Below are 115343 nucleotides of genomic sequence, written 5' to 3'. Positions count from 1 at the left end.
GGTCCTAAGCATCTTAATTTGAAGTTGACACGGGCTAAGCTGGAGTCCTTGGTAGAAGATTTAGTCAAACGCACTATAGAACCGTGCAAGCAAGCACTGTCTGATGCCAAACTCAAAGCAACCGATATAAGTGAAGTTATTTTAGTGGGTGGGCAAACGCGTATGCCGATGGTGCAAAAATATGTCTCTGAGTTTTTCGGCAAAGAACTGCGTAAGGATGTTAACCCTGATGAGGCCATTGCGATAGGTGCAGCGATACAAGCTGGTGTGTTAAGCGGTGGTGTTAAAGATGTGTTGTTGCTGGATGTGACACCGTTATCACTGGGCATAGAAACGCTGGGCGGTGTGATGACTAAGCTGATTGAAAAAAATACTACCATTCCGACTAGTGCCTCGCAGGTTTTCTCAACCGCCGAGGATCAACAATCTGCGGTAACCGTGCATGTACTACAGGGAGAGCGCGAGCGCGCAGCAGCCAATAAATCGCTGGGTCGTTTTGATCTTACCGATATACCGCCGGCGCCTAGGGGTATTCCGCAAATAGAGGTTAGTTTTGATATAGATGCCAACGGCATTCTCAATGTATCAGCCAAAGACAAGGCAACCGGCAAAGAGCAATCAATCATTGTTAAAGCGTCAAGTGGTTTGTCCGACGACGAGATCAACAAAATGATCAACGATGCCGAGCAACACGCCGAAGACGATAAGAAATTCCAGGAACTTGTTGCTACGCGCAATCAAGCTGAGGCTTTGATACACGCAACTGAGAAATCTCTTAAAGATCTGGGAGATAAAGTAGATGCCGATGAGAAACAAAGCATTGAAACTGCGATCAGTGAACTGCAGGAGGTTATCAAAGAAGATGATAAAACTGCAATCGATAATGGTGTAGAGAAACTTGCTCAGGCATCAGGTAAGTTAGCCGAACGAGTTTATGCGGCACAGCAATCTGAACAAGCCGAAGCTACCACAGCCGATAACCCGCCTAGTGGTGAGGATGAAAAATCCGATAATACTGATACCGTAGACGCTGATTTCGAGGAAGTCGACGATTCTAAGAAATAAAAAAATTCGGTGCATCTTGGTAACTCCACCGAATTGATGCTACATAACCGATTAATCAGGCGGTAAGCGGCATAGGGAGTAGACTGATGGCAAAGGAATATTACGAAACGCTGGGAGTTTCACGAACCGCAAGCGGTGATGAAATACGCAAAGCGTATCGCCGTATGGCGATGAAATATCACCCCGACCGCAACAAAGGCGATAAAAAAGCGGAACAGAAATTCAAGCAAGTCAAAGAGGCTTACGACATCCTGTCGGATGATCAAAAGCGTGCAGCTTATGACCAGTTCGGTCATGCTGGTGTGAGTAATAGCAGCGCTGGTGGTAATTACCAGGACATATTTGGCGATATATTCAATAACTTCTTCGATAGCGGCGGGACGGCAGGAGGATTTGGTCAACGGCGTGCCCGCACTGCGTATCGCGGCAACGACCTTGAATATAGCCTGAATATAACACTTGAAGAGAGTGCTTTCGGCACTGAGAAAAAAATCAAAATACGCAGTATGCAAAGCTGCGACAGGTGTAATGGTAGAGGTGCAGAGCCTGGTAGTGGTTTGAAAGATTGTGCGACCTGCCATGGTCGCGGTCAGGTCGGTATGCAGCAAGGTTTTATATCGTTTCAGCAGACTTGTCCAGCCTGTCGAGGACAAGGTCAAGTAATAGAGGAACCGTGTAGTAAATGTCACGGACAGGCGAGAATAGAAGTGCCTAGGACACTATCAGTGAAGGTGCCTGCAGGCATAGATGATGGAGATAATATACGTCTGTCGGGTGAAGGTGAAGCAGGCCTTGGTGGCGGACCGGCGGGAGATTTATTTATAAGAATAATGGTACGCAAGCACGAAGTGTTCAAGCGCCGCGGTGGCGATTTGCTCATCGAGATACCTATTTCTTTTCCAATGGCAGCCTTGGGCGGAGAGGTAGAAATACCGTCTTTGACAGGACGGCTTAAGATCAAAATACCTAAAGGCACGCAAAGTGGTAAAAATTTTAGAATGCGAGGGAAAGGCGTTAAGCATCTGCGAGGAGGTGGCAGTGGCGACTTAATCTGCTCTGTGAATGTAGAAACACCTATCAATCTAACATCTCGCCAAACCGAATTATTAGAAGAACTAAAAGGTTCTTTATCGGGCGCAGAGCACTCTCCGCGTTCTGAGAATTGGTTGGATAGCATTAAAAAGTTTTTGAATAAATTTGACCTTAATATATAATCGCTGGTTTTGCTACTTTGAAAAAAAATGGAACAACAACCAATTAGAATCGCAATCAATGGCGTGGCCGGCCTTATGGGTAGAACAATTGCTAGAGAGATGGCAAACCATGCTGGCATGACTGTTACACACGCCTACGATAACCCCACCTCGCCGGCGATAAAGAAACCTCTATGCGAAATTTCAAAAACAGATATACAAACAATCATCGAACCCTCAGACACGATGGCTGCAGGTGATTTTGATGTACTGATTGATTTTTCGGTAACTTCGTCAGTAATTGATGCAGCACAAAGTTGCGTCGACACCAAACGACCTATCGTCATTGGTGTGACTGGTTTTGACTTTGAGCAAAAAGAAAAACTGCAAACCTTCGCTAAAAACATTCCAATGCTTATGTCGCCGAACATGAGCATGGGTGCCAATCTTTGTTATAAGCTATTAGAATATGTAGCCCGCACAGCTTGGGCTAAAGCTGCACAAGTCGATATCATTGAAACGCATCACAAAGAGAAGAAAGATAAGCCATCTGGGACTGCTCTGAGAATGAGGGATATTATTGCCAAACATAGTGGTGCGCACTCAGATGACATTCCCATAGAGTCGTACCGCGAAGGTCTAATAACAGGTGAGCACAGAGTCTTTTTTTCGCTGAATAGAGAGCGGGTAGAAATTAGACACGAAGCTATGGATCGTTCTGTGTTTGCTAATGGTGCTATACAAGCCGCTCGTTGGCTTGTTGAAACACGGCAAAAAGCAGGTAGAGTTTATACAATGCAAGATGTTATAAAATTTCCTGTATAATTGCCCGTTTCGGCAAGATCGGATTGTGCTAAATACTATTTAGATAAACGAGGTTTGGACAATCCGCCTACAACATATAGAATAAGCAGCCTGATGGTTGAAAGGCTTCCCTTGGTGGTTTGGTATAAAGCACTGGCAAAAAACAAAGCATTTATCAGTGGTCGTTTGACGGTTAAAAAGTTACCTAAGTTATCGCAGTTGTGTCCATCTTGTCACTCATCTATAGAAGCACTACTAGGTTTTGAGTGGAGCTTTGCTTACGATTGTGTCTTGCTGACGATGGAAGTAGATGCAACTTTAGATTTGGAATGTCAACGATGCCTCAATCAAATGCAATGGGGTATACAGCTGCAAAATCAGCTGTGTATTGTTGATAGCAATGCGAAAGCCGGGCAACTGCCGCATAACACCGATTACTATGTTTGTGCATCGGATAAAATGGCTATAGCGGATTTAATAGAAGATGAACTGCTGTTGGTAATACCGCAAAACCCGATGCATAATAGCCGAGACGAATGCAATGCCGATTTTATTAGCTACTTAAATCGTTATCGTCATCGGAGCCAAAAGGATGAGAGCCCGTTTAAGGTGCTAGAGGGAAACATAGAAACAGCAGAGTAATTATTTTTAGGAGATAAAATGGCTGTACAACAAAATAGGAAAACTCGTTCTAAACGAGATATGCGACGCTCGCACGATAAGGTAAAGCCGCCAACATTGTCAGTTGACTCTACAACTGGTACTAAACATCGCCGTCACCATATCAGTAGTGATGGTTTTTATCGCGGTGCGGAAATTATCGCTGACAAAGCAGTATATAACGAAGAGGAAGAAGAAAAAGAAGAATAGGCAAAAGTTATTGCCTTGTTTATATATAACACAATGTTATGAAAGATCGTATCAGCGTAGCGATAGATGCAATGAGCGGCGATCATGGTTTGGATGTGACCTTGCCTGCTGCGGTTGCTGCGATTTCTGAATACGATGACTTGCATTTATTATTGGTGGGTGATCGCTCGCTGATAGAGACGAAAATAGCGACACTAGATATTGATACTAGACAGCGATTAGATTGCGTACACAGCACGCAAATTGTAGAAATGCACGAGCCGCCAACACTTGCTCTTCGTACTAAAAAGGATTCTTCAATGCGGGTTGCGATCAATTTAATTAGGGAAAACCGCGCACAGGCCTGCGTGAGTGCCGGCAATACAGGTGCGTTAACCGCAATATCTCGTTATATATTACGCACTTTAGCGGGCATTGATAGGCCGGCGATCATAACCGCATTACCGACCATGAAAGGACATACTTATATGTTGGATTTAGGTGCTAATGTAGACTGCAAGGCCGAGCACTTATTCCAGTTTGCGGTAATGGGGGCAGTATTGGCATCGGCGTTTGATGGACTGGAGCAGCCTCGCATTGGTCTGCTCAATATAGGTGAAGAAACTATCAAAGGTAATGACCAGATTAAAGAGGCTGACCGTCAGTTGCGCGTTAGTAAACTAAACTATATAGGCTATGTTGAAGCTAATCGTATATACGAAGATGTCGCCGATGTGGTGATAGCCGATGGTTTTGTCGGAAATATTGCGTTAAAGACCGCTGAGGGTACCGCAGCTTTTATAGCGCACTCGCTAAAACAGGCATTTAATCGCAACTTGATGACTAAATTTAGTGCTATGCTTGCTCAGCCCACACTTAAGTTTATCAGTGAGACTATTGATGCGCGTAGTTATAATGGGGCAAGTTTACTAGGCTTGCAGGGTGTGGTTATCAAGAGCCATGGCGGAGCAGATCAGTTGGCGTTTAAGAAAGCGATAGAAGTTGCTCGTCTGGAAGCTATCAAGCAAGTCCCACAAATGATAGATAAACAGCTTGAAGAGATGCTTGTTGAATAATGACTGTATACGCAAAAATAACCGGTAGCGGTTCGTACTTACCTAAGAAAATTCTGAGTAATAAAGACTTGGAGAAAATGGTAGATACTTCGGACCAGTGGATACGCGAACGTACGGGTGTGCAGCAAAGGCATATTGCTGCGGACGCAGAGAGTAGCAGTGCACTGGGTTATTATGCTGCGCTGAAGGCGATGCAGATGGCAGGTGTGGCTAACAAAGATATAGATTTGCTAATTTGTGCGACCACTACCCCTGATAAAGTTTTTCCGAGCAATGCTTGCATAATGCAGCGCAGGTTAGGCATCCACCAATGCCCAGCTTTTGATGTGCAGGCAGTCTGCACTGGTTTTGTTTATGCTTTGGATATAGCGAATCGTTTCATTAAAACCGGCGGTGCCAAATGTGCATTGGTTGTCGGCACTGAGATATTATCCCATATCATTGACTGGAGCGATCGATCAACCTGTGTACTTTTTGGCGACGGTGCGGGTGCTGTTGTGTTGCAAGCCGACACCAAACCCGGCATTTATTCCACCCATATACACGCCGACGGTCAATACGAAGAGTTATTGTATGTCGACGGGATGCCGGCATCAGGAAATTGCTATATCAGAATGAAAGGTAGCGAAGTCTTTAAGACCGCAGTTAAAACATTAGGACAGATTGTTGACGAAACATTGGCAGCGAATAATTTAGAACGCGGTGCTATAGACTGGCTAGTACCCCATCAAGCTAATTTGCGCATCCTTTCTGCAATTGCCAAGAAATTAGCGTTGCCGATGGAGCGCGTCGTTGTTACGGTGGATAAACATGCAAATACATCGGCTGCTTCTATTCCTCTGGCATTAGACGAGGCAATTAGGGATCAGCGTATACAATCTGAGGATACCATAATGCTTGCAGCGTTTGGTGGCGGCTTTACTTGGGGATCTGCATTGCTTAAGTTTTGAACATATCGCATACCCGGCGCCATGTCTCGCTATTTTAATTCTAATTGCCGATGTTGTAGCCGTCTTGCCGATTATCTGAAGCAGACAAAAAAAATATATCCCGATTACCACTGTGCGCCAGTGCCGCCTTTGGGAGCTGAGCGTGCCGATTTGGTGATTGTCGGTTTAGCTCCTGGTAAACACGGAGCTAATCGTAGCGGTAGAGTTTTTACCGGTGACTACGCTGGTCTACTGCTTTATAAAACGCTTCATAAATATGGATTTAGTAATCAACCAGTGTCGACTTCTCGCAAAGATGGATTAAAACTAAAAAATTGCAGAATCACCAATGCAGTGAAATGTCTGCCACCAGATAACAAACCCAATCTTGAAGAAATTAAGGCCTGCAATCGTTTTTTGAGAGCAGAGATACGCGCGTTGCAATTTGGTGCCATCCTCCTCGCATTAGGACATATCGCACATTCAGCTATCGTGCGCGCCTACGGCTTGAAGCAATCAGCATACACTTTTAAGCACGGTGCAATACATACGCTTCCCGCCCGTGTAAGGTTGGTAGATTGCTATCATTGTAGCCGCTATAACATACAAACTGGGCGGCTGAACAAGCGCCAATTTGAAGCAATTTTTGCAAAGATTGCTAAACTAATGTCAGCCAATTAAATAACGACAGAGATCATCAAGGTATATATGGATAGCAAGTTTGATGCCAAGGAATTTATAGCTGCCCTTCCCCATGTATCGGGTACCTATCAAATGCTGAACGCCGACGGTGAGCGATTATATGTAGGCAAAGCCAAAGATCTCAAAAAACGTATCGCATCGTATTTTAGAAAACATGGCTTATCGTATAAAACCAAAAGTATGGTTAATCAAATTGCCAACATTCACATCACTGTGACTCGCACCGAAGCTGAAGCATTGCTATTAGAAAACAACCTAATCAAAAAGTATAAGCCGCGTTACAATGTGTTATTGCGCGACGATAAAAGTTACCCATATATCTATATATCAGATGCCGAGGAATTTCCGCGCATTGCTTTTTATCGCGGCGCTCGTAACAGTAACGAGCAATACTACGGTCCCTATCCTAGTGTTTCTGCTGTTAGATTGACGCTCAATCTATTGCAAAAGTTGTTTAAGCTACGCACTTGTAGGCCTTCATATTTCAAAAATAGGACGCGTCCCTGCTTACAATATCAAATCAAAAGATGCAGTGCACCTTGTGTGGGCTATATCAGCCAACAAAATTATCGAAAAGAATTATCGTACGCAGTGCAATTTTTAAAGGGTAATAGTCGTAGCCTAATTGAATCTTTGATTAATCGTATGGATAAAGCCGCTCAATCCTTGAATTATGAAGAAGCAGCGCACTACAGGGATCAAGTCGCAACTTTGCGCCAAGTCTCTGATCAGCAACTCATTACTGGTGACGGCGGGGATACCGATATTATCGCTGCCAACATTAAAGAAACACACGCTTGCGTGCAAGTATTCAATATCCGCGGTGGAATGAACATAGGTAATAAGGCTTTTTATCCGACCCTACCGAACAACGATATAGATATCGTGCGATTGCTCACTACATTTGCCGGGCAGTATTATCTCCGGCACCCTATTCCGAACGAGATTATTTTCAGTCATCAACCAGATGATCAAGAAACGCTAGCGGCAATGTTAAGTGACAAATCCAATCGCAAAGTGAAACTGCTTAGTCGAGCGATACATGGCAAGAAGAAAAAATATCTGGAACTGGCTATTAAGAACGCCGATATTGCATTACAAGCCAAATTATTATCGCGCACTGGTATGCACAAGCGTTTGCAGAGTATGCAAGAGGCACTCAATTTATCAAAACTACCTACTCGTATGGAGTGCTTTGATGTTAGCCACACAATGGGCGAAAAAACCATTGCGGCTTGTGTTGTATTTGATCAAAACGGCGCACTTAAGCAAGATTACAGGCGGTTCAACATCAATGATATTACCGGAGGAGATGATTACGCAGCTATGCGACAGGTGCTGAAAAGACGCTACACGCGCGTTAAGTCCGAAGGCGGTAAAATACCTGATGTCCTTTTTGTTGACGGCGGTAAAGGGCAAACCAGTGAAGCACAAAGAGTTTTAGCGGAACTGGGGTTAGCCGATGTTACCATCATTGGTATTGCTAAAGGCGCGGAGCGTAAACCAGGACTAGAAACATTGATAAATGGCGAGTTAAACATCGAGATGAAATTGCAGCCAGACTCACCAGCACTGCACTTAATACAACAGATACGAGACGAAGCACATCGTTTTGCTATTGGTGGCCACCGTAGAAAACGCGACAAAGCAAGACGGCGATCTATGCTTGAGGATATAGCAGGGTTAGGGGCCAAACGCCGCCAGTCTTTGTTACGCTATTTTGGTGGACTACAAGGTGTCAACAAAGCTAGCGTAGAGGAACTCAAGAAAGTGCCGGGTATTAGTCTGAAAATAGCGGAGTCGGTATACCGGACATTGCACGAAGAATATGTGAAGTAGCAGCAACATGAACGCAAAAATACCTAATATCCTGACCTTCTCGCGTATTCTGTCAATACCTTTATTGATAGTGTTTTTTTACTTGCCGTATCGTTGGAGTTTATACCTTTGCACATTGATATTCGTAGTTGCAATGTTGACCGACTGGCTGGACGGTTATTTGGCAAGACGTTTCAAGCAACAAAGTGCTTTAGGCACATTCCTTGACCCGGTAGCCGACAAGTTGGTAATCAGTACTGCTTTAGTGTTGATTGTCGGCCGCGAGCAGGACATTATTATTACTTTGCCAGCACTGGTTATTATCGGACGAGAAATCACAGTGAGTGCATTGCGCGAGTGGATGGCAGAAATAGGTAAAAGATCTTTGGTGGCAGTATCCGCTATCGCTAAGTTGAAAACCATTGCGCAAGCTATTGCCATTGGTGTGTTGTTGTGGCACTATCCGGTACTGGGTATAAATATAAATCAAGTCGGTGTAATACTGCTATATTTCGCTGCAATACTCACCTTAATATCTATGCTCGACTACCTAAGGACGGCGTGGAAATCTATGCGTAAAGAATGAACATGACTAGAGATAATAATTGCTAAGTAGTGTTTTGTGTTTATCTACTTAGGATCGCCTCTAGCTTGGCTCTATATGACGGCCAGTATTAAGGAGATTTATAGTTTTGTGCAGCATTGTACCCAAACCCTTTAACATCTTTGTCTGATCTATTGAGAGGCGTAATAATGTCGTCGGCACCGCAGTATTTGGCAAGCGCTATCTCAAATGAGGTACCTGCAACTTTCGCTAATTTTATAAATATTACTTTTTGCTTGTGCGAGATAATCATATCTTTCTAGTAGACTGTTTTTTAGTAATAGCAAGTAGGGTCGGCAATGCCAGCTTCTTTGAAGCCTTGCTGTCTAAAGCGGCAAGCATCGCATACCCCGCAGGCTTTACCTTCGTCGTTAGCTTGATAGCACGAGACAGTTAGCGAATAGTCTATCCCCAGTTTAGTTCCACATTCAATAATTTCTGATTTACGCATGGATATTAGAGGTGTTTTTATACTGATTTTTTTTTGCTGTATGCCGCTTCGGGTTGCTAATTTAGCAATTTCCCTGAAAGCATTTATAAATCCTAAGCGACAATCAGGATAACCTGAATAATCTATCACATTTACACCAATAAATATGGTATCAATATTTAGGCTCTCTGCCCACGCCAATGCAATAGATAAAAATATTAGGTTTCTCGCTGGCACATAAGTAGCAGGGATGGAATCCTCCGGATTGTTCTCATCTTGCAGTGTAGTAGGAACTACGAGTGCCGGGTCGGTTAAAGCGGAACCACCTATTGCATCTAACGGTAGAGAGAAAATAAGGTGTTTTTTTACACCCATAAACTTCACAATCCGTTTTGCCGCTGCAAGTTCTACTGCGTGTCGCTGTCCGTAGTCAAAACTAAGTGCATAACAAAGATAGCCTTGTTGCTTTGCGATTGCCAACACTGTTGCTGAGTCCAGTCCGCCCGACAGTAATACTACAGCACTAGACCGAAAATGAGTATTCACCGTCCGCGTATGTCTCCCCAGAGGATTTTGTGTAACTGCAGTTGCATTCGTACTGGAAGTCCATCAGTGAGTATCCACTCGGCAAGTTTGCCAGCGTTTTGTTTTTCCCATGCCGGTGAAAAAAGCACATTACATTTTTGGTGCAGTGCGTGTTCTTGGAGCAGTGATTTAGCCCAGTCGTAGTCTTTGCGGTCACAAATGACGAACTTAACTTGATCTTTTGCATCTAGTTGAGAGATGTTGGCGTAGCGGTTGCGCTTGGCTTCGCCAGAACCAGGTGTTTTGATATCCATCACGATAGTTACGCGTTTATCTACTGCCGATATATCGTGCGCACCGCTGGTTTCTAAAGACACCAGATAGCCTGTATCGCATAATCTATGTAGTAAATTGAGGCAGCGTTTTTGAGCCAACGGCTCACCGCCGGTTACCGTAACATAGTCAGCTTTGCTCTCTTCAGTGTGTTTGATAATATCGTTTATAGTTACCCACTTACCTTCGCTAAAAGCATATTCGGTATCACAATAACGACAGCGTAAAGGACAACCAGTCAGTCTAATGAACAGAGTCGGTATACCGCTGGTTAAAGACTCACCTTGCAGAGAGTAGAAAATCTCATTGATTTTCAGCGCCTCGGATGGAATCATCAATCAGCGTCCTTTGCTTTCTAACTGCTTCAGTTGATCAGATGCTAGTTTACTTATTTGTTCGTCTTCGGCTTCGTTTTGCAAAAGCTCTAAGACATTGCGAGCAGCCTCCCATTGTTTTTTATTAAGGCGTATATAGGCAATTTTTAGTAGTGCGGATTCTCGTTTCTCGCTATCTTGGTAATTTTCGAGCAGTTGCGTGAAATACGACTGGGCCAGGTCTAAATCACCTTCAGCATAATATGACTCGGCAACCCAATAGCTAGCATCGTCAGCATAACTTCCGTTTGGATAATCCTGTAGGAATCGATTCAGGTTGTCGCGCAGTCGCGTGTAATCGGCACGGTCTAATGCACTGATTGCGCGGCTGTAAGCGGCGTATTCATTGCGGTCTGACAATTCTTTAGGTTTTATAGGAATTGCTTTTTCTTTAATGGCTGGTGCAGTATCGGAAGGAGGCGTGATGTTAGCTTGCTCAGTTTCGGTAGCAGGAGGGGCAGATGGTTGCGGTGCTTTTTCTTCCAATGTCCTTATTGCGCGTGCGAGTTTATCTAAGCGTCCGTTCATTCGGTTAACTTCTCGCTCTAGTTTCTGCATGTTATTGGTCAACTTTTTTATCTGGGTATTCGCTGCGCTATCTACTTTGGTGGACCTCAGCGGCACGGTAGATGTTGTTGGCATAATGTCCATTAGTTGTTCATCCAGATTCTCTTGGAAGGTTTGTAGCTTATATTGTGTTATCTCATTTTGATTGCGCAGTTCGTTTACTTCATTCCGTAATTGATCGATCGTATCAAGTACTTCGGTGAGTAAAGGATTATTTTGTTCTTGTGCAGATACATTTACATAGATGTTTATGCATAATACTATTACCAAAAGCAAGCATTTGCGCGTTATATTTTTACTGCGAGGCTGTATAGTCATTGCTGTATTAGCGGGGACCAAGCAATGCCTCTGATGTTATTGGCTTCAACGGGAATGAGTTCTCCTAAAGCACCGTCAATGGTTAATAGTCCGATTGCCGATTTGCCATTTTGCGTTGTAATGTAGCTTAGTAGATGTCCATTGGGTGCGAAGCGAGGTCTTTCGTCAAGACCACCGAAGCTCAACACGAGTTCATTATCATCCGTTAAATCGCGTATTACTACGGAAAATCCGTTGCTTCGCTGACTGATGTAAGCAAGTTTGGTTTTGTCGGTGGATACATCCGCATCGGCGTTATAGTTACCTTCAAAACTCAAACGTGTGATTTCACCATCGCTTAGAGATACGCTATATAACTGTGGAGATCCGCTACGGTCTGAAGTAAACACCAAGGCATCATTTCCTATCCACGCGGGTTCAGTGTCTATTGCAAGGCTTCGGGTTACTTGAGTGATTTCTTGGTTATCAAAACGATAAGTATAAATATCAGAGTTGCCGTTGCGTGACGCGACAAAGCTCAATCTATTGTTGTCAGAAGACCAAGCAGGTGCATAAGCGGAACCTATTATTTCGGATAGATTGTTGCGCTGTCCAGTACTTAATACTTGTAAAAATATCTGCGCTTCGTTATTCTCATAGGATACATATGCAATACGTTTATAATCGTGGGACCAAGTCGGCGACATCAGTGTAGCGTCCGAAGTATAGATGGCAGACGCATGCCAGCCATCAGCGTCGGCGATGTTCAAATAGAATTTGCGTTCTTTAGGTCCTAGTCTATCCGAACTGATGAATGCCAAGCGCGTACTGAAAATCCCGGCAATGCCGGTAAGTTCTTCGTAGATTAAATCGCTCGCATAATGTGAAACGGTTTTAATGAGATTATCTTTAAGGCTAAACTTCCATTCTTTAGTTGTGCTTTCTTTGACAGCATCGTCTAAGCGGACGATTAATGTGGAGTCATCAACGATACCTGATATTATCTTTTCGGCGCCGTTGGCCAACCAATCGGCGTAGTTGATCTTATCATTGGGCGTTGAAAGTTCAGAAAAGTTTTGATTATCTAAGATATAAAATAAACCGCTGTATGCTAAATCAGATGCAATAATCTCACTATAATTACGTGGCACATTCGTGGGTTCTCCTACAAAAGGTAATACTACAATCGGCACACCACCGACTACACCTTCGGTTATTTCTATTTTCAATTGGGCTTGTACATTGGTAGAAAAACAAAATAATATAAGCAATATTGTTATCTTACATCGTGCGCACATAATCAGTAATCTCTCTTAAAGGTAAATTCTATCTCTGATGCGAATACATCCGCCGAAGGAGGGGTAGGAAAAGGGTTAGCTTTCCATACTGCTTCTTCTACTGAACGGACGAATAATTTATCACCTTCGCAGCGTATAAAGTTGACACTCAATATAGCACCTTGCTGGTCTTGGCGTATTTTCAATATGCATTCACCGCCCTTGATGCTAGTCGGGGGTTTTTTCCAGTGTTGTTCGACACTATTGCGAATCATTTGTTCGTATTGTCGTTGCCAAATTGCGATTTGTTTTTTGCGCATCTTCAATCGTTCGGCTTCTTCTTTTTTTCTATGTTCAGCCAGGCGGCGCTGTTCTTCTTCTAACTGCTTTCTCTTTTCTTCCTCCAGTCGTCTTTTTTCTTCAGCGGCGCGCTTTTGCTCTTCCTCCAGCCGTCTTTTTTCTTCGGCGATGCGCTTTTGCTCTTCCTCTAGTCGTTTTTGTTCTTCGGCTAGTCGTTCTTTTTCTATACGCTCTTGTTCTTTACGCCTTAATTCAGCTTGCCTTTGCTGTTCTTGTTGCTCTGCACGCAATTGTTCTAGACGAGCTTCTTCCTGCTTTTTCTGTTGTTCTTGTAATTTCTTTTGCTTCAACAGTTCAGCTTGTTTTTGTTCTTCGGCCAGCCGTCGGGCGCGTTCCTGCCTTTCTCTTTCAAGCTGCAGGGCATGTTCTTTTACCAATGCTTCTTGCTGTTTGCGCTCGTAATATGTATTAATCTCTTGCTGTGTAATCACTTCGGCATCAATGCTCTCAGGGACGGTTGGCGGTGGTTGTGCTGTTATCGAAGCGGGAGCGGTACAGGTCTTAAGGGAAATTGCAACGGTCGAAAAAAACAACAGATGCAGTAATACTGAGATTACTGTAGAACTTATATAGATATTGCGCCGTTTGCGCATCGGTTACTCGGCAATCGGTTGGGTGACCAAGCCTATTTTTGCGGTTCCAGCTTTTTGTAATGCAACCATCGCTTTCATCACATGTTTGTACGGTGCATTACGGTCACCTCTCACATAGACCGTATCATCAGGATTTTGTTCCAGCAAGATAGTAGCCTCTCTGATTAGAGTCTCCTCTGGCAAGGGTTGATTGGCACGCGAACCTTGATTAATAAAAAAATTACCGACCGTATCAACGGTGATAATCAAAGGTTCTTGTTCGCTATCTTGCGGAAGTAACTCGCTATTGCTTTCCGGTAACTCTATTTCCACACCTTGTTGTATCAGCGGCACTGTAACCATGAAGATAATCAGTAACACTAGCATGACATCTATATACGGGACTACATTAATTTCGGCAATGGCTTTATTGCGTTGTAGTGTTCTCATTATTACGAATTGTTTTTATGCAGGATTTGCCGATGCAGTATTGCGGTGAATTCTTCTATAAAGTTATCGTAGCGGGAAATCAATAGGTTGCTATGCTCGCTAAAACGATTGTATGCAATGACTGCGGGAATCGCAGCAAATAATCCTAGTGCCGTTGCCACCAACGCTTCGGCAATTCCGGGAGCAACCAGAGAAAGCGTTGCTTGTTGAACATCTTGTAATGCCAGAAAGGCATGCATAATGCCCCAAACAGTACCGAACAAACCAACATACGGAGAGGTCGAAGCAACCACTGATAGGAAATTCAAATGCTTGTTCCAGTTGTCAACTTCTCTGGCTAATACAACTTTCATAGAGCGCACTGCAGTATCCGCGATCGCCAACGGCGACAACGAGTCTTGTTTATGTAAGCGTATGTATTCGTTAAATCCACTATAGAATATTTTTGCCATACCTTCTTGCTCTTGCTCATTAATTTCTTTATACAGTTCGCTTAATTCCATGCCTGACCAAAAACGCTCCTCAAATCGGGCGGCTTGCATTTTTATACGACGGAATTCCCGCCATTTCACAATGATTGCACTCCAACTCAAAACTGAAGCTACTATCAGTACTAGGAGGACCAGCTGTACTATGAAAGTAGCCTCGCTAATCAAAGAAAAGAAACCGATTTCAGATTGCATATACTTAATTCTCCTTCAGGTTTGATTAATTAACATATATCTATGGGAGTTCTTTTTTCATTGCCTATGATACCCTATTCTAAGGCTTGTTTCACCCCATATACGAAACTGTGCTGTGGCTGGATAAGATTTATATAGACTGGATTTGTTGTCGTTATTGAATTGGTGTTCGCGGATTTGTATTAGAATAGGCTTTGCTTAGGGTCGGCGGCTTGCGGGGCTGAAGGAGAGATTTCATAGCCTAAATGGCGGTATGCGGATTGGGTAGCTAGTCGCCCACGTGCGGTGCGGATGAGAAATCCGCTCTGTATTAAAAAGGGTTCTATCACATCTTCAATAGTGCCGCGCTCCTCACTAATTGCAGTAGCTAAATTGTCTATACCGACCGGCCCGCCAGAGAATTTTTCTATGATAGTCTCTAACAGCTTGCGGTCCATTGCATCAAAGCCATGTCTATCTACATTGAGCATACTGAGAGCTTTGTTTGCAACTACCTGATTGATGGCATCATTCGCTTTGACTTGTGCATAATCTCGTACTCTGCGTAGCAGACGATTAGTGATGCGCGGTGTGCCGCGCGAGCGGCGGGCAATCTCAAGTGCGCCGGCTTCATCTATATCTGTATTGATGATACGCGCACTGCGCTTTACGATTTGCGCAAGTTCTTCGGTGCGATAAAAATCCAAGTGCTGGGTTATACCAAAACGATCTCGCAAAGGAGAGGTTAACAATCCAGTGCGCGTGGTAGCACCAACTAGAGTAAATGGTGGTAAATCAAGTTTTATAGATCGTGCCGCAGGTCCCTCACCTATAACGATGTCTATTTGAAAGTCTTCCATTGCCGGATAGAGTATTTCCTCTATTGCTGGACTTAGGCGATGAATCTCGTCAATGAATAATACCTCTTTAGGTTCTAGGTTGGTTAATATGGCAGCGAGATCGCCGGCTTTTTCCAAGATAGGTCCGGCGGTTTGCCGAAGGTTGACGCTCATTTCGTTAGCGATAATGTGGGCGAGTGTCGTCTTGCCCAGACCTGGTGGCCCGAAGATCAACACATGGTCTAATGCGTCACCACGACTGGTGGCTGCGGTAATAAATATGTCCATTTGCTCTTTTACCGTGGATTGCCCTATATAATCCTTTAATCGGCGAGGGCGTACATCATCGTCGCTTTGTATCTCATCGATATTTTGTTGACCGCTCAGCAACGCATTGTTTGTTTCATTATCCATTTTTTAGGTTGGTATGCGTATTTAAATTTTTAATCGTAGTGCCTCGCGGATAATTGCTTCTACCGTCTTACCTTCGGTGCGTACCTTTTTAATCAAGTTTCTTGCTTCACTCGGCTTATAGCCCAGTGCTACTAGAGCATTGGATGCGGGCTGTGATTGGTCGCTAGAAGTGTTTGCAGCAGCGGTCTCAGGCGTTTGCCAGAACTCATCCTTGAAGCGATCTTTCATTTCAACGATGAGCCTTTGTGCGGTCTTCGTGCCTATTCCCGGCAACCTGGATAATGTTGCCACATCTTCATTTTCTATTGATTGCCTAAACACATTTTCTTCCATGCTAGAGAGTATCGCCAATGCCATTTTAGCACCGACACCGCGTACTTTAAGTAGTTCTTTGAACAAGGCTTTGTCATATTCGTTGATAAAAGCGTATAGCGTGTGCGCATCTTCTCGTACAACCTGATGGGTTAGTACAATAACTTGCTCACCGATTTCTGGGAGTTTATAGAAGGTCGACATCGGCGCTTGCAATTCATAAGCTATGCCGCCGACTTCAATCAGCAGATAGGGTGGTGATTTTAGAATCAATTCACCGATTAGACGAGCAATCATTGTTGTGCCTTGAGTATTTTATCCATTGACATTGCAAAAGCATGGCATAAGGCGATGGCGAGCGCATCGCTTTCATCGTTTTGATGCCGTTCCATAATGCCGAGCAGACGGCAGGCCATATATTTGACCTGATTTTTATCAGCCGCACCGTTACCGGTTATGGTCTTTTTAACAAAGCGTGCGCTGTATTCGTGTACCGTGAGACCGGCTTTGACGCCAGCACAGATCGCAACACCTCGTGCTTGACCAAGTTTGAGTGCCGAATCCGCATTTTTAGACATAAACACATTTTCTACGGCCATCATTGCAGGTTGATAAGAAGTTATGATATCGCAGACACCATCATAAATCCCCGCTAGACGTTCTATAGAACCTAAAGAAGAGAGCTTAATTTGACCACTGGTGATGTAGCGATTTGCGCTACCGTTGCTTTCTATAACTGAATAGCCGGTAGAGAGCGAACCGGGATCTATGCCCAATATACGCTGCATTATTATCCCGTACCGTCGTTTATAGTTGTATCTGTAAAACCGGCGTTACAATAAACATTTTGGACATCATCGCAATTCTCTAAGGCTTCTAACAAATTTATTAATTTACCGCTGTCGCTGCCGTTCAGTGGCACTAGGTCAGTCGGCCGCATTTCTATCTCTGCGGAGTTTGGTTCGTATCCTGATGCAGTCATCGCTTGTTTGAGTTTGAGTAAATTTTCCGGCTTAGTCAAAATCTCTATATTATGCTCATTTTCTATGTCATCTGCACCGGCTAAAGTTGCTGCTTCTAGAATTGCTTCCTCATCAAGGTCGGGCGGATAACTGAGTACACCGTGCTGTTTGAATAAATAGGAGACTGAACCTGAAGTGCCTAAATTACCACCGAAACGGGCAAAAGCGTGGCGTATTTCCGAGACACTGCGGTTTTTGTTATCGGTCGTGCATTCTACCAATATCGCAACTCCACCAGGCCCGTAACCTTCGTAGTTGATGTTCTCGTACACCGCGCCTTCTATCTCACCACAGCCTCGTTTGATAGCTCGCTCGATGCTGTCTTTGGGCATATTCGCAGCAATAGCTTTATCTATAGCCAGACGCAATCTAGAGTTGCTTTCCGGGTTTATATCACCCAACCGTGCGGCCACAGTAATTTCACGGATTAAACGAGTAAATAGTTTGCCTCGCTTGGCATCTTGGGCCTTTTTACGATGTTGTATATTTGCCCATTTACTGTGCCCAGCCATAGAAAATTCCTTTTGTTATGTTGTATGGTAAATTGAATACTTAGTTTATCAGTTTAATAGCTGCACTACCACTATACACCTAGCATCAGGCAGAGTTGATAATATTACTAATTGCATCTCTATTGGTATGAGAATTAATACGCAATATAGCTTCGGGTATCGAAAGCCAGCGATATTCGCTATGCTCTCGTTCATCCAGTACGATGCGACACCGTGTTTTTATTTTCAAGCTATATAAATATTCTTTATTAGATATAACACCCGGAGCGTAACGATGTCGCCAAACAGGATAAATTAAAAACTCGTTGCAAGTATGGTGATCGACTAATGTACTGATATCGGATAAGCCAGTTTCTTCGCAGAGTTCTCTGCGTGCGGCTTGTATCGGAGTTTCATCCCATTCCAAGCTGCCGGCTACTGATTGCCAAAAATAGTCCGGGTATTTACGCCGCAACGCTAAAATTTCATTTTCTTGCGTATAGACTACAACGAGTACCGATTCCGGACGTTTGTATAAATGCTCCTGTTCCCCCATATGCATGTTTGATGATATTACTTTAGAATTAACTTGTTTTAATGTTGTATTATAAACACCTGCATAATTCTATACTTAGATAAACATAATTAAAGTAACAATCAAAGACTTTTCGCTTATGAAATTTTCTGTGATTATCCCAGTGAGAAATAATCGTTCGGAATTAAAAGAGTTACTGGAGACGATTGAACAGCAAAGTTATACGGAGCCTTTCGAGACGATTATCGTTGATCAATCGGACATTAAAGGAGAACCGCTTAAGGTGACGCGAGGTCCCTGTCAATGGTTTCGTATGGAAGGCACTGGTGTTGCCCGTTCGCGCAACTTAGCATTTAACCATGCGAATGGAGACTATTTAGTATGGGCCGATTCTGATATGCGCTTTAAGACGGATACGCTAAGCAATGTAGATAAGATTACTAATGACTATCCGCAATATGATGCTATCTGCGGTGCTTGTATTAACCTAGAAGACGGCAAACCTTATTTGCGTTATTCGTACAACCAACCGCAGCGTATCAATTTCGATAATTACCATTGCTGCTTAGGTGTGATGGTCGTTAAAAGGAGTATTTTATCCGAGGTTGGATTATTGGATGAATGTTTGGGTACTGGTGGACGATACGGTGGCAGTGAGGAAACTGATTGGGTGTTACGCATGCTCGGACATGGTTGCCAGCTGTTGTATCACCCTGAACATGCGGTATTACACCCGCGTTTGGATGCCGATAAGATGCAGTTAAGAGAATGGGTACGCAGGCATTACACTTATGGTATGGGGCGCGGCGCAATGTTGCGCAAGCACTCACGAATTAAGCCGATCTGGGCGATTAAGCATTCGCTATTGGCGCTGATAAAGCCTGCAGCAGGGATTTTAATAGAAATTCTACGCTTGCGCGGAAAGCAAGCTCTGCGCTATGCTGCATCGATAGTCGGCAGGTTACACGGCTTCTTATCTTATAAACCTTGACGATGTTATCAAAGATGCCGCTCTATTTACTCTGCTTTAGATGGAGTTCCTTTAATTGCGTTGCGGCTACTGAGGCTGGTGCGTCGGTGAGCGGGCACGATGCGCTCTGTGTTTTAGGAAATGCAATGACATCACGGATGGATTTGCTTTTGCTCATCAACATTGCGATCCTATCCAAGCCAAATGCAATACCGCCATGCGGTGGGCAACCGTAGCTTAGTGCCTTTAACAAAAAGCCAAATTTTTCTTCGGCTTCGGCATCATTTATGCCTAAGATATTAAATACCTTACGCTGTGTAGTTGGCTCGTGTATGCGTATAGAACCGCCGCCTAATTCTACGCCGTTTATCACCACATCGTAGGCGCGCGATAAACAAACGTTGAGATTTTCTGGAGACAGTTCGGCGTCTAATGCTGGTGCGGTGAAAGGGTGGTGCATGGAATCCCACCGCTTGGTTTGGTAGTTATATTCAAACATTGGAAAGTCGATAATCCATAACGGTTGCCACTCACAGTCTTTGTTTAGCAAATGCAGGTCATTAGCAATTCGGACGCGCAATGCTCCTAGCGAGTCGTTGACTATATTTTTATGTGCAGCCCCAAAGAATATCAGATCGCCGTCGTGTGCTTCAGTGCGTTCTATAATCTGTGTAATCACATCGTCAGAGAGAAATTTCAAGATCGGGGATTGCAACCCTTTTCTGCCTGATGCGATAGCTTCGCATTTAATATAGGCCAGTCCTTTTGCACCAAAACGAGCGACATAATCGGTGTAATCGTCTATTTCTTTACGGCTTAGCCGCCCTCCTTGTGGGATTTTTAATGCTGCCACCCGTCCAGCCGAGTCTTTGGCAGGTTGCGAGAATACTTTGAATTCTACATCACACATTAAATCGGTTAACTCAGTCAGCTCCAGTGGAACGCGTAAGTCTGGGCGATCGCAGCCGTAGCGCGCCATGGCATCGGCATAGCGCATGCGCTGGAAGTCCGGCAGTTCTACATCAAGCACGCATTTGTACAGATGCTTTAACATCTGCTCTATCAATTCCATAATAGCAGTCTCATCCATAAAGGAAGTTTCTATATCCAGTTGACTAAACTCAGGTTGACGGTCGGCACGTAAGTCCTCGTCGCGAAAGCAACGCGGCATTTGATAGTAGCGATCCAATCCACCAATCATCAATAGCTGCTTAAACAGTTGAGGGGATTGCGGCAATGCATAAAAGCTTTGTGGGTGTACGCGACTAGGCACTAAGTAATCGCGCGCCCCCTCAGGTGTTGCACGGGTTAAAATTGGTGTTTCAATTTCAATAAATCCATGTTTATCCAAAAAGGTATGTAAGGTTTTGAAAATTTCGGCGCGCATCTTGAGGTTAGCGAACATTTGCGGGCGACGCAAATCTATATAACGGTAGCGTAGCCGTATCTCTTCGTTTACATCGTGGTCTTCTGGTTGGAATGGCGGAGTATCAGCTTTGTTGAGTATAATCAAAGATTCACACAGTAATTCAACTTCTCCGCTTTTGAGCTCCGGGTTTTCGGTGCCGGCCGGTCGGCAACGTAAGTGTCCTTTTGCTTGTAGCACAAATTCGTTGCGTATCTTTTCGGCAGTTAGGAAAACTTCAGCATTGGAAGGATCAGCAACTAACTGCAATAAACCTGCGCGGTCGCGCAAGTCTATAAATATAACGCCGCCGTGGTCTCGTCTGCGATTGACCCAGCCGCAAACGCTTATTTCTTGTCCGATTAAATGTCGGTCTATTTCTCCGCAATAATGACTACGCATGTCAACGACTAACTAGTTTAAGGTTTTGGTGCTTTATTGCTTTGTTGCTTAGGCTTATCACTTTTAGTGGCGGTCGACTTTTTGCTATTAACATCGCCGGAACTAACGGTGTTTGCCTTTTTAGCATCTTTGCCTTTAGCCGTATCAGGCTTTGGTTCTTGCGTAGTTACCAGATTACGCTGATTTTTTGTTTTGAAATCAGTTTCGTACCAGCCCTGCCCAGCCAATCTAAAACCTGCTGCTGAGACTAGTTTTTTAAGGGTTGCTTTATGACACACAGGGCACTCTCGTAGAGGCGGCTCTGATATTTGTTGCAATATTTCGACGCGCTCTTCGCAAGCATCGCAAAGGTATTCGTAAATAGGCATTAAAATTATCCTCTTGTTCTAATTATGTCCTATTATAGCGAAGTTTAGACTAATCGGATTAAGGGATCCCTCTTAATCATTGACCAACGCAAAGGTGCATAGGAATGGAGCGGGAGACGGGGTTCGAACCCGCGACCTCAACCTTGGCAAGGTTGCGCTCTACCAGCTGAGCTACTCCCGCGTCAGTTCGCTATTGTCTAATAATGAAATACCATAGTCAATGCTTTGTGCTTACAGCATCGTACAGCACTTTGAAAACTAAAGAAAATTTTTATATAATGAACAGTAAAAAAATTGCTCCAGGTGCAAGCTTTACAAAAGAAACTATCAACATACCTAATAGCAGATACAGCCAAATCTAAAAAAGTCAAAAGTCAATTATGTCTACTGGCACAAAAAGCGAATACAGCCTATCCTTAATAGAGGAAATAGAAGAGGAGTATTTTAGCAAGTTACATACAATAGTATTGACCATAGGTTTTCATAGGAGCGGATCTTCTCTAGTCGGTTATTTATTAACTGCACATCCCAATATTGTTATGGGGCATGAACCCAATATAAGAAAGTACCACTCAGACCTCAAGCTATTACTATTTCGTGTTTTATATGTTGATAGAGATAGGTTCACTAGAGCAGAAGCAAAGCAAAAAATAGGCATCAATAAAATAGTATTGCCTGCATACGAAGTTCAGCCGCATACAGCTAATCATGCTGAACGTTATGTTCTTGTTCCGAATCAATGGCAAAATCGCTGCGAATCCCTGGAAGTGTTGGGTATTAAACAATCTTATAGCACAGTACAGCTTTTCAATGATAAAAAAACATTCAAAGAATTCACTAAGGCTGTTGAAAAGAGGGGAATATCACTGAAGTTTATTTTCACGGTGCGTAATCCCTATGATATGATAGTGCCTAAAAAAAGAACACTGAATGATCAAATTACAACTTATGAGAAGCATGCCCCAATTTGCAAAGATCTTCTCAGCCGGATACAAACAGAAAGTGTATTTATGAATAAACATGAAGATATGGTGGCTAACCCCAAAGATCAATTAACTAAGTTATGCCATTTCTTAAAAGTTGAAGCCGATCAAAATTATTTGAATGATTGCGTATCGGCAGTTTGCCCAACCCCAAGAGAGAACCGCTATAAATCTGATTGGTCTGCAGAACAAAAGGAAAGGGTTGCAAAGCTAATAGAACATTACGATTTCTTCTCAGGATACAGCTGGGCGTCTTGAACTGAACCTGTCAGCTATTTTGTGTATATTGATTTTCAATATCAAATCTATATTCGTACTCGATAGCTGATCGGTTCATCGCCGGTATCCAATGCTGTATCGGCATCGTCCAATAATCATTTAGATTCGGCTGATTTACTGTAAGCTAAACGCTTGGGCATATGCAATGCCTGGGAAGCCAGAGGTGACACACCAATGCCAGATATGAACTAAAAGTTAGCCCATATGATTGGTACACCTCTGGCGCTTTAACTATAGAACTCTAAAGGCAACTTGGGACTTATTAGATCTCGTATTTACCTGTTTAAGTATCGTGATCAGGGCTTTTCTAGACCATGTTTATGGTGACCATACCATCTACTTAATGTCAACTACGTGTACGATGCCAAGACAGGTGTCGAGTACTATACACTCCAACTTTAGTTTGACCTGCGTTATTGCTGTGTTATGTCAGTATAGTCGCGGTTGAACTGACCGAACATAATAATTCGTAGGGGATAGTAGAAGCACATTCGGCAATTTCGCCGACCGAAATATGCTCTCCCCATAGTTCGACATTATCGCCTATAGATGGGTCTACACCTGTTGCATCCACCGTAATCATATCCATAGACACACGCCCTGCTATATGACACCGCTTATCCGATAGCCAAATCGGTGTTCCTGAAATTGCATGCCATGGATAACCATCTCCGTAACCAGTGCCTATAATAGCGGCGCGGGTCTTTTTCTTACATATATATTCACCGTTGTAGCCTAAGCGATCACCCTTTTCAAAATTACGAACGGCGATAACCGGAGCGGTTAAGTGCATTACTGGGGTCAGTTTATTTTTATGTGTAATAGGAGTATTTTTAGCTGTTACTCCGTAAACTGCGAGCCCTGCTCTAACCCAATCCTTATGGGATTCGGGTAAACTTAATGCCGCCGCAGAATTGGCGATTGATGCTTGCAAACCTTCTTTTTCATAATAAGCGCAAAGTTCGTCGAATTTTTGCAACTGTGCTCTAGTGAGTTGTTCATTGCTGTCGGAGCAGGAAAAATGCGACATTAATACGGGTGGATTGCGTAGACCGCGTAAACCAAGCACTTTAGGTACCACATTTTTATGTTGTGATAAACGAAAGCCCAAACGGTGCATACCAGTATCAAATTTAATCCAGCATTCAACTCCTAAATTGTGGTTTTGTTTTAAGATGTCAATCTGTCGTCGGCAATGCACAACCAATGTCAGGTTATAATCGCTAGCCAGTTGTATATCTTGCAGTTCGTGTGCGCCTTGCAGGATGATGATTTTATTTGTAATACCAGCACGACGCAGTGCGATGCCTTCGCTGACGAATGCTACCGCCAAGCTATCTGCGTATCCCAGTGCTTTGGCAACTCTCAGCAGGCCGTGTCCGTACGCTTCCGACTTGATTACTGCGATTACTTTAGCGGACGCACAAATATCTCTCAGGTAATCGTAGTTATTTTTAAGTGCCTGTATATTTAAGCGTTTGGTGAGAGAGCGAATCATGGTTAGGATGAGGCGATGGTGAAGAGAAGTTGACTCATAATAACGGTACCAAGGTAATCAATAAGAACTGTCTACATGTCTCTGTAATGTGCGATTGGTTTTGGTTCAGACATCGGCTGCGGATTACTCATAGTCTCTATGGAGTCTTCTGAAACATAATTCTCAAAACGGGTATGCATACCTATGAATGTTAGTTTAGTATTGAATGTCGGACCATTGCGTTGCTTTACTACATCTATGTTAACGATACTGCCGCTTCTTTCAGGTGTCTCTTCTTGATAGGTGTCTTCGTATTCGGGGTATATGACCATAATGAGGTCAGCGTCTTGTTCTATAGCACCCGACTCGCGTAAGTCAGACATTTGTGGCTTACTTTTTGGCCTACTTTCAATATTTCGATTAAGCTGAGACAAGGCTACGATTGGCACATTTGTTTCTCTAGCGAGTGATTTCAATGCTCGGGAAATACCCGATATTTCAGTGGCACGATTCTCAACATTTCTACCAGTGTGCATCAACTGCAGATAATCAACTATGACTAAAGCAAGGTCGTCGTGTTCGTGTTTTAGCCGCCTAACCCGTGAACAGATTTCTAATGGTGTCAATGCATTGCTGTCGTCTATATACAGAGAGGCTTTCTTAAAAAGACCACACCATTTCGTCAGGCTTGCCCATTCGGCATTGTTCAATTGGCCGCTTTTCATATTCATTTGGTTGATTTTTGCAACTGAAGAGAACAATCGGCTGACAATTTGTTCAGAGGACATTTCCATACTGAATATTACCACCGTTCCTTGGGTTTTCTCAATTGCTATGTGCTCAGCGATATTCAACGCCAAGCTCGTTTTACCCATAGAAGGCCGTCCGGCAATAATGATTAAATCGCCCTTTTGTAGCCCGTTGGTTTTCTCGTCGATGATGTTGAAGCCAGTTGGCATACCAGTTATAGCATCATTCGACTCTGAGCGCTCGCATATTCGGTCGTATACTATTTTGCTTAATTCGACAAGCGATAAGATTTCGTTGCTCTTTTGATTTTCCTCCGACACACTCAGTATTAGGTTCTCGGCATAGCTTAGCAGATCCTGATTGTCTTCGCTGCTCTTATCATAGGCTCGTTCTATAACTTCGGTGGCAGCACGGATAAGCCTGCGCTTGGTGGCGTGTTTACGGACAATTTCAGCATATGCCCTTATGCGTGCGGCACTTGGTGTTTCTTTAACCAGTGATGCTAAATAAGACAGAGTATGTTCATCCAGATTCTTTGAATTTTTTAGAAAGTTGGATACAGTAATAAAATCACAAGGTTCGCCGCGATGGTTCAAACGACAAATTGCATCGTATAAAGTACGGTTGCGTTTTTCGTAGAAGTCTCCTAGACTGAGAAAGTCGGCAATTTTATCAAACGCCTCACTGTCTAAAAGTAACCCTCCGATAACCGCTTGTTCGGCTTCTGTTGAGTGTGGAGGAATACGAGCATCTGAAGTACTTTTATCTAGATGAAAATCTTCCATCAGCTCATACTCAGTGCTTTAATCGCTACCGGTTTCCGGTTGCTCAGCGGATTGTTGGGATGAATCATTTTTAGGTTGCTGTTGCTTGGTATTATTTTTGTCACCTGAACTCTGGGCTGCTATTACTTGCAGTTGAGTTTGTATTTGCACATCACTATGCAGACTGAATATTACTGGGTGTGAACCAATAGTACGTATTTGACCCTGAGGAAAATTAATGTCTTGTTTCTTTATTTCCACCCCACATTTTTGCACAATCATATCAGCGATTTCAGCGGCCGATACCGAACCGTATAACTGTCCATCCTCCATAGCTTGAACGACAAGGCTGAGTTCTAAATCTTCTAGCTTATCACCAAGTTGCTTAGCTGCTGCGCGTTCTTCTGATACCTGCTTCTCGTATTCGGCGCGCCGTTGTTCAATCTCTAAACGATTCTCTTCAGTTGCAAATTTGGCTTTCTGGTAAGGGATCAAGTAGTTTCGTGCATACCCACAGCGCACTTCCACAAGGTCGCCTATATCACCTAAATTTTTAATTTTGTCTATTAAAATCACTTCCATTATTCGTTATGCCTGTCCTTGTTTATCGGTATACGGTAGCAATGCTAGATAGCGCGCTAGCTTAATAGCGTTGGACAACTTGCTTTGATACATCGCTCTAGTACCCGTTACTCGCTGCGGAATAATTTTACCAGTATCGGAGATGTATTCTTTCAAGAGTTCTATATTCTTATAGTCTATCTGCTGATAGTTCTCTTTTGTAAAGTAACGGTATTTTTTACTTTTTTGCTGTATCAGCATGTTCGGTTTTTTTGAGTATATCCTTGCCATCGTTTCCCCCTATGTCGGTGGTGTTTCCTTAGGTTTTTGAGTATCGGATGCAGTTGGTTTTATATTTTCCGTTGCAGTGGCAACTTCCGTGTCCACATTATCCTTTACATTCTCTTGTTCGGTAGTCTTTTGTTCAGATTTCGCCGTTGGTGTAGCCGTTGATTGATCATCGGCAGCTAAGTCTTGTTCCTTACTTTGCTTTAATTCAGTAGCCTTTTTATGTGCTTCGGCTTCTTCCATCGCTTGCTGCACTGGAGAAGGATCAAGGATCGGTTGTTCGCGCCTTAAAATCAGGTTTCTTAATACTTCATTGCTAAATTGAAAAGAGTCGGTAATCTCTTTACGAACCTCGGATGTACACTCTATATTCATCAGCACATAATGTGCTTTGCTTACTTTATCTATGGGATAAGCAAGCTGTCGAAGCCCCCAGTTTTCAAGGCGATGTACCTTGCCGTTGGAGGACTTTATGGTAGATTTATACTGCTGAATCATTTTTGGCACTTTGGGACTCTGATCAGGGTGCACCAAAAATACTATTTCGTAATGTTGCATGCTAGCTCCTTATGGTTTTTGCCCACACGGGCAAGGAACAAAAAGCTTATTTTAGTCAAAAAAATCAACCTGTCAAATTGAGGTAGTGGCTCAGTTTGAAATAAAAACTTCAAATCTCACAATTTTTTGCTATTATATCCCTGATGCTACTGACCTTTCCTCTTTTCTAGGTTTTTATGAAAATCAAGTATTTGCATATCCTTACTCACTAAATTTTGTGACTAAAACTTTCTAGTCCCGTCAAAGAATCATCTATCCAAAACTTACTAGAAAAGAGTTATAATGAAGTTTGTTTAAGGGAGTAAATAGAAATGTCGGAAATAGGATTATATGCTGCATTAACGAAGTTAGGTCTTGAACCTGATGAAGCAGAGAAAGCCGTTGCTGATGTTGCGAGTGCGAAAGAAGTAGCAACAAAGGCGGATATAGTCGGAGTAAAGACGGATGTAAACGGAGTAAAGGCGGATGTAAATGCTGTAAAGTGGATGGTTGGTTTATTGCTAGCAATCAATATAGCCTTTATTGCGTCGGCAATCGCATTGACAGCAAACTTTTTTAATTGAAAACGAACCTGTCATCCATTTTGTGTAACTTTGTTTTCAATATAAAGATTTATCTTTGTAATCAATAGCTCATCAGTTCATCTCCGGTATCCAATTCCGTATCGGCATCGTTCAGTGATCAGCGGCTTTTTTAGTCGACATTATTTAGATAAATTTTTGAATCGATACACCGAATGACTAAGTCTCTATTGATGTCTAAATTCTCGGCAATTCTAGTATACGGATGTTGTTGCCTTAGTCGGAAAAGAAATTCTCCGCTATTGTCAATGGTTCTATCGTATGGCGACAATCGTTCATCTTTCGCATAGCCGTAATAAGCACGCCCAATAGCGTATTCTAGGCGAGCAATCATCGCTAGTAATGACCAATCGGCTTCTTTTGCTTTACCGCCTTGAGTTTGGGCGGCGAGCAGTTCATGGAAACTGTCACCGTATATGTTTAAGTCCCACTGTGTAGATGGATAGTGTTTTACATAGACCACAGCCAGTGCTGAGAAGATCTTCGGTTCTAAATATAGTTGTACAGTCAAATAAATATTTTGCAGTGCCCGAATATGGGCAGCGCGATAATTATTGCTGTAGACGGTAACTTGTTCGTTATTTTTTAGAACAGCAGCACAGAAGTTGCGTAGAGATTCAGCATAGTCGGAGGGAGGGGTTACTTTGCTCAATGACTGGATGCTACGGATTGCTTTGTGCTACAGTTGATAATTCGCTCGGCGATTAGCCTTTGTTCCATTAATACTTCAAACGATGGCAGGTTGCTATCCCATTCAATCAGACACGGTACCGTATTGTTGTAAGCACAGAATTTTCTATAACATTGCCAAACTTCGTCGGATACCGACGCGCTGTGCGTGTCTATTAAAAAGTCCTCTTGCGCACTATAACCCGCCAGGTGAATTTCTTTGATTCTCTCGTTAGGTAGTTGGGCTATAAAATCGTCTAGGTCCTCACCAAGGTTGTGTTGATTAACATAAGCGTTATTCAAATCAACTAGCAGATCGCATTTGGCTTCTGCGCATACCGTGGCTAAAAACTCACCTTCACTTAATTCGCTCTCACCATAATTGAAATAACGAGACACATTTTCTATCAGAATCCTTTGCTCCAGTATATCTTGAACTATTATGATGCGGCTTGCCATATTTTCTACCGCCTCCGAAGTATAAGGTATAGGCATCAGGTCGTGAAAATGGTGATTTTGGTGAGTGGTAAAGCAGGCGTGTTCGGATATGAGTGCCGGCTGGTATAAAGCTACTGCGGATTTTAGTTTGTTTATATAATCGTAATCCAGTGGATCACTGCCGCCTAGGTTGAGGTTGACACCGTGAAAGCTAACCGGGTAGTCTTGGCGTATGCGATAGAGCTGTTTATGATTAAGTCCCTTATTTAAGTAATTGCAGATGTGTACTTCAAACCACGGCACTACAGGGTTGTGCTTCAGTACTTCGGCCAAATGCAACGGGCGAAGGCCTAAGCCGACGCCGCTACACTCTTCAGTAGATAGGTTGTTAGCCGATTGTTTACTTAGCGGGTTTGGTTGCTGCAATTTGTCCGCCAGTGATTTTCTCACAGGTGCCGGCCGGCACATAGATCCATTCAATATCCAGATTGTCAGCCTTAGCTTGTCCACCACAGCTATGTGAACCGTCTAATGCGCCGCAATCGTTCATATTGGCTTTAGAAATACCGGCACATTTTTCCCATTCTTTAGGAGCGTCCGGGACCCCATGTGCAGTAGCTGACAGCGCACTCAAGCTGGCTAAAGTCGCAATAAATAAATGCCTTTTGTTCATAACTAATTCTCCATAATGTTGAAAATATCATAGCAAAATACTACTAGCTTATTATACTATCCTATTTAAGTTTACACATAGCATTAATATTTGTTATTAAATATTTTCATACGCAATAAGGAGATACTATGAATACTGATTTTGAACAACGGCTGATGACTATAGAGAGGCATTTACGCAATATGCGCTTAGCGGTGATCGTTATCGTCGCTTTCTTTCTCTACGAATCTTTGATGCCTGCCGAACTGCGCCCTGGCAAGCGCGACATACAAGATATAGTTAAAACTAAAGAACTGGTTTTGGTAGATCAGCGTGGCGAAACACTAGCTCGTTTATACGCCCCCAGAGACGAACAGCTACAAAAGGATAGTGCGCAGTTACTGCTCAGCGATACATTGGGTAACAAGGTTGCTTTGAACTCCGATGCGATTAAATTGTATGTACGAGAAGGTGCAGACACCATAGAGCAACTAAGAATTACGCCGCACGATATTATCATCTATAACGAAGATGGTAGTGAGGCAAAAGTACGCCGCACACTGCAGTAGCAAAAACGGCAGACTGACTATTCTATGGTGACGGCAATAACTTCCTCTAAGGTAGTATCGCCTTGCAGGATATATTCACAGCCGATTTTGCGTAGATCTTTGTTATTTTTGTAGACATGCCGTCTCATTTCTATTTCGCTTGCACCGTCGTGCACCATCTGCTTGAGTTCGTCGTCTATGGTAACTAGGTCATATAACCCAAAGCGCCCAGTGTAGCCGGTGTGGCTACACTTTTCACAGCCTTTAGGCCTATAGATGGTTTGGTCTTTGAATAGTTCGATATTTAATCCTGAGAAGCGCAGTTCTTCTTCGTCTGGGATATAGGCTTCTCGGCAATCCGAGCATAGTCGGCGCACTAGCCGTTGGGCGAGTATGCCCTGCAGCGTGGCGGTCAATAGAAAGGGTTCTACACCCATATCGCCTAAGCGGGTAATCGCACCAATTGCGGTATTGGTGTGCAGTGTTGAAAGCACTAAGTGTCCAGTTAGACTCGCTTGGGTTGCAATGGTTGCGGTCTCACTGTCTCTAATCTCACCGATTAGCACAACATCTGGATCTTGTCTTAAAATTGCCCGCAAGCCGCGCGCAAAAGTCATATCGGCTTTGGTGTTGACTTGGGTTTGGCTAATTCCTTCAAAGTTGTATTCTATGGGGTCTTCTATAGTCATGATGTTGCGTTGATGGCGATCTACTTCGGCAAGCGCAGCGTACAGAGTTGTGGTTTTGCCAGAACCAGTGGGACCAGTAACCAGCACGATACCGTGCGGACGATTGATAAGGCTCTTAAAATAAGCTTTGAGGTCTTCTTTCATGCCGAGTTCGTTCAAGCCGATATGTTCGGTTTGTTTGTCGAGTACTCGCAAGACCACCCGTTCACCATAGCTGGATGGCAGTGTAGATACTCGTAAGTCAACATTGCGTCCGCCTAAGCGCACGGTGATACGCCCGTCTTGGGGTAGTCGTTTTTCGGCGATGTCCAGTCTTGCTAAAACTTTGATGCGCGAGACCAGCAGCGGAGTGAGCTTCGCCGACGAGGTGAGAATGGTACGCAACACGCCGTTTAGGCGGAAACGTATATGTAGCTCTCGCTCGTACGGTTCGATGTGTATATCAGATGCTTTTTCGCGTATCGCTTCGAAGAAGATCGCATTGAGCATTTTAATAACTGGCGCATCGTCCTCGTTGCTCAGCAGGTCTTCGGGTTCGTCAAAAGCTGCGGCGACTTCGTCCATACCCATAACGCTTTCTTGCACATCATCCATTATCGACAGACTGCCAGACTGGTTGGCATAATTCTTTTGCAGTTGTTGATCAAACTCTCCAGTCTCTAAAATGCGTATCGCAAATTCTCGTTTGTACAACCGTCTGGCTTCTTGCAGTGCTGGCAATTGGGTGTCAGCTCGGCAATAAAGTACTATCTCTTGTTCTTCAGTCGGCGCAACGAAGATGCCGTGGCGTTGGGCAAAAGAAAAGGGTAACCGAGCGTCCATTTGCTTAGTTAAATATGCTGTTTTTGCCAAGCAAAAACAGGGTACCTTGGAAATCCATCACCGCACCGTCGGCGTTGATTTGGTGCACTGTAAGATCGTCGCTCAGTCTTTGCCCCTCACGCAGTGCTACACCGTTGATAATGACTTTGCGCGCCTGAGGACGTAAATCTGAGTGTATATGTGCCGATAGTTGGATATTGGGAATACGCTTTCGCAAGCCGTTAGGTAATTCCTCGTAATTGACGATACCGACTGGTAAAGGTTCTAAGTCGGGTGTTTCAACTGGGTTTTGATATAACTGCGGTGCTACAGTCGCATTGTTTATGGCTGGTTGCTGAGCAGGCGGATAGTATGTTTGTGCTGCCGGTGTAAGATTGTTGCGCACAACAGAAGGTGGTACGGCAGCCGCTGCCGATGGTGGTGTTGCCGCAACAGGCGGTCGATTAATTTGCGGCGAACTATCCGTCTGTAATATCGTATCAGCAGCTGAAGGTGTGGCTATGCGTGTAGGGATATTTGGTTCGGTGGCTATAGGTTCTGGCAAGGTTTTATAAAGCCACAATCCGGTGAAAATAACTACTGCGGTGACTCCGATAGTGGCTAACACGACACTGATACGGTAGCGATGATTGTCAGCATAGTCGTAGCTTTGTACTTGTATCGCTGAAATATCAGGAGCCGCACCTAAGTTACGCTTGTTTTCTACTTTTTTTAGTGCCGATAAAATAAAAGACATCTAACCGACCCCCAAACAACCTTCACCGCTTTGCAGTTGTGGTGGTTTTCCAGTGAGCGTGTTTATTTTTATCAAGGTTTCTTTACCAATCAACCCGTCAACAAAAAGCCCGCAGCGTTTTTGTAATAGTCTGATGCGGCTTTCCAAATCATAGTCGTAAAAGGAAGATTCTGCTATCGGCGGCCCGTAGCCCGGCAAACTGGTAAACTGTTCGGTTAACCAGCCTACCGTTTGATCAGTGTCGCCCGGATAAATCGTGTCTCGGTAATTTTGTGGTCGCTTCCATAACAAAGTGTATTCACCAGTCCAGACATCATCTAGTTCGTTCTCATTTATCTCAATGGTTTTATTGGCTGCGGTTAGTTGCAATTGGTTCGCTCCATTGATAGATTTTAAGACTGCTTGAAACAGCTGTCCTTCGGTGGAAATCATTTTGAGCAGGGCTGGGCGGTTGACACGCTTGATGCTGCTGATGTTCCCGCGCCGATGCCAACAATCGAGTTGATGCCGCAATGCGTATTCGCAAGGTGATTGTTCCAACATCTCCGGCAAGTTAATGTTCCACAGATTAAACAGGGTCCGATATGGATCTTGTTGGCGCGCCGCTATTGCTAAACTGTTTTGCCAAGGTGCAGACGCAGTTGCACTCTCTGAAGGTTCAGATAAATCTAGTGCTACTCGATAGGTAGCCGTTTTTATCGTGCCATTCTCGGCGGTGGCAGTATCAGTTGGTTGTACATCGTTGGCGATAACATCGTCATCTTCGCGCATCGTTTCGACCATATTGGCTAGCCCGATTTTGTCTAAACCGCTCTCCATTATGTCCAAAGAGTGTTCAACCATATTGCCGGATAGTCGGTTGTCATTAAACAAAATGGGAAAATAAGGCGGTGCCAACAGTGCGGCAACAGCAATAATCGCCACTGCTCCAACCGCGGCAACGGCCGGACGGACAAAGTTATTGTTGTAAATAGTCGGCTTGCCGGACTGTTTGTGTAGTGGGTGTATGGGTTGCCCTAATACCTCTTTCGCAGCCCGATCTATCATCGTTGCATCAACATAGCCACGCTCTTCAGAATAACATCCGAGTAATGCTCTATCACAGATCAGGTTAATGACTCGTGGAATGCCACGGCTATGCTTAACCAACCTGCGCACCGCCGCATCAGAGTATAAGCGTGGCGATGCGCCGGCGATAGATAGGCGATGGTTTATATATGCTCGTACATCTTTGGCAGCAAAGGGCTTTAGATGAAAACGGGCAATGATCCGTTGGCGCAGTTGGCGTAATTCAGGTGCAGCTATTTTGTCTGATAGTTCAGGTTGCCCTATTAAAATAATTTGCAACAGCTTGCTTTCGTTAGTTTCCAGATTGGTCAGCAAACGTAGTTGTTCTAATACCTCAGTACTGAGATTTTGCGCCTCTTCAACAATGACTATAGTGCGGCGATGGTTTGCATAAGTTTCCAATAAATGTCGGTTGAGTTTATCGCTGAGGTTTTTGATGCCGCTGCCTTGCTCGTAGGTGATGCCAAGTTCATCGCAGATCGTCTCCAGTAGCTCTATCTCGTTGAGGCGCGGGTTGAGAACGATGGCAAGATCTATATCAGCCGGTAGGTTTTCAACCAAGCACCGCCACGCAGTGGTCTTGCCAGTACCGACCTCGCCGGTCAGCAGTATAAATCCGCCGTTTTCGTTCAAACCGTATTGCAGATGGGCTAAAGCCTCACGATGCTGCTCGCTTAAATAAAAATAACGTGGGTTGGGCGCAAGCGTAAACGGGTTTTCGCTTAGATTAAAATAGTGCTCGTACATCTATGTAAGTGTTGCGATTCTTAAGTGCGTTCGTCAGACGAGCGAGATGACGGCGGTCTAGCTCTAGAAGTAGGTGTGGGGCGGCGGGAGGTTGACGATTTGCGCTCCGACTTAAGCGGTGGCAGTAGCATGGATTTCGTTTCTTCGTCAAGCAGAGTATCGGTTTTTTTAAGATGTTCCAATTGCTCCAGGCGCAGTTGTACATAGCGATCGGCAGCGACTTTAGTCGCATCTTCAGTATTGCGGAAAATAGTCGGGCGTATAAATACCATTATGTTGCTTTTGTCGTTGCTACTCTCACGCCCTTTGAATAGGTTACCTACTAGCGGAATACTGCTCAATAATGGATATCGTCTTTTAATGTCGGTGCGATTTTCGCTTACCAATCCACCTAAAATGACAATTTTGCCGTCATCCACCACCACACGGGTTTCAATCTCCCGGTCGTCGGTTACGGGTTGGGTTGCGGTTTCATTCTGCACTCTTCTGACTTTTTGTTTAATATCAAGGTTAACTGCATCACCTTTGGTAATCTGCGGTGTCACGGTAAGTTCGGTATCCGCCTGAAGACGCTCAAAGGTTTGTCTTCGCCTCTGATCATTATCTCCTACAAAATCATTTGCAGTTTCGATGCTTCTTTCCGTGCCAACTTTTATTATCGCTTTCTCGTTATTGAGTGTCATCACTGATGGTGTTGCCAGAATGTTGGTATTATTATCTGAGAGAAGTCCCTCTATAAACAAACCTAAGTTTAGGTCATTAATTTTTACACCGGCGTAACCACGAATATCTCTCCTGTTACCGGTGAAATCGAAGGCGGAAAATAATCCGCGCAAGTCAGTTATTATGTCACCTCCTCCTGGTATACCGATAGTATTACGTCCTTCTCCCTTTGCTGCAGCTAAGCGTGTCTTTAATTCTGCCGATCGTCTCAGGGACAACTCGGCAATAATCGCTTCTATCAACACCTGCGGGCGCGGCACATCTAACCGCTCAACCACAGTAACGATTGCTTGTACCAAATTGGCGGCACCGCTGACTATCAATACATTGGTGTCAGGATCAGATTGCACAGTATAGCCGCTGCCGCTTAGCGTTTCGCTCTTCTTTTTATCATCTTTTTTGTCATCATCTTTTTTGGCATCATCCTTTTTGTCGTCATCTTTTTTGTCGTCATCTTTCTTAATGTCATCCTCCATAAAACCTTCGCTTGCTAATTCTAAAAATTGTTTGGTCAATAAACCTTTGAGTACACTCTTCATGTCGTCAGCGTTGGCATAGTTCAAAGGTATCACACGCACCACACCGCGTTGATCCGAAGTCGTTGAGCGGGTGTCCAGTTCGGCTATGAGTGCGCGCAATGTCAGGCGATCTTCCGGTTGACCGGTCAAGATAACGCGGTCGTTTTTGGAGTCGGCGATAATTTTAACCAACTGTTTGGTAGCAGGGTTGCGCGCTTTCTCTATAATTCTTACTATATCATCAGCTTTCAAATGTCTGAGATTTATAATTTCGTAATCTTCCAAAGTTTTCTTGTCTATTGAGCGAATAATCTCTTTGACACGCTCGATGTTGGTTTTGAGCTCAGTGATTATCAGCGAGTTAAGCCGTTTGAATGGGACGACTTGTGCCTCACCAGTCATCAATGGTCGGATGATGGGAACGATAGATCCTACCTCTAAATGTCGGATGGGGATAATCTCAGTTTGCAATGTGCTCTCAACATCCAATGGTGAATAGCGTGGAGCTAGATTAGCTGGTACGATAGTCGTCAATCCGTTGGCGCCTTCTACCGCTCTGAAGCCTTGCATTGCCAAAACCGAAAGCATAATGTCGTAAAGTGCATCATCTGGCACTTCGGTGCTGGCAATAATCGTCGCTTTGCCGCGTACCCGGTTATCCATTAAGAAATTCTTGCCGGTCAACTCCGACATACTCTCAATGAATTGTTTGATCTCAACATCCCTAAAGTTAATCGTAGCCGCAGTCGCCACTGACGGGGTGAGTAGCATGAAGCCAAGTAAGATGGTGAGCAATTTTTCAAAATTAAAAATTTTTAACCTGGTCTTTTTTAACATGATCTTTTTTAACCCAATCTTTTGTAGCATGGTCTAATTTCTGCTATCAGCATAGTCTAATATATAGTAAGTTTTCTTGTACACCAGTTATTCCATTTTAACCAAAGTACTTTCCAATTTTCCTTCTCTTAAAAATTGAATCTTAAATTCGTCTCCGCTCAAAATCTTTTGGTATGATACGGGGTCTTCGATAATATCGGTGACTCGGTTCCTATCAAACCCTAGTACTATATCACCGGCATTTAAATTGAGCTTGGTCAATAAATCGTATTCGGCAGTTGTAACAGGTTCCACCTTAACGCCAGAGCCGTAACGCCCAGCATCCACCGTTTCGAATTTTACCATTTCTCCTATTTTAAGCGGATCTTCCTTAATCTTGGATACCAGATAACCCACAGAACCCGGCGTATAGTATTTAACTGGAGGTTCTTCTTGATACGATGTTTGCTCACTAACCGTTTCCTCTCGACTAACGAATAGGTTATCGGCTTTCTTTATCGCTAATTTTTCCTCAGTCTCGCCCCTTAGTAAAATCACATAGTCGCTGCCTAGTCGAGATAAAAATACACCTTCCTTTATTTCGTCGCCGACTTTATAAATTTTGGCTGCCGCACCGTCTAAGGCAATCATCGCCGTGCCACTATCACCAACACCGACGATACCGAACAAAGTTCCCTTGATACGAGCAATTTTGATGGGCTTAGGCTTGGGTGGCTCACGCAACCTAAACCAATCCCATGTTGCCGACTTATTATTGGTTTGCTCGCGCACCGCCAGTTGCTTGGTAATATCGCTACTTTGTGTGCCGGATATCGTGTCCGGATAATATATTTTCCAGAAAATATCCGATAATAAAAAAGTGCATACTGGTACTAAAATCCACGCCAGAGTCCGACCCAAAATCCGATTGATACTTGCTAAAGTTGTATCCGTCACTAGCGATGGTATCGCAAAACCACTCATAATTGCTCCCCCTGCGAAATTTAGCCATAAGCAGGATACATAATTTTAGCATATCATCAAGCAAAATGTGGTCATTTGCACGATGCCATAACATACACGGCATATGGATAGAGCAAATTAAGATAAAGAAGCACGATGCTGACAGGGTTTATTTTAGCGACATAGATCATAAGCTATTTCTTAAACTATCTCTAGTGCCCTCTTATTTTTAGACGAATGTTGCGACTGAAGCTTTAAATTTTTATTAAATTCTAATTGTAATTATTATAATTTAGTGTTATGATTTATCGCTACTAGTAAATTAACTGGAGATTCAAATGAAATATATCATTACTATCATACAGCCGTTTAAGCTGGATGAAGTCCGAGATGCCCTTTCTAGCATTGATGTTAAGGGGATGACCGTCTCGGAAGTCAAAGGCTTTGGACGGCAAAAAGGACATACTGAGTTTTACCGGGGTGCGGAATATGTAATTGATTTCTTACCTAAGTTAAAACTGGAGATTGCGACAACTGATGCGCAGGCAGAAAAGGTGGTTAATACTATCAGGGAAACTGCGCACACCGGTAAGATAGGCGACGGCAAGATATTTGTCTTCAACTTGGAGCAATCAATTAGGATACGGACAGGAGAAACTGGCGATGACACAATTTAGTATTTTCAAACATCTGAGCAGAGTACTGCTAATTTTGTCGTGCATGGCAATACCAGCTTATGCCCAAGACGGATTGGATAGCGGGGATACTGCTTGGATCCTTACATCAACCGCTTTGGTTTTGTTTATGACCATACCCGGCTTATCACTCTTTTATGCCGGACTGGTTAGATCTAAAAATGTGTTGTCGGTTTTAATGCAATGTTTTTCCATTACCTGTTTAGTTTCTATAATATGGGTGCTATACGGTTATAGCCTTGCGTTCAGTGACGGTGGTGCTTTGCATAGCCTCATCGGTGGACTGAGCATGGTGGGATTGGCAGGCATAGCACGTGACACCATGTCAGGTTCTATCCCTGAGACATTGTTCTTGATGTTCCAACTCACCTTTGCGATTATCACCCCAGCATTGATCGTCGGTGGTTTTGCTGAACGGATGAAGTTTTCGGCAGTGCTACTCTTTACCTTGTTCTGGGTGACTTTCGTCTATTTTCCTATATGTCACTGGGTTTGGGGTGGCGGCTGGCTGGGAGAAGCTGGCTTGCTGGACTTCGCCGGTGGTACTGTAGTACACATTACAGCTGGGGTCGGTGCTTTGGTAGCGGCTATGGTGATGAAGCAGCGTATAGGATTCCCTACTACGCCTATGCCACCGCATAGCATGGTTTTGACGGTCGCAGGCGCTGGTATGTTATGGGTCGGTTGGTTCGGATTCAATGCCGGTAGCGCAGTAGCCGCTGGTACGGATGCAGGTATGGCAATGCTGGTCACGCACATCAGTGCAGCAGCAGCTTCCTTAACCTGGGCCGGCATTGAATGGCTGAAGCATGGCAAACCGACTGTATTAGGTATCGTAACTGGTATGGTTGCAGGCTTAGGGACAATCACGCCTGCTTCTGGTTTTGTCGGTCCTATGGCGGCCTTGGTGCTGGGTATTTTAGCCGGTGCTATATGCTACACCGCAACCCAATTCATCAAGCGCATGCTTAAGATAGACGACTCCTTAGATGTGTTTCCGGTACACGGTGTCGGAGGTCTCCTAGGCACTGTACTGGCAGGCGTTTTCGTCGCTTCGCAATACGGCGGTGCCGGTTTGGCAGCAGGCGTTACTATTAGCGACCAAGTCATGGTGCAAATAATGGGCGTAGTTGCGGTTATCGTGTGGACTGCGATAGTGAGCTTCATAGTGCTTAAAGTTGTTAATGCTATGGTTGGTTTACGCGTCGACGAAGACGAAGAAGTTGAAGGACTGGATGTCAGGCAATACGATCAGAAAGGCTATCACAGTTAAATTGTGTAGCTAGTACTGTCGCTTTTTTGATTTCTTTGTCAGCGATGGATAGAGGAATCACACGGATGTGATTCCTCTATAGCTGTTATTCTTATCTATTCGGTTAAGGATATGCAGATGATTGCGGGTGTATATGATGCTGGCAAACTTCAGGTTGTAGGTTCACCATCGTGCCTTATCCCACATATCTGGGTTTGCCCAAAACCTATCGTTTAGCCAATCAGGCACTTCCTTATAGTCATAGATATCGTAGTAATAAAGGCATACTTGCATTTTATCCGATGGCTGTAGCTGGTATATGCGTAACAGCTTGAAACCTAAGCCGCGTAGACAAGTATCGTAATGTTTATCGATAATTTCACCGGCAATTTCAGTGTTCACACGACACGCCAGATATACTCTGGCACTATCAGTATCGCGTAATTTTGAGATTAGATGCATATAACGGTCGTCTTTTATATTTTCGGCAGTCAATATAGCGATCGCCAAATCAAATTTACGATTAACGGGTGCGTTATTCAGATAATGACTGAGGTCGTCTATAGACTTTATAGTCGTGGTGTCTGAGGTCTGAAATATTGGCTCTATATTTATCGAAGGTATCGCAATTATTAATAGCGAGGCAGGTTTTAATTCTGCTATATCCCTTTTTATATCTAACAACAATTCATCCGGGATGGCTTCGGCGATATTACATTTAGCCATCGCCGGCCGCCAGTAATTTTTTAATCGGTTGATTTATCATCCGATAACGCCAGCCGGAAGATAATGCCATACTCGCTCTATTTTTTTCATCCCTGACATACCTTAAAATTTGCTTGTGGCTTGCGATTAAAGATTTTTCTACCCCGTGATCTCGGGCGGCTTGTGATATTAGCTGCTTTAGTTTTTCTATTAATTGCTTATCTTTAGCCGATATATACTTGCTATTTTGGGTTTCGTATTTAATTAATTTTAGTTGTTCACTAAGTTTGTCTGTATATTCATTTTCTAAATTATCTTTGTGTATATTTATCAGTTCGTCGAGTGACATACGGTTTTGAGCAACCGCAATAAGATACTTATCTTTAACTAACCACCGCCTCGGCATATTAGCAGTTTTTGCTTTTTCTTCGCGCCACTCTACTAACTTTCGTAGTCGGTGTTTTTCATAAATGGTAGTCAGCTGACCTTCACCTGAAACTTTAGGGGTGGGACGGCGGACACGCTCGGAGTAGTAGTCATTTAATATTCGCTTGCTATCCTCCTCACACCAGCTGGCTTTGCCAGAGGCTTGTAAATGTTTGTTGAGAAAATGATATAGTTTGGGCAAATGGATAACATCTTCAATCGCATATTTAATTTGTTCTTTGGCCAAGGGTCTGGTTAACCAATTAGATCTCGCATAGCCTTTTTTGAGCTTAACACCTAAACAAGTTTCAACTAGAGTCTGATAGCCGACCATATAACCAAAACCTAGAAATGCTGCTGCCAGTTGCGTATCAAACAAAGAATGTTTGATAGGACAACCTATATATTTTAAGACCATCAGGTCTTGCTCGTAAGAATGAATAATTTTGGTTATTTTAGGTGTCGCTAGCAACCTCTTTAAGGGCTGTAAATCCTGTAACGCTATGATATCTAAAATGGCATGATTTTTGCCATCGCTGATTTGTACCAAAGAGGGTTGCGGATAATAGGTAGCTTCGCGCATATATTCGGTATCTAAAGCAATATATTGCGACTTAGCAAACACCTCACAGATATCGTAAAGCATTACATCATCGGTGATAATACCTTGAAAATTGGTTATATTTATATTATTCATACTCCTTTTTCAAAATCTATTTATGCAATTGCAAGACTAAATGATAACATGATTTGATGTGGCATTTTCACCACAAACTGTTCACTGCGGTTTTTCATGTATAACAACATATTAGAGTATCTGACTCATAGAGGATGGAATAAAGCTACTTTGTCATGGTCATTGTACGATTGGGCTAATTCTGCTTTTGCCACCATCGTGCTGGCCGGATTTTTCCCCATTTTATTCAAAAATTATTGGGCAAAAGGATTAGCCGCTTCCGAAATCAGTTTACTTTTGGGGATTGGTGCTTCAATGTCCGGCATATTGCTCATACTAGCTGCCCCAGTCATAGGATATCTTGCCGATGTTAAGGCTGCCAAAAAGGCTTATTTGACTGTATGTATGGTCATTTCTGTGGCGGCGACAATTGCTTTCACCTTCCTCGGCGAGGGGTTTTGGCAGGCGGCACTTATCTGCTATGTGCTATCGGTTTTTATGTTTATGGCAGGTAATGTTTTTTACGACGCGATGCTGATCGACATCACCTCGCCAACTTATTACAATCGTATCTCGTCAACCGGTTATGCATTGGGCTATTTAGGAGGCGGCATCGCACTTATTCTCGGCGTGTTGCCAGTGTGGTTTGGTGATGCCGAGCAAATGCAACAAATAAAAGGCGTTTTTGCCGGCGTAGGTATATGGTGGTTATTATTCAGTATCCCATTATTGTTGTGGGTACGGGAGAAACATAAACGACAAACATCTACTTTTGGTTTTTGGAAACCACTTAAACTGTTACGTAAACAGCCGGCACTGGCATGGTTTTTATTAGCTTATTGGCTCTATATAGACGCCGTGGATACAATTATCAGAATCGCAGTACATTACGGAGATGTGAAAGGATTCCCGGTAGAAGATCTGCTGATTGCGCTATTACTCGTACAAATTATAGCTTTTCCAGCCACTCTGATTTACGGCCGTCTAGCAGAACATTTCGGCGCACATTCTATGATAACAGTTGGTATCCTTATTTATATCGTTATCTGCTTATGGGGAGCGTTTTTAGATTCGCAATTGAGCTTTTATATTCTAGTTGTTTTAATCGCCTTGGTGCAGGGTGGCTTGCAAGCCCAAAGCCGTGCTTTTTATGCCGATATGGTACCGTCCGAACACGCAGCCCAATTCTTCGGGATTTACAACATGCTGGGCAAATTTGCGGTGGTCTTAGGTCCGCTATTATTTGGTTTCACTACATATCTCAGCGATAACCCACGCTTTGGTTTGATGTCGCTGATAGTCATGCTAGCACTTGGCTTAATAGTTTTTCTAACCCGAGTACCGCGTAAGCTTGCCGACACTGTTACTGATTAAGGTGCAACGGCTGTTCTAAAACCTTATCGTCCAATAGGCATTCTCCACCATCCATTTTGATGCGGTCTGCACAAAACAGAGCGACCGCATACGGATATATTCTATGTTCTTCTAGTAGCACGCGCTGAGCAAGCGTCTGCGGTGTATCATCGGCTTTAACACTAACCCGCGCTTGCGCTATCAATGGTCCGCCATCCAATTCCGATGTTACAAAATGTACACTGCATCCGTGTGCTTTCTCACCGGCAGCCAATACACGACGGTGCGTGTTTAGACCTTTATAAGCAGGTAACAAAGATGGATGGATATTCATAATACTCCCTGCAAAAAATTTGACGAATTGTGCACTCAATATCCTCATGAAGCCAGCTAACAGTATCAAGTCGGGCTGATACTGCTGCACGGCATTCATTAAGGTGGTCTCAAAGTGATTGTGTGAGCGGGTAGTTTTAGCATCAACTACCGATGTGGCAATTTTTTCATACTTTGCTTTTTCAATAGCAACAGCATCGGTTCTATCGCTAATCACCCCTACAATTTTTCCGCTGATAGAGCCTGTCTCCACACCTGCTATTAATGCTTGCAGGTTACTACCGCGCCCGGAGACCAAAACGACGATTCTCTTCACCAGCTACTAACGATGTTCAGAGTATTCAACATAAGGACTTTTAGCTTTACTCTGTTTAACTCTGCCTATCAGCCAAGCGGGTAGCTGTGCAAGCTCTAGTTGATGCATAACAGCTGCTTGATGTTCGGTGGTGGTTATCAGTATCATTCCTATACCGCAGTTGTAGACGCTCAGCATTTCTTCGTCGGCTAATGCACATTCTTTTTGTAGCCAATCAAAGATGATCGGTCGTGGCCAACCTTTTTTATCGATAAGCGCACAATGATGCGCAGGTAGGACTCTGGGCAGGTTCGAGGTTATACCGCCACCAGTAATGTGCGCCAACGCAGTGACTAGTCCTTGCTGTATCAAAGGTAGCAACGCACTTACATAGATAGTTGTTGGTTTTAATAAAAGGGCACCCAGAGTACTGCCGTCTAGTGTTTCATTGAGCTTGATGCGATGTTCAGCTATCAGCTTATTAATCACCGAATAGCCGTTAGAATGTAGTCCGCTCGATGCAATACCAATGATAATATCGTCTGCTTTGATGTTCGTCTTAGGTAGCAAGTTATTGCGTTCAGCCAAACCAATGGCAAAACCGGCAACATCGTATTGATCTTGCGGATAGCAGCCTGGCATTTCGGCGGTCTCGCCGCCTATCAGTGCAGCGTTTGCTTCTTTGCAGCCTTGCACGATGCCTTGGACAATGGTATACATAGTATCTACATGTAGTTTTCCGCAAGCCAAGTAGTCAAGGAAAAAAATTGGCTCTCCGCCTTGTGCGAGTATATCGTTTACGCACATGGCTACCAAATCTATGCCGATTGTGTCGTGCTTGTGCATAGCGTGCGCGATCTTTAACTTGGTGCCGACACCGTCAGTTGCCGCCAACATCACTGGTGCTTGATAGTTTGCTGCTGCCGCTAAATCAAATAAACCGGCGAATCCGCCGATACCGCTTATCACACCCTCACGGTTTGTTTGCTTAGACAGTCGTTTGATTTTAGCAACCAGCATCTCGCCGGCCGCTATATCTACACCAGCCTGACGATAATGCTGGCTTGCATTTTTATATGAATGATTAGGCATTAGAATATTTTTAGCTTTGAGTTAAAATATAATTTTACCTGATTCAAGGTAGACTTGAATAACCATAATGAATCTTAATAATGAGCAATATACCTAATCTATTGACCGCTATTCGGCTTTTGTTAGTGCCAGTGTTGATGTATCTATTATATCTTGGTCACTTTTCCGCTGCGCTTTATTTGATTATTTTTATGGGTTTGAGCGATGCAGTTGACGGTTTTCTAGCTAAAAAACTCAATTGTATCTCTCGCTTTGGTGGTTTTTTCGACCCTGTCTGCGACAAGATGATGCTGGTCGGTGCTACGGTGATGCTAGCTTATATCGATTTGTTGCCGGTATGGCTGGTATTGCTTATCGTCGCTCGAGATCTAATCATCGTGATTGGCGGTGGTGCATATTATTTATATATTGAACAATTTCTCGCCGCGCCATCGATCATTAGCAAAGTGAATACTTTTTTCCAGTTATTGCTAACCGTCATTGTGATATACAGCCAAATCAACTTTGTTCCGCAACAGTGGATCAGTGGACTTATCACCGTAGTTACGGTGACTACTGTGTTGAGCGGTGTTGGTTATATATGGATATGGGGACGTAATGCGATTAAAGCCTCAGCTAGATAACTTATGCATTATAAAGTTATTTGCAAAACTATTGCATATGGGTAAATATCGGTTATCACAACTAAATAGACTACCGGCATGAGTTTATCTAAGCAACTATTGTTACGCTTTGGCCCACAGAAAAACAAAGTCTTTGATAATTTCTTGCCGACAAATAATAAAACTGTAGTAGACCATCTGCATCATTTATGCCAATCTAATCTAGGTGTAAGCTACCAAACTTATCTGTGGGGACCACCAAGCAGTGGTAAAAGCCATTTATTGCAAGCGACTTGTAGCGCAATAACGCATCGGTCAAAGCGTAGCATTTATCTGCCCTTGCAACTTGTCGGTGACAAAGTCAGTTCTATACTCAACGGCTTAGAGTCAGTAGATCTTGTCTGCATAGACGAAGCTGAGTTCATTGCCGAGTCGAAAATAGATATTGAAGGTCCACTTTTTAACTTGATTAATAGGGTGCGCGATGAGAATGGCTGTTTGCTGGTGGCCGGACGCAGTAATCCCAGACAGTTGGCGCTACGGTTGTCTGATTTGAAGTCGCGACTTTTATGGGGCAGTGTTCATAAATTAACCGCTATCACTGATGAACATAAACCTGCAGCACTCGCTTTACACGCCAAGCTAAACGGTACAGAAATACCGGCGGTGGCTATCACTTATCTACTAAACCACTATCCTCGTGATATGGATTCTTTAATCAAAGTCGTCAATCATATTAGTCGAGTAGGCTTCCAATGCAAGCATCGCCTTACCATTCCATTCGTCAAACGGGTGCTCGCAGAAATGCCCCGCGTGTAGCGGCTTATGGGTTCTGCGAACCACTCAAAGTATCTTCCAGTTCGGATTTATATACCGGCCAATACTTTCTAATCAACTCATAGTTATGCCAATTTTCATCGTGTATTTTATCTATCATAGATTTTACCTCGGGGTATCTAGAGTAGACTTCATAGAGAGAGCTACCTTGAGCAGGGCGTCGGAGTCAATATGTCGTCGGCACCGCAGTATCTTGACAGCGCCACTTCAAAAGAGGTGCCGGCAACTTTTCTTAACTTTATATATATGATTTTGAGTTTATGTGAAATAATCATTTTTCTTAAATGCCAGAGTTTAAGTTGACATTGTGCATTTTAACAGTGCCCACGAGAGTCTTTACATTCGGTAGCTTGTGTCGGGTAAGGTAGTCAGTAATATAACGATTAATCTCTGCGCAGATTAACGGTTCGTAAAACAGAGCGGTTCCTATGCCGACTGCGGTTGCACCGGCCAGCATAAACTCAACTGCATCGCATCCATGACTTATGCCGCCTTGTCCTATAATTGGTATGTTGTGCGGACGGCATACTTGATAGACCTCCAATACCTTAAGCAAGGCTATAGGCTTAATTGCCGGTCCCGATAAACCACCGCAATTATTACCCAATACGGGTGTACGGTTTTCTATGTCTATCGCTATACCAGGAATCGTGTTGATAACCGAAAAAGCATCGCTACCGGCTTCAAGACAATACTTTGCATTTTTGGCAATATCAGCTTGATTGGGAGATAGCTTGGTAATCAGAGGTTTGGAAGTGGCTTTACGACAAATGTTAACGATTTGTGCCGAAATCACTGCATCGTTGCCAAATTCAGTGCCGCCTTTTTTTATATTAGGGCATGAGATATTAATCTCTATTGCGTCAATATTGGTGTCGTCTAATCGGTTTGCCAACTCGCCGTATTGAGCAACGGAGTTCCCTGAGATATTAGCGATATAACGCGTTTTGGCAAAATCTAGCGTCGGTAATATATCATTGATAAATGTATCTATGCCTGGGTTTTGCAAGCCAATAGCATTCAACATTCCATCTTCTGTCTCAGCAATCCGATGTGCAGGGTTGCCGCTACGTGCTTCCAAAGTGATGCCTTTAAGACAAACTGCACCGACCTCTTGCAGCGCAAAGCCATTGACACGAGTATATTCATCACCGAAACCCACACAGCCTGATAACAACACCAAGGGCGAATTAAAATGTAAGCCACAGAACTCTACGCCGAGCATAGCATCCTTATGAGATATTTCTTTATCCATGCCGCATACCGATAAAAGTACTTGACCGCCTATCAGGCTTTAAAGGGTGCTTGTCGTTGTAATAGTTGCTTGACTGCCTGCTCAGCAGTGATCCGGTCGGCTAAAATCAACGCAATTTGTTCGCAAATAGGCATTTCTATGTTGTGTCGTTGTGCTATTCTCAATACTGCATTTGCGGTATCCACACCTTCGACGACTTTGGTGTTTTTATCGCGTGCTTTTTGAGCACTCCCGTATTTTACTATCATTTTGCCGAAATTGTGATTGCGTGAACTGTTGCTTGAACACGATAGCATAATATCACCTATACCAGCTAAACCGACAATGGTTTCTCGATGCCCTCCTATTGCTTGAGTAAATCTTATAACTTCGGCTATGCCGCGTGTGACCAGTGCCGCTTTTGCATTTTCTCCGAGCCTTAGACCTTCTGATATGCCAGCTGCAATAGCGATAACATTTTTCAACGCACCGCCACATTCTACACCTATCACATCAGTCGTTGTATAAACACGCAGTGTATCGCTGTGCAACATTTCGGCAAGCGTACGTCCAAAGGGCTCCTGTTCGCAAGCGATAACCAAAGCTGTTGGTAGCCCAATAGCTACTTCTTGGGCAAAAGAGGGTCCTGATATAGCTGCCAACGGCAAGTGGGGTACCACTTCCGATATTACTTCGTGCGTCCAACGCCCGCTATTCACTTCTATACCTTTGCATGCCCATGCTATTCCTTGATGTCGAGAGTTAATGACAGGGGCAATCCGCTTAATCAGCTGTGGTATAGATCCACTGGGTGTGACCAACAAAATAATGTCACCGGCGGCAATGGCAGTATCTAGGTCTTTATAAAATGTTATTGCGTCGGGTAGCTTAATATTGGGTAGGTAAGTTGCGTTAAAACGAGAGATTGCCATTTGTGAGATTAGGGTTTGATTTCGTCCCCACAAACTGACTTGGCAACCACGGTTACCGAATTGTATAGCAAGCGCAGTACCCCATATACCGGCACCAAGAATGGTTAATTTGTGCATTCTAGTGAGGTTTGCCGGTCATCCGCTCTTTTTTTGCATAATTTTTTTGTAGATAGATACTCTTGAAATTAATAGGTGCTAACAGTAGTTGTGGGAATCCTCCCCTAGAAACTATACTAGATATGGCTTCGCGTGCATAAGGGAAAAGAATATTTGGACAATCTACTTGTAGTGCTTTGTTCAGTTCCTCGCCACTCAGCTCCGATATTTGAAAGACTCCGGCTTGTTCTACTTCGACCATAAAAATAGTTGTTTCTTCGTGTTTGGCAGTCACCGTTATTTGCAGTATTGACTCGTAGAGATTGTCTGCTTCTTCTATCTTTCCGTTTATACTATGCATATCGATATCTACATTAGGATTCCATTGTAAATCGAGTATTTTAGGGGTATGTGGAGATTCAAAAGAAGCATCCTTAATGTATATGCTTTTAACTTCAATCATAGTTTTCGTATATCATTGAGTATTGGCCAATAGGGTTAAGATTCCCTGCCCCCGCATAATAGTTTGTCCAGTTCACCGTCTTGGTCTAGTTCTACCATGTCTTGGTATCCGCCGATGTGCGTATCATCTATAAATATCTGTGGCACTGATGTGCGTTTGGTAAGTTTCTGTAGTCGTATTCTGGCAGCATCGTCTTGATCTACTCTAATTTCCTCGTAATTGGCTTGTTTTTTATCAAGCAGTTTCTTAGACCAAGCGCAGTAGGGGCAATTAGCCGAAGTGTAAACTAAAACTTTAGGCTGGTTCATTTTTTAACCACCGGCATATTTGCGTCTTTCCATGCCACAATGCCTCCTTTTAGACAATAAACTTTAGTAAAACCTTGCTTGCAAAGCAAGCGACAGGCTTTAGAGGACTTGAAACCGTTCATACAAAAAGCAATAACCGGCTTATCTTTAGCTTTAAGCAACTCGGCAAGGCGATTAGTCAATGTACTAAACGACATGTGTTTAGCGTCTCTTATGCCGTCGCCGCTAAGCTCGCTTACTTCGCGTACATCAATCATAACCGCATTTTCCCGATTCAGTAATTGCACTGCTTGAGCAGGCGTTAAATCTTTATATTTCTTTGTTAGTTTCTTAGTCTCAGTAATAATGATTGCGGTTAGCAATATCAAAAATAATGCAACCAAAAATAAATTATCGGCAATAAAACTGGTGTAGTCGCTCGGCATCTCTTATTTATAGGGAACCGTTGCCATTAGTGACATGCGAACAAAACACTTTGTGCATCATATCTATAAGCATTAAGGTACGCTGATCACCTATGCGATACAGCATGCGGTTAGAGTCTTTTCTACAGGCTAGTATTTTTTTTTCTCTTAACACTGATAAATGCTGCGAAACATTGCTTTGAGATGTGCCTACTTTTTCTACCAGCTCGTGCACATTCATCTCGCTACTGTCAATCACACAGAGTATCTTGAGGCGCAGAGGATGTGCCATCGCTTTCAAGGTCTTGGCTGCATCCTCGACAATCTGATCCATGCTGCCAGTTGGCACAACACTATTAATATCCTTATTGCTATTTACTATTTCCATATATCACTACCGTGTCTTTTACCATCACATTATAATACATACTGGAAGTTTAAGTAATTATATACATAAATCTACAAAGCAAAGCTAATTATTGCCTTCTCTGTGGCTTCTGGCAGGTATTTCGTTGTTTTTGTGTTCGCCTACTACTCGTGATGCTATCGGGTGAATGTTTAACCATATACCTAGTAGGTTTGGCTAGCTAAATCCAAGAAGATCATTAGAATCACCGCCCATGCTAGAATGGCACGAACTATATAACCTGACAAACTTGGCAATACCATTAGAGTGAATAATGTTTAGCGACAGTGAATTAATAAAACGGATACATCGCGGTGAAAGCGACCAAGTGGAATTTACCGAATCTGCCAAAGATCTGGATAAAATTCGCAAAGTGATTTGTGCGTTTGCGAATGATTTGCCCGGTCACAACACACCCGGAGTTATTTTTGTCGGACTGAGAGACGACAAAAGCTGTGCCGGTTTGTCCATTGATGATGCTATTTTGAAAAATTTGAGTGGATTACGCGGTGACGGAAAAATTCTTCCTTCCCCAATCATAGAAGTTGCTAAAAAAAATTTGCAAAATTGCGAGATTGCAGTCATACAGGTGGAACCATCAAAGAATACACCCATCAGAGCTGGTAATAGATGTTATATCAGGGTTGGTCCGACATGTAACCAAGCTGCCGCAGAAGAGGAAAAACATCTTACCGAAAAGCGTGATTGGCAAAATTTACCGTATGACATGAACGGGGTGGCAGATACTTCTATAGAGGATCATCTGGATATGGAGAAATTTAGGCGTGATTATTTGCCTAGTGCTGTGACACCCGAAGTACTGCAAGAAAACAAGCGTAGTACGAATGAGCAAATGCGTGCCTTGCGCTTGATTACACCAGAGAGTAAACCGACGGTCACGGCAATTTTAATGTTAGGCAACGATGTTCGCTATTGGTTTCCTGGAGCATACATCCAATTTGTTCGTTACGACGGCACAGAGGTGACTGACCCAGTTATGGATCAAAAAGAAATTGACGGCACCTTAGCCGAGCAGCTAAAAGAATTAGATAGTATCTTAAAAGCCAATATATCTACCGCACTGGATACAAGCGGAGAAACCCATGCGCAGTTGCCGGATTATCCTTATGAGGCATTGCGAGAACTTGTGCGCAACGCAGTTATTCATAGAGATTACCAAGGTTGTTATACACCAATACGAGTTTATTGGTATGCAGACAAAATTACCATTGTTAGCCCAGGCGGTCTTTACGGGGTATCCCGCAAGAATTTCGGGAGAGGATACACGGGTTATCGCAATCCTACTATTGCTGAAGCAATGAAGAACATGGGTTTTATGCAGAGATTTGGCATGGGTCTTGCCACAGTCGAGCGGACCTTAAAAGAGAACGGTAATAAGCAGGCTAGTTTTGATATACAGGAAAATTTTGTTTCTGCAACAGTGGAGAGAAGACCTTGAAAGCAATAGCACTTTTTAATAATAAGGGTGGAGTCGGGAAGACATCATTGGTCTATCATTTGTCATGGATGTTTTCCGAATTGGGATATCGCATCATCGTCGCCGACTTAGATCCGCAAGCCAACCTCAGTAGCATGTTCCTAAGCGAAGAGAGGTTATTAGAAATTTGGCAAGACCAAAATAAACAAACCATCAACCAAGATATCTTACCTCTATTTGACGGAATAGGCGATATTTCTACATCCCCTCATATTGAGGAAATAGACGAACGAATAGGCTTGCTAGCCGGAGACTTAGAATTATCAAAGCGAGAGGATGAATTGTCTACCCAATGGTCTAATTGTCTAGATCAAGACAATCCAAGGGCATTTCGTGTGATAACAGCGTTTGCTCGAACAATAAATTATGCGCATGATACCTTTAAAGCAGATCTAGTATTGATAGATGTTGGTCCTAATTTAGGCGCTATTAATAGAGCAGCTTTAATAGCTAGTAATTTCGTTATCATTCCTCTTGCAGCCGATTTGTTTTCACTACAAGGTCTGCGCAATGTAGGACCTACGCTTATAAAATGGAGAGAAGCATGGGCAAAGCGCACCAAAGGGAAACCGAAAGGTTTAGACCTCAATCTACCATCAGGTGCTATGCAACCACTTGGCTATATTTTGATGAGACATTCAATTCACTTAAGCCGTCCGGTCAAAGCCTATGCCAGATGGATTGAAAAAATGCCTTTAGAGTATAGAGAATCAGTGCTTCAAGAAGCCAAACCTCAAGTCACTAAAGTGGACAATGACGAATATCTTCTGGCACACTTAAAGGATTATCGATCATTGATGCCGATTGCTCAGGAGGCAAACAAACCAATGTTTATGTTGAAACCAGCCGACGGTGTTATCGGTGCACAGCAAAAAGCAGTATCTAGTTGTTATAATGATTTTAAGTCTTTAGCTGAAAAAATTATTGAAAAATTAGAAAAACAGAATTAATCAAGCAAGGCTGTTTTATGACTAGAGTCTACGGATAAATTGACTAAGCAAGCAATACCAGATCGCTCGTTGAGTCTAGGGAAGAAACTCGTTAAGTCAACCGCTTCGTTTAGTCTTTTGACTATGCTGTCGCGTGTTTTAGGCTATGCCAGAGATGCGATTATCTTCATTATATTCGGTGCAGGTGGTGCCACTGATGCTTTTTTGGTCGCGTTTAGGTTGCCCAACTTGATGCGTCGACTGTTCGGAGAAGGGGCACTCTCTCAGGCTTTCGTGCCAGTATTCCAAGAATATAAAAAACATTCCAGTGATGCAGAATTGCATCGGTTTGCCGATTGTGCTGCCGGCACGCTCGGCGTCATATTGCTTGTTATCACTGCCATTGGCATAGTCGCCGCACCGCTATTGATTACCATTTTCGCTCCGGGTTTTATAGATGAAAGTGATAGATTTGATTTATCAGCACAGATGTTGCGTATCACTTTTCCCTATCTGTTATTTATTTCTCTGACTGCGCTTGCAGTTGGCATACTCAATAGTTACGGTCATTTCGGCGCACCGGCTTTTACGCCGGTGTTGATGAATTTATCATTGATTATTGCAACATTGTGGGCTGCGCCTAAAATGGATGAACCAATCACTGCGCTTGCTTGGGGGGTTTTAATCGCTGGTATAGCACAACTTAGCTTCATAGTACTTTGGCTTAGGCGTATTGGTTGGTCTTTCCGATTACGACTGGATTTCTATCATCGCGGGGTGCGACGCGTCGGAAAGCTGATGCTACCGGCAGTGTTCAGTTCTGCTATTGTGCAAGTGAATCTCTTATTTGATACGCTGATAGCATCATTTTTAGTCGCCGGTAGCATTAGCTGGCTTTATATCTCGGATCGCTTTGTCGAACTGCCGATGGGTGTCTTCGGCATCGCTATTAGCACGGTGTTGCTGGCGCGTCTATCGGAGCACCGCACTGCCACTGATATAGATAGTTTTAAGCGCACGATGGATTGGGGTATACGCGCCGCGTTAATGCTTGCTTTGCCGTGTGTAGTCGGACTAGTTGTGTTAGCAAAACCGATACTTGTCTCGTTGATACAATATCGCCAATTCACCGCTGACGATACATTGATGGTGAGCATCAGTCTGATGGCTTATGCCATAGGGCTACCTATGTTTATGCTGATTAAGATATTTTCTTGTGCTTTTTTTGCGCATCAAAACACGAAACTTCCTATGCGTATCGCAGTGGTTGCGATGCTTAGCAACATCGCATTGAATATTGTTTTTGTTTTACTATGGCAGTATATAGGCTGGGTTGCACCGCATGCCGCATTAGCGTTGGCAACCAGTGTATCGGCATTACTGAATAGCTTTTTATTGTATCGTGCGCTCCGCCACCATGGCATATTCCGCATTGAGACAGAAACTAAAACATTTGCCAAAAAGATACTCATTGCGTCATTGATGATGGGGTTACTGCTTGTTTTAGTTATGCGGATGTTGCCCGATTGGAATACTTGGAGTGCACCTTATCGGGTCAGCACACTAGCCGGCCTCGTCGTATCAGGTGCCATTGTTTATTTTATTAGTTTATTGCTACTGAGAATTAAACTGCGCGAAAATCTACACTGGGATACTAAGTAGTTGCCGATGGCGCGCCCGGCAGGATTCGAACCTGCGACTTTTGCCTCCGGAGGGCAACGCTCTATCCACTGAGCTACGGGCGCATGTCTTAGGCCGGGGCGGACTAAACTGGTGCCGGTGAGAGGAGTTGAACCCCCGACCTACTGATTACGAATCAGTTGCTCTACCAACTGAGCTACACCGGCCAGTATAAGAAATATCGCTGAGTATCATTCACCGTAGCATTTTAGCACGGGTATAATGGGTGTATGTACGATGCCACGATAGGTATATTGAGTCGAGCTTATTTACTGTAAGCTAAACATTGCGGCATATGCAGTGCTTGGGAAGTCATACGAAAAAAACAACAAATGAAGCAGCGCGGCGTTGTATCGAGCGACTGAAAACCTAAAACTTAAGTTGCTCTTGCCGCAGAGTGGCTGAACTACATAGATTGGATACCGCTATACCTAACAAACGTATTGGCCTTTTGCCAGCTTGGGTTTTTTGCAACAAGCCGAGTATGATTGCCCACATCTCTTGTAAGCCAGTTAACGGATGATCTAGCGTATGGCTACGAGTGACTTGTTGAAAATCGGCATATTTAACCTTTAAGGTCACCGTTCGCCCGCTTAGGTTGCGCGAGGTGAGTATACGGGCAACTTCCAGTGCTCGCTGTTTTAATGCTTCATAAATAGCATCGTTGTGGTTGAGATCGTGCCTAAAAGTAGTCTCTGTTCCTACCGATTTTCGAGGTCGTTTTGGCACCACTGGCCGGTGGTCTATGCCACGCGCAGCGTGATAATAATAATCACCTACTCTACCAAACTTTTTAATGAGTAGTTCGCGGGTACACTGTCTTAGATCTAAGCCAGTTGTAATTCCTATCTCCTGCATACGCTTTTGCGTAACCTTGCCTATGCCGTGGAATCTTCCGATAGGTAATTGGGCAACAAAATCTAAACTATCTTTGCGGCTAATCAGATAGCAACCGTTCGGTTTGTCCATATCTGAGGCAATTTTAGCTAGAAATTTATTATAGGAAATACCCGCCGATACGGTAAGTTGTGTTTCTTTTAGTATTTGGTTTTTAACTTGATATGCGAGTTGTCGTGCAGCTTCAATACTTGCTACCGAGTCACTCACATCTAAATACGCTTCGTCCAGCGATAACATTTCTACGAGGTCGGTATAGTTTCGGAAAATTCTTTGTATTTGTGCGGACACCTGTCGATAGACTTCAAAGCGGGGTTTTACGAATATTGCCTGCGGGCATAAGCGAGCGGCAGTTGTAGAGGGCATTGCCGAAGCCACACCAAAAGGTCGTGCCTCGTAACTACAAGTAGCAACAACGCCACGCTCACCCGGTTTGCCTCCGACTATAATCGGTTTGCCGGCATATGCCGGGAAGTCTCGTTGTTCTATAGATGCAAAAAAAGCATCCATATCAAAATGAACGATATACCTTTGTTGATCCATCAATTAACTGGCAACTGAGCGCGTAGTTGTTCGCGGTCAAACCACCATTTGTCATCAGTGATTATTTCTATAACTTTTGCCATCTTAGGTAAAAATTCTTTAGGGTCTTTGAGGCCTAAGATATCCATCCAGATATTGATACTTTCTTCGTCTGCTATATTACGATGACGGCGGGCAACATCAGCAATCTTTTGTTTGGTTATGAATAATAGGCTATCTCTTTGCTTATCTGCTACCCGCAGATCGACTAAATAATGTGCAACAACTGCCACCACAGCAGCACCGTCGGAGTTGTCTGGGGTTTCGTCTATTACATAATGTAGCACGCGAATCGATAGTAGCGGCTCTATAGGGTAAGTGATCGCCAGCCAACACGCCATGCCCAACGCTGCTATTGAATCCTCGCAATCGCAGCGATAAGCTATCTCGCACGCCTGTACTGCGTATTGCCATTGCTTGCTTGCAAGAAAATAATCAAAGCCAGTCCGTGCGAGTTGCCATGCTTGCTGCTTATCTCCTAATTCGACTAGAATTTCGGCTTTCTCGAGTATGAGTAATTGTTGTTTTTCGGTTACGGTGGTGGGTAGATGCGCTAAAGTTTGCTCTATCTCGCGCAAACGATTTTCTAGAGCAGCGTGGCTTGGTCGCTCATCGCTGTCGGATATGATCTGATTTATTAATTCATCATTCACAGACAAAATTATAAACCACTATCCACCAATAGACATACTACCATTTAGGTATAAAAAGACCGCCGACACCAAGGTGCCGGCGGCTTTACACAGGGATCTAATAAATTGAATATTAAGCGTAGCCTGCGTGTTGGTTCATTGTGTCAGCAATTTGACGCTCACCTTCAACGGCTTCGTTGTCGTCCCATTTCTTCAGTTCTTTTTCCATGAGCTTGTGGAACAGCATAGGAAATAGAGCAATGGCAAACAACATAAAGTAGCCGCAGTTAGTATTAGGAGCACCGACTTCGTCAAGCTCCCAGAAATGGGTCTCGCCACGATCGTGGTGATCCGCTTGGCGACCAATTTCTATGAAATACCAACTAGTCAAAGCGGTTGAGTTATCCCACGAATGACGATAGTCTATCGGTTGACCTTTCTCACGAATCAAGCCGTAGTGCTCTAGATAGTTCAGTGCTTCCAGTTCAAAGTTGGAAATTATCCAAACCAAAGCAAGACACAAAACGCCAAGCCAACCACCCGCTAACCAGAATAGAAATAGCGAAGGTAAGCTCATCGCATAACCTCTAAGCCAACGGTTTTGCCATGATAGAAAAGGTACGCCTAGACGCTCTAAACGATTTTTTTCCATACCATATAGGAATTTCGATTGTCCTAAGTAGGACAACGGAAGGTGTCCGTATAGGCTGCGGCCACGCGGTGCAGTTGCCGGGTCGTCCGAGCAACCTAACTCTAAATGATGGTTGTAAACATGCGCATAGCAGAAGTGGGAAGAACCACTCAACGCCATCATCCACCGAGCAATTACGAAGCTAAAGCCTTTGGTGTGTGCCAACTCATGTCCATATATGATGCCTATACCGGCAAAAATTCCGGATGAGATGACTGCACCAACTAATTGTAGACCAGTGATACCTTGATAGACGGTAATGCCGAACATCTCAGTGGTTCCCAAAGGAATACCAGCTGCGTATTCGTAAACGCGCCATGCCAAGTTTATTTGCAACAGCACAAATACTGCTAGCATAAAGTACATGACGCCGTTTTGAAAACCTGGAATACCGTTGGTATCGCCGTTCTCGTCAAAACCTGCGCCCATTGTTTTTTTAGGAACGAGAGCATCCAACAAAATGCCTGCACCTAACATATAAACACCTAGCCATACCCAAGGGCCGCCTATAAAGACTCCCCACATAGCAAGCAGTATTGTCACAGGTGCGATCATATAACGAATGTTGATTAAAAACTTATTCATCGTATTATCTCCATTTACTAGTTTAACTTCATAAGCAGTACTAGTCCGCTTACAGATAGTTATAGTATAGGCTTTTTATACAAAAAAAAGATATTTTTGAGCATTTTGTACAATACAAAAAGTACTTTAATGCTATTATTATTGATATATAAAGGATAATTTACATTAATAACATCTGTACAAAATGAACCACTCAAAAAAGAACAATATACACACTATTGGTGTGGTTGCAAGATATTGTGGTTTAACTCCGGAGGTGATACGCGCATGGGAAAACCGCTATAACGCAGTTTCACCTCAGCGTGGTAACCATGGCAAACGGATCTATAGCGACGCTGATGTGCAACGGTTAATTTTATTAGCTAAGGCCTGCCGAGGTGGGCGGCGCATCAGCGATATCGTACAGTTGTCCGACGCCAAGTTGCTGGATATGGTCGAACAAGACGAAGGTGCTAGCGAACCGATTATTGCCGGCTTACAAAGAAAAAGTACTGCGTCGGTAATGGATTATATGGAGGCTTGCGTGGTTGCGGTCAATCAATTTGATTCTCATATATTGTTCAATACGCTAGTACGGGCAGAAAAATCTCTAGGGACAGTATTTATGATAGAAGATCTGTTGACGCCATTGGTATCTTATGTGCGTGACGAATGTCGCAGAGGTAATCTGCTGAACGGGCACCGCAAAGTCTTTAATAATCTAATCAGATCTTATCTGTTAACATTAGCAACGCGGCAAGCAAAAGAACGTTTTACTGCGGTGGTTTGTTCGTTGGAGAACGATTTTGAATTGAGCGGCTTAAAAGCGTTGGCTACAGTTGCTGCCTATAAGTGGCATCCGATTTATTTAGATGCTGAAACTTCCGCAGAAGACATATTCGAAATCATCAATTGGGCAAAAGCCAAAATTGCTATTTTTGTTACTAGCGGTAGTGAGACGAATGACGCAGCGCCCATTTTGCTTCGTAAAACTAGACAACACGAACCCCACCTGAATATTATTTTGTATGCGCCGGCTGGGCATAACTACGGAGATGTCATAAAAGAAATAAGTGTTGTTGAGTGCAAACTTCTAAAACAGTTGCAGTTTGAACTCGACCGACTGATGCTTATCTAACCATTCATTCAGATATTACTGATGATTGATATCTGTTGTAATCTTACCCACACAAAACTTAACGCGCAGTTATCGCAGGTGCTAGAACGGGCACTGCAGGCCGGCGTCCATACGATGATAGTCACCGCATCTGATGTCGCAGATAGCGGTGCCGCCATCGCTTTAGCCAATCAACATACAAACTGTCTTTGGGCAAGTGTCGGCACCCATCCCCACCAGGCTGAGCAATGGAACGATACCAGTTATGAAACCCTCAGAGATTTGGCTGTTCGAGAGAAGGTTGTTGCAATTGGTGAAACTGGCTTGGATTATTATAGAAACCTATCGTCACCTAAGATACAGCAATCTGTTTTTGCACAACAAATAGAGTTAGCGATTGACACCGGCTTACCTTTATTTATGCATCAACGCGACGCCCACGAGGATTTCATAAAAATATTGAAACCCTATCGCGAACATATCAACAATGCCGTCGTACATTGCTTTACTGGTAACCGCGCTATGCTCGAGGATTATTTAGCTTTAGACTTATATATTGGTGTGACCGGATGGATTTGTGACGATCGGCGTGCCGCAGATCTACGCGACGCTATTACTGCGATACCAGATGATCGCTTGCTGCTAGAAACCGATGCCCCTTATCTAATACCGCGCAGTTTAGGCAAATCGTTTTATAACAAACCGAACGAGCCGGCATACCTTCCCTACATAGCACAAGATATTGCCCAAAGACGCAAAGTTGAGATAACTGATTTGATTGAGCAAACGATTAATAATAGCTACAATTTTTACAGCAAAGCTATAATGGCTAACAGATGATTATGGAGAATCTAATGCAAAACAAACAGCAACTAATAGAACATAAATTACAGCAAACTTTCACGCCGGATTATCTCGAAGTTATCAACGAGAGTAGTCAACACAATGTGCCGCCTGGTGCCGAATCTCATTTTAAGGTAATCATAGTGGCAAGCGGGTTTGAACGACTCGGATTGGTCAAACGACATCAGGCGGTGTACTCGGCACTTGCTCAGCTAATGCAAGAAGGTGTGCACGCGCTTGCGTTGCACACTCTAAGCCCAAGAGAATGGCAGGCTAAAAATAAGCAAGTGAAAAAATCGCCGCCTTGCTTGGGAGGTTCTGCAAAAGCCAGTTAAGTTAATAACGGACGATACGAGCTTGATTATCGTCACCTTTGTAGATGTCGCCTTCGTGGTATTGATAATGGCAGCGACCGCGATCGGCAAAATAGAGCTTTAATGCATCTGCTATTACTGGAAAAGCAATTTGTTGCCATGGGATATCAGTTTCGGCGCATAACATGGCATCGTTACTTTCATGTCCGACGCCATAGTTGCCGTCCTTTAAGGAACCGCGGTAAAGTATATATACTTGGTTAACATACCTAATATTATAAAAGCTGTGAATCACTAGATTTTCAGATTTCGCACATGCCTCTTCTTCAGCTTCGCGAGCTGCAGCCTCAATAACCGACTCACCGTTCTCTAAAAATCCGGCTGGTACGGTCCAGAGATTAATACGCGGTTCTATCGCACGCTTACATAATAGAATACGCTTCTGCCATTCTAGTATGCACCCAGTTACGATTTTAGGGTTACTGTAAAAGGTATGACCGCACGAGTTGCATACTGTTCGTTTTCTAGTATCACCTTGCGGTAGTCTATAGACTAATCTATCAGAACCACACTCACTGCAATAGTTCACCGTGATGCCTGTTGCATACTCTCGCGCGGTTTGTTCCACGGTAGTCTAGCCAGCAACAAAGACATTCCACAGAAATCAGTAGCTCCCGCATACATCAATCCTAAACCGATAAAACCGCATAGGTAGATAAAGCCAGGGTGTACAGTTAATGCCAGCAATACGCCAACAAGCACTAGTAGACCTATCGCAAAGCGTGTTTGTCGCTCAAGAGACCAAGGCTGACCTGGTGTGCGCAGTACTGGGAAGTCCTGCTTAAGCCACGCTTGCAGGCCGCCGTCTACACAAAATGTGCGATAACCCAAAGCATCCATTCTTTGACAAAACTCTTCGGCTCTGCGTCCACTACGGCACATTACATAAACATCACGAGATTTATCCAGACTCATTGCTAATTGATCAAAGTGAGTTAGCGGCACTGACATCGCTGCTTCTAGTCGCTCGCTAATATATTCGCTAGGTGTTCTAACATCTACGATTTGTGCAGAGGTCCCTGCATCAATTGCTTTTTTCAGCTCTTGTACCGTTATTTTTTCCATATATCTATCCTCTCTCTGTTGATTTGTCTGAAGACTAGTTTATAGATTTTAGTCTCCTTTTGCTATCGGACGATCTGCAGAGCGTATCCATTCACTCCAAGACCCCACATATAGTTGTTGCAACCCCAACCCAGCCAACTCCATCGCTAATAGATTATGGCAGGCAGTCACTCCTGAACCACAATAATGAATAGTGCGCTCACCACATAAAGGTTGATAATAATTGCGTAATTGTTCAGCTGGTAGGAAGCAGCCGTTATCATCTATATTATCAGTCAGCGGCCGGTTTAGCGCGCCGGGTATATGGCCGCCCACCGCATCTACTTGTTCTTGCTCGCCGCTAAAGCGAACTCTAGATCGGGCATCGATTAAAACTGTTTGGTCATCTTCTCTAATCCTTTCAACTTCGGCAACAGAGACCCATAAGTCATTGTTAGGATGTGGCTGGAAATTGCCTTTAGCTTTGACTTTAGGCAACTCCGTAGTCAACGGATAACCAGCTTCGTTCCACTGAACCAGACCACCATCTAGAACTGCAACCGAAGTATGCCCAAGCCATCGCAACTCCCACCACATTCTTGCAGCAACAGCTCCGACTGATTCGTCGTAAACCACCACTTGACTGTCGTTAGATACACCCCAGGCAGCTAGTTTGGTTGCCAAGTCTTGAGGGTTAGGCAATGGATGGCGACCACTATTGGGAGTAGGCGGAGAAGATAAATCGTTATCTAAATTACAATAAAAAGCACCTGGTATATGACCGCTACGGTATTGCTCCGCTCCCCAATGTGGTCGGGTAACATTAAAGCGACAATCAAAAACAATCCACTTAGGATTGGTTCGCTGCTCAAAAAGCTCTTTTGTTGAAACGATATTAGAATACATCACTCAAATGACATCGTATATACACCAATGTCTATGGTACACGATATGGGTCGGAAAGAATTGCTATAGAAATACACGAAGCCTAGCGTTGGTAGATCGTCGATTAGATGGGGACTTCCAAGCTATCCGATGCACCTTGATTGTCAAACCAGCTGAGTTTAACCATTTTAGATTCTTCCCCACCCTTAAATTTAAAGGATATGAACGGATTTTCTGACACGCCGGTTCCCCAATAGGCAGTAAATACTTTTCTACCGTCGTATTCGCCTATCACCGTTTGTATAAAATGCGCCGGGATAGTCTCGCCAGTATCGGGGTCTACTTTGCGCCCGGTTTCCATCGGATGTTTAATAAGTGCTTTGACGATTACTTCGTCACCTTTTTTGCTAATACGCATTTTTATCGAATTCGCCATAGCTGTATTTTACCCTTAACCGCAACCGCCGGCAGAAACTCTAACTTGTTGGCGGGTACTGTAATATTTGTTGTCAGCTTTGACCAGTACAATGATATTGGAAGTCTCACGCACTTTTATATTGGTAGCAATATACGGCTCACTCCTGCCCATCATTAAGAATTGTGAAGTCAGTGGCACTGGGTTTTTGTCTACCAAAATGCTAATCCATTCTACATGATCCATCATAACCTGCACATCAACCCTAACCTGTGAACCGTTTTCGGCAATTTTAGGTGCCACCAAAGTAATATCTCCTTCCTCCAGAGGTCCCTGTGCAATAGCGACAAGTGCCTGGTCTAGTTCGGTCTCGTTAAATGCATTCTGCGGCCACTCGGCAAACATTAGCGATGGTGCTAACAGAGATGCGGTGCCGACGACGATACTGTTTTCAATGAATTTTCTGCGCTGGTTATCCATCTATCTTTCCCTCTTACTTCAACACAAAAATTATAACATGTTGCATAAAATAGAATTTGCAAATGACCATTTTACCGCTCGCTTATGCTATTAGTACTCAGTGCTGCAGGCAGTCTAGGTCTCTGCATTTCAAGTCTGCAAAAGCGCACCAAAACCAGTCTCTCATAAAGAAAGAGTGCTATCTTAAATATCTATCTAGATAAGGCTTTACTTGTTGGAAGCGACGGTTGGAGAGAAGTTTGTGAAATAATTCCAGCCGTCTTTGCAGTTCTTTTTTATCGCTCGTAGTTCGATGAAATATTAAATCCATTCCGGAAATACTACCACGCCATGCCCTGTTCTTAGCATTTCTCGAAAGTTTTGCATAATAATCGTAACGGTGGATAAGAGTTTTATAGCGGATTTCAGAGCCGCCTAAAATATTTTTGATGCGCAATATTTCTCGCTCTGGTTTTAGGATTAGATCCTCGTAATAGATAACTATTTTAGTCCCAGTGAAATCATCATACGCTTTTATAAGTTCTATATACAGCAAATAGTACTGCTTCTCAGTTTCAAGACTTACAAAATTTGTATAACCGCTCCTATGCGCTATATATTCGTGGAAATCACGAATTAACAGTATCAATAGACCAATGGGATGGTAGCGGTAGCAGAGATAGTCCGGGTTATGCTCTTTATGTAAAACATAGGTTTTTCTTGCTTTTACATGGGATAACGGTTTATCTCCATCAGGAAATTTATGCAAGTGAATAGGTGCATCCTGTTTATTATTAATACAACCACCGGTCGGGTGGCCGGTTACATATTCAGCGATAAAGCGTACCCAGTGATTACCACTCGCTGGTCGGCTCCATAACATATTATGGCTAGTCAATCTTGCGAGAAAAATTCCTAGTGACTCCATTGCCTTTATTTCTCTTATGATATTTCTTAGGATGCTTAACTTCTTTTTTAGGCTTATACTATTCATTGAATCCATCTAAAGTATCATCATGTGTTTCGCATTAAACTTTTACAATAATTTTTCTTTTATCTGATAAGATGTATTAATTGTAAACTATAGAAAATCTGATTTGCGAATTATCATTTTATATTACTTGCTTATGACATTAGTGCTCGGCGCCTGTGGGCAGTCGGGACCTCTGTATTTGCCGCCCGAAGAAACTCAGCAGAAAGAAGTTCAATGAAAGAGCATCACTGTTTACATCTCGTACAACAACAAATGTATTGCGAGGATGTTGCGCTTGCTAAAATAGCCGAGCAATGCGGTACGCCTACATATATTTATTCAAAAGCAGCTATTGAAAAAAATTGGTGTGATTTATCCACTGCCTTTAAGCATCAACGATACCAAATACATTATGCAGTCAAGGCTTGCTCTAATATTGCAATACTCTATATGTTGGCACGACTAGGTAGCGGCTTTGATGTGGTGTCAGGCGGTGAACTCGAACGAGTACGCCGTAGCGGTGGCGACATCAGCAAAACCGTATTTTCGGGAGTAGGCAAACAACAATGGGAAATAGAGGCAGCTTTGCGGGGAGGTATCGGTTGTATTAACATAGAGTCAGAATCGGAACTTTTACTGATAGAGAAGGTTGCAAGCTACCTGAATATAGTTGCGGCGGTGGCAATACGCGTCAACCCTGATATCGATGCCCAGACGCATCCTTATATTGCAACAGGATTGCATCATAATAAATTCGGTGTAGACGCCCAACAAGCAATAGAGCTCTATCAAAAAATCCGTCGCAGCCCTTTTCTGCAAGAACACGGCATCGCCTGTCATATTGGTTCGCAGATTATGTCGCCCGAACCTTATGCCAAGGCATTACAGCAACTCGTCGCAATAGCAGACCAACTTTGTAAAGATGGCTTGCAAATAACACACATAGATATAGGTGGCGGATTCGGTATCCGTTATCAAGATGAAACACCACCTACTATCTCAGATTATGCAACTGTGGTTAACGACATTATTGCCGACTGTCCCTATCGTTTAATACTCGAGCCAGGACGCTTTATTGTCGGTAATGCTGGTGTATTACTCACCCAAGTTATACACCTCAAACAAACCTACCAGAAGTATTTTGCGGTAGTGGATGCCGCAATGAACGATTTATTGAGACCGTCTTTATACGAAGCATGGCACGATATCGTTGCGGTTAAGGCACACAAAGGCGAGTGCCGGGACTACGATATAGTCGGTCCGGTGTGCGAGAGTGCCGATGTTCTAGGCTATCAACGGCGATTAGCTTTATATCCGGGTGATTTACTCGCCATATTGTCGGCCGGTGCTTACGGCTTTAGCATGTCTGGTAACTACAATACCCGAACTAAACCGGCCGAGGTGCTGGTTGATGGTGACAATTTTCATATCATTAGGTGCCGTGAGAGTTCGCTAGATATGATAGAGATGGAATGCATTCCATGGGAAAATAACGACTTATGCAAAGAATAACTGAACCCGAACTCATGCTAGACGAACAGCAAGCGCGTGCTTATGCAACTGCCGATTTTAGTCAGCCACATAGCTTTTTAATGGAACACTTTGTGCGTTGCATGCCGAATTTGCCTAAAACCGGAGCGTGGATTGATTTGGGTTGCGGAGATGCTGAAATCACCACTCGTCTGGCGAGACTCTGTCCAAAAGCATGTATAGATGCGGTCGACGGATCCGCAGCAATGCTAGATCAAGCGAGAGTCCGTCTGATGGCAGAGGATGTGACCGAACAAATAAGGTTGATTCAAGCAACCCTCCCTGATATTCCGGTTACTGAACATAGCTACGACGGTATTTTGTCGACCAGCTTGCTACATCATTTACATACGCCACAAGTTCTATGGCGCAGTGTCAAGATGCTTGCCAAGCCTAACGCGCGAATCTTTATCGCGGACTTGTGTCGTCCACAAAACAAGCAACAAATAGATCAATTCGTAGAACAATATGCGGCTACTGAAGCGCCAATCTTACAAAGAGATTTTAGAAACTCGCTGCGTGCGGCCTTCACGCCCGAAGAAGTAAAGGCGCAATTAAAAAAAGCTGGACTGACTCACTTGAACACTGAGGTCATCAGCGACCGTCATCTTATTGTTCACGGCAAAGCATCATAATAGCACTTTCACATTATCCGCGGCCAAAAGTCGAAGCCACCAGTTTATACTCTTGTTTTGATAATCAGTATCGACTTGCCACTTTAGGTCGGTTTTTACTTGGTTGGATACTTCCGTTACGATACTTTTGTTGGTCTCCTAAGAGACTAAGATATCAGGCAACCGCTATCACTATATCAATTTTTATTTTTGTATATCATTGATCATAGCCATTGTAGAACAGTACAAAAAGCTAGGAGGGTTATTTGCGCGGTCCGAATATAGCACTACCGACACGGATAAGCGTCGCACCTGCTCGGATTGCTTGCTCAAAGTCGCCACTCATGCCGGCTGATAGCGTATCAAAATCTTGATAGCGGGATTTTAGTTGTGCAAACAGGGTATACAGTTCGGTAAATGTTTTATATTGTTGTTGCGTATCCGAAGTAGGTTTAGGAATGGCCATCAAACCGCGTAACTTAAGACGCGGTAGTTGTGCGACTTCGTCGGCTAGGGCATACACTTGCTCGACGCTACAACCTGACTTGCTTGGTTCTTTATCTATGTTGACTTGTAGGCATACATTGAGTGGTGGCATGGTTGCTGGGCGTAGCCGATCGATGCGCCGGGCAATGGATATTTTTCCTATGCTATGCACCCAATCAAAATGATTAGCAATATCGCGTGCTTTGTTGCTCTGTATCAAACCTATAAAATGCCAGTCAATTTTTTGGTCGTTGAGTGCGTTAATTTTAGCGAGTGCCTCTTGCAAATAATTCTCGCCGAAATCGTGCTGTCCAGCTGCGATCGCTGCACGAATCAGAGATACTTCTTTAGTTTTGCTAACTGCCAGTAATCGCACACTACCACAAGGACGGTGTGCCTGAGTTTCAGCTTGTGCTATCGCTGCTCGCAACTGTGACAGATTAGCACTTATGTTCGGATGTCTAGACAAAGCCTACTAAACAATTGGCGTTAAATACTGGACCGTCTACACATACGCGTTTCATTGTGGTTTTGCCGTTTTCGCGAACCGCAATCGCACACCCTGCACACCCACCGACTGCACACGCCATATACTCTTCTACCGCCAGTTGACAAGGTACCTGAAATTCACCGGCCAGCTTGGTAATGCTTTTTAACATAGGCTCAGGCCCACAAGCGTATATCTGCATACTGCCCAGTTGCTGCTCGCTAGCTTGTGTTAAGTAGCTGCGCGCAAAGGCATCTATATAGCCTTCAAAACATCCCGCTTGTTTTTGTCCGCTTGCCAACCGTGATGGAATACCCAAAGTATCAAGCCTCGTTAACGAGAGAGAATGATCTGCGTCTATGCCGGTTACCTGTAGCTTTGACGGTGTCAATTTAAATGGAAAGGGGACCTCGGAACCAATCATCACCAACGGTTTATAAGCTGGATGTTGCTTGAGCTGTTCGGCTAAAAACAAGATCGGAGGAACCCCGACTCCGCCACCTAATAATAACAGCTCGGTTCTCTGTGGGTTCAGTGTAAAACTATTTCCTATAGGACCTAGAAGATTGATCTCGTCACCGACTTGTCGCTGGGAAAGGGTGCGACTGCCTTTGCCGACTACTTTATACAATATCTCTATACAACCGTGTTCCTTTGCTACCGACATAATTGAATACGGCCGTCTCATTGCCAAAGCTTCGCTACAACGCAAATGCACGAAATTGGCCGGTTGGGCAGTCTGCGCACAACGCGGCGCCTGTAAAACTATGCGGTATTGCTTCGCCGCATAAGCGGTATGGCTTAATACTCGTGCCTGTTCTACGAATATCGTTGCGTGTCTAGCCAGTTTATTGAGCGTCATAGCTTAGTTTGCCGTTACAGATTGTATAGCGTATACGCCCTTTGAAGGTTTCACCTATAAAGGGCGAATTAGTACCGCTACTGTACATGTGCGGTGCCAATAAAGTCCAGGTTTCGTTCAAATCAACTAGGCAAAGATCAGCCACCCCGCCTTTGTGTAATGTTCCGCAACCCCAATTGAGTATGGCTGCCGGTCCGCGAGTCACCAAATCTATCGCTTGGGTCAAATCAACGACATTTTCCTCGACCAAGCGTAGCGTTAAGGCAAGCAAGGTTTCTAGTGCAGAAATGCCCGGTTCACTGGATGGAAAAGGCACTAACTTGGCACTGATATCGTGCGGCTGATGGTCAGAGCATATCGCCGAGATGGTACCGTCTTTAATCGCCTCTCGTAATGCGTCACGATCCTGCTCACTACGCAACGGCGGTACCACATGATAATTAGGATCAAAATGTATTAGCATCTCTTCGCTGAGGAATAATTGGTGTGCACTGACATCGGCACTTACCGCAATGCCGCGTGCTTGTGCGTTAGCTATTAACTCAACCGACCGCGCACACGAAAGCCGACAAAAATGCACAGCGATACCTAAATCCTTGGCGATTTCTATGCATTGACTCAAAAATGCAGTCTCGCTGGCTACCGGAATACCAACTAAACCTAGATGTAATGCTAGTGCACCCTCGTGGGCACACCCGTTGGCAGCCAAAGCTCTATCAAAAGGTTGTACAAATATTTTCAGATCTAATCCGGCGGCGTATTCCATCGCCCGCCGTAGCACCAAAGCATCGGCAAACGGACATAAGCAATGGCTCACCGCCACACACCCAGCCTCTTTAAGAGCTGCCATATCACTTAGTTCTAGACCGGCTAGGCTTTTGGTCATTGCACCTATCGTTAGCACCTTGCAGAAATCGGCTTCGTGTGCACGCTTTTGTATGAGTTCAACGGTGGCTGCCGAGTCTATTTTAGGCTCAGTGTACGGCATGCAGCATAGAGTAGTTACTCCGCTGGCCGCCGCTGCTTTGGTTTCTGATTCAATCGTTGCTTTGTATTCAAAGCCAGGGTCGCGTAAATAAGTAGCCAAATCGACTAAACCAGGGATCGCCAGCAAGCCATCTGCTTTAATAGTATGTTCGGCAAAAAAATCTTTAGGAATAGAACCTATGGCTTCTATTGCGCCCTGCTTGATAGCAATATCAGTTATCTGGTTATCCGCTTTTTTGTTAGTGAGCAACCGCGCACCTGTTATCAGTATATTCATTCGGCGGATTCTTGTATTTGCCCACTGGCGACATGGGACATCACTGCCATCCTAATTGCAATACCGTAGGTTACTTGTTCCAGTATCACTGAACGATGCCCGTCTGCAACCAAAGAGTTAATCTCAACGCCACGATTAATAGGTCCGGGATGCATCACGATAGCGTCGGTTGCAGCCAACTTTAATCGCTCTAAGGTCATTCCATAGCGATGATAATATTCGTTCATACTAGGCAAGAAACCACTTTGCATGCGTTCTTTTTGCAACCGCAGTACGATGATCACATCAACACCGGCAATGCCTTCTTCTATAGTATGAAACACTTTACCTTCAAGCTTTTCAGCAAATGGCGGTAATAAAGTGCTAGGACCTATCAGGTGAATTTTTCTTACCCCCATCACTCTGAGAATAGCAATCTGCGAGCGGGCAACACGAGAATGACGTATATCACCGATGATTGCGACAGTCAGTTCACTACAGTTCGGCTTATGCTGCATAATCGTATACATATCCAGCAACGCTTGTGTCGGGTGTGCGTGGCTACCGTCGCCAGCGTTAATGACTGCAACACCCTTTTTCAAATGTTTGGCAATAAATTGGGCTGCACCGCTGTCGCTATGGCGGACAACAAATATATCAACATTCATAGCCTCGAGACTTTTCAGCGTGTCAAGCAACGACTCGCCTTTCTGCACTGCTGCAACGCTGGTATTCAAATTGAGTACATCGGCAGACAGCCGTTTGGCAGCAAGTTCAAAAGTCGATCGGGTACGGGTACTACTCTCAAAGAATAGATTAGCAACCGTCTTAGCTCGTAGCAGAGGCACTTTTTTGACCACTGAGTTTTGTTCGCGAAGAAACGCAGTAGCGGTGTCAAACAATCTTTTCAATATTTCTTTAGAAAGACCTTCTATACAAAGAAGGTGCCTCAATTCACCTTGCTTATTGAGTTGCAGGCGGATGGCAGGGGAAGGTTTCTTAGCTATCTGTTTCACTAAAAGGATATTATACCATCATCAGCAAAAACAACGAAATAGAGGCTTTATCGTTTATTTATGCGCGTTGGTCGTAAAAAGAGCCGTCGGCAGTTTGCCATTGTTTAATCTAACGCTATGAAAGAGCAATACACCGTTTCCGGTTTCACCCTGATTGAGTTGCTGTTGGCACTGGGAATCAGCAGTTTATTATTATTGTCTACTCTGGCATTACCTACCTATTGGCTCCAACAAAATAGATTTATACACCACACCACCCAATTTTTAGAAGCACTAGAATTTGCCCGCAGTTATGCACTAATCACTGGGTATGCGATTAGCATATGCAGTAGTGATGGCAACGAAAGTTGCTCGGGAGCCGCTTATGAAAACGCCTGGATTGTTTTTAGCGAACTCTCCGATGCGGTCAACGGCACGCTGGATTATGGTGAAAATATCCTGTTGATGCAAAAAAATAATGCCGATAATCTCAGTATACGCTCTAAAACTTTCACCCGATCAATCACCTATAATCGGTTCGGAAAAGCTGATTACAACGGCCGTTTTATAATCTGCACAAAGCGGCCGGCACGCGTGATATCGGAACTTGTCATCAACCAAAGTGGTCGGGTACGCTTGGTGTCGTATCACGATAATAAACAGCCCTCAGACATAAATAACTGCTTGCATTAACCGATGCAACACGCTCACTCCCATCACTGTTCAGCGTGTTTAGGGTTTAGTTTGATAGAACTACTAATGGCTTTGGCAATCTCAGTTACTGCACTACTAGGGTCTGCACAGCTACAACAAAAAAATTTAGTCGTTGAACGAGAACTGGTGCGTTCGTTGCATGCACACCTACTATTGAACGAAATTTCCGCAGTGCTACGGCACAGCCCTCATCCCGAGTACTATTTAAGTAGTGGGAATAGCACTTTAGGCGCCTCAAATTGTCTGCAGAAATTATGTAACCCCAAAGAATTCGCCCATTTTCAATTAGCATTATGGCATTGCAGGGTTGTACGGGACGCTAGTCTATGCCAAAAATTCGCTACTACAAAACCTCCGTTTGCCCATGCATCACTGAGTATCGGGCAGTCTGGGCAACATTTTCTGATAAGGCTTGAATGGCAGACTCTTTCGGGACAAAAGAAAATAATAAGCAGAAAAGCAACTACTATATAACACCGTCTAAATGTCGGATTACTGAAGCAGTTCTATGTACGATAAGCGATGATATGGTATTATGTATTCGTAATTCTTTGTAAATTATTGTAATGATACATGCGCAATTATGATTTCTAGCGAAAGACAAACAATGCAACATATTATGCGAGCGGTTACCGCTAAAGCACCGCTAACCAAGGATATTTGTATGCTTACTCCCGAATACCATGGAGCGGAGCGAGATTTACGGCTTGCGCGCATCGCCGAGAAGCTCGAGGCACTCAATGCCTCTTTAATTGCTCATTATTATGTACATGAGGATATACAAGAATTAGCCGATAAGACTGGTGGATTTGTTGGCGATTCATTGGAGATGGCAAAATTCGGACAACAAGTTGCAAGCAATACCTTGGTGGTCGCCGGTGTGCGCTTTATGGGAGAAACTGCGAAGATTTTAAATCCTGAGAAACGAGTATTGATGCCCACATTGGATGCGACCTGCTCATTAGATCTAAGCTGCCCAGCCGAGAGCTTTGCATCGTTCTGCAAACAACATTCGGATAGAGTGGTGGTTGTTTATGCAAACACCAGCGCTGAAGTTAAGTCACTCGCCGACTGGGTGGTGACCTCGAGCAATGCAGTGCAGATTATTTCTTACTTAATGGATCAGGGTAATAAAATTCTCTGGGCGCCCGACAGATATTTGGGTCGTTATATTCAAAAAGTCAGTGGTGCCGATATGCTGTTGTGGCAAGGTAGCTGTGTGGTACACGAGGAATTCAAATATAGTGGTGTTTTAGAACTGAAGCAACGCTACCCTGATGCTGCCGTGTTGGTCCATCCAGAATCTCCCGAAGCGGTGATTGAGATAGCCGATGCAGTGGGTTCGACCAGTGCACTGATTAAAGCCGCCGTGGAACTGCCGAATAAACGCTTTATCGTAGCAACTGATAATCGTATTTTCTATAAGATGAGACAGCTCGCTAACGACAAAGAATTCATTGAAGCGCCGACCGCCGGGGAAGGAGCGACTTGTAAAAGCTGCGCACATTGTCCGTGGATGGCAATGAACGGCTTAGATAACCTGGAGCGTAGCCTAGATAAACTCGACAACGAGATTCATATTCCCGAAGCGATACGGCAAGGCGCACTGCGTGCTACGCGCAAGATGATGGATTTTTCAAGTACTAAACACTGATGTTAGCTTAAAGATATAGTCTATATTTGCTGCCCTATGAAAAAAGGAGAAATTAATCAACTGGTTCAAGAAATCGTAAAAGAACTACCGCCTTTTGTTGGTGCCGCTCGTCAAGAGGTCGAGCAAGGCATACGACTAGGACTGGAAGCACTGATTAAAAAGATGAATCTAGTGAGTCGTGAAGAATACGACGCACAAGTCGCACTGTTGCATCGCCTATTAAAGCAAGTTGACGATCTAGAAAAACGCCTAGCCGAAGCCGAGAAGCAGTAGATCATTTTTACCCATTTAGTCCTCATTGCACTGACATTCAACCATTCGTCAGCTAATTAGCAGCTTTTATCGGAAAGAGGCTGCCCGCACCTAAAATTCCATTATCCTGCTGTTTTTTAAGCGAGGATAACTTTTATGCGTCTTGCAACCGTGCATAGCAGAACTTGTCGTGGGATGGAAGCTATTGCAGTTACTGTAGAAGTATTTATTTCTTCGGGAGTGCCGCGTATGCATATAGTCGGGTTGCCTGAGACTGCGGTTAAAGAAAGTCAACATCGGGTACGAGCGGCGTTGTCGCATAATCAATTTAAGTTTCCTCAGCAACGTGTGACAGTCAATTTATCTCCCGCCGATTTACCCAAAGAGGGAGGTCGTTTTGATTTGCCTATTGCCTTAGGGATATTAGCTGCCAGCGGTCAATTAGAACACGAGCGATTAGCAAAATACGAGTTTTTATCCGAACTCAGTTTAAGCGGTGATCTTTTGTCGGTGAAAGGTGTCATTCCGGCTATACTCGCAGCAATAGAAGCAAACCGTCGTTTGGTTATTCCGCAGGCAAACGCAAAAGAAGCCGGCTTGATTTTGTCAGCTCGTCGCCAGGCCAAAATTTATAGTGCCAAGCATTTAGTTGAGGTTTATCGTTGGCTGAGCGGACAACACCAACCCAATCTCGTACCTATGTTGAAAACTACTGTCGCCGACTGCCAAAGCGAAGATATGTCCGAGGTTCGCGCACAAGGTCAGGCCGTGCGTGCGCTTGAAATTGCGGCAAGCGGTCGCCATCATTGTCTGATGTTGGGTTCTCCCGGTAGCGGCAAAACGATGCTAGCGCGCCGCTTTCCAACAATTTTACCACCGATGAATAAAGACGAAGCGATAGAAACCGCAACGATACTATCGTTGGCAACTGAGGTGTTAAGTGACAAAGATTTCTACACGCGACCGTTTCGAGCCCCGCACCATAGTGCGTCGTCAGCAGCGCTGTTAGGTGGCGGCACACATCCCCAGCCTGGCGAGATATCCAAGGCACACAACGGTGTTCTCTTTTTAGACGAATTAACTGAGTTTAACCGTCAAGCTATAGACGGATTGCGCGAGCCCATAGAAACAGGTGTGATTAATTTGGCACGAGTAGCTTCAAGCGTTACTTATCCAGCATGTTTTCAATTAATTGCAGCGATGAATCCTTGTCCTGATGGTTCTGATGTTGATGAATTCGGCAGATGCACCTGTAGCGAACAAAGATTAATACATTATTATCGTAGGCTTTCATCGCCGATGCTAGATCGCATAGACTTGCATATACGCGTGCCGCGTATTCAATGGACTAAGCGGGATAATATAGAGCACCGCGGTGAAACCAGTGCGGTTATAAAAGCACGCGTACTAACCGCCTGGCATAAGCAGTTAAATAGACAAGGCAAAAACAACGCACTACTAGAAACCAAAGAGATAGAGCGTTTTTGTAAACTCGCACAATCCGAACAGAAATTACTAGCCCGCGTTGTAGACAAAATGGAACTATCGGCGCGGGCTTATTACCGCATCCTCAGAGTGGCTAGAACGATTGCCGATTTAGCGGCTGCCGATACGATAGAAGAGTGCCACTTGCTAGAAGCAGTCGCTTACAGATCTCTAGATAAATTACTACGAGTTTGAGAATAATATGCTGAGGAAGCCATCACGGAGAAACTCCCGCTTGCTTTAACATATAGTCGATGATCTGCTTGAAGTTGGCATCTGATAGATCAGTTCGCCCACCTTTAGGTGGCATATTGCCGATCCCGTTTATTGCCATCTGGTATACATTGTCTATGCCTTTTGCCATGCGTGTTTTCCATGCTTCGGTATCGTCTAGACGCGGTGACTCCAACACGCCGGTGCCATGGCAAGCATGGCAGACCGCTTGATAAACACCTTCTGCACTAAATGCTACCGCATCCGTCTTGCCAGCAGTGGCCGACATAGATGCTTTTTGCGCGGGGACACTTCCTATATTGACTTGACCTATAGGCGCGATACGCTCCTTAGTACGTTCAAGCATTGCCATATCCATCGTTTGTTGACTATCCGCTAAGCTATTAGCCAACACCAATATAATGGCAGCAACTGCGACTAGAACACCCAGTATCGCCATAAAATAGTTTACAAACTCATTGTCTTTCATTGTGATATAAAAACTTATCTGCTGATTTCAGTTCTAATTTTACAATCTATCGCCTATCATTGTCAATTTTCTGTAGAGGTAGCACTATATCTTCTGTGCTATTTTGCTTGACCTTTTGTTGGAATTGTTGCGCCAGGCGAACTATCTATTGTTATAATATCGTTATACATACCTGCGGCAATAATACCCAACATGCTACGATAGCAAACGCCGTTGCCATGTGCAGAATATTAGCAATGCAGGGTTGCCCTTACGCCCTATTTCTGTCGGGGATGTTATATGTATAATAAACTGGTGAGAAGATAAACAGATGCAAAGAATACTATTACTGGTAGGTACCAACCTAGCTATCTTGTTCGTACTGAACATCGTTCTGCAGCTGTTTGGTATAGAAGATTGGCTACATCAAAGTGGTAGCAATCTCAATATAACTGGTTTGCTAATTATCTCTCTCATTTTCGGGTTTTCCGGCTCGTTTATTTCACTCGCACTATCTAAAACTATCGCCAAACGGACTATGGGTGTGAAAATTATTGAGCAGCCCAGCAACCAAGACGAAGAATGGTTACTGAACACCGTCGCTGGGCAAGCCGAAAGAGCAGGTATCGGCATGCCTGAGGTTGGCATCTTTGATTCTATGCAACCGAATGCGTTCGCAACTGGTATGTCGCGTAACAATTCTTTGGTTGCGGTTAGCAAAGGTTTGCTGATGAGTATGGATGCTGATCAAGTCGAGGCAGTGCTGGGGCACGAAGTCAGCCACATTGCGAACGGCGATATGGTGACTTTAACCCTAATACAGGGAGTGCTGAATACTTTTGTCATTTTTTTCTCGCGTGTTATAGGGCACATAGTAGATCGGGTGATACTCAAATCGCGAGGCTATAGCATCGGTTATTTTATGACTGTGCTTTTTGCCCAAATGGTTCTGGGTGTGCTGGCAAGCATCGTTGTTATGTGGTTTTCTCGTCGGCGTGAATTTCGTGCCGATTATGGCGGTGCTGTGTTAGCTGGGCGCGATAAAATGATTGCTGCGTTGCAACGACTACAAGCTAAAAGCGAAGAAAAAGACTTGCCTAAGGAGATGGCAGCTTTCGGTATTTCCGGCAGTGTCGGCAGGTCTTTATCACGCCGTTTGTTCAGTAGCCATCCACCCATAGAAGATAGGATATCAGCCCTCAAAAATATAGAACTATAAACTCGTTGTGAGCGATTTAGTTAACCCGCGTAAGCTCAAAGCTTTGGTGCTAGGGCCGCTGTTAGCTGTAGTAGTCTACTTGTTGCTACCTGATATTTATAGTGATGTACATAATGAGCAGTTGGTTTTTAGCGACTCCGCTAAGATAATTATTGCGATATTGATATGGATGGTTGTATGGTGGCTTTTTGAAGCGATTTCTATCGCCGTCGTCGGGTTGCTTCCGTTACTGCTATTCCCACTATTAACGCCCAGCAGCATTAAAACGGTTGCTCAGGCTTATAGTTCACCAGTGATATTCCTACTATTAGGCGGCTTTATAATAGGCTTATCACTGCAGAAGTGGGGTGTTGACAAACGCATTGCGCTATTGATTTTATCTAATATAGGTAGCCAACCTAGAAAGCTGATTTTAGGATTTATGCTGTTGTGCGCTGGGTTGAGTGCCTTTATTTCTAATACAGCAACGGCGGCGATGATGTTGCCTATTGGATTAACTATCATTACACTTCTGAATAAGCAATCACAGGCTGGTGGCGAGAATATGCAGAGAAACTTTGCCATAGTGCTGATGTTGGGGATTGCTTATGCATGTAATATAGGTGGTATTGCGACGATAGTAGGCACTCCTCCGAATGCTTTTACGGTCGGCTTTGCCGAAGATATATTAGCGTACGAGATAAGTTTTTTGGCTTGGAGCAGCGCAGTGTTGCCTGCAGTATTGGTGCTACTTCCACTCACTTGGCTGTTATTGACAAAGTTTATTTTCCCGATTTCTAATCAGACGATATTGGGTGGCAAAGAACTACTGCGCAGACAATATACTCAACTACCACCACTAGAACGCGGCGGTAAAATTACTATAGCAGTGTTTGCGCTAACGATAGTTTTATGGCTGAGTAGAACTCGTCTAGAAGCACTGAGTTTTACGACTGATAGCGGCATAGTCAGGCCTTTTACTGGTCTGTCGGACTCTGGCATTGCACTGTTGGCGGTGGTCTTGCTATTCGTGATACCGGCGAGTAAACGACAACCAACATTGGACTGGGATACTGCGAAAAAGTTACCCTGGCATATTATTTTCTTATTCGGTGGCGGGTTGGCATTAGCACAAGCTATCAAGACTTATGGGGTAGACACTATTATCGGTGGGCAACTTACCGTGTTATCGGAGTTGCCTATTATTTTTATTATATTAGCTATCGTTGCTTTGGTTGTTTTGCTAACTGAAGTTACTTCCAACACTGCCACGACCGCAACACTGGTGCCAATCATCTCTGCTCTGGCGATGAACGCAGGTATTGATCCGATAGCAGCAATTACCGCAGCCACAATGAGTGCTAGCTGCGCCTTTATGATGCCGATTGCCACCGCACCCAACGCCATCGTTTTAGGATCTGGTTATCTAAAAATTAAAGACATGGTGAAAGCAGGTCTGATTATTAATATTTGCGCTATCGTTATAATGACTTTGGTGGTGTATTTTTGGAGCAGCAAAATACTATAAAAAAGTACAAGGAATAAACAAAAATGTCAGAGATAGCTTTATACAATGCATTGACGGAAGCTAGGCGTTCCACCCGACGAAGCGATTGTGCGGCAATCGCATTGATGATAAAGTTTTTATGATATGATTGTAATAAAAAAAACACGATAAACTAAATTTAGGAGATATAAATTATGGCATGTCAAGTAGGTATCACAACAAACCCCGAAAGAAGAGAGAAAGAGGATCAAGCTAAAAGAAAATTTCGTTGCGGAGAAGCACCTGGCGGCCCAGATGCAACGGGGCCATGGTATGTTTACAAATTCGATTATTAAATAATCTAACTAAGTAAAAACACCCCCATATTTCGCTATACAGAAACGATAACAATACAAGCTATACCTACAAAGTTAACAAAATAGTTGACAGTTTCCAAGTAAATAATATTTGCAGCGATAATTGTGTCATACCGCCAAGCGGTCGTCGTTACTCAATTTGCTTGGAAGCGTATAGAATGCACTGAATCGTCCTTGCTATCAACTTCCGATATTTTAACTGATGATGCCAAACACAGAGCGCGTACCCGACAATAACGATACCAACGACTTGAATAGACTAAGAGAGGCGTTGGTTACAATTGAAGAAATGTCAAGCCAGCAGACAGATGGGAAATGGTTGGAGCAATTGACTGCTGATTGTGCCCCCCTTATCGCCGAATGGGATGTCTGCGAAGCCTGGAAGTGGGATGATTGGCCAGGTAAGGAATACCGAGATTGCGGTATTGATGTGGTTGCCAAGCGGCACGACGGCAAGCACATAGCCATTCAATGCAAGTCCAGGCAGCTAGGTGATAATGGCGAAGGTAATCCGATAAACAGGCGCGAAATTAACAGCTTTATTGCCGAATCAACGATCCGCACTGAAGATTGGGAAGAGCTCTGGTTAGTCGTTAATGGCGCCGTTGGTACTAGCTCAAACGCCGATAAGGTGCTCTGTGAGAACAATGTCAAGCAGGTCAATTTACATTCAGATATCAGGAAACACCTTGACGCTACCAGTAGCAACATTGACGAAGATCAAGTGCCCCGTGAAGAGGTAGACAGCAAACAGACGCGGGATGCTATGCAGCAGGAGGCTGTCGAGATAGCGGTGGGAAAGCTTAAGGCGCAGGCAAATAGCGGAAAAGGGGATGCCAGGGGCAAGATCATTCTCCCATGCGGAACTGGCAAGTCGCGTATCGCGCTGCGGATAATAGAAACACTAACCGAAGCAGGAGAAATCTCGGCAATCCTCTGCCCATCCATTGCGCTGGTTGCTCAATTACGCCGCGAATTTCTCGTCAACAGCTCCAAACAGCTGATGGCGTTGGCAGTGTGTTCTGACCAAACCGCAGCACAAAGCAGCGATTTGTCAAAAGACCAAACGGCGGATTTGAGTCAAGCAAGCACCCGTGGCATCAAAGGTAGCGTTACCACAGACCCCGCCGAAATAGTGCGGTGGATGGATGCAGTGCCACAGGATAGCATTGGTGTTATCTTCGGCACTTATCAGTCCAGCCATAAAATTGCCGATGCGCTGCAATCAAGTAGTAAAACGATTACTGTAATGGTAGCCGATGAAGCACACCGAACAGCAGGGATTCGGCGTGTTAAAGGGAAAGAAGGGCAACTACGCGATTTCACTGTTTGTCACAACCAGCTTCGTTTCCGTGCAAAATACCGGATTTATCAAACGGCAACCCCAAAGGTTTATAAAACTGAAAGGCAACGCAACGCTGAGTGGAGGGTAAACAACAGGGAATGGATTACTCGTAGCATGGACGACGAGGATATTTTCGGACCAGAGATTTATAGAAAAGACTATCGTGACGCGGTAAATAACGGTTGGCTTTCAGATTATCGTATCATTGCCCTCGGCGTTAATGATGAAGAAGCCTATAAGACTGCTAACCAACTGGCGACAGATACCAAAGGTCTGTCCACTTCGCAGTTCTTGCGCGGACTGGTTCTTGCTTTGGTTATGGGCGGAGGCACCCGCAAAAACGGACATAACATCCGTTCGTCTATCAACTTTATGAATACGGTTGATAGGTCAAAAAAAATGACTGAGGCACTCCAATCTGCTACTGTGCGTCAATGGGTGGGGCACCGACTAGCAGAGGATGGCGTGTGCGAAGGAGTCAATAAATATCACTTGCAGCACCTTGATGCCAAAAGCAATGTAGAGAAGCGCGAACAAGCCATAGCGCAACTTGTCAAGGCGACAGAGGCGGTGCCACAAGGTATCCTCAATGTCGGCATTTTCGGCGAAGGAACAGATGCGCCCTCGCTCTCGGCAGTGGGTTTCCTTGAACCACGCAAATCTCCGGTGGAAGTGATTCAGGCAGTAGGACGGGTTATGCGTCGCGCCGAAGAGAAACAACTAGGCTATGTCCTCTGCCCTATTCTAATCCCTCGAAACACTGATGCAGAGAGTTGGCTCGCGAACAGCTCTCCTGAAGATGGATGGCAAGCATTGGGTCAAATATTGAGAGCGTTGCGCGCCCATGACTCGCGCATTGAGGATGAACTCAGCGATCTAATGAAAATCTATCTTCCGCCGAGGACTGTCGAAGATGAGTCTACTGTGGTAGCCCTCGGAATTGAACACGGCAGAGCCTCCTACCACATGCATACAGGCAAGCCTGGGACTGTGGAGACGCATGTTGAAAATACGCTGAACGGGAAGGAGCAGCGCAAAGATGTGTTCGAACCACTCAGCGAGACCCTGCACGATTCTGAAAACGACACTGACAAAGCAGACGAGCATACAGTTCACCCGCTGCAGCAATGCATTGAACCCAACCGTATAGTCAGTGGAAAGAAAAACTCAGACGGAAGCATTGAAATACGCGAACAAGGGATTGAAAGAGACCGGCCTAGAGCGGACGGTACGCCAGGACCGATCAATATAAAAAAGACCAAAAAAACAGCCAAAGATATGCTCAATGGCAAAACTGGGCGCAAAATCCCGCGCCATCGTAAAACCGCAGAGGAAAGAGCCGCACTCAAAGAACAACAAACTTTGAACCTGCTACAGCAGTCTAAAGCCGATGATATGGGAATTTTCGTTAATCTGTTAGAAAAGTCCGGGCTTTGTCGAAATAAGGCAAAGCGAAGCGTCAATACTATCGAGGAAGCTATCAGGGAAGCGAAACACTGCTTGAAAGAAGAAGAACTTGACGGAGAACTGAATAACTATTTTGGTTTGGATCAGCAGATCGGCAAAGATCGTGCCGATGGTTGCACCATTGCGGCTTTACTTTTGATGAATGCCGCCATGCTACATCATCGGATTGCTGCCGGCAGGTGGTTGGATGGCGTTGACGGACTTGATAACATCAAGAGTCATCCAGACGCTGCCGACCAAGTCCATCGTCAGTGGAACAAGATTACTCGCCACGATTTTCTCCCTGTGATTGAACCTGCCATCGAAATCATTGAAAAAATACAGGATACCGGAAGAAAATCAGGGCTAAACAAAGCAGTGCGGCACATCGCCGGTGAAGCACAACGCTTGGCTGAGGACTATGCCGAGATGGGTGCCGATTATGCCGGTGAATTGTTCAATAAAATTATGGGCAACCAGACATCGGACGGCGCTTTTTTTACCCGGCCAGAATCTGCCTCACTACTTGCACGGCTTACTTTAGATGTAGTGGCAAGCAAGGCAGACTGGACAACTCCCAATACTTGGCAGGCAAATAAAATCACCGATTTGGCGTGCGGTTCAGGGACATTGCTCGCCGCATCATTAACAGAAATGAAGCGTCGAGCACAGGAAAGAGGTGCCAGCACACAGCAACTGGCAGAACTACAAAAATTGGCTGTAGAGGAAACACTTTGCGGGCTGGACATTAATATTGTTTCGCTACAACTGGCTGCAGCCCAGCTGACAGCGGGTAATGTCAATGTGCCTTATAGAAACATGGGCTTGTATAGAATGCCTTATGGTCCTGAGGATGATCAAGTAAAAGTAGGTTCGCTTGAATTACTTGGGCAGCGTAAGATTGTTCCCAGACCTGACGAGCTGGACTTACATCAATCGGATGCTGTATCAGAGCAGTTGGAAATGAGGGAGACTGCTCCGGCTCTTGTGGATGGAACCAATCCAGCCCTTGTGGATGGAACCAAAGCCGCTTTGGGTGCTCGTGTTATTATGATGAACCCGCCATTTACTGAACGCACCAAAATGGGTGAGAAATATCCGATGGAAACTCGCGAAAGAATGCGGGAACGGGTAGATTCGTTTGAGGATGGTTTGGTGTCGTCTGATCCTGAGATGGAGGATTTTGTATCCAGAAGATCTATCGGTCCCATGTTTGTTGCGTTGGCAGAACGATGCCTTGATTCGAAGGATGGGACATTGGCAATGATCAGACCTACCATAGTCCTAACAGGTGTGGCGGCAGCGCAGGAACGCATTTTATTAGCGAAACGCTTTCATATCCACACATTGCTTACCAGCCACCAGCCAAGCCAACCTAATCTGAGCCAGAATACTAAAATCAACGAAAGCATCATTATTGCCAAACGACATTCAGGTGAGGACTCAGTGCCACCTACACGAATTATCAACCTTGATAAATTGCCACTTGATGAATCATCAGCTGCCGATCTGCACAGCTGTCTTGACGGTCTTGTAGAAGGTCTCATCCCATATGGTTGGGGGGAAGTTTCCGAATGGCCTGCCGAATACATGGAAGCAGGCAACTGGATAGCTGCGGCTTTTCGCTCACCGATTCTTGCCAAAGCTACTGCGGAGATAGCTACCAAAGAAGCATTAATGCGCTTGATGGATCAAGGCGCAAGCTCGTCCTCAACAGCGCCAACACTATCAGTTCACTTCACGGAGACTGAAATCAACAGTGGATTTCCTATCCTTAAATCGAAGGGCGAGGATGCTCAGAAGTGCATTACAGCGAAACCTGATCAATATTGGATACATAAAAAACAAGACCATGCCGAAACTGCAAGACTTCTAGAGAAGGCAGAAAACTTGCTAGTCACAGCTGGTCAAAACATCAGTACTGCTCGGTTGACCGCAGTGGTGAGCGATAAAAAATATGTCGGTTTAGGTTGGCAACCAGTGCGCGGTTTGTCATTGATACAAGCAAAGGCTGTCGCCGTATTCCTTAATTCAACTCTTGGGCGGTTGCAGTTACTGGGTAAGCGGTCTCAAATGCTAACATTTCCGATATACAACCCTGCTGTTTGGAAGGATATCAGATGTCCCGCTCTCAGCGATAAACGCATATGCACTATCCTTGCCGATTGCTGGCAACAAACTGCCGACATCGAGGTGCCACAATATCGAGACGGCGAGTGCGAAGTGCGTCGCCTATGGGACGAGGCGGTGGCTGACGCATTGGAATGGGACAAGGATGGGCTTGCCGAACTACGCGATTTACTTCATAAGGAACCTTATGTGAGAGGACTGGGTTACAACGAATTTGGATGAGGAAAAGCTTTAGTTTTGACAGCGAGCAAAGCAGAAGCATTACCGCAAGGAAGCTAAGCGCAACAATACTAGATGATATAAACATTTCAATAATGCCTGATAATGAGGCATTGCCAATATTCCACGCATTAAAGCCTTACTCAAAGACACCACATCTCAGCGGTCTCCCAGCTAAAATCTAATTGCGATGGGTGTTTTAGATGCTTCGCGCGGATATTCTTTGACTAGTCTTGGTACTAAATAGCCGGGCAATTCAGCGTGTAGTTTTTTCATTATGTTAATGGCTTCTCTACGCGGCACATTAAAGTGAGAACTGCCACTGACGGGATCTAGCAAATGCAAATAATAAGGCAAAATGCCTACCTGAAAACAGCGGATGCTTAGTTCTTTTAAGATTGCAGCTTGGTCGTTGACGCTGCGCAACAGCACGGACTGATTGAGCAGACACAAATGGCGTAGCTTCGCCGTTGCTACTTCAACCTCATCGTTTATTTCCTTAGGGTGATTAATGTGGAAGACGATAACATAGTGTTTGGGTCGTTGTTTTAACCATTCGTTTAGCTGCTTGTCAACTCGCGCCGGCACCACTATAGGCAGGCGTGTGTGTATGCGTATCCTGCTAATATGCGCGATGCTCTCTAATTGCTCACAGAGTGCAAACAATTTATTATTGCTATAAGTTAAGGGATCGCCACCGCTGAGAATCACTTCTGATATTTCCGGTCGTTGCTTTATATATTCGTATATTGGCACTAGGTTATTTGTTAGAGTATTTTTGTTATAAGGAAAGTTTTTACGAAAGCAATAACGGCAGTGAATGGCACAGGCACCAGAGACGGTTAGCAGGACGCGCCCATAATATTTATGAATCAACCCGCTTAATTGGCGCGCTGGTAAATCTCCCACTGGATCGTCTGTCTCATCGGCGGTTGATAGATGTTCACTTTTCAATGCCAGCACCTGTCGTAGCAAAGGGTCGTCAATGCAGCCTTTTTGTATACGAGATAAATAACTCCATGGTATTTTTAGTGGGAATAGCGGTTCACTATCAATGCCTGCAAGGTGTGCTTGTGCGGGACTGATTTGCAGTGCTTTGAGCAGTGTCGTGATATCGGTTACGGCGTTGCCCAATTGCCGTTGCCAACTCATTGACGATTGACTACCAGAGTGGTTCATTAGCTGCAGTAAAAGGAAAAATTTTGCTATATCATTTATTTTTATTCTAACACTGCTGATGAGACCTATATGCTTTATCTAGCAGGCGGATAACACCGCTACTTTATAAAAGCGTAACTAAAGTGACCGACCAGCGATTTTAATGCTGCTCGGATACTAGATTAATCGTATATTTGGGTATCTCTACGACTAGATCTTGGTCTTTTACGATAGCTTGGCAACTGAGTCTTGAATCGGGATCTAACCCCCACGCTTTATCAAGATAGTCTTCTTCGTTCTCGGTGGGTTCATCGAGTGTATCGTAGCCTTCGCGTACATATACATGGCAGGTTGTGCAGGCGCAAGATTTCTCGCACGCATGTTCCAGTTCTATGTCGTTGCTTAATGCTGCATCACAAATACTGGTGCCGCTCTCTACTTCTACTACTTTGTCTTGCGGACATAGCTTTTCGTGGGCTAAAAAAGTGATTTTAGGCATTGCGATATCCCTTAGTTTTCAATGAAATCTTTTGCTGACTTGCCGTGCAAAACTTCTCGTATAGTGGCGTTCATGCGCCGCGCAATGAACGCCTCGCTGCTCTCTTCTAGGTGTTTTATCGCTTGCTCGATACGCTCTACATTGTTGCTCTCTAGTTCGTGCTGCAGCTGATCGCGTGCCTTGAGTATATTTTGTTTTTCGTTGTCATCGGATATCAAGGCCTGATGTTGTGCAAGTGCGGTAGCCAATGCATCGAGCACGCGTTGGCCTTCTACTAGTTTTTCTTTGAGTTTACGCTCGGTAACATCTTCCTTCGCGTGCTTTGCCGATTCTTTGATCATTTGCTCTATCTCAGTGTCGGATAAGCCGTAGGATGGCTTCACTTCGACATGTGCTTGTGCGCCACTATCGACATCAATTGCCGACACTGACAACAGGCCGTCGGCATCAACATTAAAAGTAACACCGACCTTAGATGCTCCAGCAACTTTGGGGGTGATGCCTTTCAATTCAAAACGAGCCAGCGACCGACAATCGTCAACCAGTTCTCGCTCACCTTGCACTACATGTAATGTCATACCCGTTTGACCGTCTTTGTAAGTCGTAAATTCCTGTGTTTTGGATGTTGGTATTACACTATTTCTAGGTATTATTCTCTCAACCAGGCCACCCATAGTCTCGATACCCAGAGATAACGGCACCACATCTAACAGCAATAGTTTATCGTCGGTTTGCGCATTGCCGGCTAGCACAGAGGCTTGTATGGCAGCCCCAAGTGCGACGACTTGGTCTGGGTTTATACCAAGCAAAGGTGCGATACCTATCGCTTGTTGGATACGATTGCGTACCAACGGGATGCGGGTAGAACCGCCCACTAAAACGATATTGTGTATTTGCTGTGCAGTAACACCAGCATCGTTCAGCACCTGCTTGCATATATGCAAAGTTTTTTCAATCGCTGGGCTAAGTAATACTTCCAACTCCGAGCGCCTTAAAAATACATCCCATGGTTGCGAGTCGGCAAGTTCTACGCGACCGCGATATTCAGGTTGCTCGCTGAGGATATGTTTTGCTCTGCGTGCTTCACTCAATAGACCACGCATCGCTTCGCTGGTTGGTTCTACTGAGGTCGGTGCTTGGCTCATAAAGTGTTGTGCGATTAACGAGTCAAAATCATCTCCTCCCAGCATGGTGTCACCACCAGTTGCTAATACGCGCAATATGCCCCGTTCCATTTTGAGAATTGATAAATCAAAAGTGCCGCCACCTAAATCGTAGACCAAAATCAATTCTTTTTCGGCAACCCGATCTAATCCGTAAGCAACGGCGGCTGCGGTCGGTTCGTTCAACAAACGGTACACTTTTAAGTTAGCTAAGGCTGCAGCGTCTTTGGTCGCTTGTCGCTGCGCATCATCAAAATATGCTGGCACCGTAATGACCACACCCGCCAAAGTATCTCCTAAGGTCTGCTCTGCGCGTAACATCAGAGCTTTTAATATATCGGCAGATATTTCTACCGCACTTTTATTCCCTGCGGCAGTGCTAATTCTTGGTACTTTAGGATCGTCGGTTACAAAACGGTAGCCGAAGGTTGCTTTAAGCGCATCGCTTTGTTCGATACCTCGTCCGACCAATCGTTTGATAGAGACGATGGTATCGAGCGGAAATTGCGCAGATCTAGCCAGAGCTTCGTTGCCTACCAAGGGTGGCGCATCGGCGCGGTAATGCACAACCGATGGTAAATGTACTTGTTGCTGTTGATCGGCTAACGCGCGTGGTTTCCCGTCCTCGACAATTGCAATCAGCGAGTTTGTAGTGCCTAAATCTATGCCGGCAACGCATAGCGATTGCTTTGCTTGCGTAGCTGATAGACCCGGTTCAGTGATCTGCAACAAAGGCATCGGAGGGGGCATCAGAGGGGCATCAGAGAGGGCATCAGAGGGTAGCCTTTGAATGTATGACTTTTTTGACTTCGGCTTTTAGTTTTTTGATAAATTGCATTTGCGTTAAAAGTGATTGTGCTTTATCAAATATCTCTTCGTTGTATGCTTGTTCAAAATCTTTATTTATTTGGACACTTTGTCTGTTAATTTCATCGTACAAGGCAACCGCCTGTGTATCGGACTGTTCGGCTGCTACTTGCTCTAATTTTTCTCTATATTCCATTTGTTGCATTAAAAAAGTATCACCAGACATAGAAGCATCAGGGTTAGTCGTGTAGCCTCGTAATTGCAACAAGTAGTCAGCACGACTGCAATCATCACTTAGTATATTGTAGGCATCGTTCAAATAAGCCGACTGCTGTGCGGCGATGCGCCGTTGTTGCTCGCTCTCCGCAGCAAAACGATCTGGGTGCGATAAGCTCTGCAATTTCAAATAAACCTCTTCTAATGCTCGTTTATCAACGGCATAGCTAGGTTCTATGCCGAATAAATCAAAATAATTTTGTCGATTATCTAAAGACATTGTAATATCGGCGACATTGCTTGGCGTCGTATCGCGCCCGCCACTGGTGAAAATAATCGCTTAAATAGAAAAACTCTCGCCGCACCCGCAACGGCTTTTTTCGTTAGGGTTAGTGAATTTGAACCCTTCGTTTAAGCCTTCTTTGACGAAATCCAACTGGGTGCCGTCAAGGTAAACTAAGCTCTTAGCGTCAATGATGACTTTAATGCCTTTATCTTCAAAAACAGTATCGTCTATACTGGCTTCATCGGCATACTCTATAACATAAGACAATCCTGAACAGCCGGTAGTTTTCACGGCTAGACGTATGCCTAAACCCTTGCCACGCTTCTGCAGAAAACGCTCTATGTGATTGCCTGCTGCAGTCGTTAGCGTGATCATAGTTTTACTTAGCTTGCTTACTATGGTAGTCTTTGAGTGCGGCTTTAATTGCATCTTCGGCTAAAACCGAGCAATGTATTTTGACCGGCGGTAGCGACAGTTCTTCAACAATTTCGGTATTTTTGATCTGCTGAGCTTCATCTATCGTTTTACCAATGACCTTTTCGGTCAGCAAGCTAGACGATGCAATCGCCGAACCACAACCGTAAGTCTTAAACTTGGCATCTTCTATAATGCCCGAATCGTTGACTTTGATTTGTAGTTTCATGACATCGCCGCAGGCCGGCGCTCCGACCATACCGGTACCTACTTGCAAGTCGCTCTTATCCAAGCTACCCACATTGCGTGGGTTTTCGTAGTGGTCTAAGACCTTTTCTCCATAAGACATTGTAGTACTCCTCTTTCTATAAATTAATGCACTGCCCACTCCACCGTGTCTAGGTCAATGCCATCTTGGTGCATCTCCCATAACGGTGAAAGTTCGCGCAGTTTTTCAACCGAATTTCTAACAAGTTCTATTGTGTAGTCAACTTCTTCGGCAGTCGTATAGCGACCTACCGTGAAGCGAATAGAACTGTGCGCCAATTCGTCGTTGCGCCCTAAGGCACGTAATACATAACTCGGCTCTAAGGATGCCGAGGTACAAGCCGAACCGCTTGATACGGCAATGTTTTTAAGTGCCATAATCAACGATTCTCCTTCAACATAATTAAAACTGACATTCAGATTGCCGGCAACGCGCTGCTTATAGTCTCCGTTACAATAGACTTCGTCCATCGTCTTGATGCCGTTCCATAAATGGTGGCGCAACGATAGGATGCGCTCTTGCTCGCTGTCCATTTCCTGTTGAGCAATGGCGAATGCTTCCCCCATGCCAGCAATTTGATGGGTGGATAATGTTCCTGAGCGCATGCCACGTTCGTGACCACCGCCGTGCATCTGCGCTTCTACCCGCACCCGGGGCTTGCGTCTGACATAAAGCGCGCCAATGCCTTTAGGACCGTAAATTTTATGCGCCGAGAAGCTCATCAAATCGACTTTCAGAGATTGTAGATCAATGGGCACTTTACCGGCACTTTGTGCCGCATCGACATGAAAGATAATGCCTTTTTCGCGAGCCAAATCACCGATCTTTTGTATATCTTGTATCACACCAATTTCATTGTTTACATGCATGATAGAAATAAGAACGGTATCGTCTCGTATAGTATCTTCCAGTTCATCCAAATCCAACAAGCCGTTATCTTTAGGGTTTAGGTAGCTAAGCTCATAACCTTCTTTCTCCAGCTGTCTGCAGGCATCCAGTACCGCTTTATGCTCTGTTTTTAAGGTAATTATGTGCTTGCCTTTTTTTGCATAAAAATGCCCAACGCCTTTGATAGCGAGGTTATTCGACTCAGTTGCACCGCTAGTCCAGACGATTTCACGAGGATCGGCATTGACCAAATCGGCGATCTGTTCGCGCGCCTGTTCAACCACTTTTTCGGCTTGCCAGCCAAAGGTGTGACTGCGCGATGCTGGATTACCGAAGGCACCGTTTAGCGTCAGGCACTGCATCATTTTCTCCGCCACCCGCTCGTCTACCGGTGTCGTTGAACTGTAATCTAAATAAATAGGTAACTTAATGTCCATCATAAACCTCTCAAGTTGTTATCATATTGACCGCTTTAAGGGTAGTATGTGTTTGCTGTTTTGCCAAATAGGCGTCCTGCCTAGCAGAAATTTCCATAACTTGATCATTGGCAACAATATCAGAAATATAAACTTCTGCAAATAGATCCCTTATTCGGTTATCTATGTTTTCCCATAAGGTATGCGTCAGGCATTGCTGATTATTTTGGCAGTTAACGCGCCCACCGCAGCGTAGTGTGTTGATTTTTTCATCAACCGCATTGATGACATCAACGATAGAAATCTCCGAACTATCTTTGGCTAGGCGATAACCACCGTTAGGGCCGCGTTGGCTCTTTACTAAACCACCTGCCCGTAGCAACATGAATAGCTGCCCTAAATAAGATATAGGAATATCTTGGCGTATTGAAATATCCGCCAAAGATACCGGCATAAGTTGACCGTGTATAGCGAGATCGGCTATTGCCGTCACCGCATAACGACCTCTATTCGTTAAACGCATAATTACTCCTTGCTGTATTTGCTGATATTAAATATATAATACTTTAGTATTTTTTGCAAGTATTTATATTAGTATTTTTTGTAAGTATTTTTACGATGCCTATTAAATCAAAGCACAGATGTCCACCTTTGTGTGATGCCACGACACCTGGGACAGATATATTGAGATTCGGCTTATTTACTCTAAGCTATACGCTTGGGCATATGCAAATAAAGGAATGAAATAGCCAAACTTTATGCCGGTGTTTTAATCAAACTCTCACGGATAGCATCTTCGCCTAACTCTGATAATAACTCTTTGGTTCAATAGGTAATACGCTCATATCGATTAGTGGGTTTATGGTCGCCCTCGATTGCTAGAAAGTGTTTGCCGGATTCGTCATATCACTAAGATACGGCACTGAGCAAACAGCCTGCTATTGCTCTGCCATCAGTTTGGTTTGTATAAACGATTTATGTGGTAAGTGCAGTTGTTCGGCCAGCTTTCTGATGCGATGTTCTTCAATGGCTTCGACTCGATGATCGGCGTGTGCGACTTTCCATAGCGCGAGTAGCAGAGTCTCTTTCTGTTGCGTAGATAAGTGCGCGTTTAGCAATTTCGTATAATCAAAGAGCGAGACTACTTCTTTGTGTTCGGCTATAGTTTCGCTAAGTAGCACTTCTGCTTGGTCTGCTCGTAGTCCGTATATTGTGACCAGTGCCGAGGTCGCCTCGGTCAATTCTTCTTTTTGTATATCAAAGTTCGCATAGCAAACTTCTATCAACAAGATGGCGGCAGCTCGCAACTCGGCACCGAATTCATCTTTTTGTTGTTCAGATTTATCAACAAAAAGTGCTTTCAGATGCGCAAACATAATTGCTCAGATTTTCGGGATACAGAGGTTATAACGTCCTTTATCGCTACCGTTGAAATAAGTACTGATCATAGGATGGTCAATGTCGCGGTATTCGCAATACTCAAGATTGCGCTGCGCAACATAAGTTTCAAGTTCATGTCCATCAACCAACACGCGATACCAGGGTTGATCCTTAGGCGGACGCGTTTTGGCTACTTTTTGATACCAATCATCGCCCTCCATAAAGATTGGGTCGACATCGTAGATCACACCATAGTAATCAAACAATTTATGCCTGACGACTTGTCCTATTGAAAATTCTGCTTGCTTCATAACATCTCCTGTTTCTATGTTCTAGTGTAATTATATAGGGTTTAATCTATAAACAAGTTATAATATCGTTGTTTGTTGAAATAACACGATGATTGACGATCTATCCATAGAGCAACGTATATTAATAATGATGCGCAAAACACTGGCAAATGTTGTGAAAGACACAACGCCACTGGGTGGTATGCGTCATCCCTTAAAGGATAGCACATTAAAGGACATTCGCGATTGCTTTGCATTAATTTCTGCCCGCGAGCAAACTCTGCAGAAATTATCCAACAAATCTACGGTCAAAATGCGACCGCGTTATGCCGATGAACCGCATACCGACCAGATAGTGCCTTTGAAAAACATTAAAAAGCATCGCTCTAAAACCGACGGTTAAATAATTGGCAAACCCTATATAACTTTGAGAGATTATGTTCTCAAACCTCTATGCAACGCTTCGCTACTTCATTCCTAGACTTATCCAATATGAATATGACCTTCCCTCTTTTTCAGGGTCATAGCATGGATGAGATTTCATCTTAAGCTACTCTCTCCACAAACGCTACAGGCGTTAGGTAGTTAAGGGAACTGTGCGGTCGCTCATAGTTATAATGGTATCGCCATTGATGCCTTATTAAAAGTCAACTCTATTAAGGAAAATAACCCGCATCTAAACCCTGATTTTCCAAGTAATGTATAGGTAAATACCGTTCGTCGGAAAGTCGGGCTATATTCCAAATCTCTATGCTAGAATGGCACAAATTCATCAAAAATCTGTAGCTGAGATATACTTTTGTGGAGTACACACATACGACGATACGGGTTATCCCTATCATTTTAACGCATAGTTTAATTGCTATAAGTTTATAGTATGATTTATTCGGACTCACGCAAAGAAAAGCGATTCCTTGATGCACTGGAATCTTTGTTTACTGGCGCCGAAGTAGAAGGAGATTCCGGATTCGTCAATCTGATGTGTATCAAGCGTAATTACTTTCGTTCTATACGCCCTGAGCTGATGGAAAATATTAAGCGGCGAGCAACACCCAATACCGCTTTTCGCGAAGAATTGTTTGACAAGCTCTATACTTTTTTTCATCGCTATTTTTGTGACAGTGGGTCTATTTACTTCCGCCATCTTCCGGCATTCTCTAAAATCTATGAGCGCGTCTATCAAGACGGGCAAGATGTCGCATTATCTTGGAAAACACAAATGCTTTACTATGTTAAATCCGATGTATTGGTACATTCTATGCCGGTTGAATTACGCGATGCGGATAAATCGTATAGCACACAACATTTTTATTTTGATGTAAGCGAATGCACGCACAAGAGAAATAACGAACGGCGCGAATTCATCTATGCATTTGACAAGGTGAAAAAGGAAGGAGACAAGCAGGTTATATGTCTTAAAGTCGGCTATAAAGAAGGCAACAAAAAAAGTCAGACAGAAGAAATCATCAGAGAATCTCGCAAGCAAAAGACTCGTTTAACCGAAGACGAACTTCAAAAAGCAATCAGTGTGTTTCGCAAGCAAACTGAGGTAGATTTTTTTATCAACAAAGATGCCAGGCGCTTTTTACAAGAGCAATTTAATTTATGGCTTTATCAATACATCTTTGAGGGAACAACCCATTTTGATGCTGAGCGGATCCAACAACTACAAGCCATTAAAGATACTGCCTATGAAATTATCGATTTTATTGCCCAGTTTGAGGACGAGCTTCGTCGGATATGGGAAAAGCCCAAGTTTGTGCGCAATGTGAACTATGTCGTAACTTTAGATAAGCTAAGCGATAAAGTCCTGCAGGAAATAGTCAAACACAAAGGTGTGAAAGCACAGATCAAAGAATGGCACGAACTGGGAATAGTAGATAATCAGTTTTTAATAAAAGACCTTTTTAATGGACAACGCAGAATAGACGATACCAACAAAGTGGGCAGTCAATATAAATTTCTACCTCTAGACACCCGACACTTCAAAGATTTGGAACTGGAAATTCTTGCCTGCTTGGGAAACTTAGACGAAGCACTGGACGGAGAATTGGTGCATAGTGAGAATTGGCAAGCACTGAACACACTACAAAGACGATACAAAGAGCAAGTGAAATGTATTTATATTGATCCGCCATATAATACTTCATCATCCGAAATTGTTTATAAAAACTCATATAAACACTCTTCTTTTTTATGCTTAATAGAAAACAGGGTGCATTTATCTAAATCCTACCTATCTTCAAATGGGATAATGGAAGTCGCTATAGATGATGAAGAAATGGAGTATCTTGGCATATTATTTAAGTCCATTTTCGAAAGTAATAATCATGTGGGTAATATTTCTATTATGTCTAATCCGGGGGGGCGCAGTGATGCCAAACATTTGGCGGCGGCGCATGATTACTGCCTTTTATATGCAAAAGACATACAAAAACTTGAAACAAGCAAGTTTACTGCAAATAAAGATGTCCTTGAACAGACATACAACAAAAGAGATTCTTTGGGAAAATATAAAGAAGTTCCTTTTAGGCGTACTGGTTCTAATTCTACACGACAAGCTAGGCCTAATCTTTACTATCCGCTCTTTTGGAATCCTAAAAGTAAAAAGCTTTCCACAAAAAGAGAACAGAAAAGCGACATTGAAATTCTACCCATAGATGATTCAGGTAAAGAAAGAATTTGGAGATGGGGAAAAGAGACACTACAAAGTAAATTAAAAACCGAAATTATAGTAAAAGAGAGAAAAGACAATTGCGTAATTTATGTTAAAGATAGAATCAAACAAGAAATAATGCCCAAATCTATATGGGTAGATTCTAAGTACGATGCTTCGTCTCACGGAACGATATTATTAAAAAAAATGTTTAGTGATGATTTTGATAAATTTTCCTACCCCAAAAGTCTAAATACTGTTAAGGATTCTTTGGTCATAGGGGCAAATTCCCATTCAATTATTCTTGACTACTTCGCCGGTTCTGGCACAACTGCCCATGCAATCATTAATCTAAACCAAGAAGATGGTGGTAACAGAAAATATCTGCTCGTAGAAATGGGTGAATATTTTCACACCGTGCTATTGCCGCGTATCAAAAAGGTTGTCTATTCTAAAGATTGGAACAAAGGAAAGCCGGTGTCTTGCGAAGGTAGCAGTCATTGTCTGAAATACTATAGTTTAGAGCAATACGAGGAAACATTGAGAAATGCACGCTACGAAGACGGCGAGCAATTGGAACTAGACAGTGCAAAGTCGCCGTTTGAGCAATATGTTTTTTTCGCCGACGACAAGCTCTCACATATCGTCAAACCATTAACAAGTGGCAAGCTAAAAATCAACCTGAAATCGCTTTGTTCCGATATAGATATAGCCGAATCTCTAGCCAACATACTAGGTAAACATATCCGGCGCCGAACGGCAGACAGTGTGACCTTCGCCGATGGGAGTGTAGAGAAAATAAACCCAACCAAAATGGATAAAGAAGAGCAGATTCATTTTATATCGTTGCTGAAACCTTATTTATGGTGGGGAAATGCATGACTTCTACCCTTGAAGAAATAGCCCGTTCTGTCCACTACGACGAGCTACCAGAAACTTGGCGTATAGACGATATTTACACATTCTCCGAACGCAAGCGATTATATGACTATCAACGCTCGGCTCTAAAGAACGCTGCCTGCGCGCTGTTTAGATATTACCAAGAGAAATACGATTGGCAACCCAGCGAACCAGAGCAAACTGATGAGCGGCGTAAGCGGAATTTCAGAGCTTTGTATACAAATGCTCAATTTTCGGACATAGTAAAGTACGACACCCGCTCCAATAGAGAAAAAAACAAACAAAATGAAGTGTTCCGTATCTTATCGGAATACATTACCCCCGACGGAGCCTCTATCCAATACCACCAGCTGATCAACCGAATGTGTTTTTGGATGGCAACGGGCAGCGGTAAAACATTAGTGATGATTAAACTGATAGAGTATTTGCACTTTTTGCAGCAACGCAACGAAATTCCCAACTACCCCATTCTCATACTGGCACCAAGCGAGCATTTGTTAAAGCAAATACGGCAAACGGTTGATGAATTCAACTATGCGCGTGATGCAGCTATTGATTTAATCGCATTGCGCTCAATGCAGAGGGCACATCAAGGTCTTCTAGGAGATACCATACCGGTATATTATCATCGCAGCGACAACATCTCCGATGTACAAAAAGAAAATCGGACCGACTACCAAACTTACGAGAGAGACGGCAAATGGTTCATCTTACTGGACGAAGCGCACAAAGGCACTAAGGAAGATTCTAAACGGCAAGCATATTATACCGTTATGTCACGCAACGGATTTCTGTTTAACTTTTCTGCCACTTTCACTGACCCAAAAGATATTGCAACCACCGTGAAAAAATATAACTTGGCAGAGTTTATAAAAGAAGGACGAAGTAAAAACATCTACCTGAACGAAAGCGAGTATGATGCATTTAGGTATAGAAGAGAAGAAGTGAATGATACTGAGCGAAAAAAAATAGTTTTGAAATCACTCATCGCCCTTGCTTATATTTCCATGCGGGTTGAGGCGCTACGAGATAGCACAGGTTTGAGAAACGATTTGTATCACTTACCGTTGATGCTGACTTTGGTCAATTCGGTTAATACCGATATCCACCGAAATGATCTGCGAGCTTTTTTTGAAACTTTGCGTAGCATAGCCAGCGGAGAGATTACTGATGAACTTTTTAAGACCGCAAAAGAGGAATTAGTCAGCAACTGGGAAAATGCAGAATTACTTTTCAGCACAAACAAACAAAATATCCTGGACGGCGACGAAAAAACCATTGAAGAAATGACGGTTGCTAAGCTGCGAAAAATGGTTTTTCTGAGTACAAGAAAGGGAGCCTTGCAATATGTGCGTAGTAAAGATGACAAAGAGCTAGCATTTCAGATGAAAAATGCTGCCTCGCCATTTGCATTGATACGCATTGGTAGTACTGCCAAGTGGCGCAACAATCTGCTTGCAAACTATGAAGAAACCACCACATTGCAAGAAAAATCGTTCTTTGACGAACTAGAAAAAAGACCGATTACTATCCTGATGGGCTCTCGTTCATTTTTTGAAAGCTGGGATTCCAATCGCCCCAATATCATCAACTATATCAATATCGGCGTCGGTAGCGATGCCAAAAAATTCGTCGTCCAATCAATCGGCCGCGGAGTGCGGATACAACCGCTTCCGAGCAAGCGCGGCCGTCTACAACAAGTGCTCACGAAAGACAGCAATAAAAAAGCTAACTTGAAAAGACGCAATTATCAGCCGAGTCAGGGCGAGATTAAATTAGACGACAATACAAAAGCTATCTTAGAAAAACACCTAGATAAAGTATTGCCGATTGAGACATTGTTTATATTCGCGACTAATCGCGAAGCCATCAAGACCGTCTTAGAAGGATTGAAAACGGAAAGAGATTCATCGTTTGAATTGTTGCCTGGGTTTGAACTCGAACAAAGACCCAGAATCAAGAGCACTCGTGTAAAAATGCCTTTGCTAGTCCCCGAATATCGGGCGGTGCGTAGTAGCCAACAGCTACCGAAATTTACAATGAACGAGCAAACCCTGAACAGATTCAAGCGCTGGTTTGCAGCCACTTCAGAATCAGTGTTCATCGTTCGCGATAGATGGACAAAACCGCAGATTGATGGCTTAGAAAAAATGATTACTCAACAAAGTCATATAGAGATTAAGCCAGAAAAACACTACAACCAACTATCCTTTTTGCAAAGTCGGCTGCTACATCACATTGACACCGAAATTGAAGAAACCCGCGGGGTGAGGCCCATCAAGGAAACAGAAGGACAGCAAGACATTGTCCATTTTCGCCAAATCCGTGTGCAAGAGAAATACCTAAACGACCTTTCAAAGAAGATCCGTCAGGTTAAAGCCGGTAAAACCTCCGATGAGGAACTGCCCGCATTATTTAAGAAACTTGAAAAAGACTTAATTAATCGCGAACAGCTTGCAGACATAATTGACGGAGAAGAATCTCTGGAGCACGAAGGTCTGACCATCAAAAAAATTGCCAAGCACTATTACCTGCCGATCATACTCGGACACAAACAGGCTAACTTTATCCAGCACATCGTTAAAGAACGGAGCGAGATTGATTTTCTTGAAAAACTAGAAGAATGGACTGCACAAAACGATAACGGACGATGGGACGCCTGGATGTTTAGTAAAATAGATGAATCACTGGACAATATATACATACCCTACTTCAACAGCAAAGTGCATAGCTATAGCCGATTTTTACCTGATTTTATTTTTTGGATGTGTAAAGATAACCAATATCAAATCGTATTCGTTGACCCCAAAGGAACAACCCACACCAACGCATATCACAAAATAGACGGTTACAAAGAGTTATTCGAGCAATCAGGACAACCTAAATTATTTACCTACAAAAAAAATCAAAAAGTATCTATCAAACTTTTGCTGTTCAACCCTGAGCCAACCGCCTCCAAAGCATATAGCCGTTACTGGACAAACAACATCTCTACAATCTTTGACTAATAGCTAACAACTTTATAAAAAGTATATAGAATCTAAACTTACCTCATTTAACATATAATGCTTCAATGAAACCACACACAAAAGAGAAGATAGCCGTATACGAAGCGTATCTAACTCATTATCTTTTCGTTATGTGCAATTCAGATCAGTGGGATAGGATTGCTGTATGGGAACCATTCGCAGGCGAAGGAGTATACGATGGTGGAGAGAAAGGAAGTGCAATGGTGGCGGTAGAAACTATAAAGGAATTTAGAGAAAAATATAATAAAAAAGACATTCGTTTATTTCTAAACGAACTAGACGATGAAAAGCATCGGCGACTAGAAAAATCAATGGATAAATACTTAGACTTTGTGAAAACTTTCAATGCGGATGCTAAAAAATTTCTAGATGGAATGAGCCATTTTTTGGCTGGAAAGCGTAATCTACATAGCTTGGTTTTTATAGATCCATACGGCTATACTCAATATTCAAAAGACAACTTAGTTAGATTATTCAGTTTAAGGAATATTGATTATTTGATCTTTATGCCAACCTACCATATCTATAGATTCAAAGATGATAAAGATAACAAAGATGACAAAGATAAACCTGCCCGCCGGTTTCTTTTGAATTTAGGCATGAGTGAGAGCGAATTAAGCAAAAGCAAAAAGCACACTTTTGCAGATAAACTAATAAAAATTCTAAAAGAAATGGCGCAAACTGAATATGGATACAGTTATGAATTAGAAAACAGAAATGTAGCAAATACGCACTACCATTTATTTTTTATTACTAAGCATAGAACTGGTGCAGAAAAATTTTTGAAAGCAAAAAATGATATAAAAAATAAGCTAGAACAGCAACTAACTTTTTCTGATTTTAATAATGCTCAAATAAATCAGTATCTGTCTGAGCTTCTTAAAAAACAGGGACCAATAAGTAATACAGAACTGTCAGAAGAAATTGTTAAGAAAGGTTTTTTACCTCCTGATGTTCGCCCTGTGCTACAGGAAATGGAAATAGAAGGGAAACTAGAAATTATTCCGAAGCAGAAAAGAACACCAGGTGCTTTCTACCTAACAGAATACAAGGACAGAAATAAATACAAAGATAAAATTACGATTTCTCTCAAAAAAAATAGAAACCCAACTTTATTTCTTTAACGGATAAAATTATGGTTTTGAAGCATGAGTAATTCAGGCATTGAATGGACAGAACGCACTTGGAATCCTGTTACAGGTTGCACAAAAATATCAGCAGGATGCAAGTATTGTTATGCCGAAGTAATGGCACGACGATTGCAGGCTATGAGGGTTTCTGGTTATGAAAACGGCTTTACCGTGTCTTGCCATGAAGAGCGCTTAAAGCAGCCGTTGCTGCGTAAAACACCGACCATATATTTTATAAACTCAATGAGTGATTTATTCCATCCTTATGTTCCGTTTCATTTTATTGACCGTGTTATGGAGACAATCCACCAGTCGCCACAACATAACTATCAGCTTTTAACCAAGCGCCCTAAAATCATGGCAAAATATTTTAATAAGCGTATGATTCCTGACAATATATGGCTTGGTGTTTCAGTAGAAAATAAGAAACATGGCCTTCCAAGAATACCAATACTGCGTGAAATTTCAGCAAAAATAAGATTTTTATCTATAGAACCCTTATTAGAAGATTTAGGTGTAATAGATTTGGATGGTATTCATTGGGTCATTGTGGGTGGTGAATCCGGGCATAAAGCCAGATTGATGGATAAAGCCTGGGTAATGTCAATTCAAAAACAATGCCAGACAAAGAAGATTCCGTTTTTTTTCAAACAATGGGGACGTTGGGGTGAAGATGGGCAGAGCCGTAACAAAAAGGTCAATGGTAGGGATCTTGACGGAAAAATTTGGAACGAAATTCCTATAATACTGGATCGCAGTTAAAGTTTATATATAGCCTGTGATCCATTTTAGATTTTAGTATCAGCGTTTTAGTGGAAAAGAGGTTATCGGCCACTTTAGATTTTTATTTTCACTGGATAAGGTTTTCGTTCACATCAACATTTTTCATCCCAGTATAGCTTCAGAGGATAAAGCCTACTTTTTCAAAAGCCCCACATTTCTGCTTTGCCCTTACACTTAAATATTTAACTTACAAGCTATCTTATTTTTTATGATATAATGCACAGATATTAATAGAGACAAAAAATGCCTTTAAGTAAAGAAGAAAAAATTGAAGTAGTTAAGCAATATGCGCGTTCCGAAAATGATACTGGTTCAACCGAAGTACAAGTTGCACTATTGACCAAGCGTATCAATGGACTCCAAAGTCATTTCATAGAGCATAAGAAAGATACACATTCGCGGAGGGGATTACTTAGAATGGTTAATTCACGCCGCCAGCTTCTTGATTACTTAAAATTCAAAGATAAAAACCGCTACCAAACTTTAATATCGTCTCTGGGATTGCGCCGATAATCATTTAGGCGGAAGAGAAAGAGAATATGCGTGTAGTGCGGAAAACATTCCAGTATGGTGCCCATAGTGTCACATTAGAAACTGGCAAAATTGCTCGGCAAGCTGATAGTTCGGTAGTAGTCAATATAGACGACACTGTAGTTATGGCAAATGTTGCTAGCAAGCGAGAAGCTTCCACCTATCGTGATTTTCTACCACTGTCGGTTTATTATCAGGAACGTACATACGCGGCTGGGAAAATACCAGGAGGTTTTTTTAAGCGCGAGGGCAGACCTTCGGAAAAAGAAACTTTAACATCTAGGCTAATAGATAGGCCTATCCGTCCTTTGTTCCCGGAAGGTTTTTCTGATGAAGTACAGGTTGTCGCCACGGTTCTATCACTAAACCCCAAAGTAGATGCAGATATCCCAGCTCTATTGGCAACATCCGCTGCGCTTACTATTTCAGGTATTCCGTTTAACGGTCCTATAGGAGCTGCGCGTATCGGTTTTCAAGACGGGAATTATTTGTTAAACCCCAGATTAGATCAGTTGTCTGCTTCAGACCTAGATCTGGTTGTAGCCGGCACTGATAAGGCGGTTCTTATGGTTGAATCAAAAGCAAACCAGTTGAGTGAAGAGCAGATGTTGGGTGCAGTTGTTTTCGGACACGAGCAGATGCAGCCGGCTATCACTGCAATTAAGGAGATGGCGAAAGAAGTTGGTAATCCGAAGTGGGATTGGCAACCTATGGCTAACCTTGATGGATTAATGCAAGAATTGGAGAACAGCATCGCTTCTGCATTACAAGCAGCTTATACCATTGCTGATAAGATTGAACGCCAAGAGAAAGTTGCCGAGTTACGCGAGCGAGCACTCACATTACTCGCTGATGACAATAACGAAGAAGATAAAGACAACCGTGAGATGCAAATACTGAATGCATTTTCTATGCTAGAAAAGAAGATTGTTCGTAATAGAATTATCAACGGAGATCCGCGTATAGACGGGCGCGACACTCGTACGATTAGACCTATTAGTATTGAAGTCGGGCAATTGCCTAGGGTGCATGGGGACGCTTTATTTACGCGCGGTGAAACCCAAGCTATTGTTAGCACAACGCTAGGCACTGATAAAGATGCTCAAATTATAGACGGGCTTGAAAATGAGTATCGAGAGCGTTTTATGTTGCACTATAATTTCCCGGCTTATTGTGTCGGTGAAGTTGGATTTATGGGTTCTCCTAAGCGTCGCGAGATAGGTCATGGCAATTTAGCAAAGCGAGGCTTGCAGGCAGTAATGCCTGACAAGAGTGAATTTCCTTATGTAATACGAGTTGTCTCGGAAATAACCGAATCAAATGGCTCCAGTTCTATGGCGTCGATTTGCGGTGCCAGTATGTCATTGATGGATGCCGGCGTTCCGCTTAAATCGCATGTAGGTGGCATTGCTATGGGATTGATCTTGCAAGACGAGCGTTATGCGGTGTTAAGCGACATTATGGGAGATGAGGATCATTTCGGAGATATGGATTTCAAGGTTGCGGGTACTGAGAAAGGTATCACAGCATTGCAGATGGATATAAAGATAGAAGGCGTCAGTCCAGAGATTATGTTCGTTGCTTTAGAGCAAGCTAGAGACGGCCGCCTGCATATTCTTGGCAAAATGAATGCAGTTCTTGATAGTCCTAAGGCGTTTTCACAGTATGCTCCTAAACTGCTAACCCTGAAGGTTAAGCCGAGTAAAATAAAAGATGTTATCGGCAAAGGAGGGGCGACAATCAAAGCGCTAACTGAAGAAACCGGTGCTGTCATTAATGTAGAAGATGACGGTACGATAGTGATAGCCTCACCAGACGGTGAGTCAGCCAATCAAGCGAAAAGTCGGATTGAAGAACTAACCGCCGATGTAGAAATAGGAAAGATCTATGACGGGAAGGTTGTACGTATTATGGATTTTGGTGCCTTTGTATCCGTTTTGCCAGGCAAAGATGGCTTATTGCATATCTCGCAGATTTGCGAAGAACATGTCAAGAATATTAGGGATAAAGTCAATGAAGGCGATGAAGTCAGGGTGAAAGTGCTAGACATAGATAAACAAGGACGAGTCCGATTGACCATGAAGCACTCTGAGTAGTGCGCCTATAGCTCTCCTTGCTTAGCTTTTTCATTGTCTTGCAACCTTGGCAGTTGTAGCGTTATTTTTGCTTATGAATAAAATCATTAGAAGCAATCAGGAGTGGCGCAAAATATTGGATGACGAACAGTACCGAGTGTGTCGTCTAAAAGGCACGGAGTCTCCGTTTAGTGGGCAATACTATGCAAGCAAGGCTGAAGGAGTTTATCGTTGTGTTTGTTGCAATGCCCTGTTGTTTTCTTCACAAACTAAATTTGATTCGGGGAGTGGTTGGCCAAGTTTTTATGCTCCCGCCAACGAGGAAGCAATAGAAACGCGAGACGATTATTCCTTAGGCATGAAGCGAACCGAAGTTCTATGCAAAGTCTGCGAGGCGCATCTAGGACATGTATTTGAAGATGGCCCCCAACCTACAGGTTTGCGCTATTGCATTAATTCGGTAGCACTTGGGTTTGAAGCCGATATTTAACGGTGAGTGTGCATATCTCTTGAAAAAAAGGGCGATTTTTAGCAGGATATTTAGCTACTTATTAAATCCCTTAGGTTTCCGCTACTACACAACCAGTAAAGTTCTGTAGGCAGGCTTGATAAAACTCGACAGTGCTATTTATCCAAACCAAAAGCATCGTGCAAAACTTGTACCGCTTTGTTCATGAGTTCTTCTTTAATGACAACGGAGATTTTTATCTCTGAAGTAGATATCATGCGGATGTCTATATCGGCCTGCGCAAGTGCACTAAACATTTTAGATGCAATCCCAGCGTGCGAGCGCATACCAACTCCGACTAAAGAAACCTTGACAATGTCGTCAGTGCCGATGACTCGGCCAGATCCCAATTCTGCAACTGTGTTCTCCAAAACTTGCATCGCTTTGCGATAGTCTCTGCGATGGACAGTAAAAGTAAAGTCGGCAATACCATCCCGCGAACCAACATTTTGAACAATCATATCTATTTCTATATTGGCATCTGCGATTGGTGCCAATATATTCGCTGCAACCCCAGGCTTATCAGGCACCCCGCGCACAGTCAGCTGCGCTTCATCACGATTGGATGCAACACCCGAAATTCTCATCTTTTCCATTGAATTTTCCTCATAGCTAATCAGTGTACCCCGACCTTCTTTGAAGGTAGACAATACTCTGATGGGTACATTATACTTGCCGGCTAATTCCACTGAGCGTATCTGCAACACTTTGGAACCCAAACTCGCCATTTCTAGCATCTCTTCAAAAGTAATCGACTTGAGGCGGCGGGCTTTGGGTTCAATGCGCGGGTCAGTAGTGTAAATACCGTCCACATCCGTGTAGATTCTGCACTCCAAACATTTAAGTTCGGCTGCGAGTGCAACTGCGGTGGTATCCGACCCACCACGCCCTAATGTGGTGATGTTGCCATTCTCATCTATACCTTGAAAACCTGCTACCACGACTACCTTGCTCTGCTCCAAGCACTTTTTTATCTTGCTTGCATCTATAGATTGGATGCGCGCTTTATTGTAGTTCTGGTCGGTCAGCATACCGACTTGCCAGCCGGTCATAGAAACTGCCTGAATGCCCTGCTTATTCAAAGCTATCGCCAATAAAGCAGCACTGCCTTGTTCACCAGTAGCCAATAGCGCGTCTAGTTCTCGACCGTTATAATACTCATCCACTTTCTCAGCCAAGCCGAGCAATCGGTCAGTCTCACCGCTCATCGCCGAGACCACGACGATAACCTGATGGCCTTGGCTACAGGTGTCTTTAACTAAGGTTGCAACATGCTCGATTAATTCAACGGAAGCAACCGATGTGCCGCCGAACTTTTGGACTACTAAGGACATTGATAGGCAATTATAACCTAGTTATCTATAATAAAACTCAGCAAATATTCAATGGGTATTTATGCCGCTACTATGACTAGGTGGCTCTACGATGCGCCATAGCAGGTTACACATGCCCACAGCCAGCAACACGCGTGCGCCCTTTAGGTCTAGTAGTATGCAAACTATTCTTAGTTATCAGTAGCTCCTGATTTGCGCAGGCGTAGTGCGTTAAGTTTGATAAAACCTTCAGCGTCGCGTGGGTTGTATGCGCCTTGGTCATCCTCAAAGCTGGCAACCGCACTGTCAAATAAACTATTGGGTGACTGTCTGCCGATGATTTCAACATTCGCTTTGTATAACTTCAGGCGTACTGTGCCAGTCACATTCGCTTGGCTATAATCAATAAGTTGTTGCAATGCTCTACGCTCTTCACTCCACCAATAGCCGTTATAAATTAGTGCAGCATAACGCGGCATCAGTTCATCTTTTAAGTGTGCCAACTCTCTATCCAAAGTAAGCGATTCTATTGCGCGGTGTGCTTTCAGCAATAGTGTGCCACCGGGGGTCTCATAACAGCCTCTGGATTTCATGCCTACATAGCGGTTCTCAACCATATCCACTCTTCCTACACCGTGTGTACCGGCGATTTGATTTAAGCGTTCTAACATCTTGGCCGGCGACAGCGTGTCACCATCTATCACACACGGATCTCCTTTGTTAAAAGCGAGTTCTACAGTTTGTGGTATATCAGGAGTGTTTTGCGGATCAGCGGTTCTTTGCCACATCGTCGGTTCGGGCGCAGACGACGGATCTTCCAATATGCCACCTTCATAAGAGGTGTGCAACAGGTTGGCATCCATTGAATAAGGTGCACCACCCGAAGTACTTTCAGTGGGTATGTTGTGTTGTCTGGCATAATCAAGCAAGGCGCTGCGCGAATTGAGTTGCCACTGTCGCCAAGGGGCAATGATACGAATATCGGAGTTTAGCGCGTAGGCAGATAACTCAAAGCGCACTTGATCATTGCCTTTCCCCGTAGCTCCGTGGGCAATAGCATCGGCTCCTACTGCGGCGGCCGCTTTTACTAGATATTGGGCAATGAGCGGTCGTGCAATAGAAGTGCCTAATAAGTACTCCCCTTCATAAACCGTGTTGGCGCGAAACATAGGAAAGACAAAATCACCGACAAAGGTTTCTCGTAAATCCTCAACAAAAACATCAGCAGCTCCCAACAATCGGGCTTTTTTTACCGCCGGTTCAATTTCCTCCCCTTGCCCAACATCGGCAATAAAAGCATAGACTTCGGTGTTATATTCTTGCTGCAGCCATTTGAGTATAATTGAAGTATCCAGACCACCCGAATAAGCCAATACTATTTTAGAAATATCCGACATGGGCGTGACTCAAAATTTCTCTTATCATATCTAATTAAACCTAGTTAAACTGCATATTATAAGCGGTCTTATATAATAACAGCTATGGTCAAGCATGAATTATCGGAATTAACAATTATTCAACCCGACGATTGGCATTTGCATTTGAGGGATGGGGACACACTGCGAACAGTTGCAAGGTATAGTGCAGATGTGTTCAAGAGAGCAATCATTATGCCTAATTTAAGTCCTCCTGTAACTACAGTTGCACAGTGCCGCGACTATAAAAACAGGATTCTTGCAGCGGTTGCCGATTTTGAACCATTGATGACGCTTTATCTAACCGACGATATGTCAGCACAAACTATTAGGGCGGCTGCAGCCTGCGACTTTATTCATGGCGTTAAATTATATCCTCGGGGAGTAACCACACATTCCGAAAAAGGCATTGGATCAGTTGACACGATCTATCATATTTTAGAAGCACTGCAACAATGCGATCTACCGCTTTTAGTACATGGCGAAAGCACTGACCCTGATCTAGATATCTTCGATCGTGAGAAACATTTTATTGACAACAGTCTCACGCCGATTAGAAAGCAATTCCCAGAGCTAAGAATCGTTTTTGAACATATTACAACGAGCGACGCCGTGCAATATGTTAAGGATAACGACGACTATACTTCGGCGACGATTACACCGCATCATCTTTTATATACGCGCAACGCGCTATTTGATGGAGGATTACATCCGCACAACTACTGTTTGCCTCTACCACAGCGTGACAGACATCGCACAGCATTGATAGAAGCCGCTTGCAGTGGGTACAAGTGCTTTTTCCTAGGTACTGATAGCGCACCACACAGCCGTTCGGCAAAAGAGAGTGCTTGTGGTTGTGCTGGTATATTCAACGCACCAGTTGCAATGAGTGTTTATGCGCAAATATTTGAAAACCAACACAAATTGCATAAACTAGAGCAATTCTCAAGCATCAACGGGGCGCGCTTTTATAAACTTCCTACCAACAAAAAACGGATTAAACTAGTGAAAAAAGCGATGCATGTTGCTGAGTATATTGGCGATGAGAACATCGTGCCTATGTTAGCAAACCAGAAACTTGAATGGAGTATTGCCCGTGGATAATCCGGCTGTAGTGAAAGTAGATGTGAACGCTCAACACAACGAACAAATAAATTGGATGCAAGAACGGTTTCGCTCCTTCTTACCTGTTGTGGTTGATATAGAAACCGGCGGCTACAACGAAAAAACTGATGCGTTGTTAGAATTCGCAGTGGTCGTTATTGGTGTTGATCGGAACTTTAAGTTGTATGAAAAAACAACTTTGCATTACCATGTAAAGCCATTTCAAGGTTCCAACTTAGAAGCCACCGCACTTAAGGTCAACGGTATCGATCCCTACAGCCCGCTACGACTAGCACTAGACGAACGCGAAGCATTGACTACTGCCTTTAATAAAATACACGCTGAACTTCAGTACTATAGATGTAGCCGAGCTATACTCGTCGGACACAATTCTTTTTTTGACCTTAAATTTTTAAATGCTGCAATCCACCGCAGTAATGTCAAAAATAATCCTTTTCACAAATTTAGTAGTCTAGATACGGTCACCTTGGGCGCACTCGCTTATAAGCAAACGGTACTGGCAAAAATTGCCGATGTCGCCGGTTATGAATGGAATGCTAATTCGGCACATTCAGCACTCTACGATGCTCAAGCCACGGCAAAAGTATTCTGCAAGATTTTCAACTCTTATGAAACATTACCATCAGCAAATAAAGAATCTCTTTAGCTACCAGGAATACAGACAAAACATTGTATAAACAACTTTCATTTAGCTTATATTGCCTATCGTTAGGCTTAATTGCGCTGCTGAGTAGCACGATGCAAGCCGACTTCAAGCTCAGCGTAGACACCTTGTTGCAAAACGGTAATAATAGTCGATTTGAAGAGGCGACGATTAACGCCTATGACGATAACGCAAATTTACTTTACCGACTAACTAGTCCGGTGATACTTTACCTACAAGATAACGGATTAGAGTTTGAAAAACCTCTGTTCATCTATCAGACCCCTGATGCCACCCCGCTGAATCTTTCGGCAAATAAAGGGCATATTAATAACGACTCTGCACTCATTGATTTATTAGGTGATGTTGCTATTTACCGTATTAATCAGCAAACTAATATGCCGGAGTATTTATATACCAGTGATGCAACGATTGATCTAGACAAAAAAACAGCTTACACCGACGCGAAAGCTACATTTAAGCAACATAACAAAATAACAGAAGGCATGGGTATGATTGCAGACCTAGAAAAACAAACTATCCGGCTTCTATCAAATATAAAAGTATTGAATACTCGTTGAACTCAATGTGACACATGGTTAAGTTAAGAAACATAATTACGGCAGTGCTACTCTTAACAACGATAGCGGGAGGGGTTATAGGACAAGCCAAAGATGCTCTAGAGTTGGAAGCGGATAGCGTGAGTTATAACAATCGAACTGGGGTGGCTATCTATCGCGGCAATGTCAAAATATCACAGGGTGATATAACGCTTGAAGGTGATATGGTTGAAGTGCACACCGTTGACGATAAAGTATCAAAGCTGATAGCAACCGCTAATCCGAGCCGTTTGACGCGTCGCGATCAGCAACAAACAATCGCAGCAGAGGCACAGCGCATTGAGTATAAAGTTCAACAAGGCATTGTCGATTTTCTTGGGCAAGTGAAAATCAAGGAAGAGAGTAAGTTATTGACTGGCGATTATGCTATTTATGATATAGAAAAAAAGACCGTCAATATGCAAAAGAAAAAAAATCGCGTCAGACTGATTATCCAACCCGAGACCGAAGCTGTTGAATGATACATCCTCTGACCGTGAATGCCAAACATAACAGCGAACGATTGGAAGTAGTCGATTTAGCTAAAAAATACAAGCATCTGTGGGCAGTTCAATCTATCTCATTAACGCTGAGAACCGGTGAAATAGTTGGCTTGCTAGGACCCAATGGGTCGGGTAAAACGACCACCTTCCATACTATTGTCGGATTACTGAAAGCGAATCGCGGTCATATCAAACTGAACGGCTCAGATATTTCTGAATTACCGGTACATAAACGAGCACAGCTAGGTATCGGCTATCTACCTCAGGCAGCATCGGTTTTTAGAAAATTGACCGTCGAAGAAAATATTAAGGCAGCGATAGAAATTCAGTCGCATTTAGCAAGCAAACAAAAAACCGACAAAATAGAGAAGCTAATCGACGAACTCAAGCTACAAGGAGTGCGCAAACAACTTGCTATTTCTTTATCAGGTGGCGAACGACGACGAGTAGAAATTGCCCGACTGCTGGCAATAGAACCCTCTTTTATGCTACTCGATGAACCCTTTGCTGGCATAGATCCGATTGCCATCGGCGAAGTGCAAAAACTAACATTGCAGTTCAAGGAACAAGGCATTGGTTTGCTTATTACCGACCATAATGTGCGCGAAACACTAAAGATCTGCGACCGTGCCTATATCATCTACGGCGGTGAAGTGCTCTGTCATGGTTCACCCGACGAGATACTTAAAAACAAAGCTGCCCGTAATATATATCTGGGTTCTGGCTTTAGTACAACTGAGTAATAACTGTAGTAACTATGGTGCCGATGGCCGGACTCGAACCGGCACGGCTATCGCCACTGCCCCCTCAAGACAGCGTGTCTACCAATTCCACCACATCGGCTCCGATTATTTACCGGACTCCATCGGTCGGAGAGTCTTGAGGTATTGTTTCTTCGCTTTGGTCGTTCTCGTCTAGCATAGGAATATCCGAGAGATCTTCGTTAGATTCCTGTTCTATAATCTGTTCTGGTATATCATCGATAAATTCATCGACGAACACTTCTTCCTCTACAGGTAAATCATCTTCGGCGTCAACAGGCAAGCTATCTACCACTGGTGGCTGCTCTATGTTAATTTCTTCTATCACACTACCGCTACCAAAATCGCGATTGGCGATATAAGCCAAGCTAAGACTGTTCAATATAAAAACGAAGGCAAGCGAGGCTATCAGTTTAGTTAGAAATGGCGTGGAACCTCTGGAACCGAAAACCGAAGCCGAAGAGCCGCCAGTAAAAACCGCACCCGCTTCGGAACCGCGCCCACGATGCAGCAAAATCAATACGACTATAACAATCGCCAGTATGGTCTCAAATCCCAATAAAACATTGTATAACATAAAATATATCCTGTAACTTATATCATTTCTTTGAAGGCGCCATATATTTGTGAAAAATCTTCGGCTTTTAACGAAGCACCGCCAACCAAACCACCACTTATGTCGCGCTCGGCAAATAACTCCTTTGCATTATTCGGATTAACGCTACCTCCATATATTATACTAATCTCAGCTGCGTTGTTACTCAACCGTTCGATTAAATATTCACGCAAAAAGCGATGCACCTGCTGCGCTTGCTCAGGCGTTGCGGTTTGTCCGCTGCCTATCGCCCAAATCGGCTCATAAGCGAGTATAAACGATGTGCTTTTTAGCACTGATACTATAGCCGATAACTGATCGCTCAACACCGCTTGAGTTTGTGCCTGCTCGCGCTGCTGCAATGTTTCACCTACGCAAAATATAGGTATCAAATCACAGTCAATCGCCATTTGCAACTTGAGAGTAAGCTGTTTATCGTCTTCGGCTTGCAAAGAGCGTCTCTCAGAGTGTCCAATAATAACATACCGGCAACCCAAATCTCTAAGCATGTCTGCCGAAACTTCTCCAGTATAAGCTCCCTGTTGATATGCACTCAAATTCTGTGCGCCGACTGCGACCGTAGTGCCTTTACACAAATCGAGTAGCTGTGGGATATAAGGAAACGGTGGACAGACCACCAAATCAATATCTGCGGATAAAGGCTGTGCCAAAAATTGCTTTATCCATATTTGATTTTTGTGCAGGTTGCCGTGCGATTTCCAGTTAGCAACTAGTAGAGGATTTGCCATCGCTGGAGCTAAGAATTTCGCGGTAAATTTTCACGCGCAGCCACAGCAATGCGCTCAGCCCATAATCGGCTCTCATCTTCGCTATGCGACTCAACCATAATGCGTAACATCGGCTCAGTGCCAGAGGGTCTAATCAACACGCGTCCTTGCTCAGCCAATGCTTCACGCGCACGATTAATAATATCCTCAACCGGCGATGCTAATTTCAGCAAGCCACCGTTATGAATATTACCTATCGATACATTGGCATGGGCTTGTGGATATTTTTCCATTGGTGCAACTGCTTCCGCCAAAGTGCAATCGGTTTCTATAAGTGCCTGTAAAACAAGTAGCGAGGCAATAATCGCATCGCCAGTGGCCGCCTTATCCAAACAGACTATATGCCCCGAAGTCTCCCCCCCCCATTGCCACTGTTTGTCTTGAAGTTTATGCAAAACATATCGGTCTCCCACTTCAGTGCGAACAAACGGTATTCCGCATTCGGTCAAGGCGCGCTCCAAGCCAAAATTACTCATCGTAGTGCCGACTACTCCACCTTTTAATTTTTTCCGATGCTGCGCATGCTTAGCCAGTAAGAATAGCAACTGGTCGCCGTCTACGAGTTCTCCTGAGTCGTCAACCATCAATAGCCGGTCGCCGTCACCGTCAAAGGCAATCCCTAAATCGGCTTTGTTTTCTAAAACCTGATGCTGTAGCATTTGCGGATGCATAGTCCCAACACCGTCGTTGATATTAAAGCCGTTAGGTTTCGCGCCGATGACTTCCAGATTGGCAGCTAAATCGGAATATATTCTAGGGGCGATACGATAGTTCGCACCATGGGCACAATCAACTACTATCTTTAGACCTTGCAAATTCATTTTAGGTGGTAGCACATTCCTGCAAAAACTATAATAAAGATCCTCCGCTTCCAAAACACGAAAAGCTTTACCAAGGCTCGAGATATCTATATCCTCTATCTGATGGGTTAAGCAATGTTCTATTTCAATTTCTTGTTGTTCGGAAAGCTTGGTTGCTTTGTTAGAAAATAGCTTAATCCCGTTATCGTGATACGGATTGTGCGATGCACTAATTACGATACCAGCGCAAGCCTTCGTGGTTTGAGTCAAATAGGCGATGCCGGGCGTAGGAAAAGGACCTAACAAACCGATATCGGCACCCGCGGCCGACAGACCTGCTTCTAGAGCCGATTCAAACATATATCCCGAAATACGAGTGTCTTTACCGACCAACACTTTAGCGTTATGTTGGGCTCCCAGAGTTTTACCTACTGCCCAACCTAATTTTAGTACGGTATTCGGATCCATAGGCGGTTGGCCTACGCGCCCGCGCACACCATCAGTACCAAAAAATTTAGTTTTAGAAGCCATTTATTGTCACCGTTGATTCAATAGTAGAGCACAGGAAAAAGCAAACCCTTTGGGCTATCTTTTGGTGAAAGCGTGCAACTGCCCTCTAAAGCCGTGTATTTATGCAGCACGGCTTGACTGTTTAATGAGAACTGGCCGGATCGCCTAGCTTATCGTCCCGGGGTTGATCACCATCTTGATCCTGCGCTTCTTTAGGCGGAGTACTACTGCTATCGTCACCGTCGGACCACCCTTCCGGCGGAGACGGTACTTTACCTTCCATAATTTCGTCAATCTGGTTGCTGTCGATAGTTTCGTATTTCATAAGTGCGTCAGCCATCAAATGCAATTTATCCAGATTTTCTTCCAGTATGGTTTTAGTACGTTGGTAGTTCTCCGAAATAATACGCGAGGTTTCTTCATCTATAGTCTTTGTTGTTTTATCGGAAAATGTTTTAGCTTGTTGCGCCATTTTATTACCTAGAAACGGATGGCCTTCTTCCTCACTATAATTTAACGGCCCCAGACGGTCGGATAAACCCCATTTTGTAACCATATTACGGGCTAGTTCGGTTGCGCGTTCTATATCGTTGGAAGCACCCGTAGTGACCGAGTCGTCGCCAAAAATCAATTCTTCGGCAACCCGTCCACCGAATAGACTGGATATTTGACTATTGAGACGCTGACGAGTGTGGCTATAGCGGTCTTCCTCAGGCAAAAACATAGTCACACCCAACGCTCTACCACGAGGAATAATCGTCACCTTATAGACCGGATCGTGCGACGGCACTAAACGACCGACGATGGCATGTCCAGACTCGTGATAAGCGGTTAATTTCTTCTCCTCTTCACTCATCACCATAGATTTACGCTCAGCACCCATCATAATTTTATCTTTGGCGCGTTCAAAATCATCCATTTCCACTTTCTGTTTGTTATAACGCGCGGCAAATAATGAGGCTTCGTTGACTAGATTAGCAAGATCAGCACCTGAGAAACCCGGTGTGCCACGCGCCAAATAATCCGATTTTACATTGTCTGATATAGGTACTTTACGCATGTGTACTTTGAGTATCTGTTCGCGACCTCGCACATCAGGCAACGGCACAACCACCTGCCTATCAAAACGACCCGGCCTCAGTAGTGCCGGATCTAAGACATCCGGGCGGTTGGTGGCAGCGATAACGATGATGCTCTCACTCCCTTCAAAACCGTCCATCTCAACAAGTAATTGATTAAGCGTTTGCTCGCGCTCGTCGTGCCCGCCTCCTAAACCAGTGCCACGGTGGCGACCGACCGCATCAATCTCATCAATAAATATAATGCAAGGTGCTTGTTTCTTCGCTTGCGCGAACATATCCCTAACCCGAGAGGCACCTACACCTACGAACATCTCGACGAAGTCCGAACCTGAAATAGAAAAAAATGGCACTTTGGCTTCACCGGCAATCGCCCTTGCCAACAGTGTTTTACCAGTCCCTGGAGAACCTACCATCAACACGCCTTTGGGTATACGACCGCCTAGCTTTTGAAATTTATCCGGGTCTTTTAAGAAATCAACCAGTTCTAGTACTTCCTCTTTAGCTTCCTCTACACCGGCAACATCTTTGAATGTTACCTTAATTTGATCTTCTCCCATTAGACGAGCTCGGCTCTTGCCGAAAGACATAGCACCGCCGCGTCCACCAATACTACCCTGCATTTGGCGCATAAAGAAAATCCAAACACCAATTAGTAGCAACATCGGGAACCAGCTGATTAAAATATCCATAAATAAAGAAGGCTTTTCTATCGGTTTAGTCATAATCTCTACATTATTACTAAGCAACTGATCGACCAACTGCGGATCTTGCGGCATATAAGTGACAAAGCGGCGGTTGTCGGTGTAGTATCCGGTAATCGTACGTTTGTCAGGATCTATCTCAGCACTACGCACTTGTTGATTTTCTACATCAGCAATAAATCTTGAATAAGAGATATCTGACATCGGTTCTCTTTTGCCGATAAAATTATTAAACACTGCCATCATTACGGCAGCGATTATGATCCACAAAACTAGGTTTTTTAAAAAGTCACTCATTTCTCACCTCTCTCGATATCCAATCTCGGCTGCTTTTGTTATGTAAAGTTTATCATATATGGCGCCAAACCGACAAAATGCAAGTACCAGTGCAAGCCATAAACTGTTTTAGCTTTTTTAGGCTTAGGCCTATCCTTTAATATAACAAATGTCCAGTAGCTGCTAGCAAAATTCGGACGAATGGTCTATTTTCAGAGGATAAAATAACTGTAGACCCCGGATATTAAAGGACTTTATCAACTCTAGGCTTTGTGGGGAAAGTAACCATTGATAAAAAGAACGTGCATCTTGCGAGTTAATTTTAGACCATCGTTTGGGATTGACTAGTATGACACTGTAATAGTTATACAGCAATGGGTCGTTTTCCTTTACGATGACTAAATTGTCGCGGTTATTAAAGCTAATCCAAGTAGAGCGGTCGGCTAGAGTATAAGCCGATAGTTCGTTGGCGATATTTAAGGTCGCTCCCATGCCAGCACCGACCTCTCGATACCAAGCGTCGGCGGCAGTTATATCAACGCCAGCTAAAGCCCATAAGGCAAGTTCCTTTTTATGCGTTCCGCTATCGTCACCGCGTGATATAAAAGTAGCGGCGTTGGTAGCAATTATTTGCATTGCTTGGGCAATGTCCGTGGTCGGGTTGTTGCTGATGCTGAGATTATCTGCCGCAGCTCCCACGAGTACATAATCGTTATACATAAATGTACAGCGATCTATACCGTAGCCGGAGTTGACAAAAGCCAATTCCGACTGTTCGTCGTGCACTATTAACAAATCAGCATCACCTTGCTCGGCGATTTTGAGCGCGCGCCCAGTACCAGCAGCAATCACATCTACTCTTATACCAGTCGTAGCAGTAAACCTAGGTAATAGATAATCGTACAAACCAGAGTTGTCTGCGGATGTCGTGGAAGCCAAAACGATGCGGCGTTCGGTGGCTTGCACAACAGCAGTTAACGCCACAATGACAACTAAAACTCTTGCGATTGTATAAATGTACATATCGGCTTTTCGGTTGCCCCTTTGAAAAAATCATCCTTGTTTGAATGGGACAACAGTCTTCCTCGATTCATAAATATCACTTCATCACACAGGCGCTTTACTTGTGCAAGATTATGCGTTGTAATAATTATTTTTATGCCACTGCGCTGCATATCTTTTATGATATTCTCAACTGTTGCTGCCGAGTTTATATCAAGGTCCGAAGTCGGTTCATCCATCAGAACTACCGACGGTTGTAATGCCCAAGCACGGGCGATAGCAAGGCGTTGTTGCTGTCCGCCCGACAATAGATGGGCATGACATTCCCTATATTCGGTCATACCGACCTGCTCTAGAGCAGTCATGATGCGCGTGGTGCGCTTCGCCCTAGGCAGTCCTTGCAAAAACAATGCGTGGTCTATGTTTTTATACGCAGTGCGTCTGAGTAAAAGAGGCTTTTGAAACACCATAGTAATCGCCCCTCGCCAAGCGTGGGGCGGATGTGCGTTCCACAATACTTCACCGCAACTTGGCTTGAGCAAGCCGTGGCATAAATAGAGCAGTAAGGTCTTGCCAGCGCCATTTTCACCTAACAAGGCAGTACAGTGCTGCGACGCACTATGCAAATTAATATTGTTAATGAGTGGCTTATCACCGCGGTGATAGCTTAGCTGGTTGAGTTGAAGTTCCATAGCTTTTAGTTGCAATCAACGACTGACTGGTTCAAAGCGCTTAGCAATCTGCGCAGCAGAAGTGATCAACAAAGACAAGACAATCAATATAATGCCGAGTGCTAACGCCAAAGATAAATTCCCTTTGCTAGTTTCTAACGCAATCGTAGTGGTCATTACGCGGGTAGAATGATTGATATTACCACCGACTATAAGCACTGCACCGACCTCCGCAATTCCACGTCCGAAGCCTGCTAGTATTGCGGTTATCAGACTAAAACGCGCCTCCCAAAGCAGCGTACGAATGGACGCCATTGCCGTGCTACCTAACGATAGCAGTTGATCTCTATAAAGACGCCATAAATCGTCTATGGTTTGACATACCAATGCAGTGATAATGGGTAAAATCAAAAGTGTTTGCGCAATAATCATTGCAGTGGGCGTATAAATTAATTCAAGCATGCCCAGTGCACCAGAGCGAGATAACAGTAAATAAACAACTAAACCGACCACTACTGGCGGCAGCCCCATAAACGCGTTGACCAAATTAATCCAAAAGTTCCGAGTCGGGAAGCGCACAATGGCAAGCAATGCTCCCAATGGACAACCGATAAGCGCAGCTATTGATACTGAAGTTAAGCTGACGCGCAATGACAGTGAGACTATCTCAAGCAAATCGGCGTCTAAGTTCAACAAACGCAGCAGAGATTCATACAAAGCAACGCTAAATTCCATGGCTATGATTGGAGATTGAAACTATGAGTGATACTGCACTTATTTTGATGGGGTAGTTGCTCCGATTATAGCAGAAGATTAGGCTGTTCGTCGCGATAACAAAGATGAGTTGCTTTATGCAAAATCTTAGCGATGCTCTCAGAACCGATAGCTTTTTAGAATAGCGCTTGCCAACCTAGTGTATACATATAGTCAACCTCCAGTTGGGGGCCGTCTAAATGTTGGTAGAAGGGTATAGAAAACTCGGCGGCAAGC

The 115343-nt window shown here is 43.8% G+C and carries 121 protein-coding genes, 4 tRNA genes and 1 pseudogene (2 of these 126 cut by a window edge); 50 read left to right on the top strand and 76 right to left on the bottom strand.

Annotation, left to right across the window (positions count from 1 at the left end):
• The 10 genes from dnaK to pgsA all read left to right on the top strand — a co-directional run.
• On the top strand, nt 1–1065 hold the 3' portion of the coding sequence (gene dnaK / locus GDA45_01720; protein MBC6413642.1) for a molecular chaperone DnaK. It extends 876 nt beyond the left edge of the window; the window shows 1065 of its 1941 coding nt (coding positions 877–1941); its start codon lies off the left edge, out of view; its stop codon occupies nt 1063–1065.
• 83 nt (nt 1066–1148) lie between these two features.
• The gene (gene dnaJ, locus GDA45_01715) at nt 1149–2279 is read left to right on the top strand and encodes a molecular chaperone DnaJ (GenBank protein ID MBC6413641.1); all 1131 of its coding nucleotides are present in this window, start codon (nt 1149–1151) and stop codon (nt 2277–2279) included.
• A gap of 27 nt (nt 2280–2306) precedes the next feature.
• Nucleotides 2307–3083 carry a 4-hydroxy-tetrahydrodipicolinate reductase gene (gene dapB / locus GDA45_01710; protein MBC6413640.1) on the top strand — a complete coding sequence of 259 codons (777 nt, stop codon included), beginning with the start codon at nt 2307–2309 and terminating at the stop codon, nt 3081–3083.
• A gap of 93 nt (nt 3084–3176) precedes the next feature.
• Nucleotides 3177–3704, top strand: a complete 528-nt coding sequence (locus tag GDA45_01705; protein ID MBC6413639.1) for a DUF177 domain-containing protein — start codon at nt 3177–3179, stop codon at nt 3702–3704.
• Between the two features lie 18 nt (nt 3705–3722).
• Nucleotides 3723–3932: a 50S ribosomal protein L32 gene (gene rpmF / locus GDA45_01700; protein MBC6413638.1), complete on the top strand. Its 210-nt coding sequence runs from the start codon at nt 3723–3725 to the stop codon at nt 3930–3932.
• A 38-nt stretch (nt 3933–3970) separates the two neighbouring features.
• Nucleotides 3971–4987, top strand: a complete 1017-nt coding sequence (plsX, locus tag GDA45_01695) for a phosphate acyltransferase PlsX (GenBank protein ID MBC6413637.1) — start codon at nt 3971–3973, stop codon at nt 4985–4987.
• Entirely contained in the window at nt 4987–5937 is a 951-nt protein-coding gene (locus GDA45_01690) for a ketoacyl-ACP synthase III (protein MBC6413636.1), read from the top strand. Before plsX ends, GDA45_01690 begins: the two co-directional genes overlap by 1 nt.
• 21 nt (nt 5938–5958) lie before the next feature.
• On the top strand, nt 5959–6597 hold the full coding sequence (locus tag GDA45_01685) for a uracil-DNA glycosylase (GenBank protein ID MBC6413635.1): 639 nt from the start codon (nt 5959–5961) through the stop codon (nt 6595–6597).
• A 27-nt stretch (nt 6598–6624) separates the two neighbouring features.
• The gene (gene uvrC, locus GDA45_01680; GenBank protein MBC6413634.1) at nt 6625–8457 is read left to right on the top strand and encodes an excinuclease ABC subunit UvrC; all 1833 of its coding nucleotides are present in this window, start codon (nt 6625–6627) and stop codon (nt 8455–8457) included.
• A gap of 7 nt (nt 8458–8464) precedes the next feature.
• Nucleotides 8465–9022: a CDP-diacylglycerol--glycerol-3-phosphate 3-phosphatidyltransferase gene (pgsA, locus tag GDA45_01675; protein MBC6413633.1), complete on the top strand. Its 558-nt coding sequence runs from the start codon at nt 8465–8467 to the stop codon at nt 9020–9022.
• A 292-nt stretch (nt 9023–9314) separates the two neighbouring features.
• Here pgsA and queC read toward each other — a convergent pair whose 3' ends face one another.
• The 12 genes from queC to nudB form a co-directional block, all read right to left on the bottom strand.
• Nucleotides 9315–10016: a 7-cyano-7-deazaguanine synthase QueC gene (queC, locus tag GDA45_01670; protein ID MBC6413632.1), complete on the bottom strand. Its 702-nt coding sequence runs from the start codon at nt 10014–10016 to the stop codon at nt 9315–9317.
• The gene (queE, locus tag GDA45_01665) at nt 10013–10663 is read right to left on the bottom strand and encodes a 7-carboxy-7-deazaguanine synthase QueE (GenBank protein MBC6413631.1); all 651 of its coding nucleotides are present in this window, start codon (nt 10661–10663) and stop codon (nt 10013–10015) included. Before queE ends, queC begins: the two co-directional genes overlap by 4 nt.
• Nucleotides 10664–10666: 3 nt before the next feature.
• On the bottom strand, nt 10667–11587 hold the full coding sequence (locus GDA45_01660; protein MBC6413630.1) for a tetratricopeptide repeat protein: 921 nt from the start codon (nt 11585–11587) through the stop codon (nt 10667–10669).
• Nucleotides 11584–12864 carry a Tol-Pal system beta propeller repeat protein TolB gene (gene tolB / locus GDA45_01655; GenBank protein ID MBC6413629.1) on the bottom strand — a complete coding sequence of 427 codons (1281 nt, stop codon included), beginning with the start codon at nt 12862–12864 and terminating at the stop codon, nt 11584–11586. The genes GDA45_01660 and tolB overlap by 4 nt, the downstream gene beginning before the upstream one ends.
• 2 nt (nt 12865–12866) lie before the next feature.
• A complete protein-coding gene (locus GDA45_01650; protein ID MBC6413628.1) occupies nt 12867–13796 on the bottom strand; it encodes a TonB C-terminal domain-containing protein in 930 nt (309 codons plus the stop codon).
• A 3-nt stretch (nt 13797–13799) separates the two neighbouring features.
• Nucleotides 13800–14225: a protein TolR gene (gene tolR, locus GDA45_01645; protein ID MBC6413627.1), complete on the bottom strand. Its 426-nt coding sequence runs from the start codon at nt 14223–14225 to the stop codon at nt 13800–13802.
• A 2-nt stretch (nt 14226–14227) separates the two neighbouring features.
• Entirely contained in the window at nt 14228–14908 is a 681-nt protein-coding gene (gene tolQ, locus GDA45_01640; protein ID MBC6413626.1) for a protein TolQ, read from the bottom strand.
• Nucleotides 14909–15090: 182 nt separating this feature from the next.
• Nucleotides 15091–16140 carry a Holliday junction branch migration DNA helicase RuvB gene (ruvB, locus tag GDA45_01635; protein ID MBC6413625.1) on the bottom strand — a complete coding sequence of 350 codons (1050 nt, stop codon included), beginning with the start codon at nt 16138–16140 and terminating at the stop codon, nt 15091–15093.
• A 21-nt stretch (nt 16141–16161) separates the two neighbouring features.
• The gene (ruvA, locus tag GDA45_01630) at nt 16162–16749 is read right to left on the bottom strand and encodes a Holliday junction branch migration protein RuvA (protein ID MBC6413624.1); all 588 of its coding nucleotides are present in this window, start codon (nt 16747–16749) and stop codon (nt 16162–16164) included.
• The gene (gene ruvC, locus GDA45_01625; GenBank protein MBC6413623.1) at nt 16746–17240 is read right to left on the bottom strand and encodes a crossover junction endodeoxyribonuclease RuvC; all 495 of its coding nucleotides are present in this window, start codon (nt 17238–17240) and stop codon (nt 16746–16748) included. The genes ruvA and ruvC overlap by 4 nt, the downstream gene beginning before the upstream one ends.
• Before the next feature lie 2 nt (nt 17241–17242).
• Nucleotides 17243–17986, bottom strand: a complete 744-nt coding sequence (locus GDA45_01620) for a YebC/PmpR family DNA-binding transcriptional regulator (protein MBC6413622.1) — start codon at nt 17984–17986, stop codon at nt 17243–17245.
• Between the two features lie 85 nt (nt 17987–18071).
• Nucleotides 18072–18521, bottom strand: a complete 450-nt coding sequence (gene nudB, locus GDA45_01615; GenBank protein ID MBC6413621.1) for a dihydroneopterin triphosphate diphosphatase — start codon at nt 18519–18521, stop codon at nt 18072–18074.
• 118 nt (nt 18522–18639) lie between these two features.
• Between nudB and GDA45_01610 the strand changes: the two genes are divergently transcribed.
• Complete coding sequence (locus GDA45_01610; protein MBC6413620.1) at nt 18640–19491, top strand: glycosyltransferase family 2 protein; 852 nt, start codon at nt 18640–18642, stop codon at nt 19489–19491.
• Nucleotides 19492–19513: 22 nt separating this feature from the next.
• Here GDA45_01610 and aspS read toward each other — a convergent pair whose 3' ends face one another.
• The 3 genes from aspS to GDA45_01595 all read right to left on the bottom strand — a co-directional run bounded on the left by aspS (nt 19514) and on the right by GDA45_01595 (nt 21826).
• Nucleotides 19514–21277, bottom strand: coding sequence for an aspartate--tRNA ligase (gene aspS, locus GDA45_01605; GenBank protein ID MBC6413619.1), 1764 nt, complete (start codon nt 21275–21277; stop codon nt 19514–19516).
• A 17-nt stretch (nt 21278–21294) separates the two neighbouring features.
• Nucleotides 21295–21645, bottom strand: coding sequence for a zinc ribbon domain-containing protein (locus tag GDA45_01600; GenBank protein ID MBC6413618.1), 351 nt, complete (start codon nt 21643–21645; stop codon nt 21295–21297).
• Between the two features lie 105 nt (nt 21646–21750).
• Nucleotides 21751–21826, bottom strand: a tRNA-Gly gene (locus GDA45_01595).
• A gap of 199 nt (nt 21827–22025) precedes the next feature.
• On the opposite strand from GDA45_01595, the gene GDA45_01590 reads away from it, so the two are divergent.
• The gene (locus GDA45_01590) at nt 22026–22886 is read left to right on the top strand and encodes a sulfotransferase (protein MBC6413617.1); all 861 of its coding nucleotides are present in this window, start codon (nt 22026–22028) and stop codon (nt 22884–22886) included.
• 445 nt (nt 22887–23331) lie between these two features.
• Here GDA45_01590 and alr read toward each other — a convergent pair whose 3' ends face one another.
• The 5 genes from alr to rpsF all read right to left on the bottom strand — a co-directional run bounded on the left by alr (nt 23332) and on the right by rpsF (nt 27305).
• Nucleotides 23332–24405: an alanine racemase gene (alr, locus tag GDA45_01585; GenBank protein MBC6413616.1), complete on the bottom strand. Its 1074-nt coding sequence runs from the start codon at nt 24403–24405 to the stop codon at nt 23332–23334.
• 71 nt (nt 24406–24476) lie between these two features.
• Nucleotides 24477–25919: a replicative DNA helicase gene (gene dnaB, locus GDA45_01580; GenBank protein ID MBC6413615.1), complete on the bottom strand. Its 1443-nt coding sequence runs from the start codon at nt 25917–25919 to the stop codon at nt 24477–24479.
• Nucleotides 25920–25937: 18 nt separating this feature from the next.
• Nucleotides 25938–26480 carry a 50S ribosomal protein L9 gene (gene rplI / locus GDA45_01575; GenBank protein ID MBC6413614.1) on the bottom strand — a complete coding sequence of 181 codons (543 nt, stop codon included), beginning with the start codon at nt 26478–26480 and terminating at the stop codon, nt 25938–25940.
• A 6-nt stretch (nt 26481–26486) separates the two neighbouring features.
• Nucleotides 26487–26720, bottom strand: a complete 234-nt coding sequence (gene rpsR / locus GDA45_01570) for a 30S ribosomal protein S18 (protein MBC6413613.1) — start codon at nt 26718–26720, stop codon at nt 26487–26489.
• A gap of 39 nt (nt 26721–26759) precedes the next feature.
• Nucleotides 26760–27305, bottom strand: coding sequence for a 30S ribosomal protein S6 (rpsF, locus tag GDA45_01565; protein ID MBC6413612.1), 546 nt, complete (start codon nt 27303–27305; stop codon nt 26760–26762).
• Between the two features lie 311 nt (nt 27306–27616).
• On the opposite strand from rpsF, the gene GDA45_01560 reads away from it, so the two are divergent.
• Complete coding sequence (locus GDA45_01560; GenBank protein ID MBC6413611.1) at nt 27617–27868, top strand: hypothetical protein; 252 nt, start codon at nt 27617–27619, stop codon at nt 27866–27868.
• Nucleotides 27869–27998: 130 nt separating this feature from the next.
• Here GDA45_01560 and GDA45_01555 read toward each other — a convergent pair whose 3' ends face one another.
• The 3 genes from GDA45_01555 to GDA45_01545 are packed head-to-tail and all read right to left on the bottom strand — an operon-like array spanning nt 27999 to nt 29666.
• Entirely contained in the window at nt 27999–28538 is a 540-nt protein-coding gene (locus GDA45_01555; protein ID MBC6413610.1) for a putative DNA-binding domain-containing protein, read from the bottom strand.
• Nucleotides 28535–29419, bottom strand: a complete 885-nt coding sequence (locus GDA45_01550; protein MBC6413609.1) for a DUF692 domain-containing protein — start codon at nt 29417–29419, stop codon at nt 28535–28537. Before GDA45_01550 ends, GDA45_01555 begins: the two co-directional genes overlap by 4 nt.
• Nucleotides 29394–29666, bottom strand: a complete 273-nt coding sequence (locus GDA45_01545; GenBank protein ID MBC6413608.1) for a DUF2282 domain-containing protein — start codon at nt 29664–29666, stop codon at nt 29394–29396. Before GDA45_01545 ends, GDA45_01550 begins: the two co-directional genes overlap by 26 nt.
• 128 nt (nt 29667–29794) lie before the next feature.
• Between GDA45_01545 and GDA45_01540 the strand changes: the two genes are divergently transcribed.
• Nucleotides 29795–30214, top strand: coding sequence for a hypothetical protein (locus GDA45_01540; protein ID MBC6413607.1), 420 nt, complete (start codon nt 29795–29797; stop codon nt 30212–30214).
• A 17-nt stretch (nt 30215–30231) separates the two neighbouring features.
• Here GDA45_01540 and gspE read toward each other — a convergent pair whose 3' ends face one another.
• From gspE to GDA45_01515, 5 genes are read right to left on the bottom strand one after another with little or no spacing between them, the layout of a single operon-like run.
• Nucleotides 30232–31704, bottom strand: coding sequence for a type II secretion system ATPase GspE (gene gspE, locus GDA45_01535; protein MBC6413606.1), 1473 nt, complete (start codon nt 31702–31704; stop codon nt 30232–30234).
• Nucleotides 31705–31708: 4 nt separating this feature from the next.
• A complete protein-coding gene (locus tag GDA45_01530; GenBank protein ID MBC6413605.1) occupies nt 31709–32440 on the bottom strand; it encodes a general secretion pathway protein GspB in 732 nt (243 codons plus the stop codon).
• Complete coding sequence (locus GDA45_01525; protein ID MBC6413604.1) at nt 32441–34255, bottom strand: AAA family ATPase; 1815 nt, start codon at nt 34253–34255, stop codon at nt 32441–32443.
• Nucleotides 34256–34275: 20 nt separating this feature from the next.
• On the bottom strand, nt 34276–36363 hold the full coding sequence (gspD, locus tag GDA45_01520; GenBank protein ID MBC6413603.1) for a type II secretion system secretin GspD: 2088 nt from the start codon (nt 36361–36363) through the stop codon (nt 34276–34278).
• Between the two features lie 57 nt (nt 36364–36420).
• A complete protein-coding gene (locus GDA45_01515) occupies nt 36421–37296 on the bottom strand; it encodes a hypothetical protein (protein ID MBC6413602.1) in 876 nt (291 codons plus the stop codon).
• Nucleotides 37297–37613: 317 nt separating this feature from the next.
• Here GDA45_01515 and GDA45_01510 point away from each other — a divergent pair, with 317 nt between their 5' ends.
• The gene (locus tag GDA45_01510; protein ID MBC6413601.1) at nt 37614–37952 is read left to right on the top strand and encodes a P-II family nitrogen regulator; all 339 of its coding nucleotides are present in this window, start codon (nt 37614–37616) and stop codon (nt 37950–37952) included.
• On the top strand, nt 37939–39243 hold the full coding sequence (locus tag GDA45_01505; GenBank protein ID MBC6413600.1) for an ammonium transporter: 1305 nt from the start codon (nt 37939–37941) through the stop codon (nt 39241–39243). The genes GDA45_01510 and GDA45_01505 overlap by 14 nt, the downstream gene beginning before the upstream one ends.
• Nucleotides 39244–39405: 162 nt before the next feature.
• Here GDA45_01505 and GDA45_01500 read toward each other — a convergent pair whose 3' ends face one another.
• Together GDA45_01500 and GDA45_01495 are read right to left on the bottom strand one after the other, a co-directional pair.
• Nucleotides 39406–39948 carry a hypothetical protein gene (locus GDA45_01500; protein MBC6413599.1) on the bottom strand — a complete coding sequence of 181 codons (543 nt, stop codon included), beginning with the start codon at nt 39946–39948 and terminating at the stop codon, nt 39406–39408.
• Complete coding sequence (locus tag GDA45_01495) at nt 39941–41050, bottom strand: HRDC domain-containing protein (protein ID MBC6413598.1); 1110 nt, start codon at nt 41048–41050, stop codon at nt 39941–39943. The genes GDA45_01500 and GDA45_01495 overlap by 8 nt, the downstream gene beginning before the upstream one ends.
• 96 nt (nt 41051–41146) lie before the next feature.
• Here GDA45_01495 and GDA45_01490 point away from each other — a divergent pair, with 96 nt between their 5' ends.
• A complete protein-coding gene (locus GDA45_01490; GenBank protein MBC6413597.1) occupies nt 41147–42403 on the top strand; it encodes an MFS transporter in 1257 nt (418 codons plus the stop codon).
• Here GDA45_01490 and GDA45_01485 read toward each other — a convergent pair.
• Together GDA45_01485 and GDA45_01480 are read right to left on the bottom strand one after the other, a co-directional pair.
• Entirely contained in the window at nt 42393–43034 is a 642-nt protein-coding gene (locus tag GDA45_01485) for a phosphoribosylglycinamide formyltransferase (protein MBC6413596.1), read from the bottom strand. The two genes, GDA45_01490 and GDA45_01485, sit on opposite strands and share 11 nt — an antisense overlap.
• 3 nt (nt 43035–43037) lie before the next feature.
• Complete coding sequence (locus GDA45_01480) at nt 43038–44102, bottom strand: phosphoribosylformylglycinamidine cyclo-ligase (GenBank protein ID MBC6413595.1); 1065 nt, start codon at nt 44100–44102, stop codon at nt 43038–43040.
• A gap of 80 nt (nt 44103–44182) precedes the next feature.
• Between GDA45_01480 and GDA45_01475 the strand changes: the two genes are divergently transcribed.
• Nucleotides 44183–44725, top strand: a complete 543-nt coding sequence (locus tag GDA45_01475; GenBank protein ID MBC6413594.1) for a CDP-alcohol phosphatidyltransferase family protein — start codon at nt 44183–44185, stop codon at nt 44723–44725.
• 78 nt (nt 44726–44803) lie between these two features.
• On the top strand, nt 44804–45523 hold the full coding sequence (gene hda / locus GDA45_01470) for a DnaA regulatory inactivator Hda (GenBank protein MBC6413593.1): 720 nt from the start codon (nt 44804–44806) through the stop codon (nt 45521–45523).
• A gap of 298 nt (nt 45524–45821) precedes the next feature.
• Here hda and GDA45_01465 read toward each other — a convergent pair whose 3' ends face one another.
• Genes GDA45_01465 through GDA45_01440 form a run of 6 tightly spaced genes read right to left on the bottom strand, consistent with a single transcriptional unit; the run spans nt 45822 to nt 49366 of the window.
• Entirely contained in the window at nt 45822–46796 is a 975-nt protein-coding gene (locus tag GDA45_01465; GenBank protein ID MBC6413592.1) for a dihydroorotate dehydrogenase, read from the bottom strand.
• A 32-nt stretch (nt 46797–46828) separates the two neighbouring features.
• Nucleotides 46829–47824 carry an NAD(P)-dependent glycerol-3-phosphate dehydrogenase gene (locus GDA45_01460; GenBank protein MBC6413591.1) on the bottom strand — a complete coding sequence of 332 codons (996 nt, stop codon included), beginning with the start codon at nt 47822–47824 and terminating at the stop codon, nt 46829–46831.
• Nucleotide 47825: 1 nt separating this feature from the next.
• The gene (secB, locus tag GDA45_01455; GenBank protein MBC6413590.1) at nt 47826–48266 is read right to left on the bottom strand and encodes a protein-export chaperone SecB; all 441 of its coding nucleotides are present in this window, start codon (nt 48264–48266) and stop codon (nt 47826–47828) included.
• A gap of 35 nt (nt 48267–48301) precedes the next feature.
• Nucleotides 48302–48574: a glutaredoxin 3 gene (grxC, locus tag GDA45_01450; protein MBC6413589.1), complete on the bottom strand. Its 273-nt coding sequence runs from the start codon at nt 48572–48574 to the stop codon at nt 48302–48304.
• Nucleotides 48571–48999: a rhodanese-like domain-containing protein gene (locus GDA45_01445; protein ID MBC6413588.1), complete on the bottom strand. Its 429-nt coding sequence runs from the start codon at nt 48997–48999 to the stop codon at nt 48571–48573. Before GDA45_01445 ends, grxC begins: the two co-directional genes overlap by 4 nt.
• Before the next feature lie 7 nt (nt 49000–49006).
• Nucleotides 49007–49366 (bottom strand): winged helix-turn-helix transcriptional regulator, encoded by a 360-nt coding sequence (locus GDA45_01440; protein ID MBC6413587.1) that lies wholly within the window; start codon nt 49364–49366, stop codon nt 49007–49009.
• Between the two features lie 292 nt (nt 49367–49658).
• Here GDA45_01440 and GDA45_01435 point away from each other — a divergent pair, with 292 nt between their 5' ends.
• The 3 genes from GDA45_01435 to murJ all read left to right on the top strand — a co-directional run bounded on the left by GDA45_01435 (nt 49659) and on the right by murJ (nt 53473).
• A complete protein-coding gene (locus tag GDA45_01435; protein ID MBC6413586.1) occupies nt 49659–50843 on the top strand; it encodes a putative DNA binding domain-containing protein in 1185 nt (394 codons plus the stop codon).
• Nucleotides 50840–51832 carry a ParA family protein gene (locus tag GDA45_01430; protein ID MBC6413585.1) on the top strand — a complete coding sequence of 331 codons (993 nt, stop codon included), beginning with the start codon at nt 50840–50842 and terminating at the stop codon, nt 51830–51832. The genes GDA45_01435 and GDA45_01430 overlap by 4 nt, the downstream gene beginning before the upstream one ends.
• Before the next feature lie 123 nt (nt 51833–51955).
• A complete protein-coding gene (gene murJ, locus GDA45_01425; GenBank protein MBC6413584.1) occupies nt 51956–53473 on the top strand; it encodes a murein biosynthesis integral membrane protein MurJ in 1518 nt (505 codons plus the stop codon).
• 7 nt (nt 53474–53480) lie between these two features.
• Here murJ and GDA45_01420 read toward each other — a convergent pair.
• The 5 genes from GDA45_01420 to GDA45_01400 form a co-directional block, all read right to left on the bottom strand.
• A tRNA-Arg gene (locus GDA45_01420) sits at nt 53481–53556 on the bottom strand.
• A 26-nt stretch (nt 53557–53582) separates the two neighbouring features.
• Nucleotides 53583–53658, bottom strand: a tRNA-Thr gene (locus GDA45_01415).
• Between the two features lie 202 nt (nt 53659–53860).
• Nucleotides 53861–54931 (bottom strand): DNA polymerase IV, encoded by a 1071-nt coding sequence (dinB, locus tag GDA45_01410; GenBank protein ID MBC6413583.1) that lies wholly within the window; start codon nt 54929–54931, stop codon nt 53861–53863.
• Nucleotides 54931–55623 carry a hypothetical protein gene (locus GDA45_01405; GenBank protein MBC6413582.1) on the bottom strand — a complete coding sequence of 231 codons (693 nt, stop codon included), beginning with the start codon at nt 55621–55623 and terminating at the stop codon, nt 54931–54933. Before GDA45_01405 ends, dinB begins: the two co-directional genes overlap by 1 nt.
• A gap of 112 nt (nt 55624–55735) precedes the next feature.
• Nucleotides 55736–56659, bottom strand: coding sequence for a fatty acid desaturase (locus GDA45_01400; protein MBC6413581.1), 924 nt, complete (start codon nt 56657–56659; stop codon nt 55736–55738).
• Nucleotides 56660–57062: 403 nt separating this feature from the next.
• Between GDA45_01400 and GDA45_01395 the strand changes: the two genes are divergently transcribed.
• The 3 genes from GDA45_01395 to GDA45_01385 are packed head-to-tail and all read left to right on the top strand — an operon-like array spanning nt 57063 to nt 59152.
• Nucleotides 57063–57995, top strand: coding sequence for a MerR family transcriptional regulator (locus tag GDA45_01395; protein ID MBC6413580.1), 933 nt, complete (start codon nt 57063–57065; stop codon nt 57993–57995).
• 21 nt (nt 57996–58016) lie between these two features.
• On the top strand, nt 58017–58814 hold the full coding sequence (locus tag GDA45_01390; protein MBC6413579.1) for a TatD family hydrolase: 798 nt from the start codon (nt 58017–58019) through the stop codon (nt 58812–58814).
• A 14-nt stretch (nt 58815–58828) separates the two neighbouring features.
• Nucleotides 58829–59152: a BolA/IbaG family iron-sulfur metabolism protein gene (locus GDA45_01385; protein ID MBC6413578.1), complete on the top strand. Its 324-nt coding sequence runs from the start codon at nt 58829–58831 to the stop codon at nt 59150–59152.
• A 1-nt stretch (nt 59153) separates the two neighbouring features.
• On the opposite strand, the gene GDA45_01380 is transcribed toward GDA45_01385, so the two are convergent.
• The 6 genes from GDA45_01380 to GDA45_01355 form a co-directional block, all read right to left on the bottom strand.
• Nucleotides 59154–59720: an NUDIX hydrolase gene (locus GDA45_01380; protein MBC6413577.1), complete on the bottom strand. Its 567-nt coding sequence runs from the start codon at nt 59718–59720 to the stop codon at nt 59154–59156.
• Complete coding sequence (locus GDA45_01375; protein MBC6413576.1) at nt 59717–60256, bottom strand: rhodanese-like domain-containing protein; 540 nt, start codon at nt 60254–60256, stop codon at nt 59717–59719. Before GDA45_01375 ends, GDA45_01380 begins: the two co-directional genes overlap by 4 nt.
• A 48-nt stretch (nt 60257–60304) precedes the next feature.
• Nucleotides 60305–61144, bottom strand: coding sequence for a sulfurtransferase (locus tag GDA45_01370; GenBank protein MBC6413575.1), 840 nt, complete (start codon nt 61142–61144; stop codon nt 60305–60307).
• A gap of 100 nt (nt 61145–61244) precedes the next feature.
• Complete coding sequence (gene soxZ / locus GDA45_01365; GenBank protein MBC6413574.1) at nt 61245–61556, bottom strand: thiosulfate oxidation carrier complex protein SoxZ; 312 nt, start codon at nt 61554–61556, stop codon at nt 61245–61247.
• Nucleotides 61557–61571: 15 nt separating this feature from the next.
• On the bottom strand, nt 61572–62015 hold the full coding sequence (gene soxY, locus GDA45_01360) for a thiosulfate oxidation carrier protein SoxY (protein ID MBC6413573.1): 444 nt from the start codon (nt 62013–62015) through the stop codon (nt 61572–61574).
• Nucleotides 62016–62193: 178 nt separating this feature from the next.
• Entirely contained in the window at nt 62194–62922 is a 729-nt protein-coding gene (locus tag GDA45_01355) for a hypothetical protein (protein MBC6413572.1), read from the bottom strand.
• Between the two features lie 199 nt (nt 62923–63121).
• Here GDA45_01355 and GDA45_01350 point away from each other — a divergent pair, with 199 nt between their 5' ends.
• Genes GDA45_01350 through GDA45_01340 form a run of 3 tightly spaced genes read left to right on the top strand, consistent with a single transcriptional unit; the run spans nt 63122 to nt 65132 of the window.
• Nucleotides 63122–63205 carry a lipoprotein gene (locus GDA45_01350; protein ID MBC6413571.1) on the top strand — a complete coding sequence of 28 codons (84 nt, stop codon included), beginning with the start codon at nt 63122–63124 and terminating at the stop codon, nt 63203–63205.
• Nucleotides 63202–64479 (top strand): diaminopimelate decarboxylase, encoded by a 1278-nt coding sequence (lysA, locus tag GDA45_01345; GenBank protein ID MBC6413570.1) that lies wholly within the window; start codon nt 63202–63204, stop codon nt 64477–64479. The genes GDA45_01350 and lysA overlap by 4 nt, the downstream gene beginning before the upstream one ends.
• A complete protein-coding gene (locus tag GDA45_01340; protein MBC6413569.1) occupies nt 64467–65132 on the top strand; it encodes a class I SAM-dependent methyltransferase in 666 nt (221 codons plus the stop codon). Before lysA ends, GDA45_01340 begins: the two co-directional genes overlap by 13 nt.
• 241 nt (nt 65133–65373) lie before the next feature.
• Here the strand turns inward: GDA45_01340 and GDA45_01335 are convergent, their stop codons facing one another.
• From GDA45_01335 to GDA45_01320, 4 genes are read right to left on the bottom strand one after another with little or no spacing between them, the layout of a single operon-like run.
• Nucleotides 65374–66066, bottom strand: coding sequence for a YggS family pyridoxal phosphate-dependent enzyme (locus GDA45_01335; protein MBC6413568.1), 693 nt, complete (start codon nt 66064–66066; stop codon nt 65374–65376).
• Nucleotides 66059–66946 carry a dihydroorotate dehydrogenase electron transfer subunit gene (locus tag GDA45_01330; protein ID MBC6413567.1) on the bottom strand — a complete coding sequence of 296 codons (888 nt, stop codon included), beginning with the start codon at nt 66944–66946 and terminating at the stop codon, nt 66059–66061. Before GDA45_01330 ends, GDA45_01335 begins: the two co-directional genes overlap by 8 nt.
• Nucleotides 66933–68210 carry a dihydroorotase gene (locus GDA45_01325; protein ID MBC6413566.1) on the bottom strand — a complete coding sequence of 426 codons (1278 nt, stop codon included), beginning with the start codon at nt 68208–68210 and terminating at the stop codon, nt 66933–66935. Before GDA45_01325 ends, GDA45_01330 begins: the two co-directional genes overlap by 14 nt.
• Entirely contained in the window at nt 68207–69196 is a 990-nt protein-coding gene (locus tag GDA45_01320) for an aspartate carbamoyltransferase catalytic subunit (protein MBC6413565.1), read from the bottom strand. The genes GDA45_01325 and GDA45_01320 overlap by 4 nt, the downstream gene beginning before the upstream one ends.
• A gap of 126 nt (nt 69197–69322) precedes the next feature.
• Here GDA45_01320 and GDA45_01315 point away from each other — a divergent pair, with 126 nt between their 5' ends.
• The 5 genes from GDA45_01315 (at nt 69323) to GDA45_01295 (ending at nt 73484) form a co-directional block, all read left to right on the top strand.
• Nucleotides 69323–69877, top strand: coding sequence for a GspH/FimT family protein (locus tag GDA45_01315; GenBank protein ID MBC6413564.1), 555 nt, complete (start codon nt 69323–69325; stop codon nt 69875–69877).
• Nucleotides 69878–69880: 3 nt separating this feature from the next.
• Nucleotides 69881–70372 (top strand): prepilin-type N-terminal cleavage/methylation domain-containing protein, encoded by a 492-nt coding sequence (locus GDA45_01310; protein MBC6413563.1) that lies wholly within the window; start codon nt 69881–69883, stop codon nt 70370–70372.
• Nucleotides 70373–70517: 145 nt separating this feature from the next.
• On the top strand, nt 70518–71552 hold the full coding sequence (nadA, locus tag GDA45_01305; GenBank protein ID MBC6413562.1) for a quinolinate synthase NadA: 1035 nt from the start codon (nt 70518–70520) through the stop codon (nt 71550–71552).
• 36 nt (nt 71553–71588) lie between these two features.
• Nucleotides 71589–71825, top strand: coding sequence for an accessory factor UbiK family protein (locus tag GDA45_01300; GenBank protein MBC6413561.1), 237 nt, complete (start codon nt 71589–71591; stop codon nt 71823–71825).
• Nucleotides 71826–71960: 135 nt separating this feature from the next.
• Nucleotides 71961–73484, top strand: coding sequence for a YifB family Mg chelatase-like AAA ATPase (locus GDA45_01295; protein ID MBC6413560.1), 1524 nt, complete (start codon nt 71961–71963; stop codon nt 73482–73484).
• Between the two features lie 22 nt (nt 73485–73506).
• Here GDA45_01295 and GDA45_01290 read toward each other — a convergent pair whose 3' ends face one another.
• Nucleotides 73507–73992 carry a cytochrome c5 family protein gene (locus tag GDA45_01290; protein ID MBC6413559.1) on the bottom strand — a complete coding sequence of 162 codons (486 nt, stop codon included), beginning with the start codon at nt 73990–73992 and terminating at the stop codon, nt 73507–73509.
• 310 nt (nt 73993–74302) lie between these two features.
• On the opposite strand from GDA45_01290, the gene htpX reads away from it, so the two are divergent.
• The 4 genes from htpX to GDA45_01270 all read left to right on the top strand — a co-directional run bounded on the left by htpX (nt 74303) and on the right by GDA45_01270 (nt 82175).
• The gene (htpX, locus tag GDA45_01285) at nt 74303–75190 is read left to right on the top strand and encodes a protease HtpX (protein MBC6413558.1); all 888 of its coding nucleotides are present in this window, start codon (nt 74303–74305) and stop codon (nt 75188–75190) included.
• Nucleotides 75191–75197: 7 nt separating this feature from the next.
• Nucleotides 75198–76697, top strand: a complete 1500-nt coding sequence (locus GDA45_01280) for an SLC13/DASS family transporter (GenBank protein MBC6413557.1) — start codon at nt 75198–75200, stop codon at nt 76695–76697.
• 173 nt (nt 76698–76870) lie between these two features.
• Nucleotides 76871–77011, top strand: a complete 141-nt coding sequence (locus GDA45_01275) for a hypothetical protein (protein ID MBC6413556.1) — start codon at nt 76871–76873, stop codon at nt 77009–77011.
• 223 nt (nt 77012–77234) lie between these two features.
• Nucleotides 77235–82175, top strand: coding sequence for a DEAD/DEAH box helicase family protein (locus tag GDA45_01270; protein MBC6413555.1), 4941 nt, complete (start codon nt 77235–77237; stop codon nt 82173–82175).
• A 171-nt stretch (nt 82176–82346) separates the two neighbouring features.
• Here GDA45_01270 and epmB read toward each other — a convergent pair whose 3' ends face one another.
• The 10 genes from epmB to hspQ all read right to left on the bottom strand — a co-directional run bounded on the left by epmB (nt 82347) and on the right by hspQ (nt 89978).
• Complete coding sequence (gene epmB, locus GDA45_01265) at nt 82347–83351, bottom strand: EF-P beta-lysylation protein EpmB (protein MBC6413554.1); 1005 nt, start codon at nt 83349–83351, stop codon at nt 82347–82349.
• Between the two features lie 139 nt (nt 83352–83490).
• Complete coding sequence (fdx, locus tag GDA45_01260) at nt 83491–83829, bottom strand: ISC system 2Fe-2S type ferredoxin (GenBank protein ID MBC6413553.1); 339 nt, start codon at nt 83827–83829, stop codon at nt 83491–83493.
• 11 nt (nt 83830–83840) lie between these two features.
• A complete protein-coding gene (gene hscA / locus GDA45_01255) occupies nt 83841–85730 on the bottom strand; it encodes a Fe-S protein assembly chaperone HscA (GenBank protein MBC6413552.1) in 1890 nt (629 codons plus the stop codon).
• Between the two features lie 34 nt (nt 85731–85764).
• The gene (gene hscB / locus GDA45_01250) at nt 85765–86295 is read right to left on the bottom strand and encodes a Fe-S protein assembly co-chaperone HscB (GenBank protein ID MBC6413551.1); all 531 of its coding nucleotides are present in this window, start codon (nt 86293–86295) and stop codon (nt 85765–85767) included.
• A gap of 60 nt (nt 86296–86355) precedes the next feature.
• Nucleotides 86356–86676: an iron-sulfur cluster assembly protein IscA gene (iscA, locus tag GDA45_01245; GenBank protein ID MBC6413550.1), complete on the bottom strand. Its 321-nt coding sequence runs from the start codon at nt 86674–86676 to the stop codon at nt 86356–86358.
• Between the two features lie 4 nt (nt 86677–86680).
• Entirely contained in the window at nt 86681–87064 is a 384-nt protein-coding gene (gene iscU, locus GDA45_01240; protein ID MBC6413549.1) for a Fe-S cluster assembly scaffold IscU, read from the bottom strand.
• 23 nt (nt 87065–87087) lie between these two features.
• Nucleotides 87088–88302 carry an IscS subfamily cysteine desulfurase gene (locus GDA45_01235; protein ID MBC6413548.1) on the bottom strand — a complete coding sequence of 405 codons (1215 nt, stop codon included), beginning with the start codon at nt 88300–88302 and terminating at the stop codon, nt 87088–87090.
• 16 nt (nt 88303–88318) lie between these two features.
• Nucleotides 88319–88810 (bottom strand): Rrf2 family transcriptional regulator, encoded by a 492-nt coding sequence (locus tag GDA45_01230; protein ID MBC6413547.1) that lies wholly within the window; start codon nt 88808–88810, stop codon nt 88319–88321.
• Between the two features lie 415 nt (nt 88811–89225).
• Nucleotides 89226–89663 (bottom strand): TerB family tellurite resistance protein, encoded by a 438-nt coding sequence (locus GDA45_01225; protein MBC6413546.1) that lies wholly within the window; start codon nt 89661–89663, stop codon nt 89226–89228.
• A 6-nt stretch (nt 89664–89669) separates the two neighbouring features.
• On the bottom strand, nt 89670–89978 hold the full coding sequence (hspQ, locus tag GDA45_01220) for a heat shock protein HspQ (protein MBC6413545.1): 309 nt from the start codon (nt 89976–89978) through the stop codon (nt 89670–89672).
• A gap of 88 nt (nt 89979–90066) precedes the next feature.
• Between hspQ and GDA45_01215 the strand changes: the two genes are divergently transcribed.
• Nucleotides 90067–90360 carry a segregation and condensation protein A gene (locus tag GDA45_01215; protein ID MBC6413544.1) on the top strand — a complete coding sequence of 98 codons (294 nt, stop codon included), beginning with the start codon at nt 90067–90069 and terminating at the stop codon, nt 90358–90360.
• 142 nt (nt 90361–90502) lie between these two features.
• Here the strand turns inward: GDA45_01215 and GDA45_01210 are convergent.
• Nucleotides 90503–90589, bottom strand: a pseudogene (locus tag GDA45_01210) (transposase).
• Nucleotides 90590–90834: 245 nt separating this feature from the next.
• Here GDA45_01210 and GDA45_01205 point away from each other — a divergent pair.
• The 7 genes from GDA45_01205 to msrB all read left to right on the top strand — a co-directional run bounded on the left by GDA45_01205 (nt 90835) and on the right by msrB (nt 101551).
• On the top strand, nt 90835–93495 hold the full coding sequence (locus GDA45_01205; protein MBC6413543.1) for a site-specific DNA-methyltransferase: 2661 nt from the start codon (nt 90835–90837) through the stop codon (nt 93493–93495).
• The gene (locus GDA45_01200; protein MBC6413542.1) at nt 93492–96521 is read left to right on the top strand and encodes a DEAD/DEAH box helicase family protein; all 3030 of its coding nucleotides are present in this window, start codon (nt 93492–93494) and stop codon (nt 96519–96521) included. Before GDA45_01205 ends, GDA45_01200 begins: the two co-directional genes overlap by 4 nt.
• Nucleotides 96522–96586: 65 nt before the next feature.
• Nucleotides 96587–97666, top strand: a complete 1080-nt coding sequence (gene tcmP, locus GDA45_01195; protein MBC6413541.1) for a three-Cys-motif partner protein TcmP — start codon at nt 96587–96589, stop codon at nt 97664–97666.
• Nucleotides 97667–97690: 24 nt separating this feature from the next.
• Nucleotides 97691–98434 (top strand): phage Gp37/Gp68 family protein, encoded by a 744-nt coding sequence (locus GDA45_01190; GenBank protein MBC6413540.1) that lies wholly within the window; start codon nt 97691–97693, stop codon nt 98432–98434.
• A 264-nt stretch (nt 98435–98698) separates the two neighbouring features.
• Nucleotides 98699–98968, top strand: a complete 270-nt coding sequence (gene rpsO, locus GDA45_01185; GenBank protein MBC6413539.1) for a 30S ribosomal protein S15 — start codon at nt 98699–98701, stop codon at nt 98966–98968.
• 26 nt (nt 98969–98994) lie between these two features.
• Complete coding sequence (pnp, locus tag GDA45_01180; protein MBC6413538.1) at nt 98995–101082, top strand: polyribonucleotide nucleotidyltransferase; 2088 nt, start codon at nt 98995–98997, stop codon at nt 101080–101082.
• Nucleotides 101083–101155: 73 nt separating this feature from the next.
• Nucleotides 101156–101551, top strand: a complete 396-nt coding sequence (msrB, locus tag GDA45_01175; GenBank protein ID MBC6413537.1) for a peptide-methionine (R)-S-oxide reductase MsrB — start codon at nt 101156–101158, stop codon at nt 101549–101551.
• Nucleotides 101552–101685: 134 nt separating this feature from the next.
• Here the strand turns inward: msrB and GDA45_01170 are convergent, their stop codons facing one another.
• Both GDA45_01170 and GDA45_01165 read right to left on the bottom strand, forming a co-directional pair.
• Entirely contained in the window at nt 101686–102903 is a 1218-nt protein-coding gene (locus GDA45_01170) for an aspartate kinase (GenBank protein ID MBC6413536.1), read from the bottom strand.
• A gap of 170 nt (nt 102904–103073) precedes the next feature.
• Complete coding sequence (locus tag GDA45_01165; GenBank protein ID MBC6413535.1) at nt 103074–104279, bottom strand: argininosuccinate synthase; 1206 nt, start codon at nt 104277–104279, stop codon at nt 103074–103076.
• An 84-nt stretch (nt 104280–104363) separates the two neighbouring features.
• On the opposite strand from GDA45_01165, the gene pyrC reads away from it, so the two are divergent.
• From pyrC to lptB, 5 genes are read left to right on the top strand one after another with little or no spacing between them, the layout of a single operon-like run.
• A complete protein-coding gene (gene pyrC, locus GDA45_01160) occupies nt 104364–105401 on the top strand; it encodes a dihydroorotase (GenBank protein MBC6413534.1) in 1038 nt (345 codons plus the stop codon).
• A 55-nt stretch (nt 105402–105456) separates the two neighbouring features.
• Complete coding sequence (gene rnt, locus GDA45_01155; GenBank protein ID MBC6413533.1) at nt 105457–106068, top strand: ribonuclease T; 612 nt, start codon at nt 105457–105459, stop codon at nt 106066–106068.
• A gap of 23 nt (nt 106069–106091) precedes the next feature.
• A complete protein-coding gene (gene lptC, locus GDA45_01150) occupies nt 106092–106646 on the top strand; it encodes an LPS export ABC transporter periplasmic protein LptC (protein MBC6413532.1) in 555 nt (184 codons plus the stop codon).
• Nucleotides 106647–106660: 14 nt separating this feature from the next.
• Nucleotides 106661–107146, top strand: a complete 486-nt coding sequence (gene lptA / locus GDA45_01145) for a lipopolysaccharide transport periplasmic protein LptA (protein MBC6413531.1) — start codon at nt 106661–106663, stop codon at nt 107144–107146.
• Nucleotides 107143–107910, top strand: a complete 768-nt coding sequence (gene lptB, locus GDA45_01140; GenBank protein ID MBC6413530.1) for an LPS export ABC transporter ATP-binding protein — start codon at nt 107143–107145, stop codon at nt 107908–107910. Before lptA ends, lptB begins: the two co-directional genes overlap by 4 nt.
• 15 nt (nt 107911–107925) lie before the next feature.
• On the opposite strand, the gene GDA45_01135 is transcribed toward lptB, so the two are convergent.
• The 9 genes from GDA45_01135 to GDA45_01095 form a co-directional block, all read right to left on the bottom strand.
• Nucleotides 107926–108010 (bottom strand) — tRNA-Leu (locus GDA45_01135).
• Between the two features lie 9 nt (nt 108011–108019).
• Complete coding sequence (gene secG / locus GDA45_01130; protein ID MBC6413529.1) at nt 108020–108505, bottom strand: preprotein translocase subunit SecG; 486 nt, start codon at nt 108503–108505, stop codon at nt 108020–108022.
• Between the two features lie 17 nt (nt 108506–108522).
• On the bottom strand, nt 108523–109272 hold the full coding sequence (locus tag GDA45_01125; protein ID MBC6413528.1) for a triose-phosphate isomerase: 750 nt from the start codon (nt 109270–109272) through the stop codon (nt 108523–108525).
• An 8-nt stretch (nt 109273–109280) separates the two neighbouring features.
• A complete protein-coding gene (gene glmM / locus GDA45_01120; protein MBC6413527.1) occupies nt 109281–110642 on the bottom strand; it encodes a phosphoglucosamine mutase in 1362 nt (453 codons plus the stop codon).
• 121 nt (nt 110643–110763) lie between these two features.
• Entirely contained in the window at nt 110764–112701 is a 1938-nt protein-coding gene (gene ftsH, locus GDA45_01115; GenBank protein ID MBC6413526.1) for an ATP-dependent zinc metalloprotease FtsH, read from the bottom strand.
• 162 nt (nt 112702–112863) lie between these two features.
• On the bottom strand, nt 112864–113703 hold the full coding sequence (locus tag GDA45_01110) for a substrate-binding domain-containing protein (protein ID MBC6413525.1): 840 nt from the start codon (nt 113701–113703) through the stop codon (nt 112864–112866).
• A complete protein-coding gene (locus GDA45_01105) occupies nt 113673–114389 on the bottom strand; it encodes an ATP-binding cassette domain-containing protein (protein MBC6413524.1) in 717 nt (238 codons plus the stop codon). The genes GDA45_01110 and GDA45_01105 overlap by 31 nt, the downstream gene beginning before the upstream one ends.
• Entirely contained in the window at nt 114390–115088 is a 699-nt protein-coding gene (locus GDA45_01100; protein ID MBC6413523.1) for an ABC transporter permease, read from the bottom strand. It abuts the gene before it with no gap.
• 155 nt (nt 115089–115243) lie between these two features.
• A protein-coding gene (locus GDA45_01095; protein ID MBC6413522.1) for a transporter crosses the window boundary here: on the bottom strand, nt 115244–115343 show its 3' portion. 962 nt of this gene lie beyond the right edge of the window; 100 of the gene's 1062 nt are visible here — the last part of the coding sequence; its start codon lies beyond the right edge, outside the window; the stop codon is at nt 115244–115246.

It is taken from the genome of Chromatiales bacterium (assembly GCA_014323925.1).
GTDB lineage: Bacteria > Pseudomonadota > Gammaproteobacteria > Poriferisulfidales > Oxydemutatoraceae > SP5GCR1.
Note: the sequence above shows the minus strand (reverse complement) of the source record. Positions and strands in the feature narration are given on the sequence as shown.

Coding starts and splice junctions, on each gene's coding strand:
- dapB (MBC6413640.1), top strand. CDS start 2,307: ATGGAACAACAACCAATTAGAATCGCAATCAATGGCGTGGCCGGCCTT.
- GDA45_01705 (MBC6413639.1), top strand. CDS start 3,177: ATGGTTGAAAGGCTTCCCTTGGTGGTTTGGTATAAAGCACTGGCAAAA.
- rpmF (MBC6413638.1), top strand. CDS start 3,723: ATGGCTGTACAACAAAATAGGAAAACTCGTTCTAAACGAGATATGCGA.
- plsX (MBC6413637.1), top strand. CDS start 3,971: ATGAAAGATCGTATCAGCGTAGCGATAGATGCAATGAGCGGCGATCAT.
- GDA45_01690 (MBC6413636.1), top strand. CDS start 4,987: ATGACTGTATACGCAAAAATAACCGGTAGCGGTTCGTACTTACCTAAG.
- GDA45_01685 (MBC6413635.1), top strand. CDS start 5,959: ATGTCTCGCTATTTTAATTCTAATTGCCGATGTTGTAGCCGTCTTGCC.
- uvrC (MBC6413634.1), top strand. CDS start 6,625: ATGGATAGCAAGTTTGATGCCAAGGAATTTATAGCTGCCCTTCCCCAT.
- pgsA (MBC6413633.1), top strand. CDS start 8,465: ATGAACGCAAAAATACCTAATATCCTGACCTTCTCGCGTATTCTGTCA.
- queE (MBC6413631.1), bottom strand. CDS start 10,663: ATGATTCCATCCGAGGCGCTGAAAATCAATGAGATTTTCTACTCTCTG.
- GDA45_01660 (MBC6413630.1), bottom strand. CDS start 11,587: ATGACTATACAGCCTCGCAGTAAAAATATAACGCGCAAATGCTTGCTT.
- tolB (MBC6413629.1), bottom strand. CDS start 12,864: ATGTGCGCACGATGTAAGATAACAATATTGCTTATATTATTTTGTTTT.
- GDA45_01650 (MBC6413628.1), bottom strand. CDS start 13,796: ATGCGCAAACGGCGCAATATCTATATAAGTTCTACAGTAATCTCAGTA.
- tolR (MBC6413627.1), bottom strand. CDS start 14,225: ATGAGAACACTACAACGCAATAAAGCCATTGCCGAAATTAATGTAGTC.
- tolQ (MBC6413626.1), bottom strand. CDS start 14,908: ATGCAATCTGAAATCGGTTTCTTTTCTTTGATTAGCGAGGCTACTTTC.
- ruvB (MBC6413625.1), bottom strand. CDS start 16,140: ATGGATAATGAAACAAACAATGCGTTGCTGAGCGGTCAACAAAATATC.
- ruvA (MBC6413624.1), bottom strand. CDS start 16,749: ATGATTGCTCGTCTAATCGGTGAATTGATTCTAAAATCACCACCCTAT.
- ruvC (MBC6413623.1), bottom strand. CDS start 17,240: ATGCAGCGTATATTGGGCATAGATCCCGGTTCGCTCTCTACCGGCTAT.
- GDA45_01620 (MBC6413622.1), bottom strand. CDS start 17,986: ATGGCTGGGCACAGTAAATGGGCAAATATACAACATCGTAAAAAGGCC.
- nudB (MBC6413621.1), bottom strand. CDS start 18,521: ATGGGGGAACAGGAGCATTTATACAAACGTCCGGAATCGGTACTCGTT.
- GDA45_01610 (MBC6413620.1), top strand. CDS start 18,640: ATGAAATTTTCTGTGATTATCCCAGTGAGAAATAATCGTTCGGAATTA.
- aspS (MBC6413619.1), bottom strand. CDS start 21,277: ATGCGTAGTCATTATTGCGGAGAAATAGACCGACATTTAATCGGACAA.
- GDA45_01600 (MBC6413618.1), bottom strand. CDS start 21,645: ATGCCTATTTACGAATACCTTTGCGATGCTTGCGAAGAGCGCGTCGAA.
- GDA45_01590 (MBC6413617.1), top strand. CDS start 22,026: ATGTCTACTGGCACAAAAAGCGAATACAGCCTATCCTTAATAGAGGAA.
- alr (MBC6413616.1), bottom strand. CDS start 24,405: ATGATTCGCTCTCTCACCAAACGCTTAAATATACAGGCACTTAAAAAT.
- dnaB (MBC6413615.1), bottom strand. CDS start 25,919: ATGGAAGATTTTCATCTAGATAAAAGTACTTCAGATGCTCGTATTCCT.
- rplI (MBC6413614.1), bottom strand. CDS start 26,480: ATGGAAGTGATTTTAATAGACAAAATTAAAAATTTAGGTGATATAGGC.
- rpsR (MBC6413613.1), bottom strand. CDS start 26,720: ATGCTGATACAGCAAAAAAGTAAAAAATACCGTTACTTTACAAAAGAG.
- rpsF (MBC6413612.1), bottom strand. CDS start 27,305: ATGCAACATTACGAAATAGTATTTTTGGTGCACCCTGATCAGAGTCCC.
- GDA45_01560 (MBC6413611.1), top strand. CDS start 27,617: ATGTCGGAAATAGGATTATATGCTGCATTAACGAAGTTAGGTCTTGAA.
- GDA45_01545 (MBC6413608.1), bottom strand. CDS start 29,666: ATGAACAAAAGGCATTTATTTATTGCGACTTTAGCCAGCTTGAGTGCG.
- GDA45_01540 (MBC6413607.1), top strand. CDS start 29,795: ATGAATACTGATTTTGAACAACGGCTGATGACTATAGAGAGGCATTTA.
- gspE (MBC6413606.1), bottom strand. CDS start 31,704: ATGGACGCTCGGTTACCCTTTTCTTTTGCCCAACGCCACGGCATCTTC.
- GDA45_01530 (MBC6413605.1), bottom strand. CDS start 32,440: ATGTCTTTTATTTTATCGGCACTAAAAAAAGTAGAAAACAAGCGTAAC.
- GDA45_01525 (MBC6413604.1), bottom strand. CDS start 34,255: ATGTACGAGCACTATTTTAATCTAAGCGAAAACCCGTTTACGCTTGCG.
- gspD (MBC6413603.1), bottom strand. CDS start 36,363: ATGCTACAAAAGATTGGGTTAAAAAAGATCATGTTAAAAAAGACCAGG.
- GDA45_01515 (MBC6413602.1), bottom strand. CDS start 37,296: ATGAGTGGTTTTGCGATACCATCGCTAGTGACGGATACAACTTTAGCA.
- GDA45_01510 (MBC6413601.1), top strand. CDS start 37,614: ATGAAATATATCATTACTATCATACAGCCGTTTAAGCTGGATGAAGTC.
- GDA45_01505 (MBC6413600.1), top strand. CDS start 37,939: ATGACACAATTTAGTATTTTCAAACATCTGAGCAGAGTACTGCTAATT.
- GDA45_01500 (MBC6413599.1), bottom strand. CDS start 39,948: ATGGCTAAATGTAATATCGCCGAAGCCATCCCGGATGAATTGTTGTTA.
- GDA45_01495 (MBC6413598.1), bottom strand. CDS start 41,050: ATGAATAATATAAATATAACCAATTTTCAAGGTATTATCACCGATGAT.
- GDA45_01490 (MBC6413597.1), top strand. CDS start 41,147: ATGTATAACAACATATTAGAGTATCTGACTCATAGAGGATGGAATAAA.
- GDA45_01480 (MBC6413595.1), bottom strand. CDS start 44,102: ATGCCTAATCATTCATATAAAAATGCAAGCCAGCATTATCGTCAGGCT.
- GDA45_01475 (MBC6413594.1), top strand. CDS start 44,183: ATGAGCAATATACCTAATCTATTGACCGCTATTCGGCTTTTGTTAGTG.
- hda (MBC6413593.1), top strand. CDS start 44,804: ATGAGTTTATCTAAGCAACTATTGTTACGCTTTGGCCCACAGAAAAAC.
- GDA45_01465 (MBC6413592.1), bottom strand. CDS start 46,796: ATGGATAAAGAAATATCTCATAAGGATGCTATGCTCGGCGTAGAGTTC.
- GDA45_01460 (MBC6413591.1), bottom strand. CDS start 47,824: ATGCACAAATTAACCATTCTTGGTGCCGGTATATGGGGTACTGCGCTT.
- secB (MBC6413590.1), bottom strand. CDS start 48,266: ATGATTGAAGTTAAAAGCATATACATTAAGGATGCTTCTTTTGAATCT.
- grxC (MBC6413589.1), bottom strand. CDS start 48,574: ATGAACCAGCCTAAAGTTTTAGTTTACACTTCGGCTAATTGCCCCTAC.
- GDA45_01445 (MBC6413588.1), bottom strand. CDS start 48,999: ATGCCGAGCGACTACACCAGTTTTATTGCCGATAATTTATTTTTGGTT.
- GDA45_01440 (MBC6413587.1), bottom strand. CDS start 49,366: ATGGAAATAGTAAATAGCAATAAGGATATTAATAGTGTTGTGCCAACT.
- GDA45_01435 (MBC6413586.1), top strand. CDS start 49,659: ATGTTTAGCGACAGTGAATTAATAAAACGGATACATCGCGGTGAAAGC.
- murJ (MBC6413584.1), top strand. CDS start 51,956: ATGCTGTCGCGTGTTTTAGGCTATGCCAGAGATGCGATTATCTTCATT.
- dinB (MBC6413583.1), bottom strand. CDS start 54,931: ATGGATCAACAAAGGTATATCGTTCATTTTGATATGGATGCTTTTTTT.
- GDA45_01400 (MBC6413581.1), bottom strand. CDS start 56,659: ATGTACTTTATGCTAGCAGTATTTGTGCTGTTGCAAATAAACTTGGCA.
- GDA45_01395 (MBC6413580.1), top strand. CDS start 57,063: ATGAACCACTCAAAAAAGAACAATATACACACTATTGGTGTGGTTGCA.
- GDA45_01390 (MBC6413579.1), top strand. CDS start 58,017: ATGATTGATATCTGTTGTAATCTTACCCACACAAAACTTAACGCGCAG.
- GDA45_01385 (MBC6413578.1), top strand. CDS start 58,829: ATGCAAAACAAACAGCAACTAATAGAACATAAATTACAGCAAACTTTC.
- GDA45_01375 (MBC6413576.1), bottom strand. CDS start 60,256: ATGGAAAAAATAACGGTACAAGAGCTGAAAAAAGCAATTGATGCAGGG.
- soxZ (MBC6413574.1), bottom strand. CDS start 61,556: ATGGCGAATTCGATAAAAATGCGTATTAGCAAAAAAGGTGACGAAGTA.
- soxY (MBC6413573.1), bottom strand. CDS start 62,015: ATGGATAACCAGCGCAGAAAATTCATTGAAAACAGTATCGTCGTCGGC.
- GDA45_01355 (MBC6413572.1), bottom strand. CDS start 62,922: ATGGAGTCACTAGGAATTTTTCTCGCAAGATTGACTAGCCATAATATG.
- GDA45_01350 (MBC6413571.1), top strand. CDS start 63,122: ATGACATTAGTGCTCGGCGCCTGTGGGCAGTCGGGACCTCTGTATTTG.
- lysA (MBC6413570.1), top strand. CDS start 63,202: ATGAAAGAGCATCACTGTTTACATCTCGTACAACAACAAATGTATTGC.
- GDA45_01340 (MBC6413569.1), top strand. CDS start 64,467: ATGCAAAGAATAACTGAACCCGAACTCATGCTAGACGAACAGCAAGCG.
- GDA45_01330 (MBC6413567.1), bottom strand. CDS start 66,946: ATGACGCTCAATAAACTGGCTAGACACGCAACGATATTCGTAGAACAG.
- GDA45_01325 (MBC6413566.1), bottom strand. CDS start 68,210: ATGAATATACTGATAACAGGTGCGCGGTTGCTCACTAACAAAAAAGCG.
- GDA45_01315 (MBC6413564.1), top strand. CDS start 69,323: ATGAAAGAGCAATACACCGTTTCCGGTTTCACCCTGATTGAGTTGCTG.
- GDA45_01310 (MBC6413563.1), top strand. CDS start 69,881: ATGCAACACGCTCACTCCCATCACTGTTCAGCGTGTTTAGGGTTTAGT.
- nadA (MBC6413562.1), top strand. CDS start 70,518: ATGCGAGCGGTTACCGCTAAAGCACCGCTAACCAAGGATATTTGTATG.
- GDA45_01300 (MBC6413561.1), top strand. CDS start 71,589: ATGAAAAAAGGAGAAATTAATCAACTGGTTCAAGAAATCGTAAAAGAA.
- GDA45_01295 (MBC6413560.1), top strand. CDS start 71,961: ATGCGTCTTGCAACCGTGCATAGCAGAACTTGTCGTGGGATGGAAGCT.
- GDA45_01290 (MBC6413559.1), bottom strand. CDS start 73,992: ATGAAAGACAATGAGTTTGTAAACTATTTTATGGCGATACTGGGTGTT.
- htpX (MBC6413558.1), top strand. CDS start 74,303: ATGCAAAGAATACTATTACTGGTAGGTACCAACCTAGCTATCTTGTTC.
- GDA45_01275 (MBC6413556.1), top strand. CDS start 76,871: ATGGCATGTCAAGTAGGTATCACAACAAACCCCGAAAGAAGAGAGAAA.
- GDA45_01270 (MBC6413555.1), top strand. CDS start 77,235: ATGATGCCAAACACAGAGCGCGTACCCGACAATAACGATACCAACGAC.
- epmB (MBC6413554.1), bottom strand. CDS start 83,351: ATGAACCACTCTGGTAGTCAATCGTCAATGAGTTGGCAACGGCAATTG.
- fdx (MBC6413553.1), bottom strand. CDS start 83,829: ATGCCTAAAATCACTTTTTTAGCCCACGAAAAGCTATGTCCGCAAGAC.
- hscA (MBC6413552.1), bottom strand. CDS start 85,730: ATGCCTTTGTTGCAGATCACTGAACCGGGTCTATCAGCTACGCAAGCA.
- hscB (MBC6413551.1), bottom strand. CDS start 86,295: ATGTCTTTAGATAATCGACAAAATTATTTTGATTTATTCGGCATAGAA.
- iscA (MBC6413550.1), bottom strand. CDS start 86,676: ATGATCACGCTAACGACTGCAGCAGGCAATCACATAGAGCGTTTTCTG.
- iscU (MBC6413549.1), bottom strand. CDS start 87,064: ATGTCTTATGGAGAAAAGGTCTTAGACCACTACGAAAACCCACGCAAT.
- GDA45_01230 (MBC6413547.1), bottom strand. CDS start 88,810: ATGCGTTTAACGAATAGAGGTCGTTATGCGGTGACGGCAATAGCCGAT.
- GDA45_01225 (MBC6413546.1), bottom strand. CDS start 89,663: ATGTTTGCGCATCTGAAAGCACTTTTTGTTGATAAATCTGAACAACAA.
- hspQ (MBC6413545.1), bottom strand. CDS start 89,978: ATGAAGCAAGCAGAATTTTCAATAGGACAAGTCGTCAGGCATAAATTG.
- GDA45_01215 (MBC6413544.1), top strand. CDS start 90,067: ATGATTGACGATCTATCCATAGAGCAACGTATATTAATAATGATGCGC.
- GDA45_01205 (MBC6413543.1), top strand. CDS start 90,835: ATGATTTATTCGGACTCACGCAAAGAAAAGCGATTCCTTGATGCACTG.
- GDA45_01200 (MBC6413542.1), top strand. CDS start 93,492: ATGACTTCTACCCTTGAAGAAATAGCCCGTTCTGTCCACTACGACGAG.
- tcmP (MBC6413541.1), top strand. CDS start 96,587: ATGAAACCACACACAAAAGAGAAGATAGCCGTATACGAAGCGTATCTA.
- GDA45_01190 (MBC6413540.1), top strand. CDS start 97,691: ATGAGTAATTCAGGCATTGAATGGACAGAACGCACTTGGAATCCTGTT.
- rpsO (MBC6413539.1), top strand. CDS start 98,699: ATGCCTTTAAGTAAAGAAGAAAAAATTGAAGTAGTTAAGCAATATGCG.
- pnp (MBC6413538.1), top strand. CDS start 98,995: ATGCGTGTAGTGCGGAAAACATTCCAGTATGGTGCCCATAGTGTCACA.
- msrB (MBC6413537.1), top strand. CDS start 101,156: ATGAATAAAATCATTAGAAGCAATCAGGAGTGGCGCAAAATATTGGAT.
- GDA45_01170 (MBC6413536.1), bottom strand. CDS start 102,903: ATGTCCTTAGTAGTCCAAAAGTTCGGCGGCACATCGGTTGCTTCCGTT.
- GDA45_01165 (MBC6413535.1), bottom strand. CDS start 104,279: ATGTCGGATATTTCTAAAATAGTATTGGCTTATTCGGGTGGTCTGGAT.
- pyrC (MBC6413534.1), top strand. CDS start 104,364: ATGGTCAAGCATGAATTATCGGAATTAACAATTATTCAACCCGACGAT.
- rnt (MBC6413533.1), top strand. CDS start 105,457: ATGCAAGAACGGTTTCGCTCCTTCTTACCTGTTGTGGTTGATATAGAA.
- lptA (MBC6413531.1), top strand. CDS start 106,661: ATGGTTAAGTTAAGAAACATAATTACGGCAGTGCTACTCTTAACAACG.
- lptB (MBC6413530.1), top strand. CDS start 107,143: ATGATACATCCTCTGACCGTGAATGCCAAACATAACAGCGAACGATTG.
- secG (MBC6413529.1), bottom strand. CDS start 108,505: ATGTTATACAATGTTTTATTGGGATTTGAGACCATACTGGCGATTGTT.
- GDA45_01125 (MBC6413528.1), bottom strand. CDS start 109,272: ATGGCAAATCCTCTACTAGTTGCTAACTGGAAATCGCACGGCAACCTG.
- glmM (MBC6413527.1), bottom strand. CDS start 110,642: ATGGCTTCTAAAACTAAATTTTTTGGTACTGATGGTGTGCGCGGGCGC.
- ftsH (MBC6413526.1), bottom strand. CDS start 112,701: ATGAGTGACTTTTTAAAAAACCTAGTTTTGTGGATCATAATCGCTGCC.
- GDA45_01110 (MBC6413525.1), bottom strand. CDS start 113,703: ATGTACATTTATACAATCGCAAGAGTTTTAGTTGTCATTGTGGCGTTA.
- GDA45_01100 (MBC6413523.1), bottom strand. CDS start 115,088: ATGGAATTTAGCGTTGCTTTGTATGAATCTCTGCTGCGTTTGTTGAAC.